Raw genomic sequence first — 109,870 nt, forward strand, 5'->3', positions numbered from 1 at the left:
GCACGTTGCGGAAATCCTTCAGCAGATCGAACAGGCGCTGGCGGTCGGCATGGCGGAAGGTCTCGCGCCCCGGTGCCGCGTCGAACAGCGGGATGTGCATGCCCAGCACCAGCAGGCGGTCCTTGTGCAGGCCCTTCAGGTAGCTGGCGAGGAAGGCGAACTGGTCTTCGCGCAGGCCACCCACGTACTTCGGCCTGGCCTTGGGGTCGTAGACCACGTCGTCCAGGAACACGAAGCTCGCGCCGCCCTCTTCCACCGCGTAGGTATCCGGACCGTAGATGTTGCGCCAGCTGTCCAGCGAATGGTCGTCGTTGGCCGCGTCGAAATCGAGGTCGTGGTTGCCCGGCACGTGGAACCACGGCACGCCCAGTTCGGTGGTGACCTTGTTGATGGCCGGGTACAGGGACAGGTCGTCGTTGACGATGTCGCCCAGGGTGGTGCCCAGCCGTGCCTTGGTCTGCCCCACCAGCGGGGCGACGATGGACTGCTGGTAGTAGCCGATATCCTTCAGGGTGGCGGTCTGCGAATCGGTGAAGACCAGCATCTGGAAGCCGCGGCGGCTGTCATGGCGGTCGGCCTGCAGGGCGAAATCCCAGCCGCGGCCCGCTTCACCGGTGGCGGCGATACCGCCGTACTTCAGTGCCGGCGAACCATTGGGGCGGTAATGCCGCCAGAACGACGGCAGGCCATCGCCGGCCTTCGGGAACGAATAGGCATCGGGCTTGATCACGAACACCGTCTGCCCGTCACGCACCGGCAGGCTGTAGCTGCCATCGGCGGCGGTCTTGACGATGGTCTCGCCATTGGACACCTGCACCCCGGCCAGGCCCGGGTCGGTCGCGCCACGGCCCGGCTTGCCGTCACGTTCGAGATAGACCTTGCCGCTGACCACCGTATCGGCGGCCCAGGCCGGCGACGTCAGCAACAGGCAGCACAGCCAGGCGGCAGGGAGTTTCATGGGGGCGGTCCGGGAAAGAAAGACCGCCCATTGTAGATTCCGTTGATGACATCACGCACGCGGTGTCGCATGGCCCTGTAGAGCCGAGCCCGTGCTCGGCTGGCTTGAAGCTCCAGAGCAGCCGAGCATGGGCTCGGCTCTACAAACCCCTTAACGGTGGCGCTGTTCCAGCACATCACGCGCATCCTGCAGCGACAGGCCACGTGCGCGCAGCAGCACCAGCAGGTGGTACAGCAGGTCGGCCGACTCACCCAGCAGGGCCTCGTCGTCCTGGGCGACGGCGGCCAGCGCGGTTTCCACGCCCTCCTCGCCCACCTTCTGCGCGATGCGGCGGATGCCGCCCTCGAACAGCGAGGTGGTGTAGCTGCCCGGCGGGCGCTGCGCCTCGCGCACGGCCACCAGCTGGCCCAGGCCGCCCAGGAAGTCCTTGGGGGCGCCGTCGAAGCAGCTTTCGGCACCGGTGTGGCAGGTCGGGCCGGCCGGGCGTGCCAGCACCAGCACCGTGTCGGCATCGCAGTCGATACTGATCGACTGCACCGCCAGCACGTGGCCGGACTGCTCACCCTTGGTCCACAGCCGCTGCTTGCTGCGGCTGTAGAAGGTCATGTGACCGGTCACCTGGGTGATGTGCAGCGATTCGGCGGTGACGTAGCCCAGCATCAGCACCTGCAGGGTGTCGGCGTCCTGCACCACGGCCGGCAGCAGGCCATCGCCCTTCGCCCAGTCCAGCGATTCCAGCGCCTGCGGCGATGGGCGTACTTCAATAGACATCTCGAACCTCGATCTGCTGTTCGCGCAGGTAGCGCTTCAAATCCGCAATGGCGATGGCGCCGCTGTGGAACACGCTGGCGGCCAGCGCACCATCCACATCGGCCTGGTCGAAGGCCTGGGCGAAGTGCTCCATCGCACCGGCACCGCCGGAAGCGATCAGCGGCACGTTGCAGACCGCACGTGCCTGCCGCAGCTGCTCCACGTCGTAGCCACGGCGCACGCCGTCGCTGTCCATGCAGTTCAGCACGATCTCGCCGGCGCCGCGGCGCTGTGCCTCCACGATCCAGTCCAGGGTGCGCAGCGGCACCGCCTGGGTCTTGTCCGGGTCGCCGCTGAAGCGGCGTACGCGCCACTCGCCATCCGCCTCGCGCACCGAATCGACGCCGACCACCACGCACTGCACGCCGAATTCCTCGGCCAGTTCAGTGATCAGTTCCGGGCGACCCAAGGCCGGCGAGTTGATCGACACCTTGTCCGCGCCGGCAAACAGCACCCGGCGGGCAGTGTCTACGCTGTCGATGCCGCCGGCCACGCAGAACGGTATATCGATCAGGCGGGCGATGCGCTCGATCCAGGCCACATCCACCGAACGCGCCTCGGGGCTGGCGCCGATGTCATAGAACACCAGCTCATCGGCCCCCTGGTCGCGGTAGCGCTGGGCCAGCTCGGCAATGTCACCCATGTCGACGTGGTCGCGGAAGCGCACGCCCTTGACCACGCGGCCATCGCGCACGTCCAGGCAGGGAATGATGCGGCGGCTCAACATGCCAGTGCCTCGCCCAGGTCCATGCGCTGTTCCAGCAGCGCCTTGCCGAGGATGGCGCCACCACAGCCGGCAGCGCGGGCCTCGGCCACGTCGGCCACGTCGCGGATGCCGCCGGAGGCCTGCACCGCCACGCCCGGCAGCAGTGCCGACAGGTGCGCGTACAGGCTGATGTTCGGGCCGGCCAGCATGCCGTCGCGGGCGATGTCGGTGCACAGCAGGTGGCGCATGCCGGCGCGCGCATAGCGTTGGGCAAGGTCATCCAGGGTCACCCCGGCGTTCTCGGTCCAGCCGTGCACGGGCAGCTGCCACTGGCCCTGCGTGTCCTGGCGCGCGTCCAGCGCGATGGTGATGCGGTCGGCGCCGAATTCCTCCAGCCAGCCCACCACTTCGTCGGGGCGGCGTACGGCCAGCGAGCCGACCACCACGCGGCTGGCGCCCGCATCAAGGATGCGTGCCACGTCGTCGCGGCCACGCACGCCGCCGCCGGTCTGCACCTGCAGCGGCGTCTGCGCGCGGATCGCCGCCAACAACGGCGCCAGGGTGTAGCCACCGGCACGTGCGGCGTCCAGGTCCACCAGGTGCATCCACTGCGCGCCCTGCGCGGCAAAGGCCTGCGCACGCGGCAACGGATCGTCGCCGTAGGAGGTTTCCTGCGCGTAGTCGCCCTGGCGCAGCCGCACCACGCGGCCATCGCGGATATCCAGTGCGGGGTAGACGGTGAAACTCATGCAGCAGTGCCCTCGAGGAAATTGCGCAGCATCTGCGAACCGGTCTCGCCGGAACGCTCGGGGTGGAACTGGGCGCCGAAGTAGCGGCCCTGCTCGATCACGGCGGTGAACAGGCCGCCATGGTCGCAGGCAGCCACGGTGTGGGTGTTCAGCGGCGCGGCGTAGCTGTGCACGAAGTAGGCGCTGGAACGGTCCGGCACGCCCTGCAGCAGCAGCGAAGGGCGCAGCGCCAGCAGGCGGTTCCAGCCCATGTGTGGCACGCGGATGCCGCAGGCGGGCACCAGCTTGCGCACCACGCCGGGAATCAGGCCCAGGGTGTCCACGCCGGCTTCCTCGGACCGATCGAACAGCAGCTGCATGCCCAGGCAGATGCCCATCAGCGGCACCTCCAGCCGGCGCAGCGGTTCGACCAGGCCCTGCGCATGCAGGCGCTGCATGCCCGGTGCCGCAGCGCCCACGCCCGGCAGGATCACCCGCTGTGCGCCGGCCAGGCCCTGGGCATCGCGCACCAGGCGCACGTTCGCGCCCAGCCGCTCCAGCGCATAACGCACCGAACCGAGGTTGGCGCCGCCGGCATCGATCAGCGCAACATCGCTCACAGCGCCCCCTTGGTGGTCGGCAACGCAGTGCCCTGGCGGGCCAGCGCTGGGCGCAATGCACGCGCCAAGGCCTTGAAGCAGGCTTCCACCTTGTGGTGGTCGTTGTCGCCGCGCACCTGCAGGTTGAGGTTGAGGCCGCTGGCATCGCACAGCGAACGGAAGAAGTGCGGGACCAGCTCGGTTGGCATGTCACCCACCCGCTCGCGCTTGAACTCGCCTTCGAACACGAAGTACGGGCGGCCACTGAAATCCAGCGCCGCGCTGGCCAGGGTCTCGTCCATCGGCAGGGTGAAGCCGTAGCGGCCGATGCCGCGCTTGTCGCCCAGCGCTTCGCGCAGGGCCTGGCCCAGGGCCAGACCGGTGTCTTCGATGGTGTGGTGCTCGTCGATATGCAGGTCGCCCTCGGCCTGGATGTCCAGGGCGAAGCCGCCGTGCTTGCCGATCTGTTCCAGCATGTGGTCGAAGAACGGCAGCCCGGTGTGGATGTTGGCATCACCGGCGCGATCCAGGTCCAGTTCGACGCGGATCTTCGTTTCCTTGGTGTTGCGCTGGACCACGGCGGTACGCGGTGCATCGGCCAGCGCGTGGGCAATGCCCGGCCAGTCCCACTCGCCGCCGAACTGTTCGGTGCGCAGCTGGAAACCGCGGATGTTCAGGTTGTCGGCGAACTGCAGGTCGGTGATGCGGTCGCCCACCATGCCCGAACGCGCCCAGTCGATGCTGCGGTCCTGCAGGTGGCGGGTCATCAGGCCGATGCCGGGCTTGCGCGTGGGCGCGTTGTCCTGCGGCCAGCTGCAGTCGATCAGCACGTCACGGAAGGCGATGCCCTGGCTTTCGAAGATCTGCAGCATCAGGTCGTTGGGGCCGTCGAAACTGGCACGCGGGTAGCTTTCGCTGCCCAGGCCATCCTGATTGGTGACGATGACGAACTGGTAGCCCGCATCACGCAGCTTCAGCAACGCCGGGATCACCTGCGGCACGAAGCGCAGCTTTTCGTAGGCGTCGATCTGGAAATCCGCCGGCTCTTCGATGAGAGTGCCATCGCGGTCGATGAACAGGATGGGGGTCATGCTGCGGCCCTCCGCGCCGACAGGGCCGCAAGCACGCGGTCATTCTCTTCAGGGCTGCCGATGCTGATGCGCAGGGCATCGCCCAGCTGCGGTGCTGCGCGCTGGTCGCGTACCACCACGCCGGCGCCCAGCAGCGTATCGAACGCGGCCTGTGCATCGGCGAAGCGGACCAGCAGGTAGTTGCCGGCCGAGCGGTACACGCGGCGCACGCCGGGCAGGCCCGGCAGCGCTGCAGACAGGCGTTCGCGCTCGGCGATGACCGCGGCCACGCGCTCGGCGGTGCGAGCCAATGCAGCGGGCTGCAGGGCCTGCACGGCCAGCTCGGCACACGGGGTCGGCACCGGATACGGCGCCTGGCAACGGCGCAGTACGGCGATCAGTTCGGGGGCGGCAATGAGGCTGCCGATGCGCGCTGCGGCCAGCGCGTGCGCCTTCGACAGCGTGCGCAGCACGGCGACGTTGGCATGTCCAGCCAGCAGCGTGGTTGCCGACGGGCGTTGCGCGTATTCGACGTAGGCCTCATCGACCACCACCAGAGCCTGCCCGCGCAGCGCGCTGGCCACGCGCTCGATCTCGTCCAGGCCGATATCGCTGCCGGCCGGATTGGACGGCGCGCACAGGAACACCAGCTTGACGCCCTGCTCCTTCGCCGTGCGGATGACCGCATCCAGATCGGCGCGCAGGCCGTCTTCGCCGTCGACCAGCGGCACATCGACCAACGGCGCGCCCTGCAGGCGTGCGCAGACCGCGTACATGCCGAACACCGGCGAGGTGACCAGCACCCCATCGCGGCCCGGCACGCACAGCGCGCGCACCAGCAGGTCGATGGCCTCGTCGCTGCCGCGCCCGACCAGCAGCTGCTGCGGCTGCACGCCATACAGGGCAGCCAGGCCTTCGCGCAGCGCCAGCGGCTGCGGTTCGGGGTAGCGTCGACTGCTGCCAGCGCTGTCTGCCGGATTGGCCCAGGCCGATTCGTTGGCATTCAGCCAGACATCGCCCTGCACGGCTGCGCTGCGCGCCGAGCTGTAGCCGGCGAATGCCTGCAGATCCGGGCGCACCAGTGCCAGCAGCTGATCGATGTCGGCGCTCATGCGGCGGCCTCCATGCGCAGGGCCACCGCACGTTCGTGCGCGTCCAGGCCTTCGGCGCTGGCGATGATGCGCGCACAGCCACCGATCGCGGCCAGGCCGGCGGCGCTGGCACTCTGCACGCTGATCAGGTTCTGGAAACTGGCCACGCTGACGCCGCTGTAGGCGCGTGCGGCGCCGGCGGTCGGCAGCACGTGGTTGGTGCCACTGCAGTAGTCGCCCAGCGCTTCGGGGGTGTAGTCGCCCAGGAACACTGAGCCGGCGGCCTGCACCTGGCCCAGCCAGTCGCGCGGTGCGCGCAGGGCCAGGATCAGGTGCTCGGGCGCGTAGCGGTTGCTGATGGCGAAGGCCTCAGCGAGGGTTTCAACCTGGACCAAGCGCGAGGCCGACAGCGCCTGGCGCGCAATCTGCTGGCGCGGCAGCAGCGCGACCTGGCGCTCCACTTCGGCTTCGACTGCAGCCAGCATCGCGGCATCGTCGGTCAGCAGCAGCACCTGTGAATCCGGGCCGTGCTCGGCCTGCGACAGCAGATCGGCAGCGACGAAGGCCGGATTGGCACCGGCATCGGCGATCACCAGCACTTCCGACGGCCCGGCCGGCATGTCGATGGCGGCGGCGCCGTCCTGTGCGACCTGCTGCTTGGCCTCGGTAACGAAACTGTTGCCCGGCCCGAACAGCTTGTCGCAGGCGGGAACGCTGGCCGTGCCATAGGCCAGCGCGGCGATGGCCTGGGCACCGCCCAGCTTGAACACGCGCTGCACGCCGGTCAGGCGCGCAGCCACCAGCACCGCCGGATCGGCCGTGCCATCGGCGCGCGGCGGCGTGCACAGCACCACCTGCGGGCAGCCGGCCAACTGCGCCGGCACGCCCAGCATCAGCGCCGTGGACGGCAGCGGCGCGCTGCCCGCCGGCACGTACAGGCCAACGCGGCCGATCGGCCGCAGCATGCGTTCGCAGACCACACCGGGTGCGGTTTCGACCGAATAGCCCTTGCCCATGCCCGCTTCGTGGAAGCGCGTGATGCGCTCGGCAGCCTCCACCATGGCCTGGCGCAGTCCGGCAGGCACGGCCGCTTCGGCGGCGGCGAATTCGGCTTCGCTCACTTCGAATGCCGGCAGCTGCACGCCATCGAAGCGCGCGGTGATGGCACGCAGCGCGTCATCGCCCTGCGCCCGTACCTGCGCGATCAGCGCGGCCACGGCATCGCGGGTCTGCTGCGCCACGGTCTGCACCGGGCGGGTCAGCGCCGCGCTGCGCGCGGCTTCATCAAGTTGCGACCAGATCAGACGATTCATGCCAGCGACCGCTCCACGCTCAACACCATCAGGCCCTGCGCGCCCGCGCGCTCCAGTTCCTCCATGCGCTGCCAGGTCAGCGGACCGGGGCACATGGTCTGCAGCCGCAACGCGCCCCCATCAGCAGGCAAACGCACCAGCGGCTCGGCATCGGCCAGCAGCTGCGCCAGCGCATCCACGCGGTCCTCGCTGGCGCGGAACATCAGCAGCTTGCGGTCCTGCTTCTGCACCACGCCGTCCAGGCGGCGCAGCAACATGCTGCGCAGGCCGGCGCGGGCATCGTCGGGCACGCGCACGGCACCGGCCAGCACGGCCTCGCTGTCCAGCAGGTTGTGCACCGGGCTGAGCTGGTTGGCGCGCAGGGTGGCGCCGCTGGACACCAGGTCGCAGATCAGGTCGGCCGTGCCCAGGCGCGGGGCGATTTCCACCGAACCGGACAGCTCGACCACCTGTGCGTCCACGCCCTGCTCGGCCAACCACTGCTTGAGGATGGCCGGGTAACTGGTGGCGATGCGGGTGCCGGCCAGCTGCGCCGGGCCTTCCCACTGCCATTCCTCGGGCACGGCCAGCATCAGCCGGCACTGGCCGAAGCCCAGCCCACGCAGGGCCTGGTAGGCATCGGGCAGGCCGATCTGGCGGCGTGCGGCGGCCTGTTCGTCCAGCTCGTTGCGGCCGACGATGCCGAGATCGCAGACGCCATCGGCAATCAGGCCGGGAATGTCGTCGTCGCGCACCAGCAGCAGGTCCACCGGCAGCGATTCGCCGTAGCAGAACAGCTTGTCACGGCTCTCGCGCCAGCTCAGGCCGCAGGCGCTGAGCAGGTTGCGGGCGGGTTCGGCCAAGCGGCCACTCTTCTGGATGGCGATACGCAGCCGGTCTCGCGCCGGCGCTGCCTGGGTTGCACTCATGGGGGAGGTCTCGAAGTTCGGTACGGGGCGCGGATCAGCGCGTGGCAAGGCGGTCGATGGCGGCGGCATAGCCTCGATGGCCATGCTCCAGCGTGCGTGCGACCCGTCCGGTGGTGGTCACGCTGACGCCGGTGCGCTCGTGGATTTCGCGGTAGGGCACGCCCTGCTGCAGCAGCGGCACCACTTTCCAGCGGTCGGCCATGGCTTCCAGTTCGGCCGGGGTGCAGAGGTCGCGCAGGAAGGCCTCGACCTGTGCCGGTTCGCGCAGGGCGGCAAAGGCCTGGGCCAGGGCGTCCAGGTCGGCCTGCGGGTCTTTGGCGGTGATGTCGGGGCGGGCTTTCACGGGCGGATCTCTTGCATCAATGTAATAGCGTGTTAGTACATTAATGCATTCTTGCGCAGTGCGTCAAATCGTGGGTTGGGGGCACGGCAGGGCTGCGCGCTGCACCCGCAGAGGCCGGAGCAACGGCAAAAGCTGGGTTACTGAGGGTTGGCGGGGAGGGTCCGGTTGAGGGGGACGCTGCAAGTACGTCCCTGTAAGCTCGGTCGCCGCTTGCTCGTGTGCGCTGTCCTGCGCACACGGCAAGACCGGGGTTGGGCGTCCTGCCCAACCCGCCCGAGGCATGCCTCGGGCCCATGCGGCTCACGCCCCCTCAACCGGACCCTCCCCGCCTTCGACAGTTGGCCGCGATCTGTCGGAGTGGCGTGGATGGGATCGAAACCGGTTTCTGTAGAGTCGAGCCATGCTCGACTGCTTTAGGTCCGGAAACGAAAACGCCCACCAAAGGGTGGGCGTTCTGCTTTCAAATCAATAACCTGACCTGACTCAGGGCTTACAGCGGACCTCGGCCTGCAGCGCGCCGCGCCGCAGGCATTCACCGAACAGGCTGCCCTGCCGGCTTGGCAGGGACTGGATGTTCTGCAGCGGTTCCGCGCCCACTGGGCACGTCCGCGCGGCCAAGGTGCGCAGGTCGCTCTCCAGCTGCGCGCGGTCGATCACATGGCAGCGATCAACCTGCAGCCGGTACTGCGCCGGACCGGTCCGGGCGCTGCGCAGCGCCGGGTCGCTCTGGCAGCCCGCCAGCAGGAGCACGCTCAGCGCCCCTGCGGCGGCGCGGGTCACGCCATGACCTTGGACTGTTCCAGCTCGACCTGCAGGGTGCTGGCCAGCTCGTCGCGGGAAACTTCGAACTGCTGCTCGCGCACCAGGTCCTTCACCGCCACCACGCCGCGGGCGAGCTCGTCTTCGCCGGCCAGGACCACGAAGCGGATGCCCGCCTTGGCGGCGTACTGGAACTGCTTGCCGATCTTCTTCGGCTCCATCTGCACTTCGGTGTTGATGCCACCGCTGCGCAGGCGGCGGGCGATGTCCAGCGACTGCGCCATGCCCTGCTCGTCCATCAGTGCCACCAGCGCCTGCACGCTGCTGGCTTCGATGCCGTCGATCAGGCCCGCTTCGCGCAGCTGCCAGAACAGGCGCGACAGGCCGATGGAAATACCCACGCCGGGCAGCTTGGACTTGCTGTAGTGGCTGGCCAGGTCCTCATAACGGCCGCCCGAGCAGATCGAGCCGATCTGCGGGTGGTCGGTCAGCGTGGTCTCGTACACGGTGCCGGTGTAGTAATCCAGACCGCGGGCGATGGAGAAGTTCAGGCAGTACGCAGTTTCCGGCACGCCCAGCGCCTGCACCAGCTGCAGCACTTCGCGCAGTTCGGCCACGCCGGTGCGCAGGGTGTCCGACGATGCCGCGCCCGCTTCCAGTGCCGCCAACTGCACCAGCGCGTCGTCGTGGCCCTTCGAGCGCACGGCAACGAAGGCCAGGATCTTCTCGACCTGCTCGGCCGGAATGTTGAAGCCCTCGCCCACCAGCGTGTCGCGCACATAATCCGCGCCGCGCTTGTCCAGCTTGTCCACTTCGCGCAGAACAGCCAGCTGGCGCTCGCCTTCGGCCACGCCCAGGCTTTCGAAGAAACCGCGCATCAGCTTGCGGTTGTTCAACTGGATGCTGAAATCACCAATGCGCAGTTCCGAGAACACGGCGTGGATGACCGCCAGCACTTCGGCGTCGTAGCGCACGCTCAGGCTGTCCTTGCCGATCACGTCGATGTCGCACTGGTAGAACTCGCGGAAGCGGCCGCGCTGGGCGCGCTCGCCACGGTACACGCGCTGCATCTGGTAACGGCGGAACGGGAAAGTCAGTTCGTGCTCGTGCTCGGCCACGTAGCGGGCCAGCGGCACGGTCAGGTCGAAGCGCAGCGCCATTTCCGGCAGAGAGCGGTCACCCGATTCGGCGGCGTTGGCCAGCGCGCCGGTGGACTGCACGAAGTACACCTGGCGCTCGGTCTCGCCGCCGGACTTGGTCAGCAGCACATCGGACAGCTCGAACACCGGCGTTTCCACCGGCAGGAACCCGAAGCGCTCGTAGTTGCGGCGGATGACGTCCAGCATGCGCTGGAACGCAATCTGCTCGCGCGGCAACAGTTCAAGGGTGCCGGGCGGGGTACGGGGCTTGATCACGGGCGGAACTCCTGCAGGAACGGGAACGTGGGAGGGGGCGACATTCTAGCGCCCCGCATCGCTCAGCCGCCGATCAGGGGCCACAGGGCCGCATGAAGTATCATAAGGCCCTCCCTCGCCCGCGATACGCCCACGCAACATGTCCCGGCCTTCCGGCGCCCCGTCCGCCACCCACGAATCCACTGCGCCGTCCTGCTCCACGCAGGACTGCCTGCACTGCTCGGTCCGCCACTTGGCGGTCTGCTCGGCGCTGTCGCCCGATGAAGTGCAGGCACTGGAGCAGGTGACCGTGTCGCAGCAGGTGGGCATGGGCAGCACCCTGGCCCGTACCGGCGAAGAGCGCCAGCATGTCTATACATTGACCGCCGGTGCGCTGCGCCTGGTGCGCACGCTGGCCGACGGCCGCCGCCAGATCAACGGCTTCGTGCTGCCCGGCGATTACCTGGGCCTGAGTGGCAGCGACCACCACCGCCACGACATCGAAGCCATCGCCGACAGCCGGGTCTGCCGCGTGGCCCTGCCGCAGATGAAGGCGCTGCGCGGGCGCTACCCGCATCTGGAGCGCAAGCTGCTGCAGCGCGCCTGCCAGGAACTGGATGCCGCCCAGGATGCGGCGCTGGCCCTGGCCCGCCTGCAGCCGGCGGAAAAGCTGGCCGACTTCCTGCTGCGCCTGGCCGCCCGCGAAGCCAAGCTGGGCGGCGATGGCCTGCGCGTCTCGCTGCCGATGGGCCGCGGCGATATTGCCGACCATCTGGGCCTGACCATGGAAACGGTCAGCCGCACCTTCACCAAGCTGCGCCAGCAGGGCCTGATCGCCCTGCCCCACCTGAACGTGGTGGAGATCCTTGATGAGGATGGGCTGCGCGAGTTGGCGGGCGAAGGGCTGGCCTGACTGTCGCGCGGTTCGCGGCGTTGCCGGCCAGCGGCCGGCACTACCCGCCGGGCATGGCCCGGCGCTACCCTCCTCAACGCAACAACACCTCGCGCAGGGCCGCGTAATCGGCCGCCAACGGCTCTGCATGCGCCGGCCGCTGCAGCAGCGCATCCAGCGCCGGCGGCACCGCCACCGCTTCGCCGATCAGCGGCTCCACCACTGCTTCGAACTTGGCCGGGTGGGCGGTCGCCACCACCGCCCAGTCGCCCTTCGCCCCGCGTGCGCGCAGATCCTGCAACACCTTCACCGCCGTGGCCGTATGCGGGCAGAACAGCTCGCCTTCGCTGGCATGGGCACTGGCAATGGTCGCGCGGATGGTCACGTCATCCACGGCGAAGGCACGGAAGGCCGCACGCAGTTCGGCATCATCCTCAGCGTAGAGCCAGCGCAGGCGCTCGAAGTTGCTCGGCGCCCCCACATCCATCGCATTGGCCACGGTGGCCACACTGGCCTGCGGCTGGTAGTCGCCACCGTTGAAGTAGGCCGGCAGCACGGCGTTGGCATTGGTGGCCAGCACGATCTGCCCGATCGGCACGCCCAGTGCGCGCGCCAGCACCGCCGCCATCGCGTTGCCCAGGTTGCCGGTCGGCACCACCAGGTTGAGCCGGCGCCGCGTGCGCGCGTGATGGCTCAGCGCCGCGTGCGCGTAGTAGCTCATCTGCGGCAGCAGGCGGCCCAGGCTGATGCTGTTGGCCGAACTGAGCGGAACCTGCGCCTGCAGCGCGGCATCGGCCAGGGCCTGCTTGACCATGGCCTGGCAGTCATCGAATGAACCGGCCACGCGCAGCGCCTGGATGTTGTCACCGAAGCAGCCCAACTGGTGCGCCTGCCGCGGCGACACCCGCCCGTCGGGGTACAGCACCACCACGCGCACGCCCGGCTGCCGGTGGAAAGCCGCGGCGACCGCTGCACCGGTGTCGCCCGAGGTAGCCACGACAATCGTCAGATCGCGGCCCTTGCCCGCCTGCAGCCGCGACAGCGTGCCGGCCAGGAAGCGCGCGCCGATGTCCTTGAAGGCGGCCGTCGGCCCGTGGAACAGTTCCAGCACATGGTCGCCGTCGCGCGCCAGTGGCCGCAGCGGCACCGGGAAGTCGAAGGCTTCGCGGCAGATCGCCGGCAGTGCTTCCTGCAGCGGGTCGCCTTCGAAGAACGGCGCCAGCAGATCGGCTGCGGTATCGGCCAGGGTCGCGCCGGCGTGCAGGTCACGCGGCGGCGGAAGGGCGTCGGGCACATACAGGCCACCGTCGGGCGCCAGGCCGGCGGCGATGGCGGCGCTCAGGCCAGCGGCGGGCGCATGCCCACGGGTCGAAACGAAGTACATGGGTTCGGTATCCAGCAAGGGGGAAGGATTCAGCACAGCCGCGCTCCCGGGGCATCCAGCGGCGACACCCAGGCATCGCTGTCGAAACCTGCGGCGGCGAAGGCCGCGCGCACCGGTGCGGCCGCGGCATGGGCCTGGTCGGCATCCTCGAACCAGGCAAACACGCTGGGCCCGGCCCCGGAAATACCGGCGCCCATGGCATGGGCCGCCAACGCGGCATCGCGCGCCGCATCGAAGCCGGCAATCAGCGCCGCCCGACGCGGCTCCACCAGCACATCGCGCAGGCCGGCACGCACCAGGGCCGCGTCACTGCGGTGGCAACCACTCAGCACCAGGGCAAGGTTGGCGCTCTGCGCGACGAACTCGCCCAGCGCGTAGCTGCCCTGCAGGGCCTGGCGTGCACGGCGGGTTTCCAGCACGGCATGCGGATGCACCAGCAGGCTGTGCCAGCTGGCCGGCACCGGAATCGTCAGCAGGCGATCAGCCGTGCACAGCGCCAGCCCGCCCAGCAGCAGCGGGCCGACGTTGTCGCCGTGGCGCCCGCCACTGGCCACGGCTTCGCCATCCAGCGCATGGGGATACAGCGCCTCGCGCGGCAGCGGCGCCTCCAGCAGCGCATTGGCCGCCACCAGCGCAGCCACGCACGATGCGGCCGAACCGCCCATGCCCGAACCAAATGGAATGCCCTTGTCGATCTCGATCGCAAAGCCATGGGCCAGGCCCAGCCCCTCGCGCAGCGATATCAATGCGGCACCGGCCGTATTGCCGGCCGCGTCCAGCGGCAGCTCCACGTCACTGCCACGGATCGCGTCGATGCGCACCGTCGGCTCGTCGATACGGTGCACGGTCACGGTATCGCCGATACCGGCAATGGCATGACCCAGGATGTCGAAGCCCACCGCCACATTGGCCACGGACGCCGGTGCGAACGCACGTGCCCTCACAGCCGCGCTCCTTCACCGGCAGCCACGCGCAGCAGATCGGCGAACACACCGGCGGCGGTGACTTCCGGCCCGGCGCCGGGGCCCTGCACCACCAGCGGGTTGTGGCAGTAGCGGCGGGTACGGAACTGCACCACGTTGTCGGTCAACCGCAGGTTGGCGAAGGCGTGGTCGGCCGGCAGTTCCTGCAGGCCCACCGACGCGCCATCGGCGCCCAGCCGCGCCACGTAGCGCAGCACGGCGCCGCGCGCCCGCGCATCCTGCAGGCGCTGCAGCAGGCCAGCATCGGATTCACCCAGGCGCGCCATGAATTCGTCCACGCTGCCTTCGCGCAGCAGCGCCGGCACCAGGCTCTCCACCTGCACCTGTTCCAGGCTGAGCGCATGACCCGCCTCGCGCGCCAGGATGACCAGCTTGCGCGCCACGTCTACACCGGACAGATCATCGCGGGGATCAGGTTCGGTGTAGCCCATCGAACGCGCCTGCGCGACCAGTTCGGAGAACGGCTGGCTGCCGTCGAAGCGGTTGAACAACCAGGCCAGCGTGCCCGAGAAGATGCCTTCCACTGCCAGCACTTCATCGCCGGTATCAACCAGATCGCGCAGCGTGGTGATCACCGGCAGGCCGGCGCCCACCGTGGCCTCGTAGCGGAAGCGCGCACCACTGGCAGCGGCCGCCGCACGGATGCGCTGGTAGCGGGGCAGCGGGCCGGCACCGGCCTGTTTGTTGGGGGTGACCACGTGGATGCCGGCGGCAAGCCAGCCCTCGTAGCGCTCGGCCACCTCGGCACTGCCGCTGCAATCGATCACCACGGCATGCGGCAGGTGCGCGGCCAGCAGATGTTCGGTGAAACGGTCCAGGTCGCTGGCCTGCCCGGCCTCCTGCAGCGCTTCGCGCCAATCGGCGTGCAGGGCATCGGCTTCCAGGCGCATGCGCGAACGCGAGGCCAGCGCGCGCAGGCGCAGATCGACATTGGCCTTGGCCAGCAGCTGCGGCCGTGCGGCCAGCAGCTGGTCCAGCAGCGCGGCGCCGACATTGCCCGGACCGATCACGCCCACCGCGAAGGTCTGCGGCGACAGCCAGAAGCCCGCATGCGCAGCACGCAGCGCACGCGTTGCATCGGCGCTGTCCACTGCAACGGAGATGTTGCGTTCGGACGAGCCCTGCGCGATCGCCAGGATGTTCACCTGGGCACGGCCCAGCGCTTCGAACAGACGCGCGGCCACGCCGGGCTGCCCGGCCATGCCATCACCCACCGCCGCCAGCACGCTGACCCCCTCGCTCACCTGCACCCGCTGCACATGGCCCACCGCCAGTTCGTGGGCGAAGGCCTGCAGCAGCGCCTCGCGGCCGCGCGCCGCCTCGGCCGCACGTACCACGCAGCAGATCGAATGCTCCGACGAGCCCTGCGAGATCATCACCACCGACACCTGCGCCTGGCGCAGCGCGGAAAACACGCGCTCGGCCGTGCCCGGCACACCGATCAGGCCGGTGCCCTCCAGGTTCAGCAGGGCCAGGCCGGGGCTCAGGGTCAGCCCCTTCACCGGCCCGCGCGGCGAACGTTCGGCGCTGATGCGCGTGCCCGGGTGCGCGGGGTGGAAGGTATTGCGGATGAAGATCGGCAGGCCCAGGCGGATCGCCGGCGACATCGTCTGCGGGTGCACCACCTTGGCGCCGAAGTAAGCCAGTTCGCAGGCTTCGTCGTAGCTCAGCGCTTCCAGCTGCACCGCTTCGGGCACCAGCCGCGGGTCGGCCGACAGCACGCCATCGACATCGGTCCAGATGTGCAGTTCATCGGCATTGAACAGCGCGGCGAAGATCGCGCCGGAATAGTCGCTGCCATTGCGGCCCAGCGTGGTGATGCGGTCGTGGCGGTCGCGGGCGACGAAGCCGGTGGCGACCACGCGTGCCTGCGGATGCTGCAGCCGCCACTTGGCCAGGCGGTCGGCGCTGGCTTCCCAGTCCACGTCCACGCCCAGTTCGCCGTGGCCGACCACCAGTACATCGCGGGCGTCCAGTACCGCGCAGTCCTCGCCCAGCGCACGCAGGTGCATGCCCAGCAGCTGCGCGGAAAACACCTCGCCCAACCCCTGCACGCGGTCCAGCACCTCACGCGGCAGTTCGCCGATCACCGCCAGCGCGGCCAGCACGTCGGCCAGCTGCTCGAAGCGCGCATCGATCCACTCCACGGTCTCGCCCACCTGCTCGCCCAGCAGGGCCACTGCCGCACCGCGGTGGCGCGCGCGCAACGCGTGCCAGGCCTCGCGCCAGCCGGCATCGCCGCGCGCGGCCAGCTGGGCCAGTTCGATCAGCGCGTCGGTAACGCCCTTCATCGCCGAAACGACGGTGACCTGCAGCGTTTCCGGGCGGGCCAGCAGCAGGCCGGCGACATGGCGATAGCGTTCGGCATCGGCCACCGAGGTGCCACCGAACTTGTGCACGACGGTGGACGGCACGGCCAGATCGACCGAAGCAAGGGAATGGGCGGGGGCGTGGGAAGACATGCAGACCTCGGTTGGAGGCCCCGTCGCATGCAGGTGTCGAGTTTCCCCGCCACCTGGATGGTGCGGGGCCGTTGTTTTCGGGAGTTACACGAAGACGACGGGCCGCACCAGGGCAGTGGTGACGGTGGTGGTGGTAATGGTGGTGATGGTGGCAACCGGCGCATGGCAACCGCCCGCAGCAGCGGGGGCGATCAGGCGGGCGGTGGCGGCATCAAGGACCATGGCGCACAGAAAACACCGTGCGCCGGGGGGCTGTCAAGTGCTGCGATGCAAAAAATGCTTGCGTCGATCATCGCCCAACGTGCAGTCATTTGGTTGCAATTGAGACAAAGCAGCCATCAGAGCGCTTGACGCAGGCAATCAGCCGGCATGTTCGGCGATCGCACGCGGGGTACGGTGTGCGTGTGCGCACAGCAGTACGCCTGCGACCAGGAAGACGATTGCCAGCGCTTCCAGCAGGGTCGGCCAACGCCACTGCCAGGCGAACGCATACAGCAGCGCGAACAGGGTCTCGAACACGATCATCTGGCCGGTCAGGGTCAGCGGCAGCAGGCGGCTGGCGCGGTTCCAGAACGCGTTGCCGATGATCGAGGCGATCACCGCCACGCCGGCACTGATCGCCCAGAACAGGCTCCACTGCGCGGGGGTGTGGCCCGCGGTCTGGCCGATGAAGGCCATCGGCACCAGCAGCAGCGACAGGCCGCCGGTGGTCACGCCGGTCAGCAGCGACCAGTCATGGCTGGACAGATCGGGCCGCCGCGCCAGCCAGCGGCTGTTGCCCACCGAATACAGCGCCCACGAGAACAGCGCACCGAAGGCGCACAGCAGGCCGATCAGGCGCTGCCGCCACGGCGTGGCCAGGTGCTCGGACATCAGCGATTCCCAGCCGACCAGGGCCACCCCCAGTACGCACAGCCCCAGCGCCGGCAGCAGCTGCTTCAGCGGCACCGCGCCCTGCTCGCGCACGCCCACCAAGGTGACCACCACGGGAATCAGGCCAACGATAAGCGACGCCGCCGCACCGCCGGCCCACTGCACGGCCGTGGCCAGCAACAGGAAGTACACCAGGTTGCCGGCCAGGCTGAGCCACAGCAGGCCGATCCATTCGGCACGGCCCAGCTTGGGCGCCAGGCGTTTCCAGCGCGGCAGCAGCAGGGCCACGGCAATCAGGCCGTAAACCAGATAGCGGCCGGCGGACAGTTGCAGTGCATTGAAGGAATGCAGCACGGCGGGGGCGAGGAAGACCACGCCCCACAGCGCGCCAGCGGCAACGCCATTGGCGATGCCCAGGGCCATCGGGTTGTTGCGCATTTCAGGTTCTTGGGGGGAGAGAACAGGCCGCGCAGTGTAGGCGGCGGGCCTGCGGCACGTCTTGACCGAGGCTACTGCCCTGCCCCGGCGAAACGCTTTTGTAGAGTCGAGCCATGCTCGACTGCGTTCAGCCGAGCATGGCTCGGCGCTACAGAGGTGCTTCGCCGCGGCGCCAGGCGCTGGGCGTCAGCCCGGTCTCCCGGCGCAGCGCGCGGGTCAGCGCGCTCTGCTCGGAATACCCGGCCGCCAACGCGATATCACTGATCGGGGCTGCGCTGGTCAGCAGGCGGTGCTTGGCCCAGCGCAGGCGGCTGGCACTCAGCCAGGCCTGCGGACTGACCCCGAATTCGCGCTGGAACAAGGCATGCAGCCGACTCTCACTGACCCCGACAAAGGCCCCCATGCGCGAGACCGGCCACGCCTGGCCCGGCTCAGCCTGCACGGCCGCGCACAGACCCTGCAGCCGCGCGCCACTGCCGGCCGGGGCGAACACCCGCAGCAGCTCCGGCAGCAGTTCCGGCACTGGCTGCCCGCCCTGCACCCGGGCCAGGCGCTGGCGTAGCGACAGCGGCAGGTGCAGCCAGCGCTGCCGGCACAGATGCTCCTGGGCCAGGTCATCCAGCACGCCCGGCCCGCAATCGACGATCACGAAACCATTGGGGCCGTGGGCCATCTGGTCATGTGCTTCACCGGCGGCCACGAAGGCGCCCTGCAGCAGGTCCAGGCGGCCGCCCCGGCCTTCCATCTCGAACTGCAGTTCGCCCTGCAGCGGCAGCACCCACTGCGCGTAGTCGTGGCGGTCCAGGCCGGTGGCCTGGCCGTAATGCCGCAGGTGGAAGATGGCGCCCATGGCGCTAGTGTGCGCATGTAACACTGGCCGTGCAAAGCGCTGCTATAGTCGGCCTGTCATCCTAAGCAGGGAATGCAGGACATGACCTATTCATACGTACCCGCCGTACTCGCCACCACGCTTGGCCTGGCCCTCGCAGCCACGGCCTCGGCACATGATCGCGTGCCACCCGCTCCGCACTGCATGGATGCCGTAGGCGTCCAGGAAGTCGAGCAGGCATCGCCCCGCTCCATCGCATTGCGCGCGGCCTCCGGCCAGGCCTATCGCATCGACTTCAGCGAAGACTGCCCCGGGGTCCGCTCCGCCACCACGCTGAAACTGGACGCACCTGCCGGCTGGGCCTGCGGTCGCCCCAGCGAACGGGTGGTGGTCGACGGCCGCAGCTGCGCCGTCAGCGCGGTCACGCCGGTAGAGGATCGCGACTATGCCAGCGTTGCACGCGAAAGCGACCGCCTGCTCACCGCCACCCTGCCCGCGATGACCATCAGCCAGCGCAAGGAAGTGCGCCGCGGTTTCGGCGGCTCCCCGTCGTACTGCTTCGCCATCCGCAACGTGCGTGCCTGGTCGTCCGACCAGCAGGGCCTTCTGGTGGAAACCAATCCCCGCCGCAACGGCGGCAACCGGTACTACCGCGTCGACCTCGGCAGCCACTGCCGCCAGCTCGACCGCACGCCAGAGGTGAGCTTCACCTCCGGCATGCAGAATGGCCTGATCTGCGGCAACCCGGGTGACCGCATCGTCGCCGCCGAGTTCGAGCAGTACGACCTGCGCAGGGATGAGGTGGCGCCGCTTCCGCAGTACACCCGCCAGAGCTGCGCGATCCAGGCGGTTTACCCGGCCTCCAGCCAGGCGTCGAACTAACCGCCCGTGCCGAGGAAGTCGAACGGCTTGCTCGGCACGAAGTGGGACAGCGCATCACCGGAGAAGGTGTTGCGCTGGTCGGGCCCCAGATCCAGCTTCAGCACCTGCCCACCGAAGTCGACCTTGTTGAGGTCGACCCAGAAGGTGTTCGGGGTCAGCGCCGATTCGAAGAAGTACAGCTTGCGCTTGTGGTCGGCCACGGTGCGCCAGCGCGTTGACGAGATGTTCGGCTCGCCCGGTGTGGTGATGCCATAGGGCACCGACGCATTGCGGATCACGCTGAACACACTGGCCAGCGCCTCCACCGGATCTTCGGCCTTGGGAATGGCGTTGATGTAGAACGAGGCGCGTGCGAAGCGATCAGCCGAGCGGTTGGTGCCCGGCAGCATCACCGTGCCGCCGATCTGCTGCCAGTACGCGTTCAGCGCCAGCTGCTGCTCGAAGATGGGCGAGTTGGTCATCACCTGGTAGCGGCGGTCGTGGTGGATGACCTGGCGCCCACCGATGTACTCGATGATGGCGCTGTCACCGCTCGCGTCGGACAGCGACAGATGCAGGGTGGCCTGGCGATCTTCGCCCGGCACCTTGTCGGTGACGATGGCATAGGGCTCGCGCTTCAGCGCCGTGACCGCCTCGGACACGGTGGCAAAGTTGTCCAGCACGTACTGGGCCCAGAGCGAAATCGCCAGCCCCGGCTTGGTGCCGCGCTTCTGCGGGTATTCGGACTCCACCAGCCACAGCATGTTGGCCACCAGGCCCTTCTCGTTCATGCCATCGGTGGTGGATACGTCATAGCCGGTGGCCACCACGCTGCCATAGCGCGCCTTCCATTTCACCGATTTCGGCCCGGCCTGGCCGGTGCGGGCGATGCCGCGCGGCAGGACATACAGATTGGTGGCAACGTCCACCTTCCAGTCCATCGAGCGGGCGGTGATCACATCACCGTTGTTCCCCAGGTAGACCGCCCGCGTGCAGGCCCCCGCCGGCACCGCCATCGCAGCCAGCGCCATTGCCAGCACCGCCCCGCCCTGCCACATCATCCGCTTCATGTCGTGCTCCTTTCCCCAGGAAGCGAAGATCTGAACCCAAGGCGGGTGACACCGCAGTGAAGCATCAGCGAGGCCAGCCCGGCGCCAGCAAGGCGCCGGCGCCGCATCACCCCGCGCTCAGCGCCGGCCGCACGATCTCAGCCAACATGTCCACCGCCGTGGGTGCGGCAGGATCGCCCTCCACCGTGCGGATGAAACCCGACCAGTCACCGGCCACCAGTTGCCGCAGCATCGCGGCATCGACCGGCAGCGCCCGCATCGACCAGTACGGGAACTGGCGCTGACCCAGCCGGCTGCGTGCCAGTTCAATGATGTCCACATGGCTGCCGGCCTGCAGGATGCGCTCGTACACCGAATCGATGCCGTCCGGCGGTCCTTCGATGTACTGCAGGAAACGCCGCCCGTCATGCAGCAGCACGCCGGTCACACCGGCCATCCTGTTGAAACGCGCGGCATCTTCGACCACGCGCTGCAGGCGTTCGGCGGACAGGTCAGGCAAGGCCTGGCTGACGTAGGCGATGGCGCGCAGTGGCATGAAGCGTCCTTTGCAGTCCGTGTGGCCACGGTAACAGCTGCGGACGAGCCCGTCTCAGTTTAGCCTGGTACCGCCTGAAGAATTCAGAATGCACCCAGGCTGCGGGAATCCACGCGGCGCGGCAGCACCGCCTCGAACACCACCTGACCGGCCTCGTTGCGCGCGCTCAGACGACCCCCATGCGCGCTGACGAACTGATCGACGATATACAGGCCCAGGCCCAATCCCTTGCTCTGGTGGAAACTGGCCTTGAACGGCTCGAACAGGCGCGGCAGCAGGGCCTCGTCGATGTGCCCGGCGTTGCTGACACGCAGTGCCACCGTGCGCGGATCGCGGCCGTCCACCGCAACCTGCACCGGCGTGGGGCCACCATGGGTCAGCGCATTGCCCACCAGGTTGGCCACCACCTGCCCCAGCCGATCCATGTCGCCCTGCAGCATGGCATCGCCATTGGCATCGAAGGCCACCCGGCCATGCCCATGCGCACTGCCGGCTTCGGCAATCACGGCCTGGGCCAGTTCGGCCATATCGCAGGCACTGGCATCCAGGCGAAGGCCACCACTGCGGATGCGCGAGAAATCCAGCAGCTGTTCAACCATGCGCGCCATGCGCACGGTGCTCGCTTCCAGGTGCTGCAGTGTCTGCTGCGCACTGGTGTTGCCCGGCGGCAGCTCCAGCGACAGCTTGTCCGCGCACAGCAGGATGGCCGACAGCGGCGTGCGCAGATCGTGGGTCAGCACCGCCGCCATCGTCTCGTTCAATTTCAGCGCGCGCTCCAGTGCATCGTTGCGCGACTTCAGCAGCTGGCGCTGCTGGTAGAGCTCGATGAACACATTGACCTTGCTGAGGATCACCTGCGGCGCCACCGGCTTGTGCAGGAAATCGACCGCGCCGCTCTCGTAGCCCTTGAATGCGCGCACCGGGTCGTCCGGCGATGCCGTAAGGAAGATGATCGGCACATCGCGGCTGCGCTGCGAACCACGCATCAGCTCGGCCAGGGTGAAGCCATCGATCTCCGGCATGTGCACGTCCAGCAGGGCCAGCGCCACTTCGTGCTCCAGCAGCAGCTCCAGCGCCTGCGCGCCCGAGCCGGCCAGCAGCAGATTGACCCCGTCACGGCGCAGCAGCGCCTGCATGGCCACCAGGTTCTGCGGCACGTCATCGACGATAAGCAGGTTGACCGGGGTCTGCGACTGCGCAGGGTCCGGCGGCAGCAGGTTCATGCGAACAACTCCTTCAAGCGGCGACACATCAGTTCAAGAGGCAGCACGGCGTCAGCGCCGGCATGCTGCAGGGCGGAGGCCGGCATCATCGATGCTTCGGCCTCGTCGGGGCATTGCAACCAGGCCCGGCCACCGGCAGCGCGCACCGCAGCCACGCCTTCACTGCCATCGCTGCTGGCACCGGTCAGCAGCACCGCCAGCAGCTGTGGCCCGAACACGGCCGCGGCCGAGTCGAACAGCGGATCGATGGCCGGGCGCGAGAACAGCACTGGTGCATCCATCGACAACGCGATGGTCTGCGCGTCTTCCACCAGCAGGTGGTAGTCCGGCGGCGCGAAGGTGACCGTCGCCGCCTGCAGGGGCTGCTTGTCCTCCGCCTCGCGCACATCCAGCGCGCAGTACGGGGCCAGCACTTCGGCAATGCGGCTGCTGCGATCGCGCGGCAGATGCAGCACCACCAGCACCGGTATGGGCAGGCCCGCCGGCAAGGCGCCCAGCAGCGCCTGCAGCGCAGCCACGCCGCCGGCGGAGGCGCCGACAACCAGCAGGCGCGGGCGCAGGGCCGCCATCAGACCACCTTCCGGTACAGCCGGTGCTCGCGCGAGCAGGCTTCGAACGCATCGTGGTGGCGGCCGAACTGCAGCGACTCCTTGCTGCCCAGGCCGAGGAAGCCACGGTGCACCAGCGCCTCACGGAACAGGCCGACGGCGCGGTCCTGCAGGTCGCGGTTGAAATAGATCAGCACGTTGCGGCAGGACACCAGGTGCACTTCGGAAAACACAGTATCAGTGGCCAGGCTGTGGTCGGCGAACACCACGTTACGGCGCAACTGGCGGTCAAACACCGCGCCGTCGTACGCCGTGGCGTAGTAGTCCGACAGCGAGCCGGTGCCGCCAGCGGCCAGGTAATTGCGGCTGAACTGGGCCAGGCGGTCGATGCTGTACGCACCGGCTTCAGCCGTGGCCAGCGCGGCCGGGTTGATGTCGGTGGCGTATACGATGCTGCGTTCCAGCAGGCCTTCCTCGTGCAGCAGGATGGCCAGCGACCAGACTTCCTCGCCGGTACTGCAGCCGGCCACCCACAGCTTCACCGACGGATAGGTGCGCAGTACCGGCACCACCTGCTCGCGCAGCTGCTGGAAATAGGCCGGGTCCCGGAACATTTCCGAGACCTGCACGGTGAAGAACTGCATCGCCTGGGCGAACAGGTCCGGTTCGTGCAGCAGCCGGTGCTGCAGGTCCACCAGGCGCGCGCAATCATAGCGCTGCATGGCCTGGCGGATGCGCCGGCGCAGCGACGAGATTGCGTAGCTGCGGAAATCGTAGTGGTAGCGCTGGTACAGCGCTTCCAGCAGTACCTTCAGCTCCAGGTCGAACAGCGCCTGTTCGTTCATTGGCGCGAGCACCAGACCCGGCACAGCGACACCAGCTTGTCCACGTCGATGGGCTTGGCGATGTAATCGTTGGCACCGGCCTGCAGGCAGCGCTCGCGGTCGTCCGGCATGGCCTTGGCGGTCAGGGCGATGATCGGCAGGTCCTGCAGGTGGCGCTGGGCGCGGATCTCACGCATCGCGGTCAGGCCATCCTTCTCCGGCATCATGATGTCCATCAGCACCAGGTCGACCTCGCGCTGGGCCAGGCGATCCACCGCCTCCTGCCCGTTGCGCGCGATTTCCAGGGTCACGCCCAGCGGCTCGAGCACGCTGGACAGCGCGAAGATGTTGCGCACATCGTCCTCGGCAAGCAGCACGGTGCGCCCATCCAGCACGGTGTCACGGCGGCGCGCCTCGCGCAGCAGGCGCTGCTGGTCGCTGGGCAGGTTGGCTTCCACGCTGTGCAGGAACAGGGTCACTTCATCCAGCAGGCGCTCGGGCGAACGTGCGCCCTTGATGATGATGCTCTTGGAATAGCGGCGCAGGCGCTGCTCTTCCTCGCGGCTGAGCGCGCGGCCGGTGTAGACGATCACCGGCGGGAAGCCGACATCATCGTTGCCGGCCATGTGTTCCAGCAAGTCGTAGCCGCTGCCGTCAGGCAGCGACAGGTCCATCACCATGCAATCGAACGTGACCGTGCTCAGCTGCTCCAGCGCACCGGCCAGCGTGCCCACGGCCACGATCTGCAGCTGGTCACGGCCCAGCAGCAGTTCCAGGTTGTGGCGCAGGTCGCTGTCGTCCTCGACGATCAGCAGGCGGCGCACATCGCGCTGGCTTGTCTGTTCCAGCTGCTCGATGGCTGCGACCAGGCGTTCGCGGGTGGCCGGCTTGACCGCATAACCGATCGCACCCAGCTCGCGCGCCACCTGGCTGCGGTCCATGGCCGACACCACGTGCACCGGGATGTGGCGGGTTTCCGGGTTGCGCTTCAGGCGTTCCAGCACGCTCAGGCCGGACACGTCGGGCAGGCCGATATCCAGCAGGATGCCGTTCGGGCGCAGTTCGCTGGCCAGCGCCAGCGCTTCTTCGGCCGTGGTCGCAACCACGCAGTCGAAATCCAGTTCGTGGGCCAGTGTCACCAGCGCCTGGGCGAAGCTGGCATCGTCTTCCACCGCCAGGATCAGGCGCCCTGCACGCTGGCGACCGCCACGGTCATCGGCGATGCTGCCGCTGGACACCGCAGGCGCCGCGGCCAGCGCGGCCGGCGCAAGCGCGGCGACGCGCTGCACCGATGCAACCGGCAGCGGTGCCGGTGCCGCGACGGCAGCCTCGGCGGGCGCCTCGCCGGCCGGTGCGCCCTGCAGCGGCAGCTCCAGGATGAAACAGCTGCCACGGCCCGGCTCGCTGTCCACCTGGATGTCGCCGCCCATGCGGACGGCCAGGTCGCGCGAGATCGACAGGCCCAGGCCGGTGCCACCATAACGGCGGCGCGTGCTGCCGTCGGCCTGGCGGAAGGCCTCGAAGATCACCTGCAGCTGGTCGCGGGCAATGCCGATGCCCGAATCGCAGACTTCGAAGCGGATGCGGCCATTGCCGCCGGCACGCACGTGCAGGCTGACCTTGCCGTGTTCGGTGAACTTCAGCGCATTGGCCAGCAGGTTCTTCAGGATCTGCTGCAGGCGCTGGTTGTCGGCCACCAGCTGGCTCGGCGCCAGCGCGTCGGCTTCAATCTGCAGGGCCAGGCCCTTCTGTCGCGCCATCGGCTCGAAGGTTTCGCGCAGGCGCTGCATCACGCTGTCGACCACCACCACTTCGTCGGCCAGTTCGACATGGCCGGCTTCGATGCGCGACAGGTCCAGGATGTCGTTGATCAGCGCCAGCAGGTCGTTGTTCGACGACAGGATCGCGCGGGCGTACTTCACCTGCTCCTCGGTCAGCGTGCCGTCCTTGTTGTCGGCCAGCAGCTTGGCCAGGATCAGCGAGCTGTTCAGCGGCGTGCGCAGCTCATGGGACATGTTGGCCAGGAACTCGGACTTGTAGCGCGAGGTGGCGGCCAGCTCGTTGCTGTTGCGCACCAGCTGCCCCTGCGCCACCAGCAGCGCCTGCTTCTGCGCTTCCAGTTCGTGGGTGCGCTCTTCCAATTGAACGTTGCTCTGTTCCAGCTCGGCCTGCTGCTGTTCCAGGTGGCCCTGCGACTGCATCAGGCTGCGGCTCTGCTCTTCCAGTTCCTCGTTGGCCACGCGCAGCTCTTCCTGCTGGGCCTGCAGCTCCTCGCCCTGGCGCTGCGATTCTTCCAGCAGCACCACCAGCTGGGCGCGCAGCAGCGAAGCGCGCAGCGCCATGCCCAAGGTCTCACCACAGCGCTCGAGCAGCTCTGCATCGAGCGTGCGCTGGCCCGCCGGCTGCGCGCGGCCCAGCTCGACCACGCCCACCACCGTGCCATCACTGCTGATCGGCGCCAGGATACGTTCACGCACGGGCACCAGCCCCAGGCTGGACTGCAGCTGCAACGCCTGCTGGTCGTCGCCCTGTACATGACGGATCTGCTGGTCGCGCGCGGTCTGGCCCAGCAGGCCTTCCTGCAGGGCCACCGACGCCGGCAGGCCACTGGGCAGCGACACGCCGCCGGTCAGCTGCAGCCGGCCGCCTTCAATGCGATAGAGCACGCCTACCTCGGCCTGCAGCTGGCCGGCCAGGCTGACCATGGCCGCATCGGCAATCTGTTCAGGTCCCAGGTCGCCGCGCAGGCTCATCGCCACCGCGTTCTCGGCCTCCTGCAGCCACAGCGCACGCATCGCCTCGCGCCGCGCCTGGATGGCGCGCGAAACGATCAGGGCGATCATCAGGAAGGCGATGCCACCGATGGTCCGATTGACAAAGGAGAACGAGGAATTGGTACTGGCCGGGGCCACGTTGTAGCCGATGGCCAACAGGCCACAGGCAATCACCGCCACTACGAAGGGCGCCCGCGCACTGCGCTGGAACACCGTCACACCCACGGCCATGAAGTAGGCCAGCCACACCGCGTAGCCCAGCGGAACCACCAGCTCCATTGCGATGGTGGCCGCCAGCAGTACGGCGGACGCCATCCAGATCCAGCGGTCACGGTTTGTTGCACCAGCGCGCATGCAGATCAGTTCCAGGGCAAGAAAGGTGGGTGATGGTACTCCGTGTCGCATTCAGCCGCATACGACCTATGGCACAGGCGCAGCGTGCACATACTCTTCACACTCGCCTGCCTACGGTCGCATCCCTTACAGGGGTAATACTGATTTCCACGTGGACGCAGCTGCTTCTACGCCGTCGGTGCTGACCGACACCTCCCGACAACTGCGACTGCTGATCGACAGCGTGCGCGACCATGCGCTGTACCTGCTTGATTCGCAGGGCATCGTCTGCAGTTGGAACCCAGGTGCCGAGCGCATCAAGGGTTACCGTGCCGACGAGGTGATCGGGACCCACTTCAGCCGTTTCTACCGGTCCGATGAACGCGAGGCCGGCGAGCCGCAGCGCCTGCTGCGCGTGGCCGCCCAGCAGGGCCATGTCGCCAGCGAAGGCTGGCGCGTACGACGCGACGGCTCGTCCTTCCGCGCCAGCATCGTGATCGAGGCGGTGGTGGAGAACGGCGAGCTGCTGGGCTTCGTCAAGATTACCCGCGATATCACTGAACACTGGCAGGCCCAGCGCCTGCTGCGCGATGCGCAGCGCGCCCTGCGCCAGACCCAGCAGTTTGAAACGGTTGGCCGGCTAAGCCGGGGCCTGTCCCATGAATTCAACAACCTGCTGACCACCATCGGCAATGCGCTGGACCTGCTGTCCCTGCGCGTGGGCAGCGATGCGCGCGCAGCTGAACTGCTGGGTACCGCACAGACCGCCACCGACCGCGGCGCCCTGCTCACCCGGCAGCTGCTGGCCTTCAGCACCGGCCAGACCCTCATCCGAGAACCGCTGGACATCAACCAGCAGATCAGCGAGTGGCTGCCGGGGCTGCGTGGCGCCTGCCCGGCCGGAGTCACCCTGGAAGTCGCCCTGGCCCCGGGCCTGCCGTTGCTCAGTACCGATCCGCTGCAGCTGCAGACCGCCCTGGCCAACCTGGTGGCCAACGCCGCCGACGCGACCCTGGATGGTGGCCGCGTGCTGGTGGCCACCGCACTGGAACACCGTCTGGATCCAGACGCCGACACCCCGCTGCAACGCCGATATGTGACACTAAGCGTCTGCGACGAGGGCCATGGCATGGCTCCGGACATCGCGGCACGGGCCACCGAGCCCTTCTTCACCACCAAGGACATCGGCAAAGGCAGCGGTCTGGGCCTGAGCCAGGTGTTCGGCTTCACCACTCAGAATGGCGGCTTCGTCGATGTGTCCACCACGCCCGGTGTCGGCACCACGGTCAGCCTGCTGCTACCCGCAATGGAGGACCCTGCCCATGACCGATGACCCGATCCGCGTATTGATGGTGGAGGACCAGACCGATCTGCGCGAAATGATCGGCCTGGCGCTGCGCGACTTCGGCATTGAAGTGGCGACCACCGCCGACGGTCATGAAGCCGTGGCCCTGCTGCAGGGCGGCGAGCATTTCGACGTGGTGTTCAGCGACGTCAGCATGCCCAACGGCATGTCCGGCATCGAACTGAGCGAGCACGTGGCCCGCGACCAGCCGCACGCGCGGATGATCCTGTCTTCCGGGTATGCCCGTTCGCAGCTGCCGCCGCTGCCCGAGCAGGTCGAATTCCTGCCCAAGCCCTACCGCCTGCGCCAGCTGGTGGAGCTGCTGAAGCAGGATTGACGCAACGCCCTCTGGCTCGACGTCACCCACCGCCAAATGTCTGCTGGTTCAGGTCCACCCAGCCGGTCCACATCAGCTGGATGCCGATGCACAGCAGCACGAAGGCCACCAGCTGCTGCATCACCACCGCGCCCGTCGGCCCCAGCCGGGTGACCAGCACGATGGAATTGCGCAGGATCAGGTAGATCACCGAAACCACCAGCAGCGCCCCGCCGATGGCCACCACCACACCGGACAGCAGGTGCAGCGGGGTGACCGATTCCACATGGGTGCCCAGGGTGATGCAGGCGGCAATAGTGCCCGGGCCGGTGGTCAACGGAAACGTGAGCGGAAAGAAGCTCTTGCGCCGCAGCTGTTCATCCCCCATCGCCGAAGCCTGTTCCTCGGCGGGCGACGGCGGATCGTCCGCCCGCGCGCCCAGCATGCGCCATCCGGCGGCGGCCACCAGCAGGCCACCCCCAATGCGCACCACCGGCAGCGAAATGCCGAACAGCGACAGCACGTAGGTGCCAACCAGCATCGCCACCACGATCACCACAAAACTGTTGAAGGCGATCTGCCGCGCCAGTGTCTTGGCCAAGGCCGGACGGCCGCCCACCGTGGAAACGAAGATGGACGCCGTGCTGAGCGGGTTGATGATCGGCAACAGCGTGACCGGCACCAGGATCAGTTCACCGGCCAGGGTTGCGAGCAGATCGGGCAAGGCCATCGTGCGCTCCGCAGCGGAATGTCCGCATCATAGCGCCGCGCCGTGCAGCATTCGTGGAGTTGAGCTTGCTCGACTGCGGCTGGCTCCAGTGCGCTGGCTTTCAATCAGCCCGTCCCACGTCTGCGGTCAAACACCTCAGCACTTACCAGTACTGCGTCACCACGATCAAGGCGATCACCGCCAGGACGCCAGCCACGATCCACAGGCCATGGCGCTGGCGCCAGGTAGGTTTCGGGGTGCCGGGGGTATTCATGCGCTGCTCCAGGATGGGGTCGGCCCCAGAGTGACGAAGCGCGTTGCCGCGGGGCGTGCAGGTGATGTGCAGTGGGCGTGGACAGCTCAGCCCTACTCCCCGCGCCCGGGTCTGGGCCGAGGCGGCAAAGGAGGAACCGCCTGCGGCCTCACTCCTCCTCAGAGACTCCCTGCTTCCGGGCTGCATCGCATTCTTCTGGATCCCGCTTACCGAGCAGGTGATCTTCAAGCGCTTTGGTTACCTTCATATGCGATGCAGCAACGGGCACAACCACGACTGGAAACCGCCAGATCACGACAGACATCAGCAGAATGCACACAAGCCACGATGCGAGGTATTCCGCGTGCTGGCGAGGAGTACGCTCCCTGGCATTCTCCACCTTTCCGCTATCCAGCGCCTCATCGTGCAGGACATGGAGCAGAATATTGATCAGCGTCGCCAACGCGGGAATACACACGAAGAGCAATGCGGCCTGCCTTCCGATGGTGAAGTCCAAGGATGGCATGGCCATGATCGCGACCGTTGCGACCATGCCGAACATGGTCAGTGCCACCCCCGCTTCGGCCGAGAGCTTGAGGATGTTCAACTCCCATCCGGCCCAGCCCTGCGCGCGCTTTGGCGACAGGACGAACGCCACCATCAGGATCATGGCCACGTTGAATGCGGTCATGACGAGAACGAAATTGAAGGACGTGGCACCCTTCAACGCTTCCAGAGCAAGGGAGCGCCAGGCTCCATTTGCCATCGCCAGCATGGCCGCGCAGAAGAACTCGAACCAGAAGAATGCCCACCAGCCCAGCCCCCAGCGCCCAGCCGTTGCGAACACCTCTCGCAGCGGGCTCTTGCTTTTCTGGGGTGCACTACTCCCCGCAACGCTGTCGTTCCGCAGCGCGTTCTGCTCATCCGCAGCGTCCATGCATGACCCTCAACGGCTTTCCCAAGCCCGTTATCGGTCCGAAGCGGCTGAAGCTTGAATGCCTGACCGGGAGTCTGCTCGTGCCCGTCGCGATCAATTCAGCCAATCAGGCCAGCAGACGCACCATGAAGCACAGCCGCGCCGTTGATCGCGCGGACTCGGCCACGAAACCCGGCGACCGATGCTGCCGGGATCGACCCACCAATATTGCCCGAAGCCAAGGCATGCGCCATCTGCGCCATGCAGCCATCAGCCCGGGTGCTCACGTAGAGCCAGCAACCCGGCAAAGGACTCAACGCGCAGGGGAAATTGAACGCCGGGCCCGGCCCAGCGCCGGGTCTCCTCGGCCAAATCGAACCAGCCGGCAATACTGGACCAGTGGACCACCTGGACGGGCCTCGGGATGAAATCCCCCACTCCGCCCGGTCTGTCTGGGCAAACCCCCCAGCATGGGTGGTGACCCCGGCCCGATTCGAACGGGCGACCTTCCCCTTAGGAGGGGGGCGACACCATCATACGCGGCAGACGTTTCGCGGCAAACTGTGCCAAAGCTGTGCCGACTCCGGTCCTATCTTGGCCGGGAGAGAGTGTCTGGATTCAGAGGGTCGATAGTTTTCATGCACCTTCTTGAAACCAGCCTCAGCCCCTGAGCCGGCTACGTTTCACCATCCAGCTTGATTCGCATGCCTTCGCGGAAGCGCCGCATCACTTTGGCAGACACATGGATGCGCAGGAAATGGGCTTGAAGATCAATCGCTTGACTGCGTGACGGGTGGCCACGGTCACGGAGCCCGGCTATCACGCGGACAGCGGTGGCCTATACCTACAAGTTAGCGCTTCCAGGGCAAAGAGCTGGATGTTTCTGTATCGCCTCGAGGGGACGCCCAGAAACTTGCGACGCCCCTGCCCGTTGGCGTGGACACTTGGCCGTAACCCTTCCGACGCGCCTGCGATCACGGCGGTTGAAAACTTCGCTGCCTTGCGGTACACAGCTTCCGAGCGCCGAGGCTCATGACCCCATGAGCTGACTACTGCCCCCCAAGCTCGCCAACCGAAGGCACTTGCGGCGAAACAGACGATATGTGACGCTCCGGCCATCCAAACGGATTTGAGATGATGACAGAATTAGTTTATTCAGCAGACATTACTGAACTGATTCATGGCGCCACTTGCCCGCCAGCGGATGCTGTAGACGAGGCCCGGAAGTGCTATCGATACGTCCATGACCCCATGGATGCCAGCTCGTTCATTCCCGTAGGGAAAATTGATCCACAACGGACGACTGACAGGTCTCAAAAGACGATTTGCAGCATGCTAGCGCTGTCTCTTTTCTCAAGCGAAACGCAAGCGCGCAAAAGATATGAAGCCATTATTAAAGATCATCCGAAAGCCATAAATACCCTCGGCACACATATTGCCGCGGGTGAGATCAAGAAGGGCGATGGTCAGTCGACCGCCCCGGACAAGAAAAGCCATTTTGATTTCCACCCGCACAAAGGCATTGACCTGCCGTCGCGCTTCACTGTACTAGGAGCGCTGTAATGCGTAAGCAAATCGCCACAATGCGAAAAATCACGGGAAAATCTTTTAAAGGTAAGGAGCTGCCAGCATTCACATGGAATGCAGACCTGGTCTATTTTGACGGCCCGTTCATTAGCCTTTTTAAGTCAGATCGCGACGAAGATGCCCTGTTCATTTGGATGGACTGCGATAGCCGTAAAAATCGATGGTGTATAGTTCAGATCGCGCGCGATACTTTACGGGAATATTTGAGCGGCAGCATCCCTTTGCTAGACGTAATTAGCCGCGCCGGAGACCTATACTTCTATGACATGGGAGCATCGGGCAAGAGAAGCAATTTTGTTGTTGCGCAACTTGCAAATGTGCCGACCGAATACCTACCCAGGCCCGATTCGTACTTGGACCTCGAATACGCCACTGAAGCTGCAAATCAGCTTGCGCATGAAAAAACCAGCCTGTGCGAGTTCCACGTAGACGGCGACCTTTACTTGGAAGACGTATCAAGCCTAACCAAGACTATAAATCAACTCTATTCATTCCACTATGGACTTACCTACGGACACCGAACAGCGGTGCGCAATAAGCTGTCTGAGATAATGTCCAGTTGGCGCGGAGGAATAAATGCGGTGAACATATTCTCCGGCCTAAGAAGCGTAATTCCATCCATCCACCGACCGAAAATAAACAGACTTCAGTATGCGTCGCCCGGCTTTATTGAGCTGGACGCACTACCCCACCTAGCCAAGCATATTGAACAGTCAATCTTAAACATTAGCACAGCCAAAGAATTTGAAAATATCCAAAATCTTTATAATGACGTCTATGTTTATTTTAAAAAGGAGAAGCTGTCCGGATTTGACGATCACAGCTCTTCAAGAGCGTCCAATTTGAGCGCCGCCCAGGCCAGTCAACTTGAACTATTTTGCGACGCATTCTTTAATGCATTTCACTGGAATGCTCATAAAACAACCTTTACCAACCTAGATAACAGCCCTCTCTCAAGACTACGCGTACTGCTCGCATACTATCGCCGCGCGAGAAAGGTTGTTTATATGATGAATGCCGGAAAAGTCAAAATTTAGACAACTTACGGGCGAGCCCGCCTGCAACATGTATCCGATGCCCCCCCGCCTCCCTCTAACGACGCATGGATATGTTCTTTTTGCTGTTCTTTTGGCGTCACCCTCGCTCCTTCACAATAGGAAAGTGAGAAGCTTGACTTTTGGATTTCGGAGAAAACTTAAGCTGAGAATAGCTATTCAGCCTGTGCAGGCTGGCGGGCGGCTGACCGCCCCGGTCCCGTAGAGCAGCTCTAAAGCAGGGTGGCGGTGCTCAGAGTGCGGCTGTGGATACATGCAGAACCCCCCCCCCTGATCGCTAGGAAAGTGGGACCTTGGCTCTTGGTTGCCTATGATGGGGCCCCGAACGGCAGCAGCATCTATGGGCTGCTGCTTTGGTTGAACCTTGCGACGTTGGCTTTGCGCGAATCGAGGGTGAACGCTGCCGAGCTATGCTCAAAAGACGGCGGCAAGCCATAGATGAGATAGGCAAAGATCCCGTTCAGCGTAATTTATACCCGTCGAATTCGGAAACTAGCGCCCCATAGCACGACTTGATTCTGCATGCGGCCAAACTAGCCATTCCAGTCAGCGCTCAAGCGGTCGTACGAAGCTAGCCACGCGCTGCCCGCACCCACGCCTTCATCGGATCTCGCGCCCTAGGCCTTGTCACTGCCAGCGGTCGGATCGGCTCCAATGCGGCCATCACCCGCGCGGAGGCGGTCGCAGCAGCCTCGCCCAAGCGTTGCGCCTGCTGCAGCTGCTCGCGGGTCGGCGGGAGGCCGGGGAGCGGCGGGGCCGGCTGGATTGGGGTGCTGTCGGTCAGGCGGGCTACACCTTGGCGCAGCGGCAGGTCCGGGTAAAGGCGGGCGGCGCACCAGCGTTCGGCGAAGCGCTTGCCCTGGCGAAGATTGGCAGCCCTGCCCCTCTTCACCTGCCACATCTTCTGGCCGTTCATGCAGAGCGTTACCCCCGGCTGGTCGTCGGTGGCGATGTGCGCGACCGACCGGCCGTTCCACCACAGATCCCACCGCCCACCCCGCTCCACCCATCCGGAAGGGATGGGAGACGCACTGAAGCCTTGGTAGCCGGTCGAAGGGAGCATGCGATGAGCATACGTCTGGCCATCTCAGAGGCTGCGACGATGCCGCGAAGCTCGCCATCACGCCTCCCCCGTCCCCTATGGCAATCCTCCCAGATCCTGGACCACCGCCTGGCCCGGCCGCAGGACTGCGGCCAAGAGGCGGCCGCCGGCCACCCTCCTTCCAACCCTGCCGTTAAGCCAAGCCGCCTGCAGCCGGCCGGCGACCAAGACCTCTGCCGGGTCGAAGCTGTCGCTCCTTCCCTGAAGCGGTTCGCCAGGCGACGCCATCCCTCCCGCGAGTGACAGGACCAGGGCCGGGCGCTCGATGTCGCTCTTGGCATATGCCGTCGCAATGAAGCGCTTGCCCTCGGGCGACCATCCGCCCAGCACCACCTCGCTGTGCAGCATGGACTTGGACAGGCCGGCTTCCAGCGCAGCGCGCTCGTAGGCCGGCCAGATCTTGTCGATCACCAGCCCAAGCTCCCTCACCAGCTGCTCCATGGCGAAGTCAGCCCGAAAGCTCGCCTGTAGGCACAGTTCGTAGATTCTGAGGAAGAACTGGGTGGACCCCCGGGTTGCAAGAACCAGGTTGTGTTGGGGGATCAACAGCAGCTTGGCACCCGAGGAGGCCGCCCCGGTGAGAGCGTCCTCAGCCAAGGTGTCGACCGCGATAAGGAGCTGGTCAGGACGTAGCAGAACGTTGAGGATGCTCATGTCACGCGCCGAGTGGCCTGCGCGGACTATCCCCCCTATTCATCCCCAAGTCGAGCCTTGCCATGACCCTCTCGCTAGAGCAGCTAAATGAACGCCTCCAGGCGTGCGAGCCCGACCTTGAAGCGCATCGCGCCTACCTCAAGGCCATGGAGTATGGACTGGCTGCGGCCATCGCCACTCACGGCGATCCGCGCTCACTTCCCCAAGTGTGGAACCTGATGCTGGCAGAAGCTGCGGATGCCCATGCTGGAATGGACAGCGCAATCTTCACCGCGGCGCTTCAGCAAGCGCTACGGATGATCACCGAGCAGATAGAGCAATTGGGATCCAGGCCTACCAGTCAGCGCCTAGAAGATCGGTGAGGATGCGCTCCAGTTCGATTGCAGCCTCCTTCTCGGAGCCAACCTTGATCGAAAGGCCAGTCTGCGCGGGACCGGGCCGAGCCTCAAAGCGCGTGATCGTTCCACCTCCCTTGCCATCCGTCTCGACCCTGGCCGTGACAGTTCTGCCCCGGGAGTTGAATGTCCAGTCTTGGATAGTCTGCATGGGGGATCTCGGCGCAGCCGGGCGGCACAGGATAGCCCCCGCCGGGTGACGGCGGGCTATACACTGGAATGGGCAAGCTACTAGGCGCCAACCCGGGACTTTGCCCGCCAAGCTCCGGTCTCAAGATCCTTGCGGAGCCACCACGTCTTCTCGGGGATTTTTGCGCCACGCGCAGTCAGGTATTCGGGCATCGAAAGCAGCACCTCATCACCTCTCACCGAGCACGTGGTTGAGAGAACTACCCCGTCGCTGAGCTCCACCAAACAGGTGGTATCAACGTCACTCTCTGGTAGGCCGCCAGACAGGCTGGCGGTTGCTCCGGGGTAAATGTGGGTATGCGTGAACTCAAAGCGCATCGACCTCGCCTCTACTGCTGCTTACAGCTTATACACCCGCTGCGAGGCCACGGGAACTTCCCTCCGAACACTCGATCAGGTCAGCCCACGGCAGGCTCACAATGCTGCGCCACCAGATCGGCCAGCCGCTCAAGCCCAGTTTCTGGCTCGAACTGGCCTTTCAGGCGTTGGGAGAAGTTCTTCCAGTCAGCAAGGACCAGGGACTTCAATTGGGGGGTAGACACCCTCATGAAGTGCAGTGGTTGATCCGAAAATCGCAGCTGCTGGATAGGCCCGCGAGCCAGCTCCACAAGCTCCGAGTGGATGGCCACCGACTCAACATAGACGAACGTCGCGGCTACCGAGCTGGCGGATCCCTCCAGATAGGTGAGAAACCGGCTTCCATCGAAGCACACCACCGCATGCGAGTCGCAAGCCTGGTTAAATGCGGCACCTGCCGCCATCACATCGGACAGCCGCTCTGGATCCACGTCCTCAACAGCAGAACTGACAAAAACAACAGCGCACTTGGGCATGGCGGACGACCTTAAGTTCAGGGCGCAGTCTACGCATTTCGCAAGTGTTCCGAGTGTGTAGGAAACGAAGCTTGGGCACCAACTTCCCTTGCCCTCTCCCTGAATTTGGCAGGGAGAGCTGAGAAGGAAATTCATCATTGGTGGCGCGAGGAGGCCGCCACCCGAGAACTACCGGCTCACCTTCAAGAGGGCCGCGAGTCGTGGCAGACTAAAATGTAGTCAGCTAAGATTGAGCACGCCAAGAGCGCCCACCAGCAGGCTAACCATGACTGAGCAAGAAAGAAAATTGAAAGTCTTTATCAGCTACGCGAGTGAAGACCGATCCTTCGCTCAGTCAATTAGAGATCAGATAGACGCCGAGGGCCATTCCCCATGGTTCGACCAAGACATACTTCCAGGGCAGCAATGGGAAGGGGAAATTGATCGCAACCTCAAAGCCGCCGATGTTGTGGTAATTGTTCTTAGCAAATCCAGCGTTAACAAGCGCGGCTTGGTTCAGCGAGAGGCAGCCAAAGCGATAGACAAACTCGACAACCTTCTCCCCACTGACATTTACATAATACCAGTGAGGATCGATGACTGTGAGCCGCCTGAGCGAATCAGTGGAAGGATTCAGTTCATTGACATGCACCGCGACGACGCTCGATCCCGAATCGCAACATCACTGCGCATTGCCGCAATCGACCGAGGAATTCCAACTCATGAGAGCAAGAGAATAGGACCATTCTCAATCCGCTATCAGGCGACCACCGACTCCTTGCCTGGCAAATTTGGTTACGAAAATACGTTTGAGTACCCAGCAGTAAGCAGCACAAGCCACCCGAAGCTAGCGAGAGAGCTTAGCGAATACTTTGCAGGACGCGCGGCCGTTGAGAGGATTAATTGTCGCGAAGATCCTCTCTACGAGTGGGATGCGCCGGAATGGGCCCTAGGAAGCTCCAGACAGTCCCGTATTGAGATCGTCAGCGCTTGCATCCCGATAATAAGCTGCCAGGATCACATCTACTCTTACAGCTCTGGAGCAGCTCACGGAAACGGATACTCCGAGTCGATGAACTTTCTTGTCGCACACGAATCACTTTCGAAGTTCACACTCGAGTCCATAACTCGCAGCGACGAAACAGCGCTTGCAAAGCTGTCCGATCTCTGCGTGAATGGCCTTATTGCGCAATTCTGGGAAAAGACCAACGACGAGGCGGACGAAGATGCTCTCCGATGGTTCCAAGAGGGAGCGGGCCCTCATTGGCGCAACTTTGAAGCCTTCACTGTTAGCCCTAAAGGCATTTCAGTCAACTTCCCCCCGTACCAAGTCGCTCCTTATGTAATGGGATTCTGGGACGTTTTTATACCCAAGTTCGAGCTTAGAAAGATCGAGTCATTTAAGGATCTTCTAAAGGTGATGGACGCCTGTACTACAGAAGATTAAACTGTTAACTCGTGTAGCTGGAGACTGGGCGCAGCTTCAATGAGCCTTCCTCCACGTACCCACACGTTGTAGGGAACCGCCTGCGGCAGCTGCCCGAAGGCGCGCATCTGCACGCCGTCATAGGTGGTGAGCGTGCTGGTGCCATCACTGTTGTGCGCCGTGACGGTCGCAAGCAGCCGCGGGCTGCCGCCTACCAGGTCGCCAAATTGATCCCACAGGTCAGTCCGCATCGGTGTAGTGCCTCTCCAGGGTGGCGGTTTGCTCGATCACGACGGCCTGCGCATCCACGGCAACCTCGATGCGCAGCGATTCGCACTGCCCGTGCCAGTTCCCCTCGCCACTGGATACCTCGACCAGGTCCAGCGGCAGAACCAGGCCGATCTCGCCAGGGCGCAACGGCTTGGCAAACAACGGGACCGTCAGCTCCACGCCGGCCTGCTCACCGCGATCACACAGGATGTTCCGGCCGCGCTCGGCACCAGCTGCCGGCACCGTGATCAGAGGGCTGCTGACCTGCGGAGCGTACAGGCGCCCTTCTTCCCCCGCCTTACGGACCCTGCAGGTGACGCCCTTGCCGGCCAGCTCGCCCGTTACCACGACGGCGTCGTACAGCGGCGCACTGCGCATCTGCAGGCTTTCGGTAAGCACGATGTCCTCCTGCAGCACGTGGACGGGCTGCGTGTCGCGCCACAACCAAGGGCTGACCGGGTACGCCGCGCGGACGCGCAACGCCAGCGCAGCAGGATCTGACTGCACCACACCGCCACTGGCCTCGGCCAACGCACTGATCGCGTCCAGCGGCGTGCTGGCGTCGTAGAACCACGCGCCACCGGGAACATTCCAGTCGACCGTGTCGTACTGGCTGGTAAACCCGGTATCGGCCAGCTCTTCGGCCACCAGCTGCGCCATGCTGCGGTCGTCGGTCGTAGCCTTCACCCTGGCCGGTGCGTACGGCGCGGCGAGCAGCGCGGTACGGGAACGACCAGTCAGGCGCACCCCACCCCCATTGAACTCCCGCTGTTTCTGGAAGCTCTCGATGATGCCCGTCCACAAGTAACCGTTGAGGTTGATCTCAAACTGCCTGGGCCCAGCCACCGTAGGCTTGAGCAGATCCAGCTGGCCCGGATCGGCCAGCTCGATATCGAAGGTCCAGCCCCAGGCACTGCGACTGGAACTGAGCGACAGGCGGGTCACTTCAATCGGAGTCCGATCCGGCAGGCGGACGAAGGAAACAGCGTTGATCACGACATAGGTCCTACGTTGGGGGCGCACCAGGTAGCACGCCGAGGTTCCAAGGTTGAGCGGCGCCAAACCAAGTGCCCGAACCGTCGCGCAACCGAGGTTGAGCGGGACCGAATGCCCTGGAGGAAACTGGGGCTCGGGATCCGGCTCGGGATCTGGCTTGATGGGAGGGCGAACGCCCCACGGCAGCGGCCGCGCACTACCCCACGGAAGGCGCGCCATGCGCCTGGCCTGTCTCTGGTTTACCCAGCGCCCCCCCCAAACGCCCCCGACCCGGCTCGGCTTGCCGCGCCATGACAGTGCGGCCCCCACATAGGTGGCCACGCCATGGGACCACGAGACGTCCGCGCCAGCACTCAGTGCCCGAAGCAATGAGGACCAATCAACCGACAGCGACTGGGCCAAGCGAGGCAGGCTATGCCATCGGAGAGATGTGCTGGCCGCAGTGCCAGCACTCTTACCCCAGCGCAGGCCCAGCCAGCCCTGCAGGTGGGGCGCCATCCCCCATGCCACAACGCCCTGAAAATCAAGGCGCTTCGTCCCACCCCAAGGAACGAGTTTCTGGACCCGAACAATGGGCGCCGTATCCCAGCCGACAGCAACAAGCGACCGCGTCGCTCCGGCTTCGCCCCACCGAAGGCTCGCAGCTGTAGTGAGCCCGCGAACTACCGGCTCGACCGGGGTTTCGTCCCAGTCGACACCCAGGTTGAGCGGCAGGAAGCCGCCACTTCCCTGGAATCTGGAACCGAGGTTGAGCCCGGTAAATTCGCCCGAACCCCGCGCCATCACGTGCCCAGCTGCGCGGGCACTATCCAGTCCTGGATAGCGGAGTTAACGCTGCCGGCCAAGTCGACGCCGATGACCCGATAGCGCTTGGACCGGTCGATGCCGCTCAGTCGCCAGGTGCCATCGTGCCCGCTGAGCACGGACCCCACATAAACAAGGTGCGCAGCGTCATGCATGGTGTAGACCTGTACCAGCACACGCTTTGGCTCGTTGAGAATTTTGGCGCGGCCATCATCGTCACCAGAGGGCGGGTTGCCCCCAAGGTATCCATCGCCACCATGCAGTGCCCAGTCTCGGAAGAGAGTGCCGTAGATCATTTCCAGGGCGCATCCAGTCGGAAGAGAACCTGCCCGTCTCGGTCTGCCGTGTCGGGCTCGGCCACGTTGTAGTTGACCACCAGCCACTGGCCCAGACCAATGCCCTCGATGTACTGGACTATGCTGTTGACGGGGTGCGGCCGAGCATGCAGCGGCACCAGGACGCCCGGCAGCTTTCCCCGGACCGCATGCGGTGCTTCGCGCAGCATCGCCTCGATGTAGTTGAAGCCGCCATGGACCGGGTCCGGGCCAGCGCGATATGCACCGGAGCCATACGACCGATAGGTTCCCGAACTCGTGGCAGCCGACACACCGCAGGTCGCGATCCGCCCAGACTTACCCTGCCCGTCGCTGTAGCTCCGCATCACAAAGCCTCCAGGGATGTAAGACGATGCGCGCTGGCTTGTCCCGTCGACGATGAATTCAAGAGGCGAGGCGAAGAAGAGACTGCACACCTCATCGCCCCAGCCGCCGCTGAAGCTACTGAGATTGCTCGAGCCAAACGTGACGAAGGGAAAGGCATCGCCGGAAACCGAGCTGATGATGTCACCGTAGTAGTAGGCTCCCATGGCGTTGTTCCACTGCCCCCACGCGGTGAACAGGTAGAAGCCGATGTCGGTGGCAACCACCATCCAAGCGCGAGCACCCGAGGTCGTATCTGGTGACTTTGCGATCAACGAGCCACCTTGCTGCATGGCCGGGTTCGGTGTCGGGTTCACGCCCGTATCGATGTCGCTCATTGCGCTGTAGGCCCAAGCCTGAGCAAGGCGGCCGGTGTTCAACGTCTCTGCGGAGGCATCGTCGCGAACGCGCAGATAGGCGCCGGATCCGTTGACGACGCTGTTCCGGTACACATGCACGCCCGCATTGGAGTAAGGGCGGGTCCAGCCAGCACCAGGCTTAGTGGTCTGCCCGGTTCCGTAGCCGGTGACCAGGACCGCATGCAGCAGCGCGATCAATGATCCGGCCTGGCCGTTCAGCACGGGCGCACCCGGATCCGTACTGCGGTAGACGGTAGGAATCAAGCTCACTGGGCACCTCCAGCCACGTTGCCAACCACCATCAATCGGGTGGAATCAGTCGCCCCCTCCGGCGTACCGGGTAGGGTCGTGCGAACCATCCACACCGGCGCCAGGCCGCCGATTGTGTTGAACCGCACCACGTTGTTGGTTGACCAGCCCGCGCCCCAACCGCTTGCCAGCGCACGGAAGTACGGCCTGACCGTGCGGGGATTGAGGGGGGCCAGATCAGTCGTGGTACTGCCGGTGGCGATCACCCCGACCGTCTCACCAATCACCTCGAAGTTTGTAGCGCTGGTAAAGCGGATCGCCCAACGCTCGGTAATGGCGTCGCTGTTGGTCACCTCCAGCGGGTAGTCGGTGTCGTTGTAGGTGCCCGGCGCCGCGCTGCCAATCGGGGCATTGCTCCAGACCCCGGTCCACGCCGCCTGGTCGAAAAGGCTCTCCACACGCGCCTGCAGGTCGAGCGAGCCATTGGCCTCGCCCAGACGAAGTGCGGTGCTGATCATCGCCTCCCCAAGGGGATAGTCATGGGTGAGGCCCGTATTGATCTCGATCTCACCGGTGATCTGAGGTTGCACAACCAACCGGCGGTCTTCAACGCGCTCACTGATGATGATCGGCAACGTGTACGCGGCCAGGTTGAGAGGATCACTGAACGTCAGGCTTCCCGCGTCCATATCGACCGTGTACCAGGCGCTTTCGACCGGCTTGCCGTCCGCATCGCGTACTTCCACGCCCGCGACCCGGTTGCGGCCGAACGCGACCACTTGCCCTGCCTGAGGCGTGTTGATGCTGTGCTTGGCAGTGTGGTGGATCAGCACCGTCTGACCGGCCTTGAACGCCGGCGCGCGCCCATCGCTGGGCAGGCGAACCGACGACAGGCCGATCACGACCTCGGAAAGCGGAATGGATCGGTAGACCACCGCGCCCATGTAGATCGACCCTGCCAGCACCAGCGCTGGGCGCCACACCTGGTCACCCTCCACCTGGTCCGGGTCAAACCACGGCTGCCCCTCATTGCCCGCCACCGGTACCAACTGGCCGAACTGGACCTTGGCAACGCCGCTCACCCAGTCAACCGATCCGCGCATCTGCGCGCCGGAAATGGTGCCGTTGATGTCAGCGGTACCGGTAATCAGCTCGCCGTCGAGCCGGTTGGCACGCAGGGTGAACATACCCGGCCGCAGCGGCGAGCCAGGTGCACGGAAGAAGCTGTTTGCCACGCCCGGGTCCGCAATGCGCGTCAGCAGCGACTGCACCTGCACGCCATTGGCGCCGCCAGCCAGCCACTGGACCAGGTTGACCACGCCTGAGGTGTAGTCGATGGTGCCGGCGTAAACGCCCGCACCGGTCAGCGGGTCCACCGTGTGATACACCCCGCCACTGCGGTCCACGTACGTGCGGCCGCGGAAGGTGAAGCGAACGCTCCCCGGGACGATGCTGTCGCTGATGGTGGGGGTCAGCTGCAGCATCACGGGCGGCAGCTGGAAGGTCTCTTCCGCCGGCTGCGTGGTTGCGCCGGCCAGCATCCAGCCGACAGAGACGATGGTGCCGGCGGAGAATTGCGCCAGCACATCCACGCGGTCATACCCGACAACCTTGAGCCTGCCCGAGCGCACTTCATACTTGGGGTAGGACACCTGGTGGACCATGAACTTGCCCGCCTGCAGGGTGACCGCGGCGGTGTTGTAGTTGATCGATCCCAGAACCGTGGTGGAGGTCGCATCGCCCACCGAAAGGGCCACCACGTTGCCATTCCCGTCATCCTTGGCGATCACGCGCATGGCCTGGGGCGCGGACGTCAGGTCGAAGGCGTCACGCATCACGCTGATCACCCAGTCCAGCATCAGCGAGCCCGGGCGCACCGGACCCTGTGGCAGGACAAAGGAGACCACGCCATTGCCGTCCGGCACCGGCTGGGGGGCTGCGTTCAGCGGCTCGCCCCAATCGTAGGTGACAGCCCCCTGACTGTTCGCGTCCGGCAGCGTCTCCAACCGCAGCGTGCATTCACCGGTTGAATAGGAGATCGTTCCGCGGAGCTGGCCGGCAATGAGCAGCCCACCCACTCCGTTGTCGACCACCTCAACGTCGCCGCCGCCCACGCGCAGGGTCAGGCGAACGCTACCCGGCACCGCTGCGGCCTGGCCCAGCAGGAAGTGCAGCGCAGGCGCCTGGATGCTCGCATCCCCCGTGCGAGCCTCCGCGATGATGGACGTGCCCCACGCCTTGATCACGCTGCTGCCCAGGTCCGGCAGGGCCCCCGTGGTCAACACCAGGGCACCGGTGATGTAGTTGATCGTGCCGCCGCCTTGCCCGGGCTTGCCCACCAGCTGGCCCCGGCCATTGTCGGTGAGCCGATACCAGCGCCCCAGGGCGCGGTAATCCACAACCACAGTGCCCGGGGCCGGCAGCGGTTCAAGCTGGGACAGCCAGACCATGCCTTGATTGTTCTGGGTCACCGATGTTTCGTCGGTGAACCCCTGCATCGCGATGGTCCCGGCCGGCGTGGCTGTAATGCTCACGCTGGTACTGCCGGCGCCGGTCGCGTGCGAAATCGACACCACACCCGACTGGTAGTCCACGGCCCCGCTCCACGGGGTGACGGCCACCGAGGCCAGACCGCCCGAGCCGTCATCGCTCAGCTCGACGCTACCCACAAGCACCTTCACGCTGCCCACGGCCATGCCGGTACCGAAGAATCGGGTGACGGGAACGCCGGCGGTGAACGGGCTGTTGAAGCTCAGGCCCAGGCTGTTGGCCGGTCCGGAGGGAACGTGGCTCAGCGTCCCCATGCCGGCCAGCACGTCGCTGACCGGGGTCTCAGCCGTGGATGTGGGAACGATAGGCACGTATGGCGAATCGATCTGCACGGAAAGGTCACCTGGCTTGCCGGCGGCGGTCAGCCGCTTCACGCTGTGGTAGCTGTTCGCGTCGACCACGTTGGTCTCATACACGCGAGTTGCAGGCTTGGTCGCCGAGTACCGGATCACCTCCTGACCGTAGAAGTTCAGCAGCAAGGCATTCACCAGCTCGATCACCAGCACGTCGCGCTCGAACGCCCCCTGGTCGTCGGTGAAGCTCCGGGTGGTCCTGGACAGCACGCTTTTCACGCGCACGTACTGCTCGCCCGGATCTTTGCCGGACGATGCGAGCGTCAGCAGGCTCAGGTTGTCATTGATGTCCGGGCTAGGGGCATCCTTGGTCGTGTAGACCTGGATGGTCATCTGTCCGATGAAATGATCGCCCAGCAGGATGAAGCGCGATTCAGTGCCGCGGGTGATGTAGCTCTCAACCCGATTCTTTGCGTCCACGCGCACGTCGCTGTACGAACCGGTCGCGAACATGGTCACGGTGACGCGCGGATCCGCCGGTGGATCGATCAGCACCGCGATGGCATCCTTGAGCACATCCGGCCCCGGAGTATCCACGTGGACGAACATTTTGCGCAGTGTGGAGCGGCCCGTGGTCCGCTCTTCATCGCCGATGTCCGGGAACAGGTTGTTCATCGCGCCATCGATGATCTCGGCCTGGACCATGCGGCCACCGCCGTCAGGATTGTCGGTGAGGCGCTGCGACTGCCGCATTTTGATGTCAGTTGCGAGGATCGTCATTGTTTAGACCGTCATGAGGCGAAGGGTGATGGAGAAGTAGTCCTGGTCGAGGGCTGGCGTGGCGAACCGCAGAGGATCTGCCTCAATCGCAGCGCCTTCCGTCCGGCGCCAGCGCACCTGAAATGTCCGCTCGCCGCCGTTGTGCGCCGGCAGTACCAGCTCCAAGGGCGCCAGCTGCAACGTCGATTCGCTCAACTGCAGCGCACGCAGAACAGGCAGTGGCACCACGCCGACCCAGGCGTTGCCATCACGCGTGCTCTGCAGCGTGATCGGGCGGCCTGCCTGGCGTTTGGACTCCTGCACAACCAGCGCCCCGGTAAGTGTGGTGCGGACCTGCTGGCCCACCTGCCAACCGGTGAATTCGTCGGTCCACTGCAAATCGGCCGGAAGCTCAATGCCGGCGAGCGTGATGCGCGTCATGGCCGTCTCCCACGCACCGATACAGCCCTGCTCTGTTCCACCTTGCGCAACACCGCTGGCGCGACCAGGCCGACGATGCGCTCAGCGAACTGCTTTTCATCAGCGGTGGCGGCGGCCATCACTTCTTTGCTGGGCGCGCGCCAGTCGATCACCAACACCTCCTCTTTGCCCCCGCCTGCGCCGATACGTGCCCGGTCCACCTGAGCCTGCGCCTCGGCCTCGGCTTGGACGGCTTTGAGGCGGTCCTGGGCGGCCTTCTGCGCGGCCGCGTCCTGCTCTGCACGTTGGCGTGCAATGCCGGCCTGCAGCTGCGCAACCTCGTTGAGCTCGCCCTCGCCGATGAAGTCGAATCGTTGCTTGAGGTCCTCCCGGGCCGACTCCAGGAAACCATCCTGTGCCTTGCCTGTCTCTTCCAGTTCCTGCCTCAGCTCCGCCAGCTGCTTACGCTGGCCACTGAGGCGGTTGAGGGCATTGGCAAAGTTCTGCAACGGATTCACGTTGCCCAGGTTGTGCATCGCGTCCTTGGCCGCTTCGGAGATCTCTCCGATGCCGAAGGCCATCGACTGGGCGGCCTGGCCGGCGCTCCTGAACTGGCTTCCGGTCTGCTCGGCACGGTCGCCCAGTGCTCCCACCTCGCCAGTGGCAGTGGACACGCCCTGGGTCATCTGGATGATCGCCGCGCGACCGGCCAGTGCCCCGCCCTCAACCTGCTGCATCGCCGTCTGGCCGGCGGCCCCCATTCCCTTGAAGTTCTGACCGGTCTGCAGGATCTGCCCTTGTACCTGCAGCTGGGACTGCACCTGGGCTTGGCGCCAGCTGTCGCTGTCCGCCACGGCGGCCTGGGCCGCATCCGAGTACGCCCGGAACGCCCGGCGCACATCCTCGATGCTGGCCTTTCCCTGCGATGCACCGCGCTGGATGGATTCGAATGCCGCCTTGGCCGAATCGCGTGCGGCGTTCAGCGACTCCTGGGACTGAATGCCCAGCTTGGCGAAGTCGTCTGCCAGTGGGTTCAGCGCCGCCTGCATGTCGCGCAGTCGTGCGTTCAGGGCTGCAGCTGAGCGGCCGGCAGCGTCGAAGCCGATCTTGCCCTGGTTGCCCGCCGCCTCCAGCAGCGAGCCCAGGGTCCGCGCCTCATCCAGCGTGGAGACCTTGCCCAGCGCAGCCTTGAATGCCGCCTCGATCTGGGTGCCGGTGGCCACCGCGCTCTCGGCAACGGCGCCGAACGCGGCAATGGCGTCACGCCCAGCCCCCGTGAAGCGGAAGCCCATGCGGTCGGCCGAAACGTTCAGTTTCTCCAGTGCGGCCAGCAGCGTGGTTTCCAGCACCGCCGCGGCATCGACTGCGCCGTTGGGCAGCGCCTCGAAGGCCGACTGGGCTGATGCCTGGAACCGCGCCAGCTCTTCGCCCGAGAGGCGGCGCAGGGCCTCGAGCAGCCCCTCACGAACATTCTTCTCAGCCGCGCCCCCCTGGGTGGCCACGTAGCCCAGCGCTGCACCCACGGCCTCCAGACTGCCGGCGTCCACGAAGTTGAGTCCAGCGAACAGCTTTCCGATGGATTCGGTTGCCAGCTTGGCGTTGCCTTCGATCCCCTGCAGCTGCCCGACCACCTGCTGCGCCGCGCCGCCGATCCCATTCCTGAGCCCATCGGCCGCCTCGCGGGCACCGCGGGTCAGCGATGCGAATCCGGTCGACACGTCCAGCAGACGCTGGGTCACCTGGCCCAGCTGCTGCAGCTGCTCTGCGGTAGCCAGCCCAGACTTCTGCTCCATGAGCAGATAGCCCTCCTGTGCGGTCAGATAGCGCTCAAGCCCTGCCAAGCGCTTCTCGTAGGCCTGGCGCTCGGCCTCACCCAACCGCGCGACTTCATCGGTCGTTTTGATGACCACATCACGATAGTCGAAGAACGAGACCGCCTGGCGGCGAAGCTCGGTCGCCGAATCACGCACCTGGTTGATGTAGGCGCGCTGCGCCTCGCCGGCACGCTTGAGCGCAGGGTCATGCTGGCGCCAGATGTCCTGGGCAACCGTCTTGAGGACGTCCAGGCCACCCATGGCGGCCTCCAAGCCCAGCACCGCTACGGTGATCGGCACCACTTTGGGCAAGCCTCGCAGCAGTCCGCCGAAGCGCCCCAGACCGCGGCTGCCGCTGGCGACGGCAGCATTGTTGGCCAGCTGCGCATTGGTCGTCGCAATCAACGACGCACGCCAGGCGTTGAGCTGCAGCAGCGCGCCCACGATCTTGAACTGCGCATAGGCCGCAGCCATCAGACCGATCACCCTGACGTGGTCCACCACCCATTGGGTGGTGCCCTTGACCGCCTCGGCCATCGTGATGATGGCCTGCGCGGTCTGCTTGGCCCAGCGAGACAGGCTGCCATCAGCGGCCAGTCGGTCCAGCGTGGTCAGCAGCGTGGTCAACTGATCCTTGAAGTAGGCGAGCACGCCCTGGTCGGCGACCTCCTGCTTCCAGTCCTTAAAGCGGTCAGTGGCGGTCTTCCACAGGCCGGCGATGGTCCCGACCTTGGCCGCCGCGGCGGCACCACCGTAGGACTCGGCCAGCAGATCCAGAATGATTGCCTGGGCCTTGGCCACCTGGCCGGTCGCCTCCAGCTGCTTGATCAGGGCCTTTTGGCTGTCATCCAGCGTGAAGCCCTGCTTGCTCAGGCTCTCCATCGCCTTCGACGGGGTCTGCAGAGCCTTGCCGACAACCTCAGCGGACTGTTCCAGCGACATGCCCAGGCGCTGGGCCTGGTCGATGGTGATCTGCATGGCTGCCGGGAACTGCTCGCCGACGATGTTCGTGTAGGACAGCAGGCGCACCTGGGCAGCGCTGATCTGCCCATCGTCAAAAAGCCCGCTCTGCAGCTGCCTGCGCATTGCAGCCAGGCTCTCAGCGGTGAACTCGCTGGTTCGGCCAGTGGCCTGCAGCGCTGCCTCCAGTTGGCCCAGCTCCTGCTCGGCATCACTGCCCTCTTTCACGATGGCCCTGATGCCATCGACAACGCGGTTCAACCCGACGAATGCAATGGCGCCGGCAGCCACGGCCTTCAACTTCCCGAACCAGCTGACGGTGCTCTCGGTGGCCGAAGCAAGATCGCCGCTGCCGGCCGCCGCGTCGGAGGCTCGGTCGCGATAGTCAGCCAGCGACTTGGCCGCCTTCTGGCTGGTGACGGCCTGCCTGCGGAAAGCATCCTCCGCCTCGGAGATCTGCTGCTTGCGGCGCTTGCCCGCCTCGGCTTCAGCAGCGGCTGCGCGGGCCTGCTCGTTCAGCGCCGCCGCACTGCGCGACGCCTCCACGCGGAGGCGCTGCTGCTCATCGGCCAGGTGGGCCGTGTTGACACCCAACGAGCCCAGCTCGCCATCGGCCTTGGCGACGGCCTCCCACTGCTCGTTCAGCGCCTTCTTGAGCCGCTCGCCTTCCTTCCTCAGCTCCCGCTGCGCGGCCAGCACCTCGCGGGAGGGCTTCTCCATTTCTCCGATGCTCAGGCTCAGCGCAAGCGCAGCCGCCTGATTGGCGCCGAACTCGCTCTCCAGCTTGCCCAGCTCATCCAACATGCCCTCGAAGGCATCCGCCTTGCCTGCGGTTGCATTCAGGTCCACCAGCGATTCGAGCAGCTTGGAGGCTTTGCCCGCGGTCTCGACCGATGCGTCCCCCAGCTCGCCGAAGGCGGCGCGCAGGTCGTCAACGCCTTCGCGGCCCTGGGTCTCGATGACGACGCGGATTGCTTCTTCCAGCCGATCAGCCATTGCCGTTTCCATTGATGCGCCACTGGCGGCGCAGTTCAGTCGTATAGGTGGTGTGGAAACGCTCGATCAGGCGACTGCGTGCCGCGATTGCACGGCTGTTGCCATCGGCACCGGAGAGCATCTCGAACGGGCTCGGCCCCCGCAGAATCCGCACAGGGCCGCGCCCCGCACGCCTTTGCTTTGCACGGTCCCACGACCGTACGCGAATGGCTCGGCGCCCCTTGATCGTGGCGATGAAGGCGCCGTCGTAGGTCTTGGACTCGCCCAGGCCGATGCTGGCCGTCGCGCCTTTGGAGCGCCGGCCCGCCCAACGCCCCCCGAATTCCAGCAGCGAGATCTGGCGAGTGCTGGCCCAGATCGAAAGGAAATCGTCCTTGCCGCGCTTTCCGGTCGAGTAGCCACGCTCACCGGTCTCTACGCGATACTTCCCTCGCAGCGCCGAGGCGCGGATGTTGTAGGACGCCCGCACCTCTTGGGTGGTCGCCGGCCCCGCCCGGCGCTGCAGGCCAATGAAGGCTCGCTGCACCGACAGGTCATAGCGGTTCAGAACGTCGCCGGCCAGGTTGGTCAGGCCATGCAGGCCCTTCGCACGGCGCCCGCTGACGTAGAACTTGAGCAGGTTGTTGTTGCGATTGGACGCCACTGGGCCCTCCCTGTGTGGAACCGGGAGGGCGCCGTGCTGGCGCCCTCCCCCTTCTGGAGTCGACCCTGCCGTCAGCCGGCGGACTGCTCGGCGATCTTGAAGGTGTACAGGTCGTTCTCGCCGGCCTGGAAGATCACCGGACCGGTGAGGGTCACTTGGATGGGTTCGTCGCTGAACCAGTCCACGTCGCCGTCCACGGTCAGGTCGATGTTCGGGATCGTCAGCAGGCCTTCGTCACCGCTGATGCGGTCCTGCATGTCGCCCAGGATCTGGAAGGACTTGCTGGGCGTGGTGCCGCCGCTGGTGGCGGTTTCCAGGTAGGCGTCGTACTTGTAGTTGCCCACCACGATGCCCACCTTGAGCTCGCCACCGGGCTTCGGGATCAGCAAGCCATGCACGCGATCAAGGGTGTAATCAGCGCCTTCCACCAGGTCGTCGGCGCCCTGCTTGAAGACCGGCGGGGTGTCGGCCAGCAGGAAGTTGTGCGGCAGCTTGACCGGCGTGTCCACGCTGCCCACGGCCACGGACACGTCGGTGGCAGTACCGGCGGCGACCTGGGTGGACACCAGGGTGCCATACAGCATGCGGGCCAGGATGGCGGTCGGCACTTCCAGCGCGGTGATGGACGCGCTGGTGACACCAGGGTTGGAGTCCTTGTGGATGATCTGCTGATAGCGCGAATCACGGCGCTTGCTCTTGATCTCCACGGAGTCGCCGGCTTCATAGCTGAACGTCAGCGACGACTGTTCCAGCGGCTGGTTGCCGAACTTGTCGGCCGGCTCGGGGATCACAGGAATGCGGGCGCCGTTGGCGCCGTGCTCCCAGAAGCGCAGGTCGCCTGCGAATTTGCGAATCTTGGGCTGTGCCATGGTGTTGCTCCTACGGGTTGGGGACGGGCTCGAAGGTCTCGGTCAGACCAGCCCGCGCGGTGATCTGAGCGACGACGGCGGAATGCCCTGCGTCGTCTTCCAGGGATGCCATCTGGGTATCAAGCAGCTCGAAGGTGGTAATGCCGTTCGGCAGGATTTTGTCGTTGAAGGTCAGCACGCGAATCAGGTCGTGCCTGGCGCGATGCACCAGCAGCCGCGGGTTGGCGAAGTTGCTCGCCCGGGGGACTTCGAACTCGATGGTGATCGCAGCGTCCGAGCTGACCAGGGCTTTGCCGCTACCACTGCGCGACAGCTGCCTGACCGAGATCACGGTGGCCGGGCTCTCGGTGTCGTCATCCACCTCGGTATCGTCAACGACGATCAGGCCCGCGCCGATATCGGTGCGGAATCCAGCACTGACCCTGATCATTTCCACGCGCCCCCGCAGGAACTCCACCAGCTGCCAGGACAACGGCTCGGACACATCAACCACGGGTCACCAGCCACCGGCTACGCGAGCCGTCATCGCTGAGCTTCCTGGCATTGACGAACACCTCCACGCCGAGGCCTTTCCCGGCCTCGCCAACTTCCAGGCGGTCTCCCTGCTCCGGCTCGACATCCGCACGCAGGTATCCGATCTCGACGCGACCAGCAACGAACTGGCGGAGCTCGCCGATGGTTTCCACGTCACGGTCGACGTAGATCCGCACGTTCGGGGTCACCGCACCGTTCTTCTTTGCCGTATGGGTGCCCACTGAGGCCATGCCGGCCACAGCGAAGGCGGCATGCAGGGATGCGTCCAGATCCCGCAGGAAGTCGACCTCGCTCACTTCTGGCCTCCCGAGCAAAGCCGCGCATAGTCCTGCAACGCCCTCACCTGGGCGTCGCACTGGGCGGCGGCGCCAACAGCTCGGCCCGCACTTTCGATTCGGTCGTCGGCTCGACCATCAGGCTGGCCGGCGGCAGCGGCGGCCGCGGACAGCTCTGCGGTGGCGACGGATGCTTGCCAACGCTGGTGCAGGCGCTTGTTGCCAGCGCGAAGATCAGCGACGAGGCGATCAGATGCCTTCTGTGCATCGTTCTTCTCCTTTTCGTATTTGGAGGCCAGGGTGTTCGCTGCGGCCGCGCTGCCGCGCTCGGCCTTCAGGGTCTCGGCCACGGCATCAGCCTCAGCGCGGGCAGCGTCCCGCTCACCTTCCATGGCGTCACGGCTGGAAGCGGCCTGTTCGGCCGCACGAAGAGCGTTGGAGACCGATCCGCGCTGCCAGACGATGACGCCCAGCAGCAGAAGGATGGCGACGACCAGAGCGCGGATCATGCGGACACCGCCGGGTCTTCGGGCGGAATAACCGCACCCAAGCCACGGAGCGTGGATTCGAGCTGCCGAACGCGAATCCGCAGCGCACTGGCATCTTCCTGGGCCTTGAGGCGCATCTGCATCTCTGCCTGCAGCCGTTCGTCCTGAGCGGAAACGCGCTGTTCCAGGAACCCGATGCGCTCGGACAGACCCTTGATCAGATCCACGTTGGCGTCGGTCTCCGTGCGCTCCTTTCTACGCGACAGGAACGCGGTCCAGGTCTCGCGAAGAAGCCACATCGCTACGACGCTGCCCGCCGCCCACCACGGCCCCGTGGCGGTGATGCCGCCGCCAACCATCAGCTGAGCGCCTCTGCAACGCCGGCGTCGATCACAGCCGCGGACCAGTACATGCCCCCGTTCTCGTGCTTGGCGATGGCGGTAGCCAGACGGCTCAGGGTGACCGCGTTGTCCAGGCGAATGACTTCCGATGGCGCTACGCCCACCGCCGCCGCTACCTGCTGGACGTAGGCACCGGTGTTGTTCTCCACCGGCGGGGCCCAGCGCCCGATGATCTCCTTCACCGTGCGCAGGCCGTGCTTGCGCTGGTAGGTGAGCAGGGTTCTCGCCAGTGCGCGAAACCCCGCCTGCGGGGTCAGGAACACGCAGAAGCGCTGCTCGCGGGCGATGGCGGCCGCAGAGCGGTCCTCGCCCTGCCACGGCGTGCGCGTGCGGTCGATGTTGCCAGGATTGTTGTTGCGTACGCCGCGCGGCGTGCTGGTGGTGCCCATGCGATCCCCCGTTGTCGCTGTGGAAGAACCGGCACCGCTCACGCCACCCGGGCGTCTGTGAGCGGTGCCGGCCGTGACTTACGCCGACTTCACCGAACCGGAGCCCGGGGTCAGCTTGGCGAGCACGGTTGCAGTGCCGCTGCCAGCGACAGCGATAGCCACCGCGCAGTTCTCCAGGTCGCCAGCATCGGCGCCGGCCACGATCAGCTGCCCGCCCTGGGCATCCCAGGTCAGGCCCGCGCCTGCAGCAATGTTGGCGCTGGCGAGCTTCGGCAGTTCGAACACACCTTCGATCTGGGCGCTCCCCTTGCTGCCGGCGGGGATATCCACCAGCGCGACGGCCAACAGCTGGCCGACGATGGATGCCTGGCCGCTGACCAGAGCGGAGGCCGCGACGATATCGATCACCGCACCCGGAAACTTGTAGTTCTTCGCCATGACGATGGTCCTCAGTTGGCGTCTTGCATGAATGAAGTAGGAGCCCGGGGCTGCGGCACGAATGCCGCAGCCAGGTAGGCGGTTACTCGCCCGGGTTGTAGGCTGCGCCGCGCCAGCCCACCGCACCCACGCCGTACTTGTGGACGACCTTCCAGCTGAGGCCATCAGTGCGGAAGTTGGTCTCCTGCTCCAGCACCGGCGTCTGCACACCATTGAGGAAGGCGACTTCGATCACCGGCTCCACGCTCGGATCGGCGAAGCCGTACCAGCCCTTGCCGGTACCCAAGCGCGGCGAGGTGATGATGTCGCTGAAGGTTGCGCGCGAGGTGTTGTTGACTTGGAACCGGCCGGTCACGTCCGGGTTGTACTGGCTGTCGTTCACCAGGGTCGCGCGGCCGTGCATGGCCACCGTGCCCAGGAAGCGAGACAGCGAGATGTCCAGGTAGTCGTTGCCACCCGGATCCTTCTGCAGCGCCATCATCTGGCGCATCGCGTCGAAGGAATCGACCGAGACGGCAGCACCGTCGGTGATGTTGCCGTGCTTTGCGTGGAACAGGGTATTGCCGTCCTTCATGACCGGGCCCAGACCGCCGTTCTGCTTCAGAACGTCGTAGACATCCTTTTCAATCGTGCGGCCTGCGGCCTGACCCAGCGCCGTGGTGATGCGCACGAAAGCGCCGAGGTCATCGTTCACCAGCACTTCCGGGGTGATCTGCAGGATGCGGCCCTTGCGGGCGCCCTTGATGGTCTCGGCCTCGCCATCACCCAGCACGCCGTTCTCATACTCGCCGGCTTCATTGACGGGCTTCAGGTCGGAGAACGAGGACAGGTGGTAGCGGCTGTGCGGACGGTAGTCGGACAGCGTGCCGGTCGCGCAGAAGCGGGTCCAGGTGAACTGCTGCAGGTTGTAGGCGCCAACCAGCACCCGGTGCAGCACGTTCTCCAGCAGAACAGGGAAGTCGCTGGTGGTCTGCACAGCCAGAACGCGGCGAGCCATCTGTTCACGGTCCATGCCACGGGTGTTCACGCCGGCTTGGATCAGGGAGCGCTCGGCCAGCGCCATCAGCGTGGTGTGCGTGTAGGGGTTCCCGTTGCGGGCAGTCTCGGCCTCAGCACCAGTCAGCACGCCGGCACGGGCGAGCAGCGCATTGACCTGGGCGCGGCGCTGGTTGTCTTCCTCCGGAACCACGTCAGTGATGCTGGAGCTGAAGTTGCCGGCCAGCGGCTGCCCGCCGGCCGCCAGCCTCGCCAGCAGCTTGCCGCGAGCGACGTCCTCGGTGATCGCTGCATCGGCCAGGCACTCGGCCTCCAGCGCCTGGACGCCGCTGACCTCACGGAAACCTGCGAAAACGGTACGGATGGCGGCGTTGCGAGCCGAGATGGCCGCCATCACCTGCTCGACCGTCGCGCCCGCGGCCAGCGGGGCAGCAGCAACAGGAGCTGCTGCGACCGGCGGAGCCGGAGTGGAGGGTGCGGCCGGCGCCGGGGCGGCGGGGGCCGGTGCAGCCGGAGCGGTGCCCGCCTGCGCCATGATCAGTTGGCACTGCTGTTTCATGCTGGTTTCCTCAAGGTGGGCCACAACGGCCCGCTGGTGGACCTCGCGGAGCGAGGCGAAGGCTGAAGCGGTGGTGGTTGCCTGGATGTGCTTGCGCAGCAGGGCGTGCACGGCGCCCTCCGTCCCGGAGATCGCGCTCACATAGGACAGCAGCGCTGCTGCCGCGATGGAGTCCGCAGGCTCGGGCTGCACGTCGGGAATGACTTCGCTGATCAGGCCCAGCGCCAGCGCCTCGGCTGCGGTAAGCCAGTGATCCTTGCGATCGGTCAACATCGTCTCGATGTCGGCCGGGTTCGTGGCGCGCCCGGAGTACGTCACCAGCATCTGGCGCCCGTACACGTCGATCTGATCAGCCCGTTCGCGCAGGTCACCAGCGAAGCCCCAGCCACCGCCCTGCGGGCCGTGCAGCATCAGCATCGTGTTCTCATGCATGCGGCGGGAACTGCCAGCCATGGCGATCAGGCTGGCGATGCTGGCTGCAACACCATCCACGGTGACGTTGATCGTCGCCGGGTGCTGTTTCAGCGCGTTGTAGATGGCCAGCCCATCGGTGACCACGCCGCCATCTGAGTTGATGCGAACGTTGATCACGCTCGCAGTGGTGCCGGCCAGCTGCTCGACCACGCTGGCAGCAGTGACGCCCTCACCCCAGAAGTAGTCGCCGATTGGACCGTAGATCAGCAGCTCGGCTTCACCGCCGCTGGTGGTGTTCAGCGCGAGGATCGATTTGCCCTTCGCCTCCGGCTGCAGCGCCTCGATGTCGCTTGCGTCGAATGCGAAGGTCGCAGCCAGGACGGCGCCGAGCGCCGCTGCCATGACGTTGCGGGTCAGGTGATTCATTGCACGTCCTCAGAAGTGGTTGGAATGGAACTGCCATCAGAGTTGGCCTGGGCCACGCCGGCGTCACTCACCTGGCCCGGATCGCTGTCCAGGGTGATTCCCAGGTCACGCGCCCACTTACGTTCGTTACGGATCTCTTCCAGCGTGTCGTACATGCGCCCACCGCGCTCGCTGATGACCGACGTGAGCGAGCGAATGCCGGCGCGGATCATCATGCGAAGGCCAGTCGCCTCATGGACCGGGTTGATCCACGGCATTACCGGCGGCATGTACATCGCATTGGTGATCGTGGTCATCGAGACGCCGCTCGGAACGACCAGCTCGCCGGAGGCAATTGCAGCCCGGACGAAGCGCTCGTAGATCGGCCGAACGATCTGCGAAATCACCTCATAGGCCAGAACGCCATATGCTCCGTACTGCTCAACCAGCTCCTGCCGCTGAGCGGAATAGGTGCCGTTGTAGTTCTTCGACAGCGACGAGAACGACACCCGCATACCGCCGGCTACAGCGCGCAGCTGCCCATTGCGGTAGGTTTCCAGATTAGGGTTGGGTCGATTGGTGTCGACGGTGCCGACGCTCTCACCCTTCACCAGATCATCGAACACCATGCCCGGCTGGAAGCGCATGGTCCTGCGTTCCGGTACCGTCTCGTTCTCGCCGTAGCTCTGCGCATCACCCTTGATGATGAAGGCAGCCATGCTGGCCGCGATCTTGGCGGCGACGCGCTCGGATTCCTCGTAGTCCTTCAGGTCATCCAAGCGAGTCAGCACAGACGCCAGCAGGCTGACACCGCGCACCTGGCCGATGCGATCCACCATCTTGGCGTGGTGAACGAAGTCAGCGCTCACGCGCTTCACTTCCGGCATGACCGCGTTCGGGTCGCCGGGATGCTGTTTGTACAGGTGATACGCGATGGGGCGATTCCAGGCGTTTCGCTCCACGCCCTGCAGGATGTTCCGGCCGGGATCGTTCAGATCCATCGGCAGAAGATCAGGCTCCATCATCTCAATGCTGTAGGGCACAACGGTGCCATGGTCGAGATATGGCACCGGCCCGATCAGATCCTGGTACAGCACCTCTCCGTCGCGGAACAGGGTCCGGGTCATCAGGCGCTGCGCCGCGCCGAAGTCATGGCACCAGGTGACCTCGGGGCGCTTCCAGAAGTCCCGCAGCAGCGGGGTGATCTGATCGACCAGGGATTCCACGATGTTCCCGTTCGCGTCGCGCGGCTGTGGCTCGATGCCGATGCCATCGCGCCCGATCACGTTCTGGACCATCTGGTTGAAGCCGTTCACCACGATGTCGTGGTTACGGTCGAGGTGCCGCGCTTGGGTGCGGATGCGGGTCGCACCGCTGGCCACCGCCGTGTTGCCGGAGCCAAATTCACGCGCCGCCTCTCGCAGGCGGCTGGGCGTGGCACCGTCGTAGGCGCTGCGGTAAGCCGCAATGCGCGCACGCGCCATTGCGCGCTTCGCACCCCAGCTGGGCGCTAAGGCAGCAATCGCACGGTCAAGGCGGTTCACTTACACCCCCGGAAGTCTGCAAGCGCCACAGATGCGCGGCTACCACCACGCGCCTGCATGCTCACCTTGGCCTCCCATTCGCGGCGGCCTGCGCGGATCTCCGCCAGGTCAGCGCGATTCAACTGCCGCTCGCCCATGCGGAACGACTGTCCCTGCAGTACCGCCACTTCGGCGGCCAGGTACATTTCCAGCATGGTTTGAGCGGGCGTCGGCATGGAGCAAGTTTGGAGACGGAGCCGTCTCAACCGTTACCAGCGAAGTGAGACGATCACCGCGCGGCGCCTCGCAGATTCAGTCACTTACAAGGCGTCCGTCTCAATCTTTGCCAGAAGGTGAGACGGACTCCGGATTCGTCATCCGACTCTCGACGGTTTCGGCAGCCCACCCGGGAACATTCGATACAGCGCGGCTCGCGATACACCGTGCCGGCGGCAGACCAGTCGCCAGTCCTGGCCTTCTGCCAGCTCCGCGCGGATCACCTCCACGCGTGAGCAAGGCTTGTCCTGCCCGGCCGCCTTGGGGATGTGCAGGCGCTCACCACCGTACTCAGTCTGCAGAACGGTCATCACCGCCGTCGCGTAGGGCATGGCGTGTTCCTCGTTCAAACCCGTTTGCTCGACAATCCCCCGGACCACCAGCCGACGCAACTGCTCAGCCGCGTCAATGTCACGCGAATTGCTCATAGGCGGCTGCTCCATCCGCTCGACCCGAAGTCGTCGCGCGACGTTTCACGGGAATCGCGCGCTACTCGCACGGGCGCTGGCGTGGGCTTCCGCTCGACCTGAGCGGACGGCAATGCTGTCACGGCAGCCACTGTCGTCGCCGCGGAAACGTCCGCAGCAGGCGGAAGACTGAACAGATCGTTCTCAGGCTGCACTTGTTCCTCCAACTGATCCCACCACTTCGCCTTCTTGGGTCCCCACAGATCGAGCCGTTCCTCCAGCCACATTTCATAGGTCAAGCAGTCCTTGACCTCGATCCGCTTGCGCGTTGCCGTCCACCTGGACTCAGACCCACCTTTCATCCGGCGCGTCGCACGGATCTCGCCCGCCAGCTGCTTGAACCACTCGGGCGAGAGCTGATTGGAGAGGTGCACGTAGCCAGGCCCAGGGGTAGCAACGTCCAGCCTCGACTGGAACCTGTCCTTTGCGAGGTTTGTACCCACGTGCCAGAGCACTGGCCCGTGCTTCTCGATGCGGCCGTTGAAGCGATAGCTCACACGGCTGTTGCCGTTGTCGATGGACCGTTCCTGGCCACTGGCACCCTTGACGGCATGCACGCGCAGCGCCTTCAGCTTGTGCGCGAACGCATACACAGCGTCAGCATGGTGACCACCGGAGTCGATGGCAGTGGCATAGATCCGTTGCGCCCGGCCGCTGGCATGGGTGTACTCCTGCTCGCGCAGGAACGCCTCCGCTTCGTTCCAGACTTCCATCTGAGCTGGGTTGCCGAAGAACACGCGGTGGTCGATGGTCCACATCTGACCACCCCGCCCCACGCCCCATATGCCGGCCTCAAGCCGATTGTCCTGGGTATCCATGCCACACAGGAGCAGCAAACAGTCCCGCGGCATCGTCTTCAGCGGGAATGGTTCCGCCCGGTTCGCCAGCTCATCGGCATCGGTCCGCTCGACCTCACCCTCCCAGGTCTCACCCCGAGTCGTGTTGGTCCACGCCTTCAGCTTGCTGTCGTCACCTTCCTGGTGCTTGGCGTACGCCTCAAGGAACTCACGGACAATCTGCTGCCAGGCAACAGCCGGGCTGTACGCGGTCCAGATGTGAAGCGCCACATGGCGCGGCGCCGGGACCGTCTCGTCATCCGGGGTCGTGAAGCGGCCGTCTGCGCGAAGCCAGAGGTCACCGCGCGAGTTAACCCATTCGCCCTGCTCGGCAGCCAGCAGGTACTCACCCTGCGTCATCGGGTAGGTGCAGTGCGGACAGAGGTGGTACACGTGAACGACGCCACCATCCACGTCACGCTCGAACTTGAATCCATGCGCTTCGTCCTTGCCACCCCAGGTCAGCGCATGGAAGGCATCGCACTGCGGGCAGCGCACCTGGTAGGTGAATCGCTCATCCGCCTGGGAGTAGCGGGTGTCCACCAGGCTAAAGCCCTTGAGCTTCGGGGTGCTTCCGGCCACCAGCTTGGGGAACGTCGCACCTTCCAGACGCTTGGCCGCCAGCGAGTCCGGCGCGCCCTCCTTCTCGATGTCGTTGTCGAAGGCATCAAGCTCATCGAGCAACGCGACATCTACGGAGATACGACGGTAGTTCTTCGCCGCCTTGCCACCGCGCACGCGCAGCAACGAGCCGATGAACTTCTTCTGCTGCAGAGTGTTGTCCTTGTGCCGGGCCAAGTAGGCTGGGAAAACTGCGCGCATGCAGTCCACGTCGCGCAGCATCGGCTCCAACTCTGACTTCACGAAGTCATCGGAGTCGTCGTCGGTCGGCTGCCATATGCATTGGTTCCGGCGTCGGTGCTCTGCGTTGTAGCCAAGGAAGGCGAGCAGGATCTTGGTGTAGCCAACACGCGCCGACTTCTTCACCGAGACCTCGGCCACGTCATCGTTGCTGATCACCGCCATCATTCCGCGCTGGAACGGCCAAGGGGTCCACTTCTGCTCGACGTAGCTCGATTCGGCAGAGAGATAGAAGTACTCCCGAGCCCAGGCTTCCAACGTGATCGGCTCCTGGACGGCCCATGATGCAAGCCCGCGCTGGAGATGGCGCTCCACGGCCTGCAGCTGGCTCGCATCGATTCCACGAAGAAGCGTCATTCGCCTTGATCCTCGGCATCCGCAGGCGTCGCCGTCGACCCGTCCCCGTCGGCGTCATCATCGACATCCACGTCAGCTAGGCGCATCGACGCGGCGAGGTTTCGAGCCTTGGCGACAATCTGGGCCACGACCTCGACATCTGCAGCCTTCAGCTGCGGAAGTCGGCGGCGCAACGTGCCCGGGATCGTCTCAAGGATGCGACCCGCCCGCGCGCCAACTTTCGACAGCACCTGTTCCATGAGGTGCGCCGGCGCCAGCTCCCCCCGGGTCACGGCGTTCTGCATCGCCAAGCGGTCAGCCTGCTCACGCGCCAGCCGAGCTCTTTCGGCGGTCAGATCCTTGCCCGCTTCGCCGCCGCGGCCCGCAGCCACCTCCCGCAGGTGGTCGCAGTAGGCAAGCAGCCACTCATCGCCGGCAGCACCGTCAGCCAGCACGCCACGACGCACAAGGTCGCTGACTGCCTGCTGGGAAATGCCCACCAGATCCCCGAAGGCGCTCTGTTTCATCGGGCTGCTCAGATCAGAAACCACTACAACCCCCTTGGAAATGCTTCATGACTAGGCACAAATTGCGCGACCGAATACCCGTGGAATCTGAGGCTGGGGAGGACCCATCGACCTGCCCCCACCTCCCTGCCCCACCCGCCCGATGACCCAAACGATGATTCGCGTGGAACATGCTGGCTGTCCCGACCGTCCCAACCATCAATGCGAGGTCTGGACGCTCAGAACCCGCGCCGTTTCTAAGCCGTCCATACTGTCCATACCGTCCACACCTATTTTTTTGATTTGAGTGATTGAGAAGTGGGCCGGTGTGTCGGTACATGTACGCGCGCGAGGAAAGGTGTGGACGGTCGGGACGGCGCTGGCGCAGTAGGCGGCAGGTCTGGTCAGTGGTTTGGACGGGTGTGGACGGAGCCGGGGAGGTCTGGTCAGAAGTCAGGTCCACTGGGGGCCTCCTGCCTTGACCGCTGAGCGGTTGCCAGCCAGTCATCAATCGTGAGGCCAGGCCTGAACCACCGTGGCTCTCGCCCACCATCAGGCCAGCGCCTGCGCTGCTGCTCCCAGCCCAGCGTCTTCATGATGGCCGCCACCCGCATCTGCTCGGGCTTGCCGTGCTTTCCGGGGTCCAAGCCGATGGCGTACGTCAGCAGGTTGTCCGTGGTTGCCCAGTCGATCTCCGACGCCATCGCCAGGCGTATCGGGTACTTGCTCGGCTCCATCCGAACATCGAGCCATTGCTCAACCCTACCCTCCCAGCTGTCGCCCACGTACCTGCTGGCCTGCTCTTCCTTCGCGTCTGCCGGCAGCTCCCACCACTCGAACCCAGCGTCGAACATGGTCACAGCCTCGGCCCAGAGCTGGTCGCGCTGTGTGGCGATCAGTTCGATCTGCACGTCTCCGTCCGTTCGCACGGGGAGGAAGCGCCGGCCACCAGTTGGATCTCGCAGGTACTGGTGCTCGTTCGTGGTGCCGGCGAACACGCATTCGCGGCGGTAGGAGCGGGGCACACGCTCATAGGGCGCGCGGAACTTGTCCACGCGCCTGGTGATAGCGGTCTTTACGCTGGTCACGTCGGCCTTAGAGAACGAGTCCATCTCGCCGATCTCGACGCCCCACGCCCCTTGGATGACCTGGTAGAAGTCTTTGCTGCTAGGGGATTCGCTGGTCTCGACGAACCATTCACTGCCAAAGATCGCGCGCAGGGCACTGGATTTCCGCTTGCCCTGCTCACCTTCCAGGACCAGCATGAAGTCCACCTGCGCGCCCACGCTGGGCTGCTTGGCGTCTACCCACAGGATGCGTGCCACGGCACTTACCATGAAGCACTGCGCTGCGCGCAGGCTGTAAGCATTGTCCGCCGCGCCGAACAGCTCAACGAGCATCCGCTCGACGCGAGGCACACCATCCCACTCCAAGGCACCGAGGTAGTCCTTGATGGGATGACGGCGGTGCCGGCGTGCGACGGCGATGACCGCCTTCAACACCAGGTCATCGCTGCACTTCATCCAGTAGCGGTCCGGGTGCTGCAGCCAAGCCGCCAGCTCGTAGGCATCCGAGTCGATGAACTCATCCCGGCTACCGCCCGTCCACGGCGGATCTCTGTGCAGCTTGACCTGATTGCTGGAGTCGTTGAGCCACCAAAGCCCCTTCAACCGATCATCGTTCTCCATGATCAGGATCAGGTTGTGCAGCGTCCCCTCGACGTTGCCGTCTCGATTCCTGGTGAGGTTCGACTTCCAGGCATCGGGATCTACCCCGCCATCGCCTGGCGGTGGCGCGCCGCCACCATCGATCACCGTCATCCTGCGCCTTGTCCCCACGCTCATTGCCGCATTGCCTTTTCGTAGCCCCGCGCCAGGCGCAGGTATTCTCTTGCCCGCTCCCGGCGCAAGCGCCTGGAGTGCTCATGTGGGTTTTCCAGTGCCGCCTGCGCTGCGAGCCGGTAGGCACGGGCAAGCTTGGCGTCGGAGTGCAGCAGACGTTCTTCCAGCCTCCTGTCACGTGCCATTGGCAGCCACCACGTCCAGCTCAATCACGCGGTTTGCCGCCCAGGCTGCAAGCTGCCGAGGTGACCAGCCATCCCGCTCCAGTGCATCTGCGATGTCCCAACCATCGGGCTGGCCCGTCACATCCACGAAGCGGATTGACTTGGCGCCTGCACGCTTCAGCAGCTGGGCGACTCCCGGCCTGAACTGCTCAGCGTCATTCCTCCATCCCAGCATTGCCTGCCGCCCTGGATTGTCGGCGTCGGGCCAGAGCACACAATCCCGGCCAGCCAGAGGCGACCAGTCCGCTTTTGTGACGGCCTTGCCGCCCCCTGACCAACTGATTGCTGCGTATCCAGGGAACGCACGCGCCGCCACGTCCCGACACTTCTCTCCTTCCGCAATCAGCACCGGCGCTTCCGACTTCGCGGCCAATGCATCCAGCCCATACAGCGGCCGCACACCAGGGAAGCTCTCAAGGCACCATTGCTTTTGGCCGTCAGGTCCGACGCACCAGGTCACTTGGGGCGTCCACTTCTTCAGCTTGCGGCTGTCGCGGTCAACGAACTCACAGCGCAGCACGTAGCCGAGGGTCTGTCCCTCCGCATTGCGGTAGGGAAACACCCTTGCTGGCTTCATTCGACGGAGCTTGTCGCGCTTGGCGTTCCAGATCGGCACCGTCCAGCCGCTGTCGGTCAGCAGCTCTGGCGCGTCATCCGGGACGGGGAGGATGGGCACCCACTTCACCCGCAGCGACTCTTGGCTCGGCAACTTCTCTCGCTCAGCTGGAACACCCAGCTGCCCGCCTGTGAGCTGGGCACAGGCCTCGAGGAAGCCAACCTGCAGGTGCCGCACCAGGAAGCCGATCACATCGCCATGCGCACCACATCCGAAGCAGTGATAGAAGTTCTTTATCTCATTGACAGTAAAGCTCGCCGATGACTCATCGTGGAAAGGACACAGCCCGCTGTACTCCCCTCGACCAGCCGGCCTGAGCTTGACGTATCGCCCGATGACACCAGCCATGTCGGCCGACTCGCGAATTTCATCGGTGTCTACATAACTGTTCGCCATCAGCGACGCCTCCCTGCCTGGGATTCGCGGCGCTCGATCATCCACCACTTCACCCGGAGGTACTCTGCAATTCGCTGCCTGCAGCCGATGCCACCCGTGCAGACGCCAGGCGCCTGACAGGCCTCTGCGACCTGCTCGATCTGTTCACGCCATTCCGCCCGAGGCTGACGTGCGATCAGCAGGGCTTGGTGCAGACATCGATTCACACCCAACGGATACCTCCTTCATCGAGCTGGCGCTGGGCGCAGTCTCTACGTTCGGTTTCTTGGCGGATGCGCTCGCGCTCTGCCAGTGCTTCTTCACCAATCAACCCGGGCACCGCATCAGTCAGAGCCAGGGCCGCCAGTTCCATCGCCTGCCGTGCAGACGCACTGGATATGCCACGCCGTCGATACCGGGATCGATGGTCGTGACGGGTCGCCACGTCAGTCCTCCATCCCCTGCTGCCCGGCAGCACGGCAGGCGTTGCGCTCCAGGCGGTAGCAGAGCCTGCGCACGTCGCGGGACAAGTCTTGGATTCGATCAGCCTCAGGGACGGTCAAGCGCTTGTCGGCCAGTGCGTCGATACCTGCACCTGCCAGCGCGCCGGTCAGCTTGTGCAGCTCTAGCAGCTTTGCCTGGATCGCGGCCAGCTCATTGGGCCAGCCACCCTCGGGCGGCGGCGGGACGTAGTCCACCATCAGATCGTACTGGCCCGCGAGGGAGCACACCCAGTCGGTGGCACTCTCCTGCGTGACCACGAACTGCTGCAGGTAGTCCGTCAGGATCTCGGCCATCTCCATGGAGATGGACTCACCATCGATGGCCCGGAGCTTCTTGCGCAGCGTCTCGGTCGAGATCGACCTGCCTCGACGCTTGCTTATGTGTGCCGCCGCATCCTGCAGGCCACCCGGGGCGCGGGCCACTGCGTTATGCAGCGCATCCCGCCAGTACAGGTCAGAGCGGAGGCAGGTCATGCTTCCCCCTGAAACGCGCCATCGATCATCGTGGGAAGGCTGGCAGCAGCCGGCGCAACATTGGCGCCATGGCAGAGATCATCAGCTTCCCGCAGCGCATGCACTTCACCGCTCTCCGCACCTTCGACATCGCGACCGGTATCGGTGGCGTGGTTGCAGTTCTCTGGGCTCCAGTAGACGCCCGCTGCAATCGCAGCAAACAGGGCCAGGAAGGCGGCAGCCACCCCGCACTTGCGGAGCTTTGTCCCGAGGCAGTGCAGCCGATAGTGGCGGTGCCCAGCCACCCAGCCATAGCGCACGATTGCGATGGTGAGGGATGGGTCACGCATGGGCATCGGTGACCCCGGCCAACGGCGGGACATTCTTAAAGTAGCCCACGACGGCCCCGCCCTCATCCCGCTCCCAACGCACGCCAGGAAGCAACTCGTCTGCGGTCACCCCTCCGCCGCTGGCTGCTGCGCGTGCTGCCGCAGCCGGGTCTTCACCCACAGCGGTGGCCACAGCTCGTTCAATGGCGATTGCGACCTCTTCCGTCACACCATTCTTGCGCCAGTGGTAAACGTAGCCAGTGGCCGGCTTTCCGGTCACACGCCGGGCCAGCTCACTCTGGGTGCCGCAGATCAAGATAGCTCTGTCCAGCGGGGTCATCGGACGCCCTCACGCAAGAAACCTTGCGCAAAGCTAACGCAATCTTTCTTGCGTTACAACAGTGCAAGATTACTTGCATGTTGATCGGCGAAATCACCAAGGGCTTGATGGACGCTCAGGGCCTAGGGGTCGAGGCCCTGGCTGCCCGCGTGCGCGCAGCAGGCGCGCCTAACGTCAAGTACCAACACCTGCAGCAGCTGCTGGAGATCCCTACCAGGCGGCCCCGCTATTTGCCTGAGCTTGCGAGAGCCTTTGGCCTGACGGTGGAACAGTTCCTACAGTGGGATGGCGCTGCGGCTAGCGGGTCGTTCGTCGCCCCCCCCGGCCAATCTCAACCGCTGCAACTCGACGCCCCTACTCTGGCCGCGTCGTACCAACTTGTTCGCCTTGCGTGCCTTGCTCTCGGAACATCGTTTGATCCAGAAAGCACTGACGACGCTGCCATTGTTTTGCTCGCGTATCGATACTTGAGCGCACGTTCAGAGCAGGCAGTCACACCGGACAATGTGGTCGACTTCACCGCGCATTTGCGTAAGCGCCAGGTTTCGAAGGGGGTCGATGATGAAGGAAGCAGCAGCACTGGAAGCACTCGCGCACGCGCTGGCGGCCAAAGTTAGAAAGCGAGATAGGCCACCAGACCGGGGCCTACCAGCAATCTCCCCAGCGAGCGTCGACCCGAACGCTGCAGTTTCAGCGTACATACGCCGTATTCGGGTACTGACTGAGGCCTTTCAGCTCGGCTGGCTGGTTGATCAGCACCTGGCTGTGAGGCAAAGCATCACTGACCTTTCGCCTAGTGAACTACGCACTCTGTTGATCGAGCTCGAGGAAGCAAGAGAAGCAATCACAGAGGGATTCCCTCTTGAGCAGACAGGGCTGATCAAGAACATGGCCTCGTTACTACCCAAGCCTTAGTCCCCACCACCACTGGAAACGCCTCAACCGCGTTTCCAGCGTGCAGACGTGCTTGAAGGCATATCAGGATCTCGCATCGCGGTCGCGGATGAAGTCCCGCAGATTCGGCGGCGCGGAATCGTCCCGTGACGTAGCGACCTCGCCAACGCCTCCAGCGTCCATCCCCTGGTCACGCATGGCTTGCCGTGCAAGCAGCCGATTCGTCTTACGCAGTTCATCGATAGCCACTCGCAGCAGCGGCTTTATGCCGAACACAGCGAGCGGCATAAGCAGCCCCATCACGATGAGCGATAGCAACGCCAGCGTGATGACAGCAATCCCGAAAGCACCAACGGTGTTTACAAGCAGTTCCATCCCTACCCCTCCATGTTTTGACGCCCAAAGGGTAGCAACACGTTCAGGCAGGTCCATAGCCGCTTGGCCTTTACGCAAGTTTTCTTGTTGACTTGTGCGCAAGTTTGCTTGTATGGTCCGTCTGCCAGCACTGCTGGTGGGCGACCGGCGGGTCGTCAAGCGGCCGGGAACTCCCCACCCAGCCGCTGCCGCCCCCTCGGCAGCTGACCCGCCGGCGCCCTCTCTTAACCAGGAGCGCGCCATGTCCCATCGCCACGCCGATCCGAGCCCAACCCTGCTGCCGCTGCTGGCCGTCAAGGCCCTGCTGGCGCTGGCGGCCCGCGATCACAGCACCGCCCGGATCCTGTGGTTCCGAAGCAAGGGCGAGCACAACCGCAACCAGTTGCGCCGCTCGCGCCGCATGGGCGTGGCGAGCCTCCGCCTAGAAGCCTGCTCGCGGGATATGTCGGCCGAGGTGCGGGCATGAGCCGCCGCCTCCGCGTCACTTGGCTGGCAGTTGCGCTTCTGGCCGCCGTCGTCGTGCCACTGCGCATCGCCGAGATCTATGGCGCCCACGCCGACCGCGAGGCCGCGAAGGCCCGCTGGGCAGCCAGCAGTTCGGTGCGGGGCTGACCATGCGCCAGACATCACGCCCGCTGCCTGCATCGGTTCCCTCGTGTGGCCATGGCCACCGGCCGCAGATCGTCACCACGAGCGGCGCGCCCACCGGTCATCGCCTGGGCACGGCCTGCCCCGACCTGGTGCACATCGAGTGCCACCGCTGCGGCATCGCCACCCGGCCGGTTCCTTTCGACCGCGCCGCGTTGGCCGAGCTGCGCTGGACCGACAGCACCTTATCCCACTACCGCGTTCCGATCTCCCACCTTGCCCGCCACCGCGGTGAAGTGCTGGCCGAACTCGCTTCAACCGCCCCTTCCACCTCCATTGCAGCCTGACCAGGAGACACGCCATGGCCGCCGCACTCAAGCCGAAAGAACGCGCCGCGCTGCTGGCAGCGCATGCCGCTTCGGACCACTCACTGCACCGCACCCGCGCGGGCTTCGCGCCCAACAACCGACCGGACAAGGTGTTCACCCGCCGCGTCATGAACTGGCTGGATGAGCGCGTGCTGATGCGCTACGACGACCCGCAGCTGCCGCGCACCGCGACTCTGACCGCCGCCGGCCTCGCTGCTGCCGAGGCCGAAGTTTCCAAGGTCCGCGCCCTGGCGCTCTCCGCATGAGCGCTGCAGCAACGCTTCCGGTCGAGCAGCAGTTCGCCACCGGCCACCAAGGCGAGTCACTGGTGCTGATGGTGTGCCAGGGCTGGGTCTGGGCCGGGCTGTACACCGCCGCGCCCCGCGAATCGCTCATGCGGATCGCCGCCAGCGCCAGCTGGAGCGTGGGGGTATCGCACAACCCGCTGCGCTTGGGCGGCAAGACCTTTCCCCTTAACCGTCTGGCCGCTCAGGCCGCGCACCGCTGGCTCGAGCGGCAGGGCGTGCGCGTCCGGTCGATCTCCCCCAACAACCGCGCTACGCGCAGCAAGAAAGGAATCCACGCATGAGCCGTTCTGTCGTGATCTATGCGCCGCACCTGTGCGGTAAGAACGCCAACGCACGGGAACTGTGCGAACACTTCGGCCTTAAGCAGGTTGCCGAGGACTGGGATGGCCATAGCAGCTATCCGCTGGACGACACCCTGGTGCCGACGGAGAACCCGGATGCCGTGGCCGATGCCTCCTCCAAGGTCATGCACTATGGCTGGGCTATGCGCGAGCTGCTCGCCGAGGCCCGCCCATGAGCGCCCGCCCACAGCACACCGGCCGCGCCGACCTGGTGCGCAAAGCCCTCGCGCAGTTCCCACAGGGCGCGACGATTGAGCAGCTGAGGACCCTCGGGCGCATCAACGAGTCGAGCCACGTTATCAGCCACACGCTGACCGGCCTGGCGCGCAGCGGACAGGCCACCTGCGCGCGCTCCGGCCGCATCGGTATCTGGCGCCTCGCGGGCCACGTTCAGCACGCGATTGCCCCGCTGCGCGCCGCAGAGCCCCGTGATCGCCGGACGTCCCGCGCCCTGGTCACGGCTCTCCCAGAGAAAGGCCGTGCGAGTGACGCGTCGACCACCGTGCGGCACAAGGATTACGAGCGCGATCAGCTGGCCGAGGATCTAGCCGCGTTCCGCGCCAAGGGCGGGCGTATCGAGCAGCTGGGCACCACGCCCCTGCGCCCCACGTTGAGCCGCCAGGCGGCGAACCACGGCGGCTACGTGGATCGCCTGCCGACCAAAAGCGCGGACTGAGCCTGATGACCGCCACTTCCAAAGATCGCACCACCGACGCTGTTACGGCCCGCAAAGTGCTTTACGCGACTGGCCCCGCACACCAAGCGTTCGGCCAGTCGCGCGCAGCGTACTTCGTGGTTCCCCGCCGAACCCTGCAGTCGATGCCGGCCGAGTGGCAGGAACGGTTCGTGAGCTTGATTGCCGAGGCCAAGGCCTCCCTGCCTGCAGATGGCTTTCCCACGTACCAGGTCACCCGGCTCAACGATGGCCGGTATGCGAATGACCCTCATCGCCGGTATCGGCACACCGGCCCACTGCCCCCAGTTCCGGCTGGCGCCACGCCCATCGCGCCCCAAGACCCTCTGGCTGGCGCATTCGTCTATCCACCCACCGACTTCTAGCAGGCAACACGATGACCACGATCCAACAGACGAAAGCTCTCCCCATCGCCTACGCGTGCCCCGTCCTGCGCGAGGCCGTCCAAACCTTGGAGGCTATCGCCGTTGAGGCGGTGTGGCTCCCCAATGCTGCGAAGGCGGTTCCTCTCGCTCAGGCCTCGACCGCGTTGCTCGACCTGTATGCCCGCCTGCCCCGCGTGCAGGATCTACGAGTGTTCGAGGCACCGGTTGCGGCCTGGTACAACGCGCTCCGCAGCAGCTTCCAGGAAGGCGATGCGCCGCTTTGCGATATTACCAAGGCCCGGTTGGCGCAGGCTGCGCAGCTGCTGCAGTTGGTGCGCGCCCAGACTGGCAATGGCATTGATCCGGCTGATCCGTGGCGCGGGCTGTATGACCCTGCACGACTGCCGGCGCGCGACAGCTACGGCGAAGTCCTGTGCCACCCCGACGTGCCTGCATGGGCCGATGGGCGCGAGTCCTCTGTGCTGCCGCTGTTCTACGCCCAGGGCTTCGACCTGGTTGTGGTGGAGGCCGAATTCGAGGAGGAATCGGTCGGCACCGGTGTGTACGCCAACATCCAGCAGATGATCGACTGGAATCCTGAAGCCCCCGGCGACGACTGGCGCTTGGTGTGGCTGGGCGAAACGGAGGACGGACTCGCGGCTTGGTTCGTGCGGCCGCTGGCTATCACCGCCCTCGAAGCAATCGAGGCCAGGGCATGAACGCTTCCACGGCACATGGCGCAGCCCAGCGCCTAGTCGCTGAGATGGGCCTGATCCTCTTTGGCCAGCCGGGCCTCACCCTGATAGAGCTGGCGGAGAAGGTGAAGGGGATAGCTCCGTCGGATGGACAGTCGACCGCGCTGCAAGCCGCGGTCAGCGCGATCTACTTCGATGACCGCAGCGACTACCTGAGTGCCCTACATACCGTCGTGTGTGCGCTCGATCCCGCTCTGGGCAAGCTGCTGGAGCGCGATCCGGCAGCAGCGTATGAGGCCACCACGTCTAGGCAAACCATCATCGCCGCCAACCAGCCGTCGCAGCGGGAGCCGGTGGCAGTGGTCGGCCACGACTTAACCCTGCACTGGACAGGTACGGGATCTATTGCTCCGCTGGTGAAGCGCCACGGAATCGGCCCGGGCTCCAAGCTTTACGCCATTCCGCCCGTCCAGGCCGTGGACCTGAGGACCATCGTTGTCCCGAATACCCCGGAGGTGCGCGACATTCTCGGTCGCCCCAACTTCTGGTGCAGCCCCTGGGCCAATGTCCTGCGTATGCGCGGCGACGCAATCCCGCGCAAGGCGGAGGAAGAACAGGCTGCCGTGATCCGGTTCATGCTGAATCACTACCTCGCCCATGGCGCCGAATGGGCTGAAACGGCTAGCGCCGAGTTGAACGCAATCCGGAAGGCCGACAGCCAGGCGGTGGGCAATGGCTGACTGCAAGTCACGCCGTGCGGCCCAGCGCCTCGATGTGTCGCTCGATAGCTACCAGCGCCAGCTGCATGGCATCACCCTTGTTGCGGATGGCGTTCTGGTACGGAACTTCCAATTCGGCTCCGTCGACGATAGCCCTGAAACTGAAAACGTCATCTTCTTCGCTGGCGACCGCGATCTGGAACGAATGGCCATCGATCGATCCATGAAGCGTACGACGGTAGCCCTCTGTCTTCATGCCATCTCCCCCATCTTCGGCTACGCCCACTCAATCCCAGTCTTCGCCCATCAGCTTGCAGAGCAATGCTTCGGTTTTATCTGTCGCGTCTTGGCGAGATTCGACAGGCACCTGCAGACCGATCTGGCTCGGTCCGTTCAGGACCTGGTAGCTGGTCATCGTGCCGCGACCGGCAGCCAAGAGCACAACCCTGGCCGTGACCTCCCGGCCCCTGATTTTCAGGCTCCAGTCTTCGTACCCAAACATCCCAAAGCCCTCGCGCGGCTGCTGTTGGGGCGCGCTTCCGTGGCGAGCATACACAGCGCGCTCCATGCGACCAAGGACCAGAGCGCGGGCAAGGGCATGCCCATTGGCTCAGTACCAGCCGCTGCCCATCATTTCGGTCAGGAGAGCCTCCGTTCGAGCGGCAGCGTCTTGGCGCGACCCCACAGGGATATCGAGGCCAATGCGGCTCGGACCGTAGACCACATGGAAACCAATCATCGTGCCAGGCCCCTGTGCGCCGACCACGACGCGCACCGTTACATCCCTGCCGCGCACCTTCAATTCCCAGTCTTCCTGCTTGTGCATCAGATCGCCCTGCCACTTCCCCAATTTGGGTGCGCTTCCGCTCCGAGAATACACAGCACCTGTGTCGGGGCAAACGCAAAAACCCCTGAGAGAAAGAGCGCGCGAGGGTCAGTTGTGCGGCCACTCGACGCTGAATCCCGAGCGGATGAACTCCCCAGCCTCGTGCCATTCACCCGCCCCAAACCTGAGCATGCGATTCGTCTCGCCGTCAACGACGCGCGCGGTCAGGCCGGCCATCAGCAACGCGACCAGGCCGAGGCAGGTTGTCCTGTCCTCAAATGTCTCGCGGGCATCAATGAGCGTTGCGCCGTCCATGGTTTTCAGGCGCCACCGCCAACCAACGCTCCCCGTCAGCCTCGCGAACAGCCCTTGGTTTCGATAGACCTCGACGTACATCCATCCCCCCGATGGAAACGATTCCAAAGATCGTACCGCGGCGGCGGCAAATGTCTAGGTGACCTTCGGCATAGCCCGAAACTGAACTTTTCATCCGCTTCCATCTTGCAGCGCGCACGCCGCGCAGCCGCATCCCCATGCCCATTTGAATCCGAGATCGCTACTCATGACTGACGGTTCCCGCCCCTTCAACTTCCCCGCGCCGCAGCGCTCCCGCCTGGCCGAGCAGCCCGCAGGCAGAAGGAAGTCAGCAGGAGGTGCCCATGGGAGCCGCTGAAAAGCTGGACCTATCCGGCAAAGACTGGCTCACGGTCGAGGAAGCCGCCCACTACTGCGGCGTCTCCAACAGCCAGTTCAGGAAGAACGCCATGGGCTATGGGCTCACGCCCCGCCGCTTCATGGGAAAGCAGTTGTACGAAAAGGCGGCGCTCTATGCCGCGATTGAGGGTGCAGAGGAATGGCAAAGGTTCGACTCTACTGGCGCGGCAGCAAGGCCTACCTCGACTGGGCGGAAAGCGGCGAGCGCTTTCGCCGGTCCATTGGGCAACCTGACGCCCGTGAGGCGGAGAGAGTACGTGCCGCGAAAGAAGCAGAACTGACCCATGGGGTCCGGATCTTGGCGCGCCTGCCCAAGGTCCGAGACTACCTGGAGTGGTATCTGGACTGGTACGAGGCCGAGCACCCGACCACGATTTCGAAGGCCAGGAGCGAGGTAAAGCGCTTCATCGAACGGTTCGGCCACCGGCCAATCGACAGCATCCGAGCGGTCGAGGTGGAGCAGTACAAGCGCGCCAGGCTGTTGGACGACAAGGCGGCAAAGGAGACTGTAGGGAAGGAGATTCGACGGTTGAAGGCAGCGTTCAACCGCGGCGTCGAATGGAAGGAGCTTGACGTGAATCCGCTCGCCTCTGTAAAGGCGCCTCGCGGCGTGCGGAGCGTGGCAGTCAAGTTCTATGACCGCGCGGCGATGCGCCGATTGTATCGGGCGAACCCTGGGCGGGCGCCACTTTGGCTATTCATGGCCCACACCGGGCTCCGGCGAGGCGAGATCATAGGCTTGGAGAAAAGCTCGGTCGTGGCCGGTCGCCTCTTTGTGGAGAGCGACCCGGACGAGAGCGGCGAAGGCCGGACAAAGTCCGGGAAGTGGCGGGAAGTTCCCCTCAACCGCTATGCGAAGTGGGCATTGCGCCATTTGCCAGACCCGCTCGTGAAGGTGCACAAGGACACCGTGTCGGATTGGTTCAAGAAGGATTCTGAGCTGGCTGGCGTAGGTGGGCACCTTCATCGCCTCCGGCATACCTTCTGCGCCCACATGGTGATGGGCGGAGTTCCGTTGCGAAGGGTGCAGATTCTGGCCGGGCACGCTGATTACGCCACGACCGAGAAGTTCTACGCACACTTAACACCCAACGGCGACGAAAGCGCTGTAAAAATGCTGCGCTTCTAAGCTCATCCAGAACCGCTATTCTGATCCGAGACTCCGTCTGTTTCCGCATGAAATCTGGCCATAATTGCCTTACTGTACTGGCCAACATCGATACGCGGCTTCCAGTCTTTCCAAGGCCTGTGCACCTGATTCTGTGCTACAAAGTCAACGACAGATCGCAGGTTTACGCCAAGCCTCTCAAATCGAAACGCCAAGTACTTGCGTCGATGCTCACCCCCGTTGTTCTCAAGATTTCTTGCCGCCTTAATTATTGATGGCAAGATTGATCGCGCAGCTTGGAATTTCATGAGGATGTCAGGAGGCAATCCGCTCACATCCGCATCCAACTTCGGTATCTGATGGATATACAGATCCCTTGCCAGGCTGACCATTCTGTCTGATGTAAGCGCACTCCAGTTACGGGAGACACGAACACAGACCTCGACGTCTGCCACTACAGCAGCTCTCAAGGTTGAGATTGCTAGATCTGTTGCTACCCGATCCCTTTTAGCGATAGCTCTGTGACCTAGCACGGCAATTGCGACAGTCGAGGCTGCAGCAATCAGTGCGCCAAGCGCTGCTACCCAATCTGCGATGCTTCCGAGGTTTATCGGCTCGGGCTTTATTGAGTGCCCAGCGATTCCCCAGCCCAGCAGCAGTCCCATCAGGAACACCGCAATTACGGTCGCGAGGTAGCCTTGGCCGCCGAGCATCTGCCAGAAGCGGTCCCACTCTCTCCACCACCAGCTCTTCATACAACGTAGCATCCGTGCGCTTCCCAGTCCCGGGGCATGTGCCAACTGTGCCATTCAATGGCCTGGACACGCATAAATATCGCCAAGCGACGGTCGCGGACTGACGCTAAGTCACTGAAATATGGTGACCCCGGCCCGATTCGAACGGGCGACCTTCCCCTTAGGAGGGGGACGCTCTATCCAGCTGAGCTACGGGGCCATGCAGCCGCCAAGTTTACAGGCAAGCGCCCTGCCCCTCCAAGCGTTCATCTGCCACACCCCTGCCACTGGCGCGTCGCACCATGGGAAACCGGGCCGCTCTGCTACCATCGGGAGTCCAGTCCGCCGCGTCCCCCACCTGCCCGCGACGGCGCCAACAACGTAACGAAACACAGGAGTCTGCATGTCTTCCGAGCTGCTCAAATCCCTTGGTCTGGATGCGATCAACGCTGGCACCTACCTGGGCAACGGGGAATGGTCGAACGGCACCGGCGGTGAGCTGATCACCCCGGTCAACCCGACCACCGGCGAGCCGATCGCGCAGGTCCGCGCCACCACCGAAGCCGAGTACGAAACCGTCATCGCCCGTGCCCAGGAGGCCTACAGGACCTGGCGCACCACCCCGGCCCCGCGCCGTGGCGAAGCGGTGCGCCTGTGCGGCGAAGCACTGCGCAAGCACAAGGATGCCCTCGGTTCGCTGGTCGCCCTGGAAATGGGCAAGAGCAAGCCCGAAGGCGACGGCGAAGTGCAGGAAATGATCGACATCGCCGATTTCGCCGTCGGCCAGAGCCGCATGCTGTACGGCTACACCATGCATTCGGAGCGCCCCGGCCACCGCATGTACGAGCAGTACCACCCGCTGGGCCTGGTCGGCATCATCTCGGCCTTCAACTTCCCGGTGGCGGTATGGAGCTGGAATGCGTTCCTGGCCGCCATCTGCGGTGACATCTGCATCTGGAAGCCGTCCAACAAGACCCCGCTGACCGCCATCGCCTCCATGCGCATCTGCAACGAAGCGCTGCGCGAAGCCGGCTTCCCGGACATCTTCTTCCTGGTCAACGATGCCGGCACCGCCCTGTCGGAAAAGCTGGTGGACGACCGCCGCGTGCCGCTGATCAGCTTCACCGGCTCGACCCAGGTCGGCCGCACCGTCAATGAGAAGGTCGCCCGCCGCCTGGGCCGTTGCCTGCTGGAACTGGGCGGCAACAACGCCATCATCCTGGATGAAACCGCCGACCTGAAGCTGGCCGTGCCGGGCATCGTGTTCGGCGCCGTCGGCACCGCCGGCCAGCGCTGCACCACCACCCGCCGTCTGATCGTGCACCGCTCGATCTACGCCGACGTGCTGGCTACCCTGATCAAGGCGTACAAGCAGGTGGAAGGCAAGATCGGCGACCCGACCGATGCCGCCAACCTGATGGGCCCGCTGAACAGCGACGGCGCCGTGCAGCAGTTCCTCGATGCCATCGCCCAGGCCAAGGCCGCCGGCGGCACCATCGAAACCGGTGGCACCCGCATCGACCGCGCCGGCAACTTCGTGCTGCCGGCCATTGTCTCCGGCCTGAAGAACAGCGACACGGTGGTCCAGCACGAAACCTTCGCGCCCATCCTGTACGTCATGCCGTACGACAGCCTGGACGAAGCCATCGACATGCAGAACGGCGTGCCACAGGGCCTGTCGTCGTCGATCTTCACCCAGAACCTGAAGACCGCGGAGAAGTTCCTGTCGGCAGCCGGCAGCGACTGCGGCATCGCCAACATCAACATCGGCACGTCCGGTGCGGAAATCGGCGGCGCCTTCGGTGGCGAGAAGGACACCGGCGGTGGTCGTGAGTCGGGTTCGGATGCGTGGAAGGTATACATGCGCCGCCAGACCAACACCATCAACTACTCGGACTCGCTGCCGCTGGCCCAGGGCATCAAGTTCGACCTGTAACGTTGTTTTGTAGTGCCGAGCCATGCTCGGCAGGACGGGCCATGAACACTGCAGGAAGTGCAGCCGAGCATGGCTCGGCTCTACAAGGTATGAAGCCGACCCTCGACTTCAGTGGCCGCCGCGTGCTGATTGCCGGCGGCAGCAAGGGCATCGGCCGTGAACTGGCGCTGGCTTTCGCTGGCGCCGGGGCACAGGTCTCGGTCTGCGCGCGCGGCCAGGCAGGGCTCGATGCCCTGCAGGCCGACGCCCAGACCCAGGGCACGCCGTTGCACGTGCACAGCGCCGATCTGGGCGATACCGTCCAGATCGGCGGCTGGCTGCAGGCCGCCGCCGACACGCTGGGCGGCATAGATGTGCTGGTCAACAACGCCACCGGCTACGGGATGGCCGACGATGAAGACGGCTGGGCCGCCAGCCTGCAGATCGACCTGATGGCCGCCGTACGCGCTTCGCGCCTGGCACTGCCGTGGCTGCGGGCCTCGTCCGACGCCTGCATCCTCAACCTGTCCTCCATTGCAGCCCAGCAGCCCCGCCCCGGCGCTGCGCCCTACGCCGCCGCCAAGGCTGCGCTTTCGCACTACACCACGTCGCAGGCCCTGGCCCTGGCCAAGGACCGCATCCGGGTCAACGCCATCGCCCCGGGCTCGATCGAATTCGACGATGGCCTGTGGGACCGACGCCGCGTGGAAGATCCCGACCTGTACCACGGCACCCTGGCGAAGATTCCGTTCGGCCGCTTTGGTCACCCACGGGAAATCGCCGATGCCGCCCTGTTCCTGTGTTCGCCGCTGGCACGCTGGGTCACCGGCCATGTGCTCAACGTCGATGGCGGCCAGGTGCTGATGGGCTGAATCTGTAGCGCCGAGCCCATGCTCGGCTGCTTCGGCAGCAACGGCAGCCGAGCATCGGCTCGGCTCTACGGGACACCGCCCTTGGGCTTGGCAGCCTGCAGGCACTATCATGTGCGTACTGCCAAGGAGGACCCCGATGAGCGTGGCACCCCGACAGACAAACGCCCTGGCCGTGATCAGCCTGGTGCTGGGCATTGCCGGCTGGACCGTCCTGCCCTTCGTGGCCAGTCTGGTGGCGATCATCACCGGGCACCTGGCCCGTGGTGAAATCCGCCGCCGCCCCACCGAACTGGAAGGCGATGGCCTGGCCCTGACCGGCCTGATCCTGGGCTGGTTGAACGTGGCCATGGTCGTGCTGGGCGTGCTGTTCCTCCTTCTGTCCGTCGGTGGGCTGGCCTGGCTGGCCACCCTGTCGAACTGACGACCATGAGCGCGACCGACAGCACTGAACGCTTCAGCAGCCGGGTGGCCGATTATGTCCGCTACCGCCCGGATTACCCGCCTGCGCTGATCGATTGGCTGCACGGGCCGATGGCCGTGCCCAGCGATGCCGAGGTGGCCGATATCGGCGCCGGCACCGGCATTTCCAGCCGCCTGTTCCTGGCCGCCGGCCATCCGCTGGTGGCCGTGGAGCCCAACGCCGCCATGCGGGCCGCCGCCGAACAGTGGCTGGCGCCGCAGTACCCCCTGTTCCGTGCGGTCGATGGCCGCGCCGAAGCCACCGGCCTGGCCGATGCCAGCGTCGATCTGGTCGGCGCCGCACAGGCCTTCCACTGGTTCGACACCGTGGCCGTGCGCGCCGAATGGAAGCGCATCCTGCGCCCCGGCGGCCTGGCCCTGGTGTACTGGAATTCGCGCCTGCTCGATGCCAGCCCGTTCCTGGTGGGCTACGAGCAGCTGCTGCTGGACCATGGCACCGACTACACCGCCGTGGCCGAGCGCTACCAGGACGATGCCACCATGCAGGCCTGGTTCGGCGCCGGCCTGCGCGGCATGGTGCAGCTGCCCAACGTGCAGCATCTGGATTTCGATTCCCTGCGCGGGCGCCTGCTCTCTTCTTCGTATGCACCGCAGCCCGGGCACCCGCGCCATGCGCCGATGCTGGCTGCGCTGCAGGATCTGTTCAACGCCCATGCGGTGGATGGACAGGTCGCCTTTGAATATCGAACCCGAGCCTTCCTCGGCACGCTGGACTGAACCAACGCATGTATTCGCTTGCCCGCCCCTTCCTGTTCTCGCTCGACGCCGAGCGCGCCCACGGCCTCGGCCTGTCCGCACTGGACCTGGCCTACCGCGCCGGCACCACGCCGCTGCTGGCCGCACGCATCGCGCCGATGCCGAGCACGGTGTTCGGGCTGACCTTCCCCAATCCGGTCGGCCTGGCCGCCGGCCTGGACAAGAATGGCGAGCACATCGATGCCTTGTTCGCGCTGGGCTTCGGTTTCGTCGAGATCGGCACCATCACCCCGCGCCCGCAGGCCGGCAACCCGAAGCCGCGCCTGTTCCGCCTGCCGGCGCACCAGGCCATCATCAACCGCATGGGTTTCAACAATGCCGGTGTCGACGCGCTGGTGCGCAATGTGGAACGCGCACGCAACCGCCGCGGCCTGCTCGGCATCAACATCGGCAAGAACAAGGACACCCCCAACGAACAGGCAGTCGATGACTACGTGACCTGCCTGGACAAGGTGTACCCGCTGGCCGACTACATCACCGTCAACATTTCTTCGCCCAACACCGCCGGCCTGCGCGAACTGCAGGAAGAGACCGCGCTGCGCCAGCTGGTCAGCCAGCTGCGCGACCGCCAGGAAGCCCTGGCCGCGCAGCACGGCCGCCGCGTGCCGATGCTGGTGAAGGTGGCCCCGGACCTGAGCGAGCGCGACATCGATGCCGCCGCCCGGGTGCTGGGCGAACTGCAGGTGGACGGCGTGATCGCCACCAATACCACCATCGACCGCAGCCGTGTGCTGGGCGACCCGCTGGCCAATGAAGCCGGTGGCCTGTCCGGCGCGCCGGTGTTGGACCAGTCCACCCTGGTGCTGCGCCGCCTGCGCGCGCGCCTGCCCGAATCGGTACCGCTGGTGGGCGTGGGCGGCATCCTGTCCGGCGCCGACGCAGTGGCCAAGATGGCCGCCGGCGCCGCGCTGGTGCAGTGCTACAGCGGCCTGATCTACCGTGGCCCGGCCTTGGTGGCCGAATGCGTGGAGGCGATCCGCCGCCGCCGCGAAGCCCCCAGCCGTGGCGCGGTGGCCCCGCTGTGAGCGCGCCCATGGACCACCACGACACCGACATCGCACCGCTGCGCTGGACCCTCACCCAGAACGCCCCGCTGCAGGCCCTGAACACCTTCCACGTGCGCGCCAAGGCCGCCCAGCTGCTGGAACTGCATGACCCGGCCCTGCTGCCGGACGTGCTGGCCCTGCCCGAGGTGGCCAACGGCCCGCTGCTGGTGCTGGGCAGCGGCAGCAATGTACTGATCGCCGACGACCTGCCGGGCACCGTTCTGGTGTTCGGCAACCGCGATATCAGTTTCCTTGAACACCGCGCCGACCACGCGGTGATCCGCGCCGGCGCCGGCGTGTCCTGGCACGGCCTGGTGATGTGGTCGCTGCAGGAAGGCCTGTCCGGGCTGGAAAACCTGGCGCTGATTCCCGGTACCGCCGGTGCCGCCCCCATCCAGAACATTGGTGCCTATGGCGCGCAGGTGGGTGAATTCATCCAGACCGTGGAAGCCTGGGACTGCCAGGAACAGGCCTGGGTGCGACTGGACAATGAACAGTGCGGTTTTGCCTACCGCGACAGCGTGTTCAAGCAGCAGCAGGATCGCTACCTGATCACCGCCATCGAACTGAAGCTGCCGCTGCTGCACGGCCTGCGCATGGATTACGCCGGCATCCGCGAGGAACTGCAGGCACAGGGCGTGGAGCTGCCCAGCGCGGTGGACGTGGCCAATGCGGTCATCGCGATCCGCCGCCGCAAACTGCCCGACCCCGACGTGCTGGGCAATGCCGGCAGCTTCTTCAAGAACCCGCTGCTGCCGCTGGAACAGGTGGAGGTGCTGCTGCAGCACTTCCCCGACCTGCCGGTGTTCCCCGCCGAACGCGAGGACCAGCGCAAGGTTTCGGCGGCCTGGATGATCGATGCCTGCGGCTGGAAGGGTTTCCGCGAAGGCGACGCCGGCGTAGCGCCCAGCCATGCGCTGGTGCTGGTCAACCATGGCGATGCCAGCGGTGCCGAGCTGCTGGCCCTGGCCCGGCGCATTTCTGCATCGGTACTTGAGAAATTCGGCGTACCGATCGAACCGGAGCCGCGCCTGCTCGGCGCCCAGTGGTGAACACCAGCGTTCGGCCCGCACTCGCCACCCCGGCGCGGGCGGCGCTGCTGATGCTCGCCAGCACGATGGCGTTCGGCCTGATGGCCGTGGCCATCCGCTATGCCACCCGTTACGTGCCGACCCAGGAAGTGGCGTTCTTCCGTAACGCGTTCGGCCTGCTGGCGCTGCTGCCCATGCTGCTGCGCCCGGGCCGCGCCCCGCTGAAGACCCAGCAGCTGCCACGCTACTTCGTGCGCAGCGCGATCGGCCTGGGCTCGATGTTGTGCGCATTCTGGGCGCTGGGCCACCTCCCCCTGGCGCAGGCGGTGTCGCTGTCCTATTCCACGCCGTTGTTCGTCACGATTGCCGCGGTGCTGTGGCTGGGCGAAACCGTGCGCGTGCGGCGCTGGGCGGCGGTGGTGGTGGGTTTCATCGGCGTACTGGTGATCGTCCGGCCGGGCACCGCAGGCTTTTCCGCCGGCAGCCTGATTGCGGTAGCGGCCGCGTTGCTCAGTTCACTGGTCGCGATCCAGATCAAGCAGCTCACCCGCGTGGACAGCGCCGATACGGTGGTGCTGTACACCTATGTGTTCTGGGTGCCGTTGTCGCTGGTGCCGGCGCTGCTCGTCTGGGTCTGGCCAACGGGCATGGCCTGGGTGTGGCTGGTCGCCACCGGTGTGATGGGTACCGTGGGCCAGCTGTTGTGGACGCGTGCATTGCGCCTGGGCGAAGTCTCGGCGCTGACCCCGATCAGCTTCCTGCAGCTGCCGCTGGTGACGCTGTGTGGCTGGCTGTTGTTCGATGAAAGCGTGGATCGCTGGACGCTGTTGGGTGCGGGGATCATTCTGGCGGCCAATGCGTATATCGCGCACCGCGAGGCGGTGTTGGCGCGGCGGGCAGCGAGCGTGGCGGCGACCGCGGCGGCCAAGCCGGCAGAGTAAAGGGTTGTTCGGCAGGGCTGCGCCCTGCACCTGCCGAAGCCGAAGCCGAAGCAACGTCAACGTCAACGTCAACGTCAAAGGCTGGTTTCCTGTGGGATGGCGGGGTGGGTCCGGTTGCTGCGCAACGGGCTCTGACCGCAGATCTATTTCGATATCTGACAGATTTCATCCACGCATGGCGTGGATCTACTGGCCAGGATCCGACCCTAGATGAAATTCGATATCTGACAGATGTGCCGACCAACGGTCGGCACCCACCAACAGCGCACGAAATCTGTCGGGGGTGGGGCGGTGTGGGTGGTCAGGACCGCAGGCGCCATGGATGGCGCCTACGAGCCCCCAAGGATGGGTTTACGGCGTGTCCTGCCCACCCACACCGCCCCGCCCAACAAGCAGAAAGCCAGCGCCGCTTTTGACGTTGAATTTGAAGTTGAATTTGAAGTTGCTTCGGCAGGTGCAGGGCGCAGCCCTGCCGATCACCCCCGCACTACGCCGTACGCCCGTTCCGCCGCGCAGAACACATTCCCCGGCGCGAACTGCTCCCCCAGGTAATGCAGCGACTGCCTGCGCTCCTGCGGCGGGCGATCCTGCGCCCCCGGCCCGAGGAGCATCTGCTGGAACTCGATCAGATCCTGCAGGATCCGCCAGTGCCGGTACCACGCAATCCAGCGCGGATCACCCAGATCATCGCCATAGCCTTCGGCAAAGCCCATCGGCCGCTCACGGCCCCAACGCCCACCCACGGCAGCGCCGATGAACATCAGATCATGCTCGCGCGGGGCCAGCGACAATCCATCCCAGTCGATCAGGTGCAGGGCACCGGCCGGGTCCATCAGCAGGTTGCCCGCGTGCAGATCGGTGTGGCTCAGGTACAGCCGCGGTGCGCTGTCACTCAAGGCCAGCCGCAACTGCTGCGCGCGCGCGTGCAACGCGGCGATGCGCGGCCGCTGCCGCTCCCACATGGCCAGGAAGCCGCGGCTCCAGCGGTCCTGTGCCACCGGCAGCGCTGCCGGTTGCTGCAGCCACTGGCCCACGGTCTGCAGCGCCGACTCGTCCAGCACCTTGCGTGGCAGGCCTTCCGCCAATGTGGCAGGCACCTCGGCATCGTGCAGCTGGCGCAGCACTGCGCCCAGCCGCTGCCACTGCGCCGCGCTCAGCGGTGCCTCGAAGCCGGATTGCCCTTCGACATAGGGGAACAGGGTGAACTGCAGGCCCCAGCGCGTGACCGATGCGCCACCGGTCAATGCCGGCCATGGCGCTACCACTTCTTCGATGCCCAACGTACCGCGCAGCCAATGCAGGCCGTCCCACACCACCGGGTCAACCTGGTAGCTGCGGCACTTCAACCACCACTGGCTGCCGCGTGCATCAATACGGAACACGCCCGCGTTGGCGTCGGCGCCCACCGCGCGCGGCACCACGGCGGTGGCCGTGATGCCGTAGGACTGCTGCAGGACTTCGCCGATCTGCTGCGCCGACGCGAATGACATGGATGAGCGTGTGCCGTGGTGTCGGATCCCAGTGTCGCATTAAGCCCAGTGAACGCACAGGCAATCCGGTCACAACATCAGCACGCATCCCTCAAGCATGCATCCCTCGCACGCAGCATCGAACTGCACGCTAGAAGAATTCGTCCAGGAACCGATAGAAACCAAGGCGGGTTTCATCGGCGGTCATGCCATAGCGGTCAAAGAACGGTTTTAGCCAGCGGGTGTTCTCGAAGTTGTCCACCAGGCTGCGTGCGGTCAAGGCCAGGTCCTGGTGGCGGTCGGCAATGCCCAGGCGGCCGCAGTCGATGAAGCCGGTAAAGCGCCCGTCGCAGGCCATCAGGTTCGGCAGGCAGGCATCGCCGTGGGTGACCACGCAGTCCTCCTGCTGCGGGCACTCCCGCAGCAGCCCGGCGTAGGCCTGCGCCGCGCTCAGGCCCAGACGCTCATCATCGAAATCATCGGTGTCCACCTGCCCGCCTTCAACCCGCGCCGCGGCCGCCTGCAGCCGCAAGGCCAGACGCTGGTCGAATGGACAGGCCGCGACCGGAAGCGCGTGCAGGCCGCGCAGGGCATCGGCCAGCACTTCCACCCGCTGCTGCGGTGGCAGCTCCGGGCTGGACGCAAGGTCGCGCCCCGGCAGCGCGCTCATCAACAGCCAGCGGCGACCGTCGTCCTCGGCCGTGGCCAGCACCTCGGGGGCGCTCTGCCCCTGCCCGCGCAGCCAGCGCAGTCGCGCCACCTCGCCTTCCAGTTCGCTGAAGGCATCGATCTGTTCCGATTTCAGGAAGGCATCGGCCAGCCCGGCGCGAATCACCCGGGCCACGTCCGCCCGCGATTCACCGATGGACTGCCGCAGGATGCGCGCGCCCTGCAGCGCATCGTGCCAGCGCTGCGGCAGCGGCATGCCTTCGTCATCGCTCAACACGTCATCCATGCCCTGCGCTCCGCCGTGCCATCACGGGGCGATTCTCGCCGACAGGCGCAGCGCCCTGCAAAGCGCCGGCTCAGCCCAGCCGCATCGACAGCTCCACATCCTCGGCGAACGGCAACGACAGATAGCCGCTGCCCAGTGCACGCACGCGCTGCAGGTAGGCGGGGCTGTCATCGGCATTGTCGGCCACGATCAGCGCGCCCGGGCGCAGGTGCGGCTGCAGCAGGTCCAATATCTCGACATACAGCACCTTGGCGCCATCCAGCAGCACCAGGTCGATCGGCGCGGGCAGGTCCTGCGCCAGCGTCTGCAGGGCATCGCCGGCACGCAGGTCCACCAGGTCATCCAGGCCGGCCTCGCGCAGGTGGGCGGCTGCGCGCTGCAGCTTGCCCGGCTCGAATTCGGTGGTGACCAGGCGGCCGCCGCCGTTGTCGCGCAGCGCCGCGGCCAGGTGGATGGTGGAAATGCCGAACGAGGTCCCGAATTCGACGATGTGGCGCGCACCACTGCTGCGCGCCAGCAGGTACAGCAGCTTCCCGGTGTCGGCCGACACCGGCAGCCACAGGTCCTTCAGCAGCTCGCCATACAGCCGGGTGTACTCGCTGCGGCTGCCCAGCAGGCGCTGCCGTTCGGCCGGCGGCACCGCGGTCAGGGCCGGGCTCAGGGCGCTGTCGGCTTCATCGAACAGGCGCTGCAGCAGCGGCGCCACGGGGGAGGATGTGAGGGTGGTCATGCGGGGTTTCCAGAGAGGGAGGAATGGCGTTTCACTGGACCCAGCCGGCGGCTAGAATGCGAGTGATTCGTCGCAAACAAGCTTAGGCGCCCTCCCCCGGGCTGACCATTCGCATTGGAAACCGCCCATGTCCGAGCGCCGTCCGCCGCAGATTTCATCGAGAAAACAGCCTCGCCAGGCCCGTTCCAACGATCTGGTCGGGGCCATCCTGCAGGCCGCTGCTCAGGTTCTGCGCGATGAAGGCGCCCCCCGTTTCACCACCGCGCGGGTGGCCGAGCGGGCCGGCGTCAGCATCGGTTCGCTGTACCAGTACTTCCCGAACAAGGCGGCGATCCTGTTCCGGCTGCAGCACGATGAGTGGCAACAGACCGGGGCGATGCTGCGCGACATCCTGCAGCGCACCGACCGCCCGCCGCTGCAGCGGCTGCGCACGCTGGTGCAGGCCTTCATCCAGTCCGAATGCGATGAGGCGCAGATGCGCGGCGCGCTGGATGACGCCGCGCCGCTGTACCGCGATGCGCCGGAAGTCGAGCAGGCCCGCAGTGGCGCCGACGCGGCCATGCTCGCGTTCATGGCCGAAACGCTCCCCGAGGCCAGCCCAACGCAACAGCAACTGGCGGTGGATCTGATCCACACCACGCTGGGCGCCACCGGCCGCGAGTTCTCCAGCGTGCCGCGCACGGCGGTAGAGATCAGCACCTACGCCGATGCGGTCGCCGACATGTTCTGCGCCTACCTGCAGCAGCGTGGCGCGCGGTAGTCGCGCCGTGGCTCAGCGCGCGTAGAAGCCCAGGAACATCGCCACCGCCGACTCCGCCACCTGCCGTCGCTCGGCCACGGCCAGCGGTGGCTGGCCCATGGTCACCTGCGGCCAGAATGCGAAGCTCTTCACCAGGCCCTGCAGCTGGTGGTCGGCAAATTCCGGATCGACCTCGCGCAGCCGCCCATCGGCAATGGCCGCGCGGATCCATGCACTCACGCCACTTTCCTTTTCGCCCATGCGGCAGACCATGGCCTGCGCGCGCTCGGGTGAGTGGATGATCTCGGCCATCGCCACCCGCGCCAGGTCGATGAAGTTGGCATCGCCCAGCAGGTCCAGTTTCTGCCCCAGCAGCTGCAGCAGCTGCACATCCAGCGGCTGATCGGCGCGGTACGGCAGCTCGATGGCGGCCATGCTGCTTTCCCAGAGTTCTTCCAGGATGTGGGCGAACAACTCTTCCTTGCTCGGGAAGTGGTTGTAGACCGTGCGCTTGGACACGCCGGCAACCGCTGCGATGCGGTCCATGCTGGTGGCTTCGTAACCGCCGCTGCGGAACTCCTCCACGGCCGCGCGCACGATGGCTTCGCGTTTGCGGTCGGTCAGGCGTTGCGGGGCACGGGACATGGCAGGAACCAGGAAACTGAACGGATGTCGACATTTTACACCCGCCAGTGTACTTTTCAGAAATCGGAAACTACACTGTGCAGTGTACCCAGCGGACGTCCCCGATGAAGCGCCTGCTCCTTGTCCTCCTGTTCGGAACCCTTGCCGTGACCGCCTATACCTTCTGCAAGTCCTGGTCCCTGCCCGACTTCCCCGATTCGCCGCAGTACCGCGATGGCCGGTTCCGCAACGTCCTGCCGAAACCGGCGATGGGCCTGCGCGCCGGTGCCGAGCTCTGGTGGACGTTCCTGTTCAACCGCCCCAAGGGCACGGTGCCGACCGACCCCATTCCGGTGCAGCCGCTGGACCGCGCCACGCTGGATGCCGCGCCGGATCGCAGCCTGTTCCGCCTGGGCCACTCCACCCTGCTGCTGAAGCTGCGTGGCCAGTACTGGCTGACCGACCCGGTGTTTTCCAAGCGCGCCTCGCCGGTGCAGTGGATGGGCCCGGCGCGCTTCCATGCACCGCCGATCAGCATCGAAGAACTGCCACCGATTGCCGGCGTGATCCTCTCGCACAACCACTACGACCACCTGGACCATGCCGCGGTGATGCAACTGGCCGGCAAGACCGCGCGCTTCATCGCCCCGCTGGGCGTGGGTGACCAGTTGATTGCCTGGGGCGTGGATGCATCCAAGGTGGAACAGCTGGACTGGTGGCAGTCCACCGAGGCCAGCGGCCTGCGCCTGACCGCCACGCCCGGCCAGCACTTCTCCGGCCGCGGCCTGGGTGACAGCGACCGCAGCCTGTGGGCGTCGTGGGTGATCCAGGACGGTGACTTCCGCATCTTCTTCAGCGGCGATACCGGCTACTTCGACGGCTTCAAGGCCATCGGCGAAAAGTACGGTCCGTTCGACCTGACCATGATCGAAACCGGCGCCTACGACAAGCGCTGGGCCTTCGTGCACATGCAACCCGAACAGACCCTGCAGGCGCACCTGGACCTGCGCGGCAAGTGGCTGCTGCCCATCCACAACGGCACCTTCGACCTGGCCCTGCACGAATGGCAGCAGCCGTTCGAACGCATCACCGCACTGGCCGCAGCGAAGAACGTGGCAGTGACCACGCCGATGATGGGCGAGCCTCTGGACATGCAGGCCCCCACCACCGGCACCCGCTGGTGGGAAACAGTGAAGCTGTAGCACGGCCCTGTAGCGTCGAGCCATGCTCGACTGCTTTCTGTCCCGCGCGGAACGCAGTCGAGCACCTTGGCATCTGAAAAAGTGCTCCGTCTGTCGCGCGCCTCATCTCACCGCGCGAGCGAATCCAGCCTGCGCCCTTCCCGGGCGACGTTGAGCTGCAGTGCCGCGGCTGCAAGCTCCCGCATCTCGGCGCTCACCGCACGGCTCCCGCGCGCGTGCAGCCATCCCAGAAAAGCAGATCCGTCGCGTCGGTCAATCCGACCAGATCCGGATCAACCAGCTCAGCACCCGGTACGGCACGCTGCACGTCTTCAAGCGCAGACGCCAGCGCAGATGCGGCATTCTCCGCCTCCCTGCAGAATGCCAGCGCCAGGCGGCCCGGCCGGCCGATTCCCAGCAGTGCATCATCGCAACCCATATCGCCCAGGCGCTGCTCAATCAGATCGATGTCACGGGTGGCCGAAGGCAGGCGGTATTTGAGGGTGAAGTTGAATTCCATCATCGGCTTCATGGCTCGCGGCTGGACAACGCTAGCCGGCCTGCCAGTCGGATCCCAGAGGCACTCCCGTCATGCAGGTGCCTGCGGGGGCCACAGCCCCTATTGCGCCGCGTCATGTAAACGATTACAGCCCTTGCTAGCGTAGGCCCGTCCGCTCCCGGGCCACTTCCGCGAGGCCGTCGCAATGACGCTGCGTGTCGATCGTTCCTGCATCTCCGGCCGCCTGCGCCGGCATCTGCCCCACCTGCTGCTGCCCCTGCTTGCCGCGGCCTTCGCCGCGCAGGCGCAGACTCTGCCACCGCGCAGCCAATGGCAGGCCAGTGCGTCGTCGCAGCAGGTCCCGGCCATGGCCATCAGCCATCTGATCGACAACGACCCCAGCACCGTTACCGGCGGTGCGTTCAGTCCCGGCCACTGGTTCCAGATCGACCTGGGCAAGCCCGCGCTGCTGGCCGGCGCGCGGCTCACCTGGGATGTCTCCAACCCCGAGGGCTATTCACTGCAGACCTCGCTGGACGGCAGGCAATGGCAGACCGCCTACACCATGGCCGATTCGCTGGGTGGCATCGAGACGCTGTACTTCGCAGCGCGCCAGGCGCGTTACCTGCGCCTGGCCAGCCCGCAGCGCACGTCCGACTGGGGCGTGTCCATCTTCGAACTGGAACCGCTGGACAGCACGCTCAGCGCGCGCGTGGACGGCGTGGATGCGCAACAGGCCGCGGCACTGTGGCAAGGCGGCAGTGCCGTTGCCGTCCCCGCCGACCGCACGGGCACCCATACGTTGCAGATCCACCTGCCCCGCGCCCAGTCCAGCACCGGGCTGGCCGTGGACTGGGCCGGCGCGCACGGCGCGGCACGCCTGCAGGCGCAGGATGCGCAGGGCCGCTGGCAGGATCTGGCGACCGATGCCCAGGCCGGCAGCCACGCGCAGAGCTGGCTGGCCGCCGATGCCGCGCGTGATCTGCGCAGCCTGCGCCTGGTCGTTGAAGGCGATGCGCCTGCGGTATCGCGCCTTCGCCTGCTGGGCCCCAAGGCGGTGATGACGCCGATGAAGCGCTACCAGATCGCCGCCAGCGGCGCGCAGCGCGCGTTGTTCCCGGCATCCCTGCACATGCAGCAGACCTACTGGGCCGCCGTGGGCATCCACGCGGGGCGGCAGAAATCCATCTTCGACGAATACGGCAACATCGAAGCCTACAAGGGCGCACCGCTGGTGCAACCCATCTGGCGCAGTGCCGATGGCCACACGGCCGGCGCTGCGGACCAGCCGGTGCAGCACGCACTGCGCGATGGCTGGAAGCCGATGCCGTCGGCCACCTGGTCGCCGCAGCCTGGGCTGGAACTGCGCAGCGAAGCCTTTGCCATCGAGCGAGATGGCCAGCCTGTCACCTTCGTTCGCCATCAACTGCACAACGTGGGCAGCACCCCCGTACAGGGCACGTTGACCCTGGCGGTACGGCCGATGCAGATGAATCCGCCATGGCAGAACGGTGGACTATCGCCCATCCGCAACGTCGCCATCGATGGCAGCGCGGTGCGGGTCAACGGGCGCACGCTGCTGCATTCGCTTACCCCGGTCAGTACCGCCGGGGCCGCGCCGTTCGGCAACAACGGCGACAGCGAAATCACCTTCGCCATCGCCCGCGGCCCGCTGCCCGCCGCGCAGCAGGCCAGCGATGCCCAGGGCCTGGCGGCCGCTGCGCTGAGCTACAGCGTCAACCTGCCGCCTGGCGCCCGGCAGTCGGTCGTCGTGGCCTTCCCGCTGGGCACGGCGGCGGCCGATGCCAACGGCATGCTGCCGGAAGCGCCTGCGCTCAACATCGCGGCCCTGCCGCGCGATGCCGACCAGGCGTTCGACGCATTGGCAGGCCAGGTCTCGCGCGATTGGCAGGCACGCCTGGGCCAGGTCGGGCTGCGCCTGCCCGATCCATCGCTGGTGGACATGCTGCGCGCGCAGGCCGCTTACATGCTCATCAACCAGACCGGTCCTGCCATGCAGCCGGGGCCGCGCAACTACAACCGCTCCTTCATCCGCGATGGCATGGCCACCTCGGCGGTGCTGCTGCGCATGGGTGAGGCACGCATCGCGCGCGATTACCTGGCCTGGTACAGCCAACATGGCGTGCACGCCAACGGCCTGGTCTCGCCCATCCTCAACGACGATGGCAGCGTCAACACCGGCTTCGGTTCGGACATCGAGTACGATAGCCAGGGCCAGTACATCGCGCTGGTGGCCGACGTCGCGCGCCTGGATGGCGGTCCCGAATCGGTGCGCGCCTACCTGCCCAAGGTAAAGGCCGCGCTGCGGTTCCTGCAGGAACTGCGCGAACGCACGCTGGTGCCCGGCTACAAGGCCGACCAGCCCGCACCGGAACGCTTCGCCGGCATCCTCGCGCCCTCCATCAGCCACGAAGGCTATCCCTCGCCCACGCACAGCTACTGGGATGACTACTGGGGCCTGAAGGGCTGGCATGACGGCGCGTGGCTGGCCGACGCGCTGGGCGACCACGAAACCGCTGCGTGGGCGCGCACGCAGTACACCCTGCTGCACGACGCGCTGGCGGCATCGATCCGGGCAACCATGGCCTGGAAGGGCATCGATTTCATTCCCTCCTCGGCCGATCTGGGTGACGGCGACCCCACCGGCGTGTCGATCGCACTGGATCCCACCGGCGCACAGGACGTACTGCCCGCCGAAGCGCTGCGTACCACCTTTGCCCGCTATCTGGACGATGTACGCAAGCGCAACCAGCCCGGCGCGCTGTATGCCTACACGCCCTACGAGATCCGCAACGTGCTGAGCTACGTTCACCTGGGCCAGCCCGAAGCCGCCGACGAACTGCTGCAGGGCCTGCTGCGCGACCGCCGCCCGCTGCAGTGGCAGGTGCTGGCCGAAGTGGTGCATTCACGCCTGCGCTTCCCCCGCTACCTGGGCGACATGCCACACACCTGGATCGGCGCCGAATACGGCCGCACGCTGTTCGGCATGCTGATGCGCGAGGACGATGATGCGCTGTCACTGCTGCCGGGCGCGCCGCCGTCGTGGGTGGCTGGGGATGGGCTGGCGGTGGAACGCCTGCCGACGGCCTATGGCACTCTGCAGCTGCAGGCACGGCAGCGCGATGGCACCTTGCGGGTCACGCTGGGCCAGGGCCTGCGCAAGGACACCGCCGTGCGTGTGTGGTGGCCCAGCCGCACCGCGCCGAACGAAGTACGCGTGGACGGCCGGCCGGTCAGCAACTTCAATGCCGAAGGTGTGCGCCTGGCGAAGCCGTTCAGGACACTGGAAGCGCGTTGGTAGCGCAGCCGAGCATGGCTGGGCTCCACAGGAGCATTCGCCGGTAGCACCGGGCCATGCCCGGCGTCACAGGGTCGGCAAGCCCGGCGGATTGGTCTGCGACTGCGGCACCGCTTCTTCGGCCAGGTTCCAGCGCGCCAGCGCCTGCGCGTACGTGCCGCTGCGGATCTGCGTGTTCAATGCTGCGGTAATTGCATCGGCCAAGCCGCTGCCCTTGCGGGTGGTGGCGGAGATCGCCGCAGCATCGGGCCAACCACCCGGGAACAACCCCACCCGGCGCACCTTGCCATCGCGCGCGGAATACGCGCCGGTGGCATTGGGTTCGAACGACACATCGGCGCGCCCGGTGATCACCGCCAACCGCCCCACCACCGCATCATCGAAGTACTGGTACTCCACCGGCTTCAGGCCGGCGGCGATGTTCTGCTGGTCCCAGTGGCGCAGGATCTGGTCCTGGTTGGTGCTGGCCCCCACCACCACCTTCAGCCCGGCCACGTCGGCCGGTGTCTCGATTTTCTGGATCGGCCCGTCGGTACGGGTGTAGATGCCCAGCAGATCGAAGCGATAGCTGGAAAAGTCGAACTTCTTCTTGCGCTCTTCAGTAACTGTCACGTTGGACAGCACCGCATCGTACTTGCCCGACTCCAGACCCAGCGGCCAGTCCGCCCACGCCACCGGCACCAGCACCAGCTTCAGGCCCAGACCATCGGCAATCAGCCGGGCGATGTCCGGCTCCACGCCCACTACCTGTTTGCTGTCGGCACCGTAGTCGGCCAGCGGCAGCTGCGCCGGATGGGTGGCCACGGTCAGCACGCCCGGGGTGACGAAGCGGTAGCCGGCCGGAATCAGGGCCTGCGCCTTCGGATCAGGCGTGCCCTTCAAGGCAGGGGCATCGGCACCGGCCAGGGTGACGGTCGCCGCTGGCGCGGCGGCGGGCGCCTGACGCACGCGCGAGTAGACGATGCCGGCGATGCCGATGACCAGCACGGCCACGATCAGGACGGTGCTGCGCGAGGGACGGCGGGGTGCTGCAGGGCTCATGGCGCTCCTTGGGGGATTACAGGGTCTTGGCCAGGAAATCGGCGGTGCGCTGCTGGCGTGGCCGTTCGAACAGCGCTTCGGGGCTGCCGTGCTCGATCACCCGCCCCTGGTCCATCATCACCACGTGATCGGCCACGCGGCGGGCGAAGCCCAGCTCATGGGTCACGATCACCAGGGTGGTGCCGGAGCTGGCCAGCTCTTCAATCACGCTCAGTACTTCGGCCACCAGCTCCGGGTCCAGCGCCGAGGTCGGCTCGTCGAACAGCAGCACCTTGGGCTGCAGTGCCAGCGCGCGGGCAATGGCCACGCGCTGTTGCTGGCCACCGGACAGCTGGCGCGGGAACGCATCGGCCCGGTCGGCCAGACCCACCCGCTCCAGCAGGGCGCGCGCCTGCTGTTCGGCCTGCGCACGCGGCAGGCCACGCACCGCGATCGGTGCCTCGATGATGTTCTCAAGCACGGTCAGGTGGGGGAACAGGTTGAAGCCCTGGAACACCATGCCCACCTCGGCACGACGCCGGCGGATCTCCCGTTCCGGCAGCTCATACAGCGTTTCGCCATCACGGCGGTAGCCGATCAGCTGGCCGCCCACGGTCACGTAGCCGCTGTCGGCGCGTTCCAGATGGTTGATCAGGCGCAGCAGGGTGGACTTGCCGGCACCGGACGGGCCGATCAGCACGGTCACGCTGCCGGCGCGCAGGTCCAGATCCACATCCTCCAGCACCGCCTGTTCGCCGAACACCTTGCCCACGCCGTGCAGCGACACCGCTGCGCCCTGCCCGGCCTCGACCGGCGTTGCAATGCGCGGGCGGCTGGCCACGCGCGCGGCCGCATCCACGCCGGGCCGCGGCAGCGACACCCGCGACACGCTGCGCTCGCGCTGCAGCTGGCCGCGTGCGAAGCGCTGTTCCACCCGCCGCTGCAGCAGCGACAGCGCGGTCAGGATCACCAGATACCAGACCGTGGCCACCATCAGCAGCGGCACCACTTCCAGGTTGCGGCGGTAGATCACCTGCACGGTGTAGAACAGTTCCGGCAGCGCCAGCACATAGACCACCGACGTGCTTTTGGCCAGGCCGATCACATCGTTGAAGGCGGCCGGCAGGATCGAGCGCATCGCCTGCGGCAGGATGATCCGCCGCACCTGGCGACCGCGCGGCAGGCCCAGCGCCGCGGCTGCCTCGTACTGCCCGTGGTCGACCGACAGGATGCCGCCACGGATCACTTCGGCCGAGAACGCCGCCTGGTTCAGCGTCAGCCCCAGCACCGCTGCGGTGAACACGCCGATCAGCTGGGTGGTCGGGTAGGAAAACAGACTGATGCCGGTGAACGGCACGCCCAGCTCAATCGTGCTGTAGAGGTAGCCCAGGTTGTTCAGCAGCAGCAACAGCACCAGCAGCGGAATCGAACGGAACAGCCAGACATAGCCCCACGACACCGCCGAAAGCAGCGGCGAACCCGAGACGCGGGCCAGCGCCAGCAGCGTGCCCAGTGCGAAGCCCAGCCCCGTGCCCAGCGCGGTCAGCAGCAGGGTGCGGCCCAGCCCTTCCAGCACCGGGCGCGCGAAGAACCATTCGGCGAACGTACCCCAGCCCCAGCGCGGGTTGCCCAGCACCGACTGCAGCGCGATCAGGATCAGCGCCAGCGCCAGTACCGTGCCCACCGTCTGCAGCGGGTGCCGTGCCGGCACGATCTTCAGAGCCGGCGTGGCGGTGGCGGATGCGCGGGCAGCAATGCCGTCCAGCGCGGTCGATGGGGTGCTCATGCATGCGCTCCGTAATGCAGTGCAGCGCCTGCCACCGATACCGGTGCCGGGGCATGCAGGTGTTTCTCGAACGGCAGGTGGGCGACGGTTTCCGGATCGGCCTGCAGGTCGAACAGCGCGGTGTAGCCATGGCTCAGGTACAGGCCTACGGCTTCGGGTTGGCGGAAGCCGGTGGTCAGGAACACGCGGCGATAGCCCTGGCGTGCGGCCTGGTCTTCCAGTTCCTGCAGCACGCGGCGGGCGATGCCCTGGCGCCGCAGCCCGGGCAGCGTCCAGATGCGCTTGAACTCGGCGGTGTCCGCATCGCGATGCGGCATGAATGCACCACCGGAAATCGCCACACCCTCGCGCAGCAGCAGTACGAACGCCCCCACCGGTGCAGCAAAGGCCTGCGCCGGGTAGCGCTGCAGCTCTTCGCGGGCACTGCCGCCGATGCGCCGGCGCACATCGGCATAGCGGCTGTCGTACTCCTGCTCCAACCCATCGAACAGCGGCCGCGCCAGCGGGTCATCCACCGAGGTGTAGAGGAAACGCTCGTTGCCGGACTGCACGCTCATGCTGCGTCCTCCACCAGGTAGTGTTCGGCCAGCCGCGCCCACAGGCTGGCCGCCGGGGCAATGGCTGCATCGTTGAAGATGTAGCGCGGGCTGTGCAGCGGCGCACTGTCACCGTTGCCAACGAAGACGAAGCTGCCCGGCCGCGCCTGCAGCAGGAAGGCGAAGTCCTCGCTGGCCGTGCGCGGCGCGAATTCCGGCACCAGCTGATCGGCACCAAAGCCCTGCCGCGCCACCTCGCGGATGTAGGCGGTCTGCTGCGGGTGATTGATCACGCTGGGGAAGCCCCGCGGGAACTCGATCTCCGCGCGCGCACCGAAGGCAGCAGCGGTCTGTTCGGCGATGCCGGTCACCCGACGGCGCAACGTGTCGCGTACCTCCGGCAGGTAGGCACGCACGGTCAGCTTCAGCTCAACCACATCGGGAATCACATTCGCCGCCTGCCCGCCATGGATCGAACCGACGGTCACCACGCCCATCTGCCGCGGATCGACATTGCGCGACACCACGCTCTGCAGCGCGGTGATGATATGCGCGGCCACCAGGATGGGATCGACGCTGCCCTGCGGTTCGGCGCCGTGGCCACCCTTGCCGATCACCTTCAGCCGTGCCCAGTCCACCGATGCCATTGCCGGTCCATCGACAAAACCGAAGTGGCCCACCGGCACGCCCGGCCAGTTGTGCAGGCCGTAGATCGCATCCACCGGAAAGCGCTCGAACAGCCCGTCTTCAATCATCTTCGAGGCGCCCGAGCCGGTCTCTTCGGCCGGCTGGAACACCAGCTGCAGGGTGCCGTTGAAGCGCCCGTGGTGGGCCAGATAGTGTGCGGCCGACAGCAGGATGGTGGTGTGCCCGTCATGCCCGCAGGCATGCATCAGGCCTTCGTTCTGGCTGGCATAGGCCAGGCCGGATTCCTCGTGGATCGGCAGCGCATCCATGTCCGCGCGCAAGCCCAGCCGTCGGCTGCCCTGCCCGCGCTGCAGCGTGCCGACCACGCCGGTGCCGCCTACGCCGGTGGTAACCGTATAGCCCCACTGCTGCAGCAGTTCGGCCACGCGGGCGCTGGTGCGGTGCTCCTCGAACGCCAGTTCCGGGTGCCGGTGCAGATCGTGGCGGATCGCGATGGCTTCGTCGGCACGCGCGGCGATCTGTGGCAGCACGCCGGTCGTTTCATCGTGCCGCCTGGCATGGCCCGGCGCTGCCGAAGTGTCTCCACTCATTGCCCTACCCTGCCTTCCGCGCCGGTTCGGCGTCGTTGCTGTAACGGCTGGCCTTGCGTGGCAGCCCCAGGTGGTCGCGCAGGGTCTGGCCGACCAGTTCGCGCTGGTGGTAGCCGCGCGCCTGCAGGATCGGCAGCACACCGGTCACGAAATCGTCCAAGCCCTCGCGCTGCGCGGCGAAGCCCAGGATGAAGCCATCACTGGCACCGGCATCGAACCAGCGGATCAGTTCATCGGCCACGTGCTCGGCCGTGCCGATGAAGTTCGGCCGCGGGCTGACTGCCTGCAGCGCCACCTGGCGCAGGCTCAGGCCCTGCTCGCGCGCATCCTGCTTGATGCGGTCGGTGGTGGAGCGGAAGGAATTGCTGCCGATGTCGCCCAGTTCCGGGAAGGGCGCATCCGGATCGTACTGGCTGAAATCATGGTGGTCGAAGAATCGCCCCAGGTAGGCCAGCGCATCGTCCAGGCTGGCCAGCGCGGCGATGGCCTGGTACTTCGCCTCCGCCTCTTCCGCCGTGCGCCCCACGATCGGGCCGATGCCCGGGAAGATCTTCACATCGCCCCCGCTGCGGCCATGGGCAATGGCCGAATTCTTCACCTTCTGGGTGAACGCGCGGGTTTCTTCCAGCGAAGGCGAATGGGTGAACACCGCATCGGCGTACTTGCCGGCCAGCGCGATGCCATCATCGGACGAACCGGCCTGGAAGATGACCGGCTGGCCCTGTGGCGAGCGCTGGATGTTCAACGGGCCTTCCACCTGGAAGAAGCGCCCCTTGTGGTCCAGGCGGCGGAACGCTTGCGGTGCGAAGAAGGTGCCACTTTCGCGCTCGCGCACGAAGGCATCGTCATCCCAGGAATCCCACAGGCCCTGCACCACCTCCAGGTACTCATCGGCAATTTGATAGCGCAGCGCGTGTTCCGGGTGCGGTCGACCGTAGTTGCGGCCCGAACCTTCCAGCGGCGAGGTCACCACGTTCCAGCCTGCGCGGCCGCCGCTGAGCAGATCCAGCGAGGCGAACTGGCGGGCCACGGTGAACGGGTCGCTGTAGGACGTGGACAGCGTCCCGGCCAGACCGATCTTCTTGGTGGCCGTGGCCAATGCGGACAGCAGCGAAATCGGCTCGAAGCGGTTGAGGAAGTGTGGGATCGACTTCTCGTTGATGTGCAGCCCGTCGGCCACGAAGCCGAAGGCGATGCCGTTGTCTTCGGCGGTACGCGCGATGTCGATGTAGAACTGCAGGTTGACGCTGGCGTCGGTCGGGTTGGACGGATGCTTCCAGGCATGCATGTGGCTGCCGGGGCCCTGCAGCATGATGCCGAACGGAATGTGGCGCGGGGTCGTGCTCATGGGGGTCGCTCCTGCTGGTCAGGCCACCGCCGCGCGCGGTGCGGGCGACAGCAGTTCAAGGGATGTCAGGCGTGCATCCAGGTCGGCCACCGGCGCGTCCAGGACGAATTCACCCACGCCGAAGCGCCGGTGCAGTGCGTCCAGCTCGCCACGCACATGCGCGGCATCACCGGACAGCACGCTGGGACGGGTTTCCTCGATGCGGAAGTCGCTCACGCCCACCTGACGCGCATACTCGGCCGCGGCTTCGGGGCTGGGCAGGTTCACCGTCTGCCCCGGCCCCAGGTGCAGTTTGTAGACGCGCAGCGCACCGATGTGCCGCGCGGCGGCATCAGCGGTCGGGGCCGCGAACGCTACGGTGGCCAGCAGGGGCGGCTGCGCAGACAGCGTGCGATAGGCCTCGAACGCGGCTTCGATGTGGTGGGGATCGCCATCGAAGTGCGCCGCATAGACGAAGCGCCAGCCCAGCTCGGCCGCCTGCCGCGCACTCTGCGGGCTGGCCCCCAGCAGGAAGCGCTCCGGCGCCGCCTGCGGCACCGGCCGCGCCTGTGCATCGTCGCGTGTGCCGGACAGATAGCCTTCCAGATCACGTAGCTGCTGATCGAAATCGGCGAAGGCCGGTCGGCCAGCGGCCAGTGCCGCGGTGGATGCCGGCAGGCCGCCGGGCGCCTTGCCCACGCCCAGATCCACGCGCCCCGGCGCCAGCGCCGCCAGCAGGTTGAAGTTCTCGGCCACCTTGTAGGGCGCGTAATGGCGCAGCATCACCCCGCCACTGCCGATGCGGATGCGCCGGGTCTGCGCCAGCACCCAGGCGGCCAGGACCTCCGGTGCCGGGCTGGCCAGGGTCGGCGCGGCATGGTGTTCGGCAAACCAGTAGCGGTGGTAGCCCAGCTGCTCGGCACGCTGCGCCAGCTGCAGGCTGTTGCGCAGCGCCTGCTCGGGCGCGCTGCCTTCGGCCACCGGGCTCTTGTCCAATACGCTGATCAGGTAACTCATGCGCGTGTCCTCGCTCAGGGATGGGCCACGGGGATGCCGAGCAACCCATTCAGCGCGGCCAGGATCGGTTCGGCACCGGATACGTACTGCCGGTCCTGGTGGCTGCCGTTGGCGTGTTCGCTGCATACGCCCTGCGGCAGCACCAGCTTGGGCAGCGACTGGTCCTGTTCGCCTATCTCGGCGATCACTTCGCGGCGCGGCCGGGCAAAGCCGATCCGGCGTACGTCCAACTGCGTGCCCAGGCCATCAATGCTGGACAGCGCACCTTCCAGCAACAGGCTGTGCCGGCAGAAGAAGCGCTGGCCGGGCAACTGGCCGTCCTCGAATTCGCGGTCGAGCAGGAACAGGATGGGTTTGCGCGTTTCGTCTACAGCCACGGGGTCGTCCTCATCGGGTGCGGCCGTGCAGTGCCGCGTCGATATCGATGCTAGAGAAGCCAGCCGCTGCCACTGCACCCGTGCGCGACAATCAGCGGTCAGATCCGGCCATGCAGATGCGCCTTGGCGATAAGCAAAGCGCTGCCGGTTATGCCGCCGCGCTCAGGCAATGCGCCGCAGCGGTGCCGGTACCACTGCGTCCTGCAGTGCCAGGTGACCGGCCGCACGCTCGGCGGCCAGGCCGATGCGTGCCTGCAGCGCTGCACTGTTGATCTGCGCACCGTCGAAATCAGCCGGCGTGGCATACACCCCGATCGGCAGCGTGTGCGCCTGCAGGAAACTGAACAAGGGCCGCAACTGGTGGTCGATCACCAGGGCATGGCGTTCGCTGCCACCGGTCGCTGCCAGCAGCACCGGTACATCCACCAGCGCTTCAAGGTCGATGAAGTCCACCAGATGCTTGAACAGACCCGGATAGGAGCCGCGATACACCGGCGCAGCCACCACCAGCAGCTCGGCCGACTCCACCGTTGCCAGCGCCTGTTCCACCTCAGGCTCCACCTCCGTGCGCGACAGCGACTGCCCCAGCGAACGCGCGATCGGCGCCAGTTCCACCAGGCTCACGCTGGCGTGCAGGTGCTGCTGCAGGGCCTCCAGCAGATGCCGCACCAGCAGCAACGTACGCGACGTTGCCGAACTGGTCGGCGAGCCCACCAACGCAACCACCCTCAATGCAGATGACATGCAAACCTCCGTCTGTAGCGTCGAGCCATGCTCGACTACCGCTCTTCTGTAGAGTCGAGCCATGCTCGACTGCCCTTCGATCAAAACCGGTAATTGACCCGCCCATACCAGAACGCCCCCACCGTGCTCAGCACATCACCGGTATCCCAGGTGGTCTCGATGCTGGCCACATCGGTGGCACTGCGCGCGTACTCGGGCACCTTGCGGGTGCGCTTGTCGAGCACGTTGTTGATGCCCAGCCCCGCGCTCCAGCCGGCGCCCAGTTCCACGCCAGCAGACAGGTTGGTGACCAGCACCGGCGGCTGCTTGTATTCCACGCCGTTGTTCAGGCGCTTGATCGGGCCGTAGTAGGTGAAATCCAGATTCGACCGCCAACGCCCGTTCTGCCAGCCCAGCCCCGCCACCTGGGTATAGCTGGGCGTGCGGAAGCGCAGCGCGTACTCGCTGGATCTGGTCAGCAGGTTGATGTTCGGCAGCCCCTGCAGGGCCGCTGGAATCGCGCTGACCTTCTGGATGGTGGTACGGCCTACGTTGGCCGCATAGCTCCAGCGCAGCTTGCCCCACGCGGTGTCCTGGTTCGCTTCCAGGGTCAGTTCCACACCGCGGGTGCGGGTGTCGCCCACGTTGGTGAAGTAACTCGCATAGAACGCATCGCCCTGCAGGATGCTGATGCCGGCCGAGCCCAGCAGCGCGTCGATGGTGTTCTTCTGCGCAGCGGTCAGCACCGTGCCGCTGTTGTCGGTGATGCGCGCCGGGTCCTGCGCGTTGTAGCCGATCTGGCTGGACTGGCCCAGCTGCCCGCGGATGTCGATCTGGTAGGCATCCACCGCCAGATGGAAGGCCGGGCTCGGGTCCCAGGTCACGCCCAGGCTGTAGTTGGTGGCCTTCTCCGGCTTCAGCGGGGTGGCCCCCAGCGCGATCGCGGCCGGCGATGACACCTGCGCCACCAGCGTGGTGCCGCAGGGGCAGCTTCCCGTCGCCTGGTAGTACTGCGCGCCCAGGCTGGGCGCATGGAAGCCGTTGCTGACGGTCGCGCGTACACCCAGCGCATCGGTGAAATCAAAGCGCGTGGTCAGGCGGCCAGTGGAGACACTGCCGAAATCGGAATGGTCTTCCCAGCGCGCGGCCGCATCCAGGTACCAGCGCGAGGTGATGTTGCTGGCCGCGCCCACGTACACCGCCTTGCTGTTGCGCGTGGCCTTCACCGCATCGGCGGTGGAATAGCCCACGAACGCCGCCGCGCCGAAGCCGGTGTACGACTCCCATTGCCCGGCACCGCGCTGGTACTGCTCGTGCTGGTACTCGGCCCCGGCGCTCACTTCCAGCGGCGATGCCAACGCAGCCACCTCGAAGCCACGGCGCAGATCCAGGTTGGCGATGCCCTGCTGGTAGTCCAGCTTGCCGTCGTAGAAATCGGTGGGCGAACCGGGGTACGGCAGCGAGTAGTTCACCGAATTGCGCGTATAGGTGCGCACCGTGCTGCGGTTGCCGGTCACGCTGGCATCGTAGTCCCACCCTGCCAGCTGCCCCTTCAGCCCCGCGCTGCCGGTGTACTGCTTTTCCTTGGTTTCCAGCACCGGCAGGAAGCCATCGGGAAACACGGCCAGCACGCCCGGGGCCTTGTAGGTGGTGAAGATGGTGGCCGGCAGACGGAAGTTCTGGATGGCCTGCGCGGTGCGGTCGCTGGCGGTGGCGGTGGCATAGAACTGCGCGCTGTCGCCCACGCCATGGCCGGCATTCAATGCAAACGCCTTCATCGCGTACGACGGCGAGCTGAGGATGGTATTGGCCTCGGCATCGCGGCTGGCCTCGGCGGGGTTCGGCGATGCCCCGGCCGGCAGCCGGTTGTTCGGCCGCAGTGCCACCGGATTGCCGCTGGCATCCACCGCCGGATAGCTCAGGTAGCCATCGATATAGCGGCGGGTACGGATCGCATGGTGCTGGCGCGTGGTTTCGCCGGACAAGTTGACGAAGCCATCCTCACCCCACGGCAGGCCCACGTTGGCGCGCACGCTGGTGCGCGAGCCATCGCCATCGATGCTCTGCCCACTTTCAACCGATACATCGCCACCGTGCGCCTGCGATTTCAGGATCACGTTGACCACGCCGGTGATCGCATCGGAGCCGTAGATGGCCGACGCGCCATCGCGCAGCACTTCCACATGATCGATGGCCGCCACCGGAATCAGCGCCAGATCGGCCCAGGCATGGCCGGGATAGCCACCGCCGTTGGCGCCGCTGACATAGGCACTGGCGTTGCGGCGTTTGCCGTTCACCAGCACCAGCGTGTAGCCCGGCGACAGATTGCGCAGCTGGTAGCCGCGGATCAGGCTTTCCTGGTCACTCTGGTAGCCACCGATCTGGCTGAGCGAAGGCAGGCTGCGCTGCAGCGCTTCCAGCAGATTGGCCTGGCCGGTGGCGGCCAGGTCTTCAGCGGAAATCACATCGATGGGCGTGGAACTGTTCTTGACCGTGCGCGTACTGGTACGCGAACCGGTCACCACCACCGCATCCAGGGTGGAGGCAGCCAGGGTGGCCGAGCTGGCCGTGCTGGTGCTGGATGGCGCATCGGCATCCGCTTCGGCGGCATGGGCGCTGGTCGTGGCCAGTGCGGCGGCGATCAGCACAGCAAGGGATGTCAGGACAGGCGTGTGGGCGGCAGGCATGGGGGCTCGTGGGGGTGGGCCGGAGACACAGCCCCATTCAAAGACCCACGCGCCCGGCGCAACAGCCGATATCGCGTCACCCAACCGTCATATCCGGCCAGCCACATGACCGCTGGTAATGACCTTACGCAAGGGGGGATGCCAGGGGTCGGATCCCTTCCGAAGGAAGGGCTCTGACCCCGCTGCATGGCCAGTCGAGGTGCGGGGTCAGAGCCCGTCCGGCGGACGGGATCCGACCCCATGCCATATACCCCGCCGGCATCTGCACATGCCCGCACGCCACTGCGCGCAGCGCGGCCGCCTCGGTAGCATCAGGCCATGCCCATAGACCCTGCCGCGCCTACCGTCGCCATCGTGGCCTGCCACGGCCAGGGTCTGTTCGAGTTCGGCTGCGCGGTGGGCCTGTTCGCGCCCATCCGCCCGGAACTGGGCGTGGCCTGGTACCGCACCCAGCTGTGCGCCGGTGAACCCGGTGCGCTGCGCATGCTCGGCAGCGCGCAGGTGCAGCTGCCCTACCCGCTCGACGCGGTTGACGATGCAGACATCATCGTCATCCCCGGCTGGCGCGAACCCAGCGAACGCCCACCGCAGGCCCTGCTGGATGCGCTCACCCGCGCCCACGCACGTGGGGCACGCATCGCATCGATCTGCTCGGGGGCATTCGTGCTGGCCTGGGCCGGTCTGCTGGATGGTCGCCAGGCCACCACGCACTGGCGCCTGACCGAGGCGCTGGCGCGCGACTTCCCGCGCATCCACGTGCGCGAGGACGTGCTCTACGTCGACACCGGCAACATCATCACGTCTGCGGGTTCGGCCACCGGCATGGACATGATGCTGCACATGGTGCGCAAGGATTACGGCGCGCGGGTGGCCAACCTGGTGGCCGAGCGGCTGGTGCTGGCGCCCTGGCGCGATGCCGAGCGCAGCCAACGCGTCAGCCGCGCCATTCCCAATGGCGAACCCACGCGGCTGGCAAGGCTGATGGAGTGGATGCGCCACAACCTGCGCGAAGCCCATTCGCTGGGCAGCTTGGCCGAACAGGCCGCGCTCAGCCAGCGCACCCTGCAGCGCCAGTTCCTGGAAGCCACCGGCCTGTCCCCCATCGACTGGCTCAACCGCGAACGCGTGGCCTTCGCCCGCGAGCTGCTGGAAACCACCGACCGCCCGCTGCAGTGGGTGGCCGAACAGGCCGGGTTTGGTTCGCAGGAATCCTTCCGCCGCCATTTCCGTGGGCTGGTCGATGCCAGCCCCACCGAGTACCGCAGCCAGCATCGCGGTGCACTCAGTGCCGATCGCCTGGTGGGGTGCTGATCGCCGCGCTCAGCTGCGCGCAGCGCGCGTATGGATCCGCCAGCACTGCGCCGCGAACCCGACCAGGAACAGCACCGCGCAACACAGCAGCGCCTGCAGCACCACCGGTGCCAACGGCGCGGCCGCAATCGGGTGGCCCACCGGCAGGCGCGTCAGCGTTTCGTTCGTGCCCGGCACCAGCGACAGCAGGAAGCTGAAAGACAGCGCAAACGTGGACAGATACGGCCCCAGACGGCCAAGGAAGCGCAGCCGCGCCGCCAGCACGCCGCCGAAGGCGATCAGCAGCACGATCACACCGAAGGCGTGGCCCGGGTTGAGCCCGCCGGTGCTGGAGACGGTGAACGCGGTGGCCACCGACAGCAACAGGCCGACCAGGTAAAGCTTGCCCGAGCGCGTGGCCGGATCGATCGCGCGGTGGCGGATGAAGCCGTACAGCCCGGCCAGGACCGGAACCAGACTCACAGCGGTATGGATCGCGCCAAGGGTGGAAAGAGGGTGTGCCATGGAAGACTCCGCAAATTGAATGAACCTACTAGTAGGTAGGCATAAGAGACAAAAAGAAGGCCCGCGCTTCCGCAGGCCCACCACACAACATTCAGGCCGCCACGCTTACCCGCGCGATGGCCAGCCGCGCCAGCGCCGCGAACGTGGCCGCATCACCAAAACCACGCGCAGCCAGCATCGCGCCATGCACCGAAGACATGAAGGCGCGGGCTTCATCCGCTGCAGAACCCTGCAGGTGCAACTGTCCTTGCGCCGCGCCCTTTTCCAGGGTGAGGGTCAGCCAGCCGCTCAGATCCTCGAAGTGGCCGCGCACCTCGTCGGCAATCTCCTCTGGAATCATCGGCGCCTCGGCGGCCAGCATCGCGCAGATGCAGAACGATGACGTCCCGCCGGCAATGCAGCTGGACCAGTAGTCCACGTAGGCGTTGAGCTCCTGCAGCGGGTCGCCCAGCTGCCGGTCCAGCAGTGCCAGGCCCTCGCGCGCCTCGGCCCGGTACAGCACCACCACCGTGCGCACCAGATCGGCCTTGCTGGGGAAGTGATGGTGGATGCTGGCCTTGCTGATGTTCACCCGCGCCGACACGTCGGCATAGCTGAAACCGTTGTAGCCACCGGCTTCCAGCAGCGAACGGGCATGGGCCAGGATTTCCAGGGCTTTGGGCGACAATGAATCTTTCATGCTTCAAACCTACTAGTAGGTAGGCACCCTGTCAAGCCTGCGGGGCCTACTGCGGCGTGACCGGCAGTTCCGTGGCCCAGGCCGGTAGCGCCTGCCGCTGGCCGGAAAGCGCCGCAGGTGAAGATGGCCGTACCACTTTATTCACCAGCGCAACACCGGCGCCAACGCAGGATCAGATCGCCCATCCCCGGGCATTACAGAGAGGTGTTCTGCAATGGACAAGAATCGTACCGACGGTGCCAAGAACCAGGTCAAGGGCACGGTGAAGGAAGTGGTTGGCAAGGTCACCGGCAACAAGACCCAGGAACTTGAAGGCAAGGCACAGAAGGGCGTGGGCAAGGTGCAGAGCGCCGTGGGCAAGGCCAAGGACGACGCCCGCCACTGAACCGCATGACTGAACCGCAGGGAGCGCGCCGCACGCCCGGCGCGATGGTCCGATGCCCTCCTCCGGGGGCTTCGGCACCCGCTGCAGTCCCCACCCATGCAAACAGAATTCCCCCAGTGACCGTATCCAGTACACAGCGCATCCTCCTCGTCGAAGATGACACAGCCATCCGCGAGCTCACCCAGGACGTGCTATCGGAAAGTGGATACGAGATCACCGCCGTGGGCGATGCGGAGACCGCCGTCGACGCACTGGCCACCGCAGATTCGTTCGACCTGCTCATCTCAGACATCCGCCTGCCGGGAATGAACGGGTGCGAGCTTGCCCGTCACGCAATGACGCAGGATCCAGCACTTCGCGTCCTGCTGGTCACTGGCTATTCCGGACTGCGCGCGGGTGATCCGCAGTTCGTGCCGCGCGACATCCCACTGCTGCGCAAGCCGTTCACGCTGCAGGAGCTTCTGCAGTCGGTGCATTCGACGATCTGACGTCGCCCGCCAGCAGCCGCTCCACACGCCGCTCGAGTTCCACGGTTGAAAACGGCTTGGTCAGGATCTCCATTCCCGGTTCAAGGTGTTCGCCGCCTACCGCCGCGAACGCGGCGTAGCCGGTGATGAACAGGACGGGCAGCAGCGGACGCGTCTGTCGGCCTGCATCGGCAACCTGTCGCCCGTTCAGTGCACCTGTCAGGCCTACATCGGTCACCAGCAGATCGAAGGCCTGGCCTGTTGCCAGCAGAGCCAGCGCTTCACTCCCATTGGCCGCTTCGGTCACGCGGTGGCCTTGCGCGCACAGGACATCGCGCACCAGTGCACGGATGGATGCTTCATCCTCGACAAGCAGCACGGCGCGGCCCTGGATGGCCAGGGTGCCCGCAGCACCCGTCACCGCAGCGGCGGCGGCGACAGCCGGTGCGGCGCTGGTCTGCGGCAGGTACAGGCTGATCGTGGTTCCCTGGCCGGGTGCCGATTCAACGTCCACCTGTCCGCCCGATTGCCGGGTGAACCCGTAGATCATCGAAAGCCCCAGCCCAGTACCCTGGCCGATCGGCTTGGTGGTGAAGAACGGCTCAAACACCTTGTCCAGCACGTTGGCATCCATGCCCGTGCCGGTGTCGCGCACGGACAGGCGCACGTACGTCCCTGCGGGCAATCCAAGTTGCTCGCTGCGCGGCCCCACCACCGCCTCTGTGTCGGAGGAAATGACCAGCGTTCCGCCCTCCGGCATGGCATCACGGGCATTGATGCAGAGATTGAGCAGGGCATTCTCCAACTGCGGGGCATCCACCAGCACATCGTCGCCGCTGCCCTGCAACCGCGCTTCGATGCTGATCGACGGGCCGATGGAGCGGCTGAGGATATCCAGCATGCCGCTCACCAGCGACGAAACGTGCACGGACGAGGGCGCCAGCGTCTGCCGCCGCGAAAAAGCCAGCAGGCGCTGGGTCAGCGCTGCAGCCCGATCCGCGCCGCCGCGGGCCATCTCCAGGTAGCGCTCCAGACCGTCCGTGCGCCCCTGCCCCACCCGCAGCTCCAGCAGTTCCAGGCCCATCGAAACGGCAGTCAACATGTTGTTGAAGTCGTGCGCAATGCCGCCGGTCAACTGGCCCAGCGATTCCATCTTCTGCCCCTGCCGCAAGCGCTCCTCCATGGCCATCAACTCCGCCGTGCGCGCCTGTACCCGCTCTTCCAGTGTCAGGGTCAGCTGTTGCAGACGTTGCTGGGCAATGCGGCGGTCGGTGATGTCGGCCGCTGCCCCGAACCACTCGCTCACTTGCCCGTGCTCATCCTGCAGTGGCACCGCGCGCATCTGCAGCCATCGCTCCGCACCATCGGGCAGCAGGGTGCGGTGCTCGACCTCCAACGCCGTACCCGTCCCACGCGCTGCCTCGATGGCACCATCCACCGCCTCCCGGTCTTCAGGGTGGATCAGCTGCTCGCGCCAGCTGCCCGGACCATCGCGCGGATCTGCGGCCTGGTCTTGGCGGTAGATCAGTCGCATCTGCTGCCAGTCCGCAGAAATCGAGTACAGCGACTGCGTCGCGGCCGATACCAGCGCACCCAACCGCCGTTCGCTCTGCACCAATGCCTCTGATGCATGGCGTTCAGCGGTGCGGTCGCGGAACACCACCACGTAGCCCACGGCTTCGCCTTCATGGCCACGCAGTACCGTCATCGAGCCATGCGCCCAGAAACGGCCGCCGTCGCGCTGGCGCAACCAACGCTCACCGCTCAATCCGCCACTCAACAGCGCCTGGTCCATGTTGTAGCGGAAGCGGCCTGCCTGGCGGTCTTCGGCCAGGTAAAGCACCTCACCATGGCGGCCCAGCACCTCCGCCTCATGCCAGCCCAGAATCTTCTCCGCGCCGCGGTTCCACAGCGTTATCAGGCCATCGGTATCGAAGGCGATGATCGCGTAGTCGCGGGCACTGTCCATGATCTGCCGGTGGCGCGCCTCGGTCAGCGAAAGGTGCCGTTCCAGTGCCACCTGCGGTGTCAGGTCCAGCCCCTGTACAAAGATGCCGTTGACCCGCCCGGTGTCATCCTTGCACGGCTGGAACACCACATCGACGATACGCGGGCCGCTGCCGGCCTGCTCGATGCCGCTGTCATAGGCCACCTTGCGCCCGATATACGGCTCACCTGTGCGGTAGACCTCATCGAGCAGATGCAGATAGCCCTGGTCCAGCACTTCGGGCAGGGCTTCAACAATGGGTCGGCCGATCACCTCGCGGTGCCCGATCAGGCTGGCATAGCCAGGGTTGACCAGCTCGATGCGGTGCTCCGGCCCGGCCAGGAATGCCATGAACAGGGGGGATTTCTCGAACAGCGCGATCAGCCGCTCGTTCTCGCGCGCCAGCCGGTCCTGCGCCACCACCATGCCGGTCACTTCCTTGGTTACGCAGAAGGCACCGGCCACCTGTTCATCCTCGCCGTACAGCGGGGAAAACGAAAACGTCCACCAGGTATCCTCCGGCACGCCATAGCGACTCATCGCCACCGGCACATTTTCGAACCGCGAGCCCTGCCCGGCGAACGCCTGCTCGATCGGCTCGCGCACCGCTGGCCAAGCGTCGGCCCACAGGCTACGCAACGGCGCGCCCATCGCATGGTCCAGACGCGGCCCCAGGATCGGCGCATAGGCATCGTTGAACAGGAAGATCAGTTCTGGCCCCCACACCAGGTACATGCTCTCGGGCGAGTTGAGCATCAGCTCCACCGCACAGCGCAGCGACGCCGGCCACTTGGCGGGAGGGCCAAGCGGGGTTGAGGACCAGTCGTGGGAACGCACTCGCTCGGCCGCAGCACCTGCAGCGCGGGGAAACATGGGACAAAGGGGTTGCACTTCAATTCCTGGTGGAAAGCGGGAGTCGTAGCACCCAGGGGCATCCGGCCCGCTGCACAAAGTGAGACGGTCAGCGCCAATCTACGGCATATCGGCCGACGCCGCCGTCAAGACGCATCGCGGCATCGCAAGCCCATTCAGCACGTGAGCAAGGCCTCACGCCTCACTTCAGGTCGGTCCGTATAGTGACGCACGTCACAAACGAATCCCTTCCATGCTCCGTGCGTTTGCCTATTCCAGCCATATGTCGGCGGGCTTGCCCGACGAAAAGATCCGCGAAATTGTCTCCCAGTCGGCGTCCTTCAACCGTGTGGCAGGCGTCACCGGGGCATTGCTCATCAGTGGGCAGCAGGTCTTCCAGTATCTGGAGGGCCCAGCCGACGGCCTGGATACCGTCATCCGTCGCATCCACCAGAGCCGCTCGCACCACACGCTGCTGCAGCTGTTGGACACCACTGTCGAAACCCGCGCGGTGCCCTATTGGGCGATGACCCGGGTCGACACCGGGCAGACCGTGGTCTCGGGCCTGGTCAATGCCCAGTGGGACGAGCTCGGTTGCCGGGCCCGCTTGGCCAGCCCCGGCATGGAGCTGCTTGCCTCGCTGCTGCGCCCCCATTTTTCCGCGTTGGGCGGGGCAGCAGCCTGCCCGCCCCGCCGCGCTCAATGCGATGACACGTACACCGCATCCACCGGCGCCGGGGGCAACGCGAAGCTGCGCCGCATGCGCGCCACCTCCGCTGCCGGCGGCAGCCCGAACAGCCGCTTGAACTCGCGGTTGAACTGCGAGGGGCTGGCATAGCCCACCGCCAGCGATGCCGCTTCGGCCGTCATCGCCTGCCGCAGCATCAGCAGCCGCGCCTGGTGCAGCCGGGTGGACTTCACGTACTGCATGGGCGAGGTACCGGTAATGCTGCGGAAGTGATCGTGGAAGGTGGCCACGCTCATCTCCGCCTCGGCCGCCAGCGCATCCACATCCAGCGCCGTGGGGTACGCGGCGTGGATATGCCGCAGCACCTTGCCGATGCGCCCGAAGCGCCCGCGCATCGCCAGCGCCTCGCGCATGGCCGCGCCCTGCGCGCCGGTCAGCACACGGAAATACAGCTCGCGCACCAGCGCCGGACCCAGCACCGCCGCTTCCAGCGGATCGGACAGTGCTTCCAGCAGGCGCAGCACGGTGGCCTGCATCGCGCCCTGCATGGGGCTGGCCATCATGCTCTGCGCAGGGGCTTGGCCTGTGCCTGCATGCTCGCCCAGCTCAATCAGCAGATCGGCGGCCACCTGCAGATCCAGGTGCAGGTAGATCGCCAGCAGCGGCGCCTCCGCCGTGGCCTCGGTTTCCATGGTGAACGGCACCGGCACCGATACCGCCAGATAATGCTGCGCGTCGTACTGGAAGGTCTGCCCGCCCAGGTAACCGCGCTTCACGCCCTGGCAGACGATCACGATGCCCGGGTCGTACAGCACTGGCGTGCGCGCCAGCGGCCGGTTCGAACGCAGCAGGCGCACGCCCGGCAGCGCGGTCAGCGTATAGCCCTCTTCCACCGCCAGCGCCTGCAGCCGTTCCACCATGCGCGCCTGCGCCTGCGGCAGCGTTCTGTCATCAGTCAGCATCAGCGCCTCATAGGAATAGGCAAGAACGGGCGAAGCTTAGGCCTGGGCGGCCCTGTGCTCAAGCACTAACGTGCAAGCCCCTGTTACGAGCCCTGCCCCATGACCGCATCCCGCCTTTTCCTCATCACCGGTGTCAGCAGCGGCTTCGGCCGCGCCCTGGCCCAGCAGGCACTGCTGGCCGGCCACCGCGTGGTCGGCACCGTACGCAACGACGCCGCACGCAGCGAATTTGAAACCCTGGCGCCCGGCCGTGCCTTCGGCCGACTGCTGGACGTGACGCACGCCCACGCCATCGACGCACTGGTCAGCGCCATCGAAACCGATATCGGCGCGCTCGATGTGCTGGTCAACAACGCCGGCTACGGCCACGAAGGCATCCTGGAAGAATCCACGCTGGACGAACTGCGCCACCAGTTCGAGGTGAACGTGTTCGGCCCTGCCGCACTGATCAAGGCGGTGCTGCCGCACATGCGCGCACGCCGCCGTGGCCACATCCTCAACATCACCTCCATGGGCGGCTTCATCACAATGCCCGGCATCGCCTGGTACTGCGGCAGCAAGTTCGCGCTGGAAGGCATCAGCGAAGTGCTGGGCAAAGAGGTCGCGCCGTTCGGCATCCACGTTACGGCGGTCGCGCCCGGTTCCTTCCGCACCGACTGGGCCGGGCGCTCGATGGTGCGTGCAGCGCGCGCCATCAACGACTACGACGCCCTGTTCGATCCCATCCGCAGCGCGCGCCAGGCCAAGAGCGGCCACCAGCTGGGCGACCCGGTGAAGGCCGCGCAGGCCATGCTGCAGGTGATCGACAGCCCCACCCCGCCCAGCCAGTTGCTGCTGGGCAGTGATGCCCTGCAACGGGTGCGCACCAAGCTGGATGCCATGGCCCAGCGCATCGACCAGTGGCAGGCACTCAGCCAGTCCACCGACAGCGCCGCCACCGGCAGCCGGGTCTGATGCCCCCACAGCGTGACACCGCGTGTGATGCGGATGAAGACCGTGCGCACAGTCAGCATGCACCCCCGGCAGTAACCTGAGCGCCTACCAGCTGCCAGGGGGCGCGTGGTGAAAGGACCGATTCGGCAGGTGAACCTGCAGCGCCTGATCCTGGCGCTGGCAGCGTTGTCCGCACTGGTGATGCTGGGCAACGCGCTGTGGGCCAGCCACCAGGTGCAACGCCAGCAACTGATCGACAAGAGCCTGGAGGCCAACCGGGTGTACGCGCACTCGCTGGCGCAGACCACCCAGCACTTCGTGCTGAACGCCCAGCAGCAGCTGGCGGTCGGGGCCGAGCGCCTCAGCCGGCAGTTGGGCGACCCCAGCGCGCACGATGAGCAGGTGGATCGCATCAAACAGCAGACCGATGCCTTCAACAGCGTGATTTCGGTGAATGCACAGGGCGTGGTCGCTGGCGCCTCGCCCGCCCTGCCGGAACTGCAGGGCAAGGCCTTGACCAGTGCGGCCAACCGGCAAGCCCTGCAGCAGCGCGTGCCGATGGTGAGCGATCCG

The 109,870-nt window shown here is 66.0% G+C and carries 115 protein-coding genes, 1 tRNA gene and 2 pseudogenes (2 of these 118 cut by a window edge); 38 read left to right on the top strand and 80 right to left on the bottom strand.

The annotated features are described in order from the left end of the window. The 12 genes from ACM2ZB_RS05115 to hisS all read right to left on the bottom strand — a co-directional run. A protein-coding gene (locus ACM2ZB_RS05115) for a calcineurin-like phosphoesterase C-terminal domain-containing protein (protein WP_416057702.1) crosses the window boundary here: on the bottom strand, positions 1-958 show its 5' portion. Its footprint begins 632 nt before the window's first position; the window shows 958 of its 1,590 coding nt (coding positions 1-958); the start codon lies at positions 956-958; its stop codon lies off the left edge, out of view. A gap of 150 nt (positions 959-1,108) precedes the next feature. Next, entirely contained in the window at positions 1,109-1,729 is a 621-nt protein-coding gene (hisIE, locus tag ACM2ZB_RS05120; protein ID WP_416057703.1) for a bifunctional phosphoribosyl-AMP cyclohydrolase/phosphoribosyl-ATP diphosphatase HisIE, read from the bottom strand. Continuing rightward, entirely contained in the window at positions 1,719-2,495 is a 777-nt protein-coding gene (hisF, locus tag ACM2ZB_RS05125) for an imidazole glycerol phosphate synthase subunit HisF (protein ID WP_416057704.1), read from the bottom strand. Before hisF ends, hisIE begins: the two co-directional genes overlap by 11 nt. Further along, a complete protein-coding gene (gene hisA, locus ACM2ZB_RS05130) occupies positions 2,489-3,223 on the bottom strand; it encodes a 1-(5-phosphoribosyl)-5-[(5-phosphoribosylamino)methylideneamino]imidazole-4-carboxamide isomerase (protein ID WP_313442684.1) in 735 nt (244 codons plus the stop codon). The genes hisF and hisA overlap by 7 nt, the downstream gene beginning before the upstream one ends. Continuing rightward, on the bottom strand, positions 3,220-3,822 hold the full coding sequence (hisH, locus tag ACM2ZB_RS05135; protein ID WP_416057705.1) for an imidazole glycerol phosphate synthase subunit HisH: 603 nt from the start codon (positions 3,820-3,822) through the stop codon (positions 3,220-3,222). Before hisH ends, hisA begins: the two co-directional genes overlap by 4 nt. Then, the gene (hisB, locus tag ACM2ZB_RS05140; protein WP_416057706.1) at positions 3,819-4,892 is read right to left on the bottom strand and encodes a bifunctional histidinol-phosphatase/imidazoleglycerol-phosphate dehydratase HisB; all 1,074 of its coding nucleotides are present in this window, start codon (positions 4,890-4,892) and stop codon (positions 3,819-3,821) included. Before hisB ends, hisH begins: the two co-directional genes overlap by 4 nt. Next, positions 4,889-5,983 (bottom strand): histidinol-phosphate transaminase, encoded by a 1,095-nt coding sequence (gene hisC / locus ACM2ZB_RS05145; protein WP_416057707.1) that lies wholly within the window; start codon positions 5,981-5,983, stop codon positions 4,889-4,891. The genes hisB and hisC overlap by 4 nt, the downstream gene beginning before the upstream one ends. Further along, the gene (gene hisD, locus ACM2ZB_RS05150; protein WP_416057708.1) at positions 5,980-7,275 is read right to left on the bottom strand and encodes a histidinol dehydrogenase; all 1,296 of its coding nucleotides are present in this window, start codon (positions 7,273-7,275) and stop codon (positions 5,980-5,982) included. Before hisD ends, hisC begins: the two co-directional genes overlap by 4 nt. After that, positions 7,272-8,183, bottom strand: a complete 912-nt coding sequence (hisG, locus tag ACM2ZB_RS05155; RefSeq protein ID WP_313442694.1) for an ATP phosphoribosyltransferase — start codon at positions 8,181-8,183, stop codon at positions 7,272-7,274. The genes hisD and hisG overlap by 4 nt, the downstream gene beginning before the upstream one ends. A 34-nt stretch (positions 8,184-8,217) precedes the next feature. Continuing rightward, entirely contained in the window at positions 8,218-8,526 is a 309-nt protein-coding gene (locus tag ACM2ZB_RS05160) for a YerC/YecD family TrpR-related protein (RefSeq protein WP_313442696.1), read from the bottom strand. Between the two features lie 483 nt (positions 8,527-9,009). Next, complete coding sequence (locus ACM2ZB_RS05165) at positions 9,010-9,306, bottom strand: hypothetical protein (protein ID WP_416057709.1); 297 nt, start codon at positions 9,304-9,306, stop codon at positions 9,010-9,012. Next, complete coding sequence (hisS, locus tag ACM2ZB_RS05170) at positions 9,303-10,700, bottom strand: histidine--tRNA ligase (protein ID WP_416057710.1); 1,398 nt, start codon at positions 10,698-10,700, stop codon at positions 9,303-9,305. Before hisS ends, ACM2ZB_RS05165 begins: the two co-directional genes overlap by 4 nt. Before the next feature lie 139 nt (positions 10,701-10,839). On the opposite strand from hisS, the gene ACM2ZB_RS05175 reads away from it, so the two are divergent. Then, complete coding sequence (locus tag ACM2ZB_RS05175; protein WP_416057711.1) at positions 10,840-11,592, top strand: Crp/Fnr family transcriptional regulator; 753 nt, start codon at positions 10,840-10,842, stop codon at positions 11,590-11,592. A gap of 73 nt (positions 11,593-11,665) precedes the next feature. Here ACM2ZB_RS05175 and thrC read toward each other — a convergent pair whose 3' ends face one another. The 3 genes from thrC to thrA are packed head-to-tail and all read right to left on the bottom strand — an operon-like array spanning position 11,666 to position 16,400. Then, complete coding sequence (gene thrC / locus ACM2ZB_RS05180) at positions 11,666-12,955, bottom strand: threonine synthase (RefSeq protein WP_416057712.1); 1,290 nt, start codon at positions 12,953-12,955, stop codon at positions 11,666-11,668. Positions 12,956-12,984: 29 nt separating this feature from the next. Further along, a complete protein-coding gene (locus tag ACM2ZB_RS05185) occupies positions 12,985-13,899 on the bottom strand; it encodes a homoserine kinase (RefSeq protein ID WP_416057713.1) in 915 nt (304 codons plus the stop codon). Beyond that, on the bottom strand, positions 13,896-16,400 hold the full coding sequence (thrA, locus tag ACM2ZB_RS05190) for a bifunctional aspartate kinase/homoserine dehydrogenase I (RefSeq protein ID WP_416057714.1): 2,505 nt from the start codon (positions 16,398-16,400) through the stop codon (positions 13,896-13,898). Before thrA ends, ACM2ZB_RS05185 begins: the two co-directional genes overlap by 4 nt. Before the next feature lie 27 nt (positions 16,401-16,427). On the opposite strand from thrA, the gene ACM2ZB_RS05195 reads away from it, so the two are divergent. After that, positions 16,428-16,751, top strand: coding sequence for a hypothetical protein (locus tag ACM2ZB_RS05195; RefSeq protein ID WP_416057715.1), 324 nt, complete (start codon positions 16,428-16,430; stop codon positions 16,749-16,751). A 9-nt stretch (positions 16,752-16,760) separates the two neighbouring features. Here the strand turns inward: ACM2ZB_RS05195 and ACM2ZB_RS05200 are convergent, their stop codons facing one another. After that, the gene (locus ACM2ZB_RS05200) at positions 16,761-17,711 is read right to left on the bottom strand and encodes a DMT family transporter (protein WP_313442709.1); all 951 of its coding nucleotides are present in this window, start codon (positions 17,709-17,711) and stop codon (positions 16,761-16,763) included. Between the two features lie 148 nt (positions 17,712-17,859). Continuing rightward, positions 17,860-18,561 (bottom strand): helix-turn-helix domain-containing protein, encoded by a 702-nt coding sequence (locus ACM2ZB_RS05205; protein ID WP_416057716.1) that lies wholly within the window; start codon positions 18,559-18,561, stop codon positions 17,860-17,862. An 81-nt stretch (positions 18,562-18,642) separates the two neighbouring features. On the opposite strand from ACM2ZB_RS05205, the gene ACM2ZB_RS05210 reads away from it, so the two are divergent. Next, positions 18,643-19,422, top strand: coding sequence for a DUF6491 family protein (locus ACM2ZB_RS05210; RefSeq protein WP_416057717.1), 780 nt, complete (start codon positions 18,643-18,645; stop codon positions 19,420-19,422). On the opposite strand, the gene ACM2ZB_RS05215 is transcribed toward ACM2ZB_RS05210, so the two are convergent. The 6 genes from ACM2ZB_RS05215 to ACM2ZB_RS05240 form a co-directional block, all read right to left on the bottom strand. Next, entirely contained in the window at positions 19,419-20,471 is a 1,053-nt protein-coding gene (locus tag ACM2ZB_RS05215) for a linear amide C-N hydrolase (protein WP_416057718.1), read from the bottom strand. The genes ACM2ZB_RS05210 and ACM2ZB_RS05215 overlap by 4 nt on opposite strands. Before the next feature lie 106 nt (positions 20,472-20,577). Continuing rightward, complete coding sequence (locus tag ACM2ZB_RS05220; RefSeq protein WP_313442715.1) at positions 20,578-21,006, bottom strand: BLUF domain-containing protein; 429 nt, start codon at positions 21,004-21,006, stop codon at positions 20,578-20,580. An 83-nt stretch (positions 21,007-21,089) separates the two neighbouring features. Further along, positions 21,090-22,229, bottom strand: a complete 1,140-nt coding sequence (locus ACM2ZB_RS05225; RefSeq protein WP_416057719.1) for a response regulator — start codon at positions 22,227-22,229, stop codon at positions 21,090-21,092. Next, positions 22,226-22,798, bottom strand: a complete 573-nt coding sequence (locus ACM2ZB_RS05230) for a chemotaxis protein CheB (protein WP_416057720.1) — start codon at positions 22,796-22,798, stop codon at positions 22,226-22,228. Before ACM2ZB_RS05230 ends, ACM2ZB_RS05225 begins: the two co-directional genes overlap by 4 nt. Next, positions 22,798-23,622, bottom strand: a complete 825-nt coding sequence (locus ACM2ZB_RS05235; RefSeq protein WP_416057721.1) for a CheR family methyltransferase — start codon at positions 23,620-23,622, stop codon at positions 22,798-22,800. The genes ACM2ZB_RS05230 and ACM2ZB_RS05235 overlap by 1 nt, the downstream gene beginning before the upstream one ends. After that, positions 23,619-26,729, bottom strand: coding sequence for a response regulator (locus tag ACM2ZB_RS05240; protein ID WP_416057722.1), 3,111 nt, complete (start codon positions 26,727-26,729; stop codon positions 23,619-23,621). The genes ACM2ZB_RS05235 and ACM2ZB_RS05240 overlap by 4 nt, the downstream gene beginning before the upstream one ends. A 151-nt stretch (positions 26,730-26,880) precedes the next feature. On the opposite strand from ACM2ZB_RS05240, the gene ACM2ZB_RS05245 reads away from it, so the two are divergent. Both ACM2ZB_RS05245 and ACM2ZB_RS05250 read left to right on the top strand, forming a co-directional pair. Next, on the top strand, positions 26,881-28,041 hold the full coding sequence (locus ACM2ZB_RS05245; protein WP_416057723.1) for a two-component system sensor histidine kinase NtrB: 1,161 nt from the start codon (positions 26,881-26,883) through the stop codon (positions 28,039-28,041). Beyond that, positions 28,031-28,390, top strand: coding sequence for a response regulator (locus ACM2ZB_RS05250; RefSeq protein ID WP_313442726.1), 360 nt, complete (start codon positions 28,031-28,033; stop codon positions 28,388-28,390). The genes ACM2ZB_RS05245 and ACM2ZB_RS05250 overlap by 11 nt, the downstream gene beginning before the upstream one ends. 22 nt (positions 28,391-28,412) lie before the next feature. Here ACM2ZB_RS05250 and ACM2ZB_RS05255 read toward each other — a convergent pair whose 3' ends face one another. Then, on the bottom strand, positions 28,413-29,099 hold the full coding sequence (locus ACM2ZB_RS05255; protein WP_416057724.1) for a MarC family protein: 687 nt from the start codon (positions 29,097-29,099) through the stop codon (positions 28,413-28,415). Positions 29,100-29,500: 401 nt separating this feature from the next. Then, a complete protein-coding gene (locus ACM2ZB_RS05260) occupies positions 29,501-30,268 on the bottom strand; it encodes a hypothetical protein (RefSeq protein ID WP_416057725.1) in 768 nt (255 codons plus the stop codon). A 1,116-nt stretch (positions 30,269-31,384) separates the two neighbouring features. On the opposite strand from ACM2ZB_RS05260, the gene ACM2ZB_RS05265 reads away from it, so the two are divergent. After that, positions 31,385-31,810: a hypothetical protein gene (locus ACM2ZB_RS05265; protein WP_416057726.1), complete on the top strand. Its 426-nt coding sequence runs from the start codon at positions 31,385-31,387 to the stop codon at positions 31,808-31,810. Continuing rightward, complete coding sequence (locus ACM2ZB_RS05270; protein ID WP_416057727.1) at positions 31,810-32,871, top strand: hypothetical protein; 1,062 nt, start codon at positions 31,810-31,812, stop codon at positions 32,869-32,871. The genes ACM2ZB_RS05265 and ACM2ZB_RS05270 overlap by 1 nt, the downstream gene beginning before the upstream one ends. A 589-nt stretch (positions 32,872-33,460) precedes the next feature. Here the strand turns inward: ACM2ZB_RS05270 and ACM2ZB_RS05275 are convergent. Beyond that, positions 33,461-33,952, bottom strand: coding sequence for a hypothetical protein (locus ACM2ZB_RS05275; RefSeq protein WP_416057728.1), 492 nt, complete (start codon positions 33,950-33,952; stop codon positions 33,461-33,463). Positions 33,953-34,027: 75 nt separating this feature from the next. Then, positions 34,028-34,645 carry a hypothetical protein gene (locus ACM2ZB_RS05280; protein ID WP_416057729.1) on the bottom strand — a complete coding sequence of 206 codons (618 nt, stop codon included), beginning with the start codon at positions 34,643-34,645 and terminating at the stop codon, positions 34,028-34,030. 62 nt (positions 34,646-34,707) lie between these two features. Here ACM2ZB_RS05280 and ACM2ZB_RS05285 point away from each other — a divergent pair, with 62 nt between their 5' ends. Beyond that, complete coding sequence (locus tag ACM2ZB_RS05285; RefSeq protein ID WP_416057730.1) at positions 34,708-35,007, top strand: hypothetical protein; 300 nt, start codon at positions 34,708-34,710, stop codon at positions 35,005-35,007. 620 nt (positions 35,008-35,627) lie between these two features. Here the strand turns inward: ACM2ZB_RS05285 and ACM2ZB_RS05290 are convergent. Next, on the bottom strand, positions 35,628-36,062 hold the full coding sequence (locus tag ACM2ZB_RS05290; protein WP_416057731.1) for a BLUF domain-containing protein: 435 nt from the start codon (positions 36,060-36,062) through the stop codon (positions 35,628-35,630). A gap of 265 nt (positions 36,063-36,327) precedes the next feature. On the opposite strand from ACM2ZB_RS05290, the gene ACM2ZB_RS05295 reads away from it, so the two are divergent. Further along, entirely contained in the window at positions 36,328-37,488 is a 1,161-nt protein-coding gene (locus ACM2ZB_RS05295) for a TIR domain-containing protein (protein WP_416057732.1), read from the top strand. On the opposite strand, the gene ACM2ZB_RS05300 is transcribed toward ACM2ZB_RS05295, so the two are convergent. From ACM2ZB_RS05300 to ACM2ZB_RS05430, 27 genes are all read right to left on the bottom strand, one after another. After that, a complete protein-coding gene (locus ACM2ZB_RS05300; protein ID WP_416057733.1) occupies positions 37,485-37,718 on the bottom strand; it encodes a hypothetical protein in 234 nt (77 codons plus the stop codon). The two genes, ACM2ZB_RS05295 and ACM2ZB_RS05300, sit on opposite strands and share 4 nt — an antisense overlap. After that, a complete protein-coding gene (locus ACM2ZB_RS05305) occupies positions 37,708-38,799 on the bottom strand; it encodes a hypothetical protein (protein ID WP_416057734.1) in 1,092 nt (363 codons plus the stop codon). The genes ACM2ZB_RS05300 and ACM2ZB_RS05305 overlap by 11 nt, the downstream gene beginning before the upstream one ends. 716 nt (positions 38,800-39,515) lie before the next feature. Further along, entirely contained in the window at positions 39,516-39,833 is a 318-nt protein-coding gene (locus tag ACM2ZB_RS05310) for a hypothetical protein (protein WP_416057735.1), read from the bottom strand. Then, the gene (locus ACM2ZB_RS05315) at positions 39,830-40,864 is read right to left on the bottom strand and encodes a hypothetical protein (protein ID WP_416057736.1); all 1,035 of its coding nucleotides are present in this window, start codon (positions 40,862-40,864) and stop codon (positions 39,830-39,832) included. The genes ACM2ZB_RS05310 and ACM2ZB_RS05315 overlap by 4 nt, the downstream gene beginning before the upstream one ends. Then, positions 40,861-44,466 (bottom strand): hypothetical protein, encoded by a 3,606-nt coding sequence (locus tag ACM2ZB_RS05320; protein ID WP_416057737.1) that lies wholly within the window; start codon positions 44,464-44,466, stop codon positions 40,861-40,863. Before ACM2ZB_RS05320 ends, ACM2ZB_RS05315 begins: the two co-directional genes overlap by 4 nt. Before the next feature lie 3 nt (positions 44,467-44,469). Further along, entirely contained in the window at positions 44,470-44,886 is a 417-nt protein-coding gene (locus ACM2ZB_RS05325) for a hypothetical protein (protein ID WP_416057738.1), read from the bottom strand. Continuing rightward, complete coding sequence (locus ACM2ZB_RS05330; protein ID WP_416057739.1) at positions 44,883-48,635, bottom strand: Laminin subunit alpha-2; 3,753 nt, start codon at positions 48,633-48,635, stop codon at positions 44,883-44,885. The genes ACM2ZB_RS05325 and ACM2ZB_RS05330 overlap by 4 nt, the downstream gene beginning before the upstream one ends. Further along, entirely contained in the window at positions 48,628-49,278 is a 651-nt protein-coding gene (locus ACM2ZB_RS05335) for a hypothetical protein (protein ID WP_416057740.1), read from the bottom strand. Before ACM2ZB_RS05335 ends, ACM2ZB_RS05330 begins: the two co-directional genes overlap by 8 nt. A 71-nt stretch (positions 49,279-49,349) precedes the next feature. Continuing rightward, complete coding sequence (locus ACM2ZB_RS05340; RefSeq protein ID WP_416057741.1) at positions 49,350-50,147, bottom strand: hypothetical protein; 798 nt, start codon at positions 50,145-50,147, stop codon at positions 49,350-49,352. A 10-nt stretch (positions 50,148-50,157) separates the two neighbouring features. After that, complete coding sequence (locus tag ACM2ZB_RS05345) at positions 50,158-50,640, bottom strand: hypothetical protein (RefSeq protein ID WP_416057742.1); 483 nt, start codon at positions 50,638-50,640, stop codon at positions 50,158-50,160. Then, a complete protein-coding gene (locus tag ACM2ZB_RS05350) occupies positions 50,633-50,977 on the bottom strand; it encodes a hypothetical protein (RefSeq protein ID WP_416057743.1) in 345 nt (114 codons plus the stop codon). The genes ACM2ZB_RS05345 and ACM2ZB_RS05350 overlap by 8 nt, the downstream gene beginning before the upstream one ends. After that, a complete protein-coding gene (locus ACM2ZB_RS05355) occupies positions 50,974-51,465 on the bottom strand; it encodes an endopeptidase (RefSeq protein WP_416057744.1) in 492 nt (163 codons plus the stop codon). The genes ACM2ZB_RS05350 and ACM2ZB_RS05355 overlap by 4 nt, the downstream gene beginning before the upstream one ends. Further along, positions 51,462-51,803 carry a hypothetical protein gene (locus tag ACM2ZB_RS05360; protein WP_416057745.1) on the bottom strand — a complete coding sequence of 114 codons (342 nt, stop codon included), beginning with the start codon at positions 51,801-51,803 and terminating at the stop codon, positions 51,462-51,464. The genes ACM2ZB_RS05355 and ACM2ZB_RS05360 overlap by 4 nt, the downstream gene beginning before the upstream one ends. After that, positions 51,803-52,234, bottom strand: coding sequence for a structural protein P5 (locus ACM2ZB_RS05365; RefSeq protein ID WP_416057746.1), 432 nt, complete (start codon positions 52,232-52,234; stop codon positions 51,803-51,805). Before ACM2ZB_RS05365 ends, ACM2ZB_RS05360 begins: the two co-directional genes overlap by 1 nt. 78 nt (positions 52,235-52,312) lie before the next feature. Beyond that, the gene (locus ACM2ZB_RS05370) at positions 52,313-52,672 is read right to left on the bottom strand and encodes a DUF2190 family protein (RefSeq protein ID WP_159095502.1); all 360 of its coding nucleotides are present in this window, start codon (positions 52,670-52,672) and stop codon (positions 52,313-52,315) included. A gap of 82 nt (positions 52,673-52,754) precedes the next feature. Next, complete coding sequence (locus tag ACM2ZB_RS05375; protein ID WP_416057747.1) at positions 52,755-55,067, bottom strand: ClpP-like prohead protease/major capsid protein fusion protein; 2,313 nt, start codon at positions 55,065-55,067, stop codon at positions 52,755-52,757. Continuing rightward, positions 55,064-56,530: a phage portal protein gene (locus ACM2ZB_RS05380; protein ID WP_416057748.1), complete on the bottom strand. Its 1,467-nt coding sequence runs from the start codon at positions 56,528-56,530 to the stop codon at positions 55,064-55,066. Before ACM2ZB_RS05380 ends, ACM2ZB_RS05375 begins: the two co-directional genes overlap by 4 nt. A gap of 56 nt (positions 56,531-56,586) precedes the next feature. Then, positions 56,587-56,784, bottom strand: coding sequence for a primosomal replication protein PriB/PriC domain protein (locus ACM2ZB_RS05385; RefSeq protein WP_416057749.1), 198 nt, complete (start codon positions 56,782-56,784; stop codon positions 56,587-56,589). Between the two features lie 159 nt (positions 56,785-56,943). Continuing rightward, positions 56,944-57,273, bottom strand: coding sequence for a hypothetical protein (locus ACM2ZB_RS05390; RefSeq protein ID WP_159095504.1), 330 nt, complete (start codon positions 57,271-57,273; stop codon positions 56,944-56,946). Beyond that, entirely contained in the window at positions 57,270-59,366 is a 2,097-nt protein-coding gene (locus ACM2ZB_RS05395; RefSeq protein ID WP_416057750.1) for a phage terminase large subunit family protein, read from the bottom strand. The genes ACM2ZB_RS05390 and ACM2ZB_RS05395 overlap by 4 nt, the downstream gene beginning before the upstream one ends. Continuing rightward, positions 59,363-59,872 (bottom strand): terminase small subunit, encoded by a 510-nt coding sequence (locus tag ACM2ZB_RS05400; protein ID WP_416057751.1) that lies wholly within the window; start codon positions 59,870-59,872, stop codon positions 59,363-59,365. The genes ACM2ZB_RS05395 and ACM2ZB_RS05400 overlap by 4 nt, the downstream gene beginning before the upstream one ends. A gap of 425 nt (positions 59,873-60,297) precedes the next feature. Further along, entirely contained in the window at positions 60,298-61,695 is a 1,398-nt protein-coding gene (locus tag ACM2ZB_RS05405) for a VapE domain-containing protein (RefSeq protein ID WP_416057752.1), read from the bottom strand. Positions 61,696-61,866: 171 nt separating this feature from the next. Then, positions 61,867-62,928, bottom strand: coding sequence for a CHC2 zinc finger domain-containing protein (locus ACM2ZB_RS05410; protein WP_416057753.1), 1,062 nt, complete (start codon positions 62,926-62,928; stop codon positions 61,867-61,869). Between the two features lie 202 nt (positions 62,929-63,130). Then, positions 63,131-63,280: a hypothetical protein gene (locus ACM2ZB_RS05415; RefSeq protein WP_416057754.1), complete on the bottom strand. Its 150-nt coding sequence runs from the start codon at positions 63,278-63,280 to the stop codon at positions 63,131-63,133. A gap of 73 nt (positions 63,281-63,353) precedes the next feature. Next, positions 63,354-63,884: a hypothetical protein gene (locus ACM2ZB_RS05420; RefSeq protein ID WP_416057755.1), complete on the bottom strand. Its 531-nt coding sequence runs from the start codon at positions 63,882-63,884 to the stop codon at positions 63,354-63,356. Beyond that, positions 63,881-64,213, bottom strand: a complete 333-nt coding sequence (locus tag ACM2ZB_RS05425; RefSeq protein ID WP_416057756.1) for a hypothetical protein — start codon at positions 64,211-64,213, stop codon at positions 63,881-63,883. Before ACM2ZB_RS05425 ends, ACM2ZB_RS05420 begins: the two co-directional genes overlap by 4 nt. Next, on the bottom strand, positions 64,206-64,532 hold the full coding sequence (locus ACM2ZB_RS05430; RefSeq protein ID WP_416057757.1) for a hypothetical protein: 327 nt from the start codon (positions 64,530-64,532) through the stop codon (positions 64,206-64,208). The genes ACM2ZB_RS05425 and ACM2ZB_RS05430 overlap by 8 nt, the downstream gene beginning before the upstream one ends. Before the next feature lie 77 nt (positions 64,533-64,609). Between ACM2ZB_RS05430 and ACM2ZB_RS05435 the strand changes: the two genes are divergently transcribed. Continuing rightward, positions 64,610-65,149, top strand: coding sequence for a hypothetical protein (locus ACM2ZB_RS05435; protein WP_416057758.1), 540 nt, complete (start codon positions 64,610-64,612; stop codon positions 65,147-65,149). A 361-nt stretch (positions 65,150-65,510) separates the two neighbouring features. On the opposite strand, the gene ACM2ZB_RS05440 is transcribed toward ACM2ZB_RS05435, so the two are convergent. After that, complete coding sequence (locus tag ACM2ZB_RS05440) at positions 65,511-65,801, bottom strand: hypothetical protein (protein ID WP_416057759.1); 291 nt, start codon at positions 65,799-65,801, stop codon at positions 65,511-65,513. Positions 65,802-66,042: 241 nt separating this feature from the next. On the opposite strand from ACM2ZB_RS05440, the gene ACM2ZB_RS05445 reads away from it, so the two are divergent. From ACM2ZB_RS05445 to ACM2ZB_RS05490, 10 genes are read left to right on the top strand one after another with little or no spacing between them, the layout of a single operon-like run. Continuing rightward, the gene (locus tag ACM2ZB_RS05445) at positions 66,043-66,267 is read left to right on the top strand and encodes a hypothetical protein (RefSeq protein WP_416057760.1); all 225 of its coding nucleotides are present in this window, start codon (positions 66,043-66,045) and stop codon (positions 66,265-66,267) included. After that, positions 66,264-66,413: a hypothetical protein gene (locus tag ACM2ZB_RS05450; protein WP_416057761.1), complete on the top strand. Its 150-nt coding sequence runs from the start codon at positions 66,264-66,266 to the stop codon at positions 66,411-66,413. Before ACM2ZB_RS05445 ends, ACM2ZB_RS05450 begins: the two co-directional genes overlap by 4 nt. A gap of 2 nt (positions 66,414-66,415) precedes the next feature. Beyond that, positions 66,416-66,736 carry a hypothetical protein gene (locus ACM2ZB_RS05455; RefSeq protein WP_416057762.1) on the top strand — a complete coding sequence of 107 codons (321 nt, stop codon included), beginning with the start codon at positions 66,416-66,418 and terminating at the stop codon, positions 66,734-66,736. Between the two features lie 14 nt (positions 66,737-66,750). After that, positions 66,751-67,023, top strand: a complete 273-nt coding sequence (locus ACM2ZB_RS05460) for a hypothetical protein (RefSeq protein ID WP_416057763.1) — start codon at positions 66,751-66,753, stop codon at positions 67,021-67,023. After that, the gene (locus tag ACM2ZB_RS05465) at positions 67,020-67,346 is read left to right on the top strand and encodes a hypothetical protein (RefSeq protein ID WP_416057764.1); all 327 of its coding nucleotides are present in this window, start codon (positions 67,020-67,022) and stop codon (positions 67,344-67,346) included. Before ACM2ZB_RS05460 ends, ACM2ZB_RS05465 begins: the two co-directional genes overlap by 4 nt. Then, on the top strand, positions 67,343-67,582 hold the full coding sequence (locus ACM2ZB_RS05470; RefSeq protein WP_416057765.1) for a hypothetical protein: 240 nt from the start codon (positions 67,343-67,345) through the stop codon (positions 67,580-67,582). The genes ACM2ZB_RS05465 and ACM2ZB_RS05470 overlap by 4 nt, the downstream gene beginning before the upstream one ends. Then, positions 67,579-68,082: a hypothetical protein gene (locus tag ACM2ZB_RS05475; RefSeq protein WP_416057766.1), complete on the top strand. Its 504-nt coding sequence runs from the start codon at positions 67,579-67,581 to the stop codon at positions 68,080-68,082. The genes ACM2ZB_RS05470 and ACM2ZB_RS05475 overlap by 4 nt, the downstream gene beginning before the upstream one ends. 5 nt (positions 68,083-68,087) lie before the next feature. After that, positions 68,088-68,465 carry a hypothetical protein gene (locus tag ACM2ZB_RS05480; RefSeq protein ID WP_416057767.1) on the top strand — a complete coding sequence of 126 codons (378 nt, stop codon included), beginning with the start codon at positions 68,088-68,090 and terminating at the stop codon, positions 68,463-68,465. An 11-nt stretch (positions 68,466-68,476) separates the two neighbouring features. Beyond that, the gene (locus ACM2ZB_RS05485; protein WP_416057768.1) at positions 68,477-69,184 is read left to right on the top strand and encodes a hypothetical protein; all 708 of its coding nucleotides are present in this window, start codon (positions 68,477-68,479) and stop codon (positions 69,182-69,184) included. Next, positions 69,181-69,900, top strand: a complete 720-nt coding sequence (locus tag ACM2ZB_RS05490) for a hypothetical protein (RefSeq protein WP_416057769.1) — start codon at positions 69,181-69,183, stop codon at positions 69,898-69,900. The genes ACM2ZB_RS05485 and ACM2ZB_RS05490 overlap by 4 nt, the downstream gene beginning before the upstream one ends. 7 nt (positions 69,901-69,907) lie before the next feature. Here ACM2ZB_RS05490 and ACM2ZB_RS05495 read toward each other — a convergent pair whose 3' ends face one another. The 4 genes from ACM2ZB_RS05495 to ACM2ZB_RS05510 all read right to left on the bottom strand — a co-directional run bounded on the left by ACM2ZB_RS05495 (position 69,908) and on the right by ACM2ZB_RS05510 (position 71,101). Then, a complete protein-coding gene (locus ACM2ZB_RS05495) occupies positions 69,908-70,135 on the bottom strand; it encodes a hypothetical protein (protein ID WP_416057770.1) in 228 nt (75 codons plus the stop codon). A 30-nt stretch (positions 70,136-70,165) separates the two neighbouring features. Further along, positions 70,166-70,435, bottom strand: coding sequence for a hypothetical protein (locus ACM2ZB_RS05500; RefSeq protein ID WP_416057771.1), 270 nt, complete (start codon positions 70,433-70,435; stop codon positions 70,166-70,168). Positions 70,436-70,489: 54 nt separating this feature from the next. Beyond that, entirely contained in the window at positions 70,490-70,705 is a 216-nt protein-coding gene (locus ACM2ZB_RS05505; protein ID WP_416057772.1) for a hypothetical protein, read from the bottom strand. A gap of 108 nt (positions 70,706-70,813) precedes the next feature. Next, on the bottom strand, positions 70,814-71,101 hold the full coding sequence (locus ACM2ZB_RS05510; protein ID WP_416057773.1) for a hypothetical protein: 288 nt from the start codon (positions 71,099-71,101) through the stop codon (positions 70,814-70,816). Positions 71,102-71,364: 263 nt separating this feature from the next. Between ACM2ZB_RS05510 and ACM2ZB_RS05515 the strand changes: the two genes are divergently transcribed. Further along, on the top strand, positions 71,365-71,700 hold the full coding sequence (locus ACM2ZB_RS05515) for a hypothetical protein (protein WP_313178933.1): 336 nt from the start codon (positions 71,365-71,367) through the stop codon (positions 71,698-71,700). 17 nt (positions 71,701-71,717) lie between these two features. Continuing rightward, positions 71,718-72,548, top strand: a complete 831-nt coding sequence (locus ACM2ZB_RS05520; RefSeq protein WP_416057774.1) for a tyrosine-type recombinase/integrase — start codon at positions 71,718-71,720, stop codon at positions 72,546-72,548. A 2-nt stretch (positions 72,549-72,550) separates the two neighbouring features. On the opposite strand, the gene ACM2ZB_RS05525 is transcribed toward ACM2ZB_RS05520, so the two are convergent. Both ACM2ZB_RS05525 and ACM2ZB_RS05530 read right to left on the bottom strand, forming a co-directional pair. After that, complete coding sequence (locus ACM2ZB_RS05525; protein ID WP_416057775.1) at positions 72,551-73,282, bottom strand: hypothetical protein; 732 nt, start codon at positions 73,280-73,282, stop codon at positions 72,551-72,553. A gap of 122 nt (positions 73,283-73,404) precedes the next feature. Next, positions 73,405-73,481 (bottom strand) — tRNA-Arg (locus tag ACM2ZB_RS05530). Positions 73,482-73,664: 183 nt separating this feature from the next. Here ACM2ZB_RS05530 and ACM2ZB_RS05535 point away from each other — a divergent pair. The 7 genes from ACM2ZB_RS05535 to ACM2ZB_RS05565 all read left to right on the top strand — a co-directional run bounded on the left by ACM2ZB_RS05535 (position 73,665) and on the right by ACM2ZB_RS05565 (position 80,302). Further along, positions 73,665-75,197 (top strand): aldehyde dehydrogenase family protein, encoded by a 1,533-nt coding sequence (locus ACM2ZB_RS05535; RefSeq protein ID WP_416057776.1) that lies wholly within the window; start codon positions 73,665-73,667, stop codon positions 75,195-75,197. A 41-nt stretch (positions 75,198-75,238) separates the two neighbouring features. Beyond that, a complete protein-coding gene (locus ACM2ZB_RS05540) occupies positions 75,239-76,048 on the top strand; it encodes an SDR family NAD(P)-dependent oxidoreductase (RefSeq protein ID WP_416057777.1) in 810 nt (269 codons plus the stop codon). Positions 76,049-76,184: 136 nt separating this feature from the next. Further along, positions 76,185-76,469 (top strand): DUF4190 domain-containing protein, encoded by a 285-nt coding sequence (locus ACM2ZB_RS05545; RefSeq protein WP_313442767.1) that lies wholly within the window; start codon positions 76,185-76,187, stop codon positions 76,467-76,469. A 5-nt stretch (positions 76,470-76,474) separates the two neighbouring features. Next, positions 76,475-77,245: a class I SAM-dependent methyltransferase gene (locus tag ACM2ZB_RS05550; RefSeq protein WP_416057778.1), complete on the top strand. Its 771-nt coding sequence runs from the start codon at positions 76,475-76,477 to the stop codon at positions 77,243-77,245. Positions 77,246-77,253: 8 nt separating this feature from the next. Further along, positions 77,254-78,309 carry a quinone-dependent dihydroorotate dehydrogenase gene (locus tag ACM2ZB_RS05555; protein WP_416057779.1) on the top strand — a complete coding sequence of 352 codons (1,056 nt, stop codon included), beginning with the start codon at positions 77,254-77,256 and terminating at the stop codon, positions 78,307-78,309. A gap of 8 nt (positions 78,310-78,317) precedes the next feature. Further along, positions 78,318-79,382 carry a UDP-N-acetylmuramate dehydrogenase gene (gene murB, locus ACM2ZB_RS05560; RefSeq protein ID WP_416057780.1) on the top strand — a complete coding sequence of 355 codons (1,065 nt, stop codon included), beginning with the start codon at positions 78,318-78,320 and terminating at the stop codon, positions 79,380-79,382. A gap of 50 nt (positions 79,383-79,432) precedes the next feature. Then, positions 79,433-80,302: a DMT family transporter gene (locus ACM2ZB_RS05565; protein WP_416058624.1), complete on the top strand. Its 870-nt coding sequence runs from the start codon at positions 79,433-79,435 to the stop codon at positions 80,300-80,302. 476 nt (positions 80,303-80,778) lie between these two features. On the opposite strand, the gene ACM2ZB_RS05570 is transcribed toward ACM2ZB_RS05565, so the two are convergent. The 3 genes from ACM2ZB_RS05570 to ACM2ZB_RS05580 all read right to left on the bottom strand — a co-directional run bounded on the left by ACM2ZB_RS05570 (position 80,779) and on the right by ACM2ZB_RS05580 (position 83,456). Further along, positions 80,779-81,792, bottom strand: coding sequence for a phosphotransferase (locus tag ACM2ZB_RS05570; RefSeq protein WP_416057781.1), 1,014 nt, complete (start codon positions 81,790-81,792; stop codon positions 80,779-80,781). Between the two features lie 130 nt (positions 81,793-81,922). Then, the gene (locus ACM2ZB_RS05575; RefSeq protein ID WP_416057782.1) at positions 81,923-82,726 is read right to left on the bottom strand and encodes an APH(3')-II family aminoglycoside O-phosphotransferase; all 804 of its coding nucleotides are present in this window, start codon (positions 82,724-82,726) and stop codon (positions 81,923-81,925) included. Positions 82,727-82,796: 70 nt separating this feature from the next. Further along, a complete protein-coding gene (locus ACM2ZB_RS05580; protein ID WP_416057783.1) occupies positions 82,797-83,456 on the bottom strand; it encodes an O-methyltransferase in 660 nt (219 codons plus the stop codon). Positions 83,457-83,583: 127 nt separating this feature from the next. Here ACM2ZB_RS05580 and ACM2ZB_RS05585 point away from each other — a divergent pair, with 127 nt between their 5' ends. Continuing rightward, entirely contained in the window at positions 83,584-84,216 is a 633-nt protein-coding gene (locus tag ACM2ZB_RS05585) for a TetR family transcriptional regulator (RefSeq protein ID WP_416057784.1), read from the top strand. Positions 84,217-84,228: 12 nt separating this feature from the next. On the opposite strand, the gene ACM2ZB_RS05590 is transcribed toward ACM2ZB_RS05585, so the two are convergent. Then, positions 84,229-84,840, bottom strand: a complete 612-nt coding sequence (locus ACM2ZB_RS05590) for a TetR/AcrR family transcriptional regulator (RefSeq protein ID WP_313439825.1) — start codon at positions 84,838-84,840, stop codon at positions 84,229-84,231. Between the two features lie 104 nt (positions 84,841-84,944). On the opposite strand from ACM2ZB_RS05590, the gene ACM2ZB_RS05595 reads away from it, so the two are divergent. Then, positions 84,945-86,021: an MBL fold metallo-hydrolase gene (locus tag ACM2ZB_RS05595; protein WP_416057785.1), complete on the top strand. Its 1,077-nt coding sequence runs from the start codon at positions 84,945-84,947 to the stop codon at positions 86,019-86,021. A 107-nt stretch (positions 86,022-86,128) separates the two neighbouring features. Here ACM2ZB_RS05595 and ACM2ZB_RS05600 read toward each other — a convergent pair. Then, positions 86,129-86,520 (bottom strand): annotated as a pseudogene (locus ACM2ZB_RS05600) (DNA-binding protein). Between the two features lie 184 nt (positions 86,521-86,704). On the opposite strand from ACM2ZB_RS05600, the gene ACM2ZB_RS05605 reads away from it, so the two are divergent. Continuing rightward, on the top strand, positions 86,705-89,821 hold the full coding sequence (locus ACM2ZB_RS05605; protein WP_416057786.1) for a discoidin domain-containing protein: 3,117 nt from the start codon (positions 86,705-86,707) through the stop codon (positions 89,819-89,821). 63 nt (positions 89,822-89,884) lie between these two features. Here the strand turns inward: ACM2ZB_RS05605 and ACM2ZB_RS05610 are convergent, their stop codons facing one another. The 9 genes from ACM2ZB_RS05610 to ACM2ZB_RS05650 all read right to left on the bottom strand — a co-directional run bounded on the left by ACM2ZB_RS05610 (position 89,885) and on the right by ACM2ZB_RS05650 (position 100,529). Continuing rightward, positions 89,885-90,859 carry an ABC transporter substrate-binding protein gene (locus ACM2ZB_RS05610; RefSeq protein ID WP_416057787.1) on the bottom strand — a complete coding sequence of 325 codons (975 nt, stop codon included), beginning with the start codon at positions 90,857-90,859 and terminating at the stop codon, positions 89,885-89,887. Between the two features lie 16 nt (positions 90,860-90,875). Continuing rightward, positions 90,876-92,624, bottom strand: coding sequence for an amino acid ABC transporter permease/ATP-binding protein (locus ACM2ZB_RS05615; RefSeq protein ID WP_416057788.1), 1,749 nt, complete (start codon positions 92,622-92,624; stop codon positions 90,876-90,878). Then, positions 92,621-93,181 (bottom strand): GNAT family N-acetyltransferase, encoded by a 561-nt coding sequence (locus tag ACM2ZB_RS05620; RefSeq protein WP_313439813.1) that lies wholly within the window; start codon positions 93,179-93,181, stop codon positions 92,621-92,623. The genes ACM2ZB_RS05615 and ACM2ZB_RS05620 overlap by 4 nt, the downstream gene beginning before the upstream one ends. Continuing rightward, a complete protein-coding gene (locus tag ACM2ZB_RS05625; protein WP_416057789.1) occupies positions 93,178-94,398 on the bottom strand; it encodes a M20 aminoacylase family protein in 1,221 nt (406 codons plus the stop codon). Before ACM2ZB_RS05625 ends, ACM2ZB_RS05620 begins: the two co-directional genes overlap by 4 nt. 4 nt (positions 94,399-94,402) lie before the next feature. Continuing rightward, complete coding sequence (locus ACM2ZB_RS05630; protein WP_416057790.1) at positions 94,403-95,746, bottom strand: LLM class flavin-dependent oxidoreductase; 1,344 nt, start codon at positions 95,744-95,746, stop codon at positions 94,403-94,405. Between the two features lie 18 nt (positions 95,747-95,764). After that, positions 95,765-96,742 carry an MsnO8 family LLM class oxidoreductase gene (locus ACM2ZB_RS05635; protein WP_416057791.1) on the bottom strand — a complete coding sequence of 326 codons (978 nt, stop codon included), beginning with the start codon at positions 96,740-96,742 and terminating at the stop codon, positions 95,765-95,767. Between the two features lie 14 nt (positions 96,743-96,756). Then, positions 96,757-97,119: a DUF3088 family protein gene (locus ACM2ZB_RS05640; protein WP_416057792.1), complete on the bottom strand. Its 363-nt coding sequence runs from the start codon at positions 97,117-97,119 to the stop codon at positions 96,757-96,759. 162 nt (positions 97,120-97,281) lie between these two features. Beyond that, complete coding sequence (msuE, locus tag ACM2ZB_RS05645) at positions 97,282-97,863, bottom strand: FMN reductase (protein ID WP_416057793.1); 582 nt, start codon at positions 97,861-97,863, stop codon at positions 97,282-97,284. 80 nt (positions 97,864-97,943) lie between these two features. Next, a complete protein-coding gene (locus ACM2ZB_RS05650) occupies positions 97,944-100,529 on the bottom strand; it encodes a TonB-dependent receptor plug domain-containing protein (protein ID WP_416057794.1) in 2,586 nt (861 codons plus the stop codon). Positions 100,530-100,847: 318 nt separating this feature from the next. Here ACM2ZB_RS05650 and ACM2ZB_RS05655 point away from each other — a divergent pair, with 318 nt between their 5' ends. Further along, positions 100,848-101,840, top strand: a complete 993-nt coding sequence (locus ACM2ZB_RS05655; protein ID WP_313439792.1) for a helix-turn-helix domain-containing protein — start codon at positions 100,848-100,850, stop codon at positions 101,838-101,840. Positions 101,841-101,849: 9 nt separating this feature from the next. Here the strand turns inward: ACM2ZB_RS05655 and ACM2ZB_RS05660 are convergent, their stop codons facing one another. Both ACM2ZB_RS05660 and ACM2ZB_RS05665 read right to left on the bottom strand, forming a co-directional pair. Next, positions 101,850-102,344 (bottom strand): hypothetical protein, encoded by a 495-nt coding sequence (locus ACM2ZB_RS05660; RefSeq protein WP_416057795.1) that lies wholly within the window; start codon positions 102,342-102,344, stop codon positions 101,850-101,852. A gap of 91 nt (positions 102,345-102,435) precedes the next feature. Further along, positions 102,436-103,023 carry a TetR/AcrR family transcriptional regulator gene (locus ACM2ZB_RS05665; protein ID WP_416057796.1) on the bottom strand — a complete coding sequence of 196 codons (588 nt, stop codon included), beginning with the start codon at positions 103,021-103,023 and terminating at the stop codon, positions 102,436-102,438. Positions 103,024-103,237: 214 nt separating this feature from the next. Between ACM2ZB_RS05665 and ACM2ZB_RS05670 the strand changes: the two genes are divergently transcribed. Further along, positions 103,238-103,408 carry a CsbD family protein gene (locus tag ACM2ZB_RS05670; protein ID WP_416057797.1) on the top strand — a complete coding sequence of 57 codons (171 nt, stop codon included), beginning with the start codon at positions 103,238-103,240 and terminating at the stop codon, positions 103,406-103,408. 116 nt (positions 103,409-103,524) lie between these two features. Next, positions 103,525-103,896 carry a response regulator gene (locus ACM2ZB_RS05675; RefSeq protein ID WP_416057798.1) on the top strand — a complete coding sequence of 124 codons (372 nt, stop codon included), beginning with the start codon at positions 103,525-103,527 and terminating at the stop codon, positions 103,894-103,896. Here ACM2ZB_RS05675 and ACM2ZB_RS05680 read toward each other — a convergent pair. Then, a complete protein-coding gene (locus tag ACM2ZB_RS05680) occupies positions 103,853-106,735 on the bottom strand; it encodes a PAS domain S-box protein (RefSeq protein ID WP_416058625.1) in 2,883 nt (960 codons plus the stop codon). The two genes, ACM2ZB_RS05675 and ACM2ZB_RS05680, sit on opposite strands and share 44 nt — an antisense overlap. 232 nt (positions 106,736-106,967) lie before the next feature. Between ACM2ZB_RS05680 and ACM2ZB_RS05685 the strand changes: the two are divergent. After that, a pseudogene (locus ACM2ZB_RS05685) lies at positions 106,968-107,231 on the top strand (BLUF domain-containing protein); the annotation flags it as partial. Positions 107,232-107,413: 182 nt separating this feature from the next. Here the strand turns inward: ACM2ZB_RS05685 and ACM2ZB_RS05690 are convergent. Continuing rightward, entirely contained in the window at positions 107,414-108,364 is a 951-nt protein-coding gene (locus ACM2ZB_RS05690; protein ID WP_416057799.1) for an AraC family transcriptional regulator, read from the bottom strand. Between the two features lie 99 nt (positions 108,365-108,463). Here ACM2ZB_RS05690 and ACM2ZB_RS05695 point away from each other — a divergent pair, with 99 nt between their 5' ends. Continuing rightward, positions 108,464-109,318, top strand: coding sequence for an oxidoreductase (locus tag ACM2ZB_RS05695; RefSeq protein WP_416057800.1), 855 nt, complete (start codon positions 108,464-108,466; stop codon positions 109,316-109,318). 108 nt (positions 109,319-109,426) lie between these two features. Then, positions 109,427-109,870: the beginning of a diguanylate cyclase gene (locus ACM2ZB_RS05700; protein WP_416057801.1), read on the top strand. 1,149 nt of this gene lie beyond the right edge of the window; only the first 444 of its 1,593 coding nucleotides appear in the window; the start codon lies at positions 109,427-109,429; its stop codon lies off the right edge, out of view.

Origin of the sequence: Stenotrophomonas maltophilia (genome assembly GCF_047782825.1) — a bacterium.
GTDB lineage: Bacteria > Pseudomonadota > Gammaproteobacteria > Xanthomonadales > Xanthomonadaceae > Stenotrophomonas.

Excerpts from the sequence above, each read along its gene's own strand:
- hisIE (WP_416057703.1), bottom strand. The coding sequence starts at position 1,729 with ATGTCTATTGAAGTACGCCCATCGCCGCAGGCGCTGGAATCGCTGGAC.
- hisF (WP_416057704.1), bottom strand. The coding sequence starts at position 2,495 with ATGTTGAGCCGCCGCATCATTCCCTGCCTGGACGTGCGCGATGGCCGC.
- hisA (WP_313442684.1), bottom strand. The coding sequence starts at position 3,223 with ATGAGTTTCACCGTCTACCCCGCACTGGATATCCGCGATGGCCGCGTG.
- hisB (WP_416057706.1), bottom strand. The coding sequence starts at position 4,892 with ATGACCCCCATCCTGTTCATCGACCGCGATGGCACTCTCATCGAAGAG.
- hisC (WP_416057707.1), bottom strand. The coding sequence starts at position 5,983 with ATGAGCGCCGACATCGATCAGCTGCTGGCACTGGTGCGCCCGGATCTG.
- hisD (WP_416057708.1), bottom strand. The coding sequence starts at position 7,275 with ATGAATCGTCTGATCTGGTCGCAACTTGATGAAGCCGCGCGCAGCGCG.
- hisG (WP_313442694.1), bottom strand. The coding sequence starts at position 8,183 with ATGAGTGCAACCCAGGCAGCGCCGGCGCGAGACCGGCTGCGTATCGCC.
- ACM2ZB_RS05175 (WP_416057711.1), top strand. The coding sequence starts at position 10,840 with ATGTCCCGGCCTTCCGGCGCCCCGTCCGCCACCCACGAATCCACTGCG.
- thrC (WP_416057712.1), bottom strand. The coding sequence starts at position 12,955 with ATGTACTTCGTTTCGACCCGTGGGCATGCGCCCGCCGCTGGCCTGAGC.
- thrA (WP_416057714.1), bottom strand. The coding sequence starts at position 16,400 with ATGTCTTCCCACGCCCCCGCCCATTCCCTTGCTTCGGTCGATCTGGCC.
- ACM2ZB_RS05195 (WP_416057715.1), top strand. The coding sequence starts at position 16,428 with ATGCAGGTGTCGAGTTTCCCCGCCACCTGGATGGTGCGGGGCCGTTGT.
- ACM2ZB_RS05200 (WP_313442709.1), bottom strand. The coding sequence starts at position 17,711 with ATGCGCAACAACCCGATGGCCCTGGGCATCGCCAATGGCGTTGCCGCT.
- ACM2ZB_RS05205 (WP_416057716.1), bottom strand. The coding sequence starts at position 18,561 with ATGGGCGCCATCTTCCACCTGCGGCATTACGGCCAGGCCACCGGCCTG.
- ACM2ZB_RS05210 (WP_416057717.1), top strand. The coding sequence starts at position 18,643 with ATGACCTATTCATACGTACCCGCCGTACTCGCCACCACGCTTGGCCTG.
- ACM2ZB_RS05215 (WP_416057718.1), bottom strand. The coding sequence starts at position 20,471 with ATGAAGCGGATGATGTGGCAGGGCGGGGCGGTGCTGGCAATGGCGCTG.
- ACM2ZB_RS05220 (WP_313442715.1), bottom strand. The coding sequence starts at position 21,006 with ATGCCACTGCGCGCCATCGCCTACGTCAGCCAGGCCTTGCCTGACCTG.
- ACM2ZB_RS05225 (WP_416057719.1), bottom strand. The coding sequence starts at position 22,229 with ATGAACCTGCTGCCGCCGGACCCTGCGCAGTCGCAGACCCCGGTCAAC.
- ACM2ZB_RS05230 (WP_416057720.1), bottom strand. The coding sequence starts at position 22,798 with ATGGCGGCCCTGCGCCCGCGCCTGCTGGTTGTCGGCGCCTCCGCCGGC.
- ACM2ZB_RS05235 (WP_416057721.1), bottom strand. The coding sequence starts at position 23,622 with ATGAACGAACAGGCGCTGTTCGACCTGGAGCTGAAGGTACTGCTGGAA.
- ACM2ZB_RS05240 (WP_416057722.1), bottom strand. The coding sequence starts at position 26,729 with ATGCGCGCTGGTGCAACAAACCGTGACCGCTGGATCTGGATGGCGTCC.
- ACM2ZB_RS05250 (WP_313442726.1), top strand. The coding sequence starts at position 28,031 with ATGACCGATGACCCGATCCGCGTATTGATGGTGGAGGACCAGACCGAT.
- ACM2ZB_RS05255 (WP_416057724.1), bottom strand. The coding sequence starts at position 29,099 with ATGGCCTTGCCCGATCTGCTCGCAACCCTGGCCGGTGAACTGATCCTG.
- ACM2ZB_RS05260 (WP_416057725.1), bottom strand. The coding sequence starts at position 30,268 with ATGGACGCTGCGGATGAGCAGAACGCGCTGCGGAACGACAGCGTTGCG.
- ACM2ZB_RS05265 (WP_416057726.1), top strand. The coding sequence starts at position 31,385 with ATGACAGAATTAGTTTATTCAGCAGACATTACTGAACTGATTCATGGC.
- ACM2ZB_RS05270 (WP_416057727.1), top strand. The coding sequence starts at position 31,810 with ATGCGTAAGCAAATCGCCACAATGCGAAAAATCACGGGAAAATCTTTT.
- ACM2ZB_RS05275 (WP_416057728.1), bottom strand. The coding sequence starts at position 33,952 with ATGCTCCCTTCGACCGGCTACCAAGGCTTCAGTGCGTCTCCCATCCCT.
- ACM2ZB_RS05280 (WP_416057729.1), bottom strand. The coding sequence starts at position 34,645 with ATGAGCATCCTCAACGTTCTGCTACGTCCTGACCAGCTCCTTATCGCG.
- ACM2ZB_RS05285 (WP_416057730.1), top strand. The coding sequence starts at position 34,708 with ATGACCCTCTCGCTAGAGCAGCTAAATGAACGCCTCCAGGCGTGCGAG.
- ACM2ZB_RS05290 (WP_416057731.1), bottom strand. The coding sequence starts at position 36,062 with ATGCCCAAGTGCGCTGTTGTTTTTGTCAGTTCTGCTGTTGAGGACGTG.
- ACM2ZB_RS05295 (WP_416057732.1), top strand. The coding sequence starts at position 36,328 with ATGACTGAGCAAGAAAGAAAATTGAAAGTCTTTATCAGCTACGCGAGT.
- ACM2ZB_RS05300 (WP_416057733.1), bottom strand. The coding sequence starts at position 37,718 with ATGCGGACTGACCTGTGGGATCAATTTGGCGACCTGGTAGGCGGCAGC.
- ACM2ZB_RS05310 (WP_416057735.1), bottom strand. The coding sequence starts at position 39,833 with ATGATCTACGGCACTCTCTTCCGAGACTGGGCACTGCATGGTGGCGAT.
- ACM2ZB_RS05320 (WP_416057737.1), bottom strand. The coding sequence starts at position 44,466 with ATGACGATCCTCGCAACTGACATCAAAATGCGGCAGTCGCAGCGCCTC.
- ACM2ZB_RS05325 (WP_416057738.1), bottom strand. The coding sequence starts at position 44,886 with ATGACGCGCATCACGCTCGCCGGCATTGAGCTTCCGGCCGATTTGCAG.
- ACM2ZB_RS05330 (WP_416057739.1), bottom strand. The coding sequence starts at position 48,635 with ATGGCTGATCGGCTGGAAGAAGCAATCCGCGTCGTCATCGAGACCCAG.
- ACM2ZB_RS05340 (WP_416057741.1), bottom strand. The coding sequence starts at position 50,147 with ATGGCACAGCCCAAGATTCGCAAATTCGCAGGCGACCTGCGCTTCTGG.
- ACM2ZB_RS05355 (WP_416057744.1), bottom strand. The coding sequence starts at position 51,465 with ATGATCCGCGCTCTGGTCGTCGCCATCCTTCTGCTGCTGGGCGTCATC.
- ACM2ZB_RS05360 (WP_416057745.1), bottom strand. The coding sequence starts at position 51,803 with ATGGTTGGCGGCGGCATCACCGCCACGGGGCCGTGGTGGGCGGCGGGC.
- ACM2ZB_RS05365 (WP_416057746.1), bottom strand. The coding sequence starts at position 52,234 with ATGGGCACCACCAGCACGCCGCGCGGCGTACGCAACAACAATCCTGGC.
- ACM2ZB_RS05370 (WP_159095502.1), bottom strand. The coding sequence starts at position 52,672 with ATGGCGAAGAACTACAAGTTTCCGGGTGCGGTGATCGATATCGTCGCG.
- ACM2ZB_RS05375 (WP_416057747.1), bottom strand. The coding sequence starts at position 55,067 with ATGAATCACCTGACCCGCAACGTCATGGCAGCGGCGCTCGGCGCCGTC.
- ACM2ZB_RS05380 (WP_416057748.1), bottom strand. The coding sequence starts at position 56,530 with ATGGCGCGTGCGCGCATTGCGGCTTACCGCAGCGCCTACGACGGTGCC.
- ACM2ZB_RS05385 (WP_416057749.1), bottom strand. The coding sequence starts at position 56,784 with ATGCTGGAAATGTACCTGGCCGCCGAAGTGGCGGTACTGCAGGGACAG.
- ACM2ZB_RS05390 (WP_159095504.1), bottom strand. The coding sequence starts at position 57,273 with ATGAGCAATTCGCGTGACATTGACGCGGCTGAGCAGTTGCGTCGGCTG.
- ACM2ZB_RS05395 (WP_416057750.1), bottom strand. The coding sequence starts at position 59,366 with ATGACGCTTCTTCGTGGAATCGATGCGAGCCAGCTGCAGGCCGTGGAG.
- ACM2ZB_RS05400 (WP_416057751.1), bottom strand. The coding sequence starts at position 59,872 with ATGAAACAGAGCGCCTTCGGGGATCTGGTGGGCATTTCCCAGCAGGCA.
- ACM2ZB_RS05405 (WP_416057752.1), bottom strand. The coding sequence starts at position 61,695 with ATGAGCGTGGGGACAAGGCGCAGGATGACGGTGATCGATGGTGGCGGC.
- ACM2ZB_RS05410 (WP_416057753.1), bottom strand. The coding sequence starts at position 62,928 with ATGGCGAACAGTTATGTAGACACCGATGAAATTCGCGAGTCGGCCGAC.
- ACM2ZB_RS05415 (WP_416057754.1), bottom strand. The coding sequence starts at position 63,280 with ATGGAACTGGCGGCCCTGGCTCTGACTGATGCGGTGCCCGGGTTGATT.
- ACM2ZB_RS05420 (WP_416057755.1), bottom strand. The coding sequence starts at position 63,884 with ATGACCTGCCTCCGCTCTGACCTGTACTGGCGGGATGCGCTGCATAAC.
- ACM2ZB_RS05425 (WP_416057756.1), bottom strand. The coding sequence starts at position 64,213 with ATGCGTGACCCATCCCTCACCATCGCAATCGTGCGCTATGGCTGGGTG.
- ACM2ZB_RS05430 (WP_416057757.1), bottom strand. The coding sequence starts at position 64,532 with ATGACCCCGCTGGACAGAGCTATCTTGATCTGCGGCACCCAGAGTGAG.
- ACM2ZB_RS05435 (WP_416057758.1), top strand. The coding sequence starts at position 64,610 with ATGTTGATCGGCGAAATCACCAAGGGCTTGATGGACGCTCAGGGCCTA.
- ACM2ZB_RS05440 (WP_416057759.1), bottom strand. The coding sequence starts at position 65,801 with ATGGAACTGCTTGTAAACACCGTTGGTGCTTTCGGGATTGCTGTCATC.
- ACM2ZB_RS05445 (WP_416057760.1), top strand. The coding sequence starts at position 66,043 with ATGTCCCATCGCCACGCCGATCCGAGCCCAACCCTGCTGCCGCTGCTG.
- ACM2ZB_RS05450 (WP_416057761.1), top strand. The coding sequence starts at position 66,264 with ATGAGCCGCCGCCTCCGCGTCACTTGGCTGGCAGTTGCGCTTCTGGCC.
- ACM2ZB_RS05455 (WP_416057762.1), top strand. The coding sequence starts at position 66,416 with ATGCGCCAGACATCACGCCCGCTGCCTGCATCGGTTCCCTCGTGTGGC.
- ACM2ZB_RS05460 (WP_416057763.1), top strand. The coding sequence starts at position 66,751 with ATGGCCGCCGCACTCAAGCCGAAAGAACGCGCCGCGCTGCTGGCAGCG.
- ACM2ZB_RS05465 (WP_416057764.1), top strand. The coding sequence starts at position 67,020 with ATGAGCGCTGCAGCAACGCTTCCGGTCGAGCAGCAGTTCGCCACCGGC.
- ACM2ZB_RS05470 (WP_416057765.1), top strand. The coding sequence starts at position 67,343 with ATGAGCCGTTCTGTCGTGATCTATGCGCCGCACCTGTGCGGTAAGAAC.
- ACM2ZB_RS05475 (WP_416057766.1), top strand. The coding sequence starts at position 67,579 with ATGAGCGCCCGCCCACAGCACACCGGCCGCGCCGACCTGGTGCGCAAA.
- ACM2ZB_RS05480 (WP_416057767.1), top strand. The coding sequence starts at position 68,088 with ATGACCGCCACTTCCAAAGATCGCACCACCGACGCTGTTACGGCCCGC.
- ACM2ZB_RS05485 (WP_416057768.1), top strand. The coding sequence starts at position 68,477 with ATGACCACGATCCAACAGACGAAAGCTCTCCCCATCGCCTACGCGTGC.
- ACM2ZB_RS05490 (WP_416057769.1), top strand. The coding sequence starts at position 69,181 with ATGAACGCTTCCACGGCACATGGCGCAGCCCAGCGCCTAGTCGCTGAG.
- ACM2ZB_RS05495 (WP_416057770.1), bottom strand. The coding sequence starts at position 70,135 with ATGAAGACAGAGGGCTACCGTCGTACGCTTCATGGATCGATCGATGGC.
- ACM2ZB_RS05505 (WP_416057772.1), bottom strand. The coding sequence starts at position 70,705 with ATGCACAAGCAGGAAGACTGGGAATTGAAGGTGCGCGGCAGGGATGTA.
- ACM2ZB_RS05510 (WP_416057773.1), bottom strand. The coding sequence starts at position 71,101 with ATGTACGTCGAGGTCTATCGAAACCAAGGGCTGTTCGCGAGGCTGACG.
- ACM2ZB_RS05515 (WP_313178933.1), top strand. The coding sequence starts at position 71,365 with ATGGGAGCCGCTGAAAAGCTGGACCTATCCGGCAAAGACTGGCTCACG.
- ACM2ZB_RS05525 (WP_416057775.1), bottom strand. The coding sequence starts at position 73,282 with ATGAAGAGCTGGTGGTGGAGAGAGTGGGACCGCTTCTGGCAGATGCTC.
- ACM2ZB_RS05535 (WP_416057776.1), top strand. The coding sequence starts at position 73,665 with ATGTCTTCCGAGCTGCTCAAATCCCTTGGTCTGGATGCGATCAACGCT.
- ACM2ZB_RS05540 (WP_416057777.1), top strand. The coding sequence starts at position 75,239 with ATGAACACTGCAGGAAGTGCAGCCGAGCATGGCTCGGCTCTACAAGGT.
- ACM2ZB_RS05545 (WP_313442767.1), top strand. The coding sequence starts at position 76,185 with ATGAGCGTGGCACCCCGACAGACAAACGCCCTGGCCGTGATCAGCCTG.
- ACM2ZB_RS05550 (WP_416057778.1), top strand. The coding sequence starts at position 76,475 with ATGAGCGCGACCGACAGCACTGAACGCTTCAGCAGCCGGGTGGCCGAT.
- ACM2ZB_RS05555 (WP_416057779.1), top strand. The coding sequence starts at position 77,254 with ATGTATTCGCTTGCCCGCCCCTTCCTGTTCTCGCTCGACGCCGAGCGC.
- murB (WP_416057780.1), top strand. The coding sequence starts at position 78,318 with ATGGACCACCACGACACCGACATCGCACCGCTGCGCTGGACCCTCACC.
- ACM2ZB_RS05565 (WP_416058624.1), top strand. The coding sequence starts at position 79,433 with ATGCTCGCCAGCACGATGGCGTTCGGCCTGATGGCCGTGGCCATCCGC.
- ACM2ZB_RS05570 (WP_416057781.1), bottom strand. The coding sequence starts at position 81,792 with ATGTCATTCGCGTCGGCGCAGCAGATCGGCGAAGTCCTGCAGCAGTCC.
- ACM2ZB_RS05575 (WP_416057782.1), bottom strand. The coding sequence starts at position 82,726 with ATGGATGACGTGTTGAGCGATGACGAAGGCATGCCGCTGCCGCAGCGC.
- ACM2ZB_RS05580 (WP_416057783.1), bottom strand. The coding sequence starts at position 83,456 with ATGACCACCCTCACATCCTCCCCCGTGGCGCCGCTGCTGCAGCGCCTG.
- ACM2ZB_RS05585 (WP_416057784.1), top strand. The coding sequence starts at position 83,584 with ATGTCCGAGCGCCGTCCGCCGCAGATTTCATCGAGAAAACAGCCTCGC.
- ACM2ZB_RS05590 (WP_313439825.1), bottom strand. The coding sequence starts at position 84,840 with ATGTCCCGTGCCCCGCAACGCCTGACCGACCGCAAACGCGAAGCCATC.
- ACM2ZB_RS05595 (WP_416057785.1), top strand. The coding sequence starts at position 84,945 with ATGAAGCGCCTGCTCCTTGTCCTCCTGTTCGGAACCCTTGCCGTGACC.
- ACM2ZB_RS05605 (WP_416057786.1), top strand. The coding sequence starts at position 86,705 with ATGACGCTGCGTGTCGATCGTTCCTGCATCTCCGGCCGCCTGCGCCGG.
- ACM2ZB_RS05610 (WP_416057787.1), bottom strand. The coding sequence starts at position 90,859 with ATGAGCCCTGCAGCACCCCGCCGTCCCTCGCGCAGCACCGTCCTGATC.
- ACM2ZB_RS05615 (WP_416057788.1), bottom strand. The coding sequence starts at position 92,624 with ATGAGCACCCCATCGACCGCGCTGGACGGCATTGCTGCCCGCGCATCC.
- ACM2ZB_RS05620 (WP_313439813.1), bottom strand. The coding sequence starts at position 93,181 with ATGAGCGTGCAGTCCGGCAACGAGCGTTTCCTCTACACCTCGGTGGAT.
- ACM2ZB_RS05625 (WP_416057789.1), bottom strand. The coding sequence starts at position 94,398 with ATGAGTGGAGACACTTCGGCAGCGCCGGGCCATGCCAGGCGGCACGAT.
- ACM2ZB_RS05630 (WP_416057790.1), bottom strand. The coding sequence starts at position 95,746 with ATGAGCACGACCCCGCGCCACATTCCGTTCGGCATCATGCTGCAGGGC.
- ACM2ZB_RS05635 (WP_416057791.1), bottom strand. The coding sequence starts at position 96,742 with ATGAGTTACCTGATCAGCGTATTGGACAAGAGCCCGGTGGCCGAAGGC.
- msuE (WP_416057793.1), bottom strand. The coding sequence starts at position 97,863 with ATGTCATCTGCATTGAGGGTGGTTGCGTTGGTGGGCTCGCCGACCAGT.
- ACM2ZB_RS05650 (WP_416057794.1), bottom strand. The coding sequence starts at position 100,529 with ATGCCTGCCGCCCACACGCCTGTCCTGACATCCCTTGCTGTGCTGATC.
- ACM2ZB_RS05655 (WP_313439792.1), top strand. The coding sequence starts at position 100,848 with ATGCCCATAGACCCTGCCGCGCCTACCGTCGCCATCGTGGCCTGCCAC.
- ACM2ZB_RS05660 (WP_416057795.1), bottom strand. The coding sequence starts at position 102,344 with ATGGCACACCCTCTTTCCACCCTTGGCGCGATCCATACCGCTGTGAGT.
- ACM2ZB_RS05665 (WP_416057796.1), bottom strand. The coding sequence starts at position 103,023 with ATGAAAGATTCATTGTCGCCCAAAGCCCTGGAAATCCTGGCCCATGCC.
- ACM2ZB_RS05670 (WP_416057797.1), top strand. The coding sequence starts at position 103,238 with ATGGACAAGAATCGTACCGACGGTGCCAAGAACCAGGTCAAGGGCACG.
- ACM2ZB_RS05680 (WP_416058625.1), bottom strand. The coding sequence starts at position 106,735 with ATGTTTCCCCGCGCTGCAGGTGCTGCGGCCGAGCGAGTGCGTTCCCAC.
- ACM2ZB_RS05690 (WP_416057799.1), bottom strand. The coding sequence starts at position 108,364 with ATGCTGACTGATGACAGAACGCTGCCGCAGGCGCAGGCGCGCATGGTG.
- ACM2ZB_RS05695 (WP_416057800.1), top strand. The coding sequence starts at position 108,464 with ATGACCGCATCCCGCCTTTTCCTCATCACCGGTGTCAGCAGCGGCTTC.